The sequence below is a fragment of the Amphritea sp. GJ51-11 genome (genome assembly GCF_055808735.1).
In genome coordinates, this window is record NZ_CM147881.1 from 2735913 (window position 1) to 2851255 (window position 115343).

Below are 115343 nucleotides of genomic sequence, written 5' to 3' on the forward strand. Positions count from 1 at the left end.
CCCATGATGAGCTTCCGCTACCGCAGGAAACACCGCCAACATCACTTGGCTGATCGACCAAAACAACGAGACACCAACAATCGACAACCAAATAGTGCGATTATGATAGATACCTGAGACATTCTGGCGCAAGGTCTTACCAGTACGGTAAGCCTGCCAATCATAATTTAACTGATCATCGGTCTCCCGGGTTTTAGGCAAACGATACGCTAAGAGCAACTCACCGATAGCGCCCAGCACCAACAACCATCCTAACGGGGCGATCTTACGTAAACTCTCTTCAGGCGATAGCTGAAAAGCCCCCTCAACCCGCATCTCAAACAGCAACGAAAATACGGCAATACCGGAAAGGATAGCCACCATGGTGACCGCCTGAACCCAACCATTCCCTTCGGTAATATTTTCTTCGCCTACCAGTTCGCGGATAAAACCATATTTAGCCGGGGAGTAAAAAGCGCTTTGCAGCGCCAACACAAAGGTCAACGCAAAGGCGGCTAAAAACCAACCTTGAAAATAACAGAGCGTTATTAGCAGCGTGGCACCGACCGCCGCCCAAGCGGAAAATCTCATCACCCGATTTTTAGGGTATTTATCGGCCAGAAACCCCGCCGGGGTGAACAGCATAATAAAGGGGAGCAAAATCAAACCATTAACCACGGCGGTCAAGACAATCTGTAGATCACCGTCATACGCTTTAAACAACGTATTTTGAATAATGATTTTATGCCCAAGATCGACAAACGCATTGATAAAGGCAATGGCAATAAATGCCAGAAAACCATTGATACGAAGAAGTGCTGACATCCTACTCTCCTTGACAGAACGAAGCAGTGACGGACCATACCGATGCGATGACAACCGGCGCTGAAGTTAAACTGAGCATAACACTACCTCCCGTTAAAATGATTCCGGAAGTATCTTTTTATCACGCGAATAACGCTATCTATGCAGAAGGAGTATTGAAATATAATACCCTTGGGTGAGTTCAGAGCACCCAAGGAGTATTTAAGCAGGATCAAACCATTATTTCCGGGTCAGATAAACACCGCACTCGAGGTGGTGGGTATAGGGAAACTGATCGAAGATCGCAAAACGTTGCAACTCATGGGTCTGGGTCAATTGTTGCAAATTATTATGCAGCGTTTCCGGATTACAGGAAACATAAACAATATTGTCATACTCGGCCACCTGTTTAACGGTCTCATCATCCAGCCCGCTGCGCGGTGGATCGACTAACACCGTACTAAAATTATAGGTACTCAGGTCAACCTTACTCTGTTTCAGGCGACGGAATTCACGTACCCCTTGCAGGGCTTGGGAAAACTCCTCGCTGGACATCCGCAGAATCTTAACGTTATCCACCTGATTGGCGGCGATATTATATTGCGCCGCTTCAACCGACACTTTGGCTATCTCGGTGGCGATCACCTGATCGAAGTTTTGCGCCAGCGCCATGGTGAAATTGCCATTACCACAATACAACTCAACCAGATCACCACCCGCGTTTCGCGTGACATCCTGCGCCCACTCCAACATCTGAATACAGACACCACCATTCGGTTGAGTGAAGCTGTTTTCAACCTGTTTGTAAATCAGCTCACGACCACCCACGGGCATCTTTTCAATGGCGTAATCTTGATCCAATATAATTTTGGTTTTACGGCTACGACCAATAAAGTGGATGCCAAAATGCTGTTTAAGCTTTTTCGCTTCCTCGGTCCAGGCTTCATCCAACGGTTTGTGATAGAGCAAGCTGATAATCACTTCACCGGACAGGGTGCTGAGGAAATCCACCTGAAACAGACGACGGCGTAACAGTTCATTCGGTCGCAGATAGTCCAACAGCTTAAACATAACCTGCTGGATCGGTTCAGACACCATCGGACAACTTTCTAAGCGGCTGTGCTGATGCTTATCGCCGGGTTGGAACATCACGTAGTAAAGATCATCACCCTCATGCCAAACACGAAATTCGGCGCGCAAACGATAAGCGGTTTTCTCGGATTCAAACAGTTCGATATCAGGCGGACAAAAATCGCTAAACTGCTGTTCGATTTCAGCTTTCTTTTCGCTCAGCTGAGCATCATAGCGGGACGGATCAACAACAGGCAGCGCCATCTAAACCTCGATAGAATGTAAGGGGAAATAGGCCGCGCATTCTACCAGTACGCCCCCATCACTCCAAGCGTTCAATAGGGTTTAAAAACCCTGGCCTACGCCGGAATACAACTGTGAGGCAAACTCTTCAGACATCTGCTGCCAACGCGATAGATTATTCTGTAACCCCAAACGAGTAAGATACTTCTGACTGATGCGACTACAGATACGACATTCATTGATATTTACCACATCGGGTAAAATAGAGTCCGCCAGATGCACCGCCGTTAATGGCGTGAATTTTTCACTGGTGGTGGCATTCGGGTTAGAGTGATACAACACCGCCTCAACCACCTCTGGGGATAAATTCCACAGCCCCAACATATAAGCCCCCACTTCCATATGGTTCACACCAAGGCGAAGTTTTTCAATTGCATAGAGAGGCTGATTCAGCGCCGCCGCTTCTTGCAGTACGGCACTATAGTGCTCAGCTTCACGGGTAGCGATCACTAGCATACCGATATCTTGTAACAGTGCGCCCAAAAATGCTTTATCGGCGATATCCGGGCTAACCCGCTGTTCACGGCAAATGGCTTGAGCAAAACGCCCTACCACCATTGAGCGGTCGAAGAGGTTTTCAAAAGAAAATCCAGACCAACTTTTACTCTGGGGAAAATGTTCAAACAAACGCGACACGAGGAACAGATCTCGCACCTGGCGCACCCCAAGAATCACCACCGCATCTTTAATTTTGAATACTTTATTGCTGAGCGCAAAAAATGCAGAATTAACCAGCTGTAAAATCTTCGCACACATAGCCGGATCTCTTTCGATGATCGCAGCAATATCTTCAGCCCGGGTTACATCCGATGCCAGCGCATCATTCAAGGCAATATAGACCCCGGGTAATGATGGTAAACGTTCAATCGCACCAACATATTCGCGGATCGCCGGTTTCTTCGATGCCTGCAATAGATGAAAGCTTTCTCCAATCTCTTTGAAGAGTTCACCAACGGCGGAGGTAAACAGGAGCGAACGGTGACAAAGCTCCGACGCTTTAGCCACTTGCGGTGGATGTAGACCATCATTCAACATAACCCGGACCACCCCAGGATGATGTTCGACCACCTTACGCAACCAGTGGTAACGAAAATCAAAATTTTCCACCGATAACTGCACCACAATCACTCGATAATCACCACTATCAAGCATCTGTTCAGCTTGTTCAGGCTGTTGTGCTAAATCGATAGTGACCTTACCTTCTAATGTGGCCGGAATCGCATTCAGATCAACTAACGGCTTACCGAGCCAGAGCACGGCAACCTGATCTTCTTTTAGAATGTACTCGAACATAGTCCTCTCCATCGGCTCATAGAACCCTCTCTTTATTCAGCTCCATGCCCAACGATCATACTTATCGACGCATAACACAGCCGCAAAACGGTATTGAGGTTGCCACTCATGATCCAGATGTATTATTCAGACGCTCATTAAGTTGTAGTCTTATTTACCCAACTTGCCAATGATGACTGCCCACTATAGTGAGAATATTCGCTGCACCTGGATTCCTCTGGCGAACAAAAAAGATCCCCTTTATGGCTGTATTCTCAATCATTTAAGAGTAAAATTGCGCGCTTATCTCTGAACCTAGACCTGCTCTGAATCATGACTGACAAACAACGTAAGATTCTTGTTACCAGCGCTCTGCCTTATGCCAACGGCCCTATCCATCTGGGACACTTGGTAGAGTATATCCAGACTGACATCTGGACACGCTTCCAAAACCAGCGCGGCAATCATTGCACCTATGTGTGCGCCGATGATGCCCATGGCACCCCCATTATGCTTAAAGCTGATCAAATGGGTACCACGCCAGAAGCGCTGATTAATCAGGTAAGCCAAGAACATCAGCGTGATTTCGCAGGGTTTATGGTGGGTTTTGATAACTACTACTCCACCCATTCCGAAGAGAACAAGCACTTCTCATCATTGATTTATAGTCGCCTACGTGATGCCGGTCATATCGATCGTAAAACCATTACGCAAGCCTACGACCCCGAAAAAGAGATGTTCCTGCCAGACCGTTTCGTCAAGGGTGACTGCCCGAAATGCGGCGCGCAGGATCAATACGGCGATTCCTGTGAAGTCTGTGGCGCAACTTACAGCCCGGTCGACATGAAGAACGCTTATTCCGCGGTCTCGGGTGCTAAACCGATTGAAAAAGAATCTGAACACTACTTTTTCAAACTGGGTGATTTCGAAAAGTTCCTGCGCAACTGGGTCGATACTTGCGTCCAAGAGCAGATGATTCACAAGCTCAACGAGTGGTTTGAATCCGGTTTACAAAACTGGGATATCTCCCGCGATGCGCCTTATTGGGGCTTTGAAATCCCCGATGCGCCGGGTAAATACTTCTATGTTTGGCTGGATGCCCCCATCGGCTATATCGCCAGCTTTAAAAACTGGTGCGATAAAAACGATGTCGACTTTGACGAGTATTGGAATAAAGATTCCGACACCGAGCTGTATCACTTCATCGGTAAAGATATCGCTTACTTCCATACCCTGTTCTGGCCAGCCATGCTTGAAGGTGCGGGTTTCCGTATTCCCACCAAAGTGTTCTGCCATGGTTTCCTGACGGTTAACGGTCAGAAGATGTCCAAGTCTCGCGGCACCTTTATTATGGCGGAGACCTATCTTAAACATCTGCGCCCAGAATACCTGCGTTATTACTTCGCCGCCAAGTTAGGCTCCGGTATCGATGATATCGATTTGAGTCTGGACGATTTCCGTATGCGGGTGAATGCCGACCTGGTTAACAAAGTCGTCAATATCGCCTCTCGTTGCGCTGGCTTTATCTACAAGAAATTTGATGGTCAACTCGGCAGCACCTTAGCCGAACCGGCACTGTATGATGAAGCGATCGCCTCTGGCGAATTGATTGCCAATGCCTATGAAGCGCGCGAATACGGTAAAGCGATGCGTGAGATCATGCATCTCGCCGATAAAGCCAACCAGTATATTGATGCGGCTGAACCTTGGGTGCTGGCGAAACAGGACGATAAACAGCAGCAGGTTCAAGACTGCTGCACCATGGGCATTAACCTGTTCCGGGTGATTATCTCCTATCTGGCCCCCGTACTGCCTCAGGTCGCAGACGATACCGCCGCCTTCCTGAACATCGATGGTTTTGCGTGGGATGCGATTAAAACACCGCTGCTGGATCATCAGATCAACAAGTTTAAGCCGCTGATGCAACGGGTTGAAGAAAGCAGCATTGAAGCGATGATCGAAGATAGCAAAGCAACACTAGCCGCTATCGCAGCGACTACCCCTGCGGCGCCAACGGCAGTTAAAACTGAGTTAGAGAAAGACCCAGTGGCCGATGAAATCACTTTTGATGAGTTTGCTAAGGTCGATCTCCGAGTTGCGCTGATCGTCAAAGCAGAACATGTAAAAGGTGCCGATAAACTACTGCAGCTAACGCTGGATATCGGTGGCGAAAACCGCAACGTCTTTGCCGGTATCAAATCTGCTTACAACCCCGAAGACTTGCAAGGCAAACTGACCGTCATGGTAGCCAACTTGGCACCGCGGAAAATGAAGTTTGGCATGTCTGAAGGTATGGTGTTGGCAGCAGGCCCCGGCGGTAAAGATCTCTGGATACTCGAACCCCACGAAGGCGCACAGCCGGGCATGCGGATTATGTAAACGGTCTTTATCACCGTTATACCATTATGATTAAAGGCACTGTAGAGTGCCTTTTTTATTGAGGAGTCGATATGGCACAGGAAATTGAACGCAAGTTCCTCGTGGATATAGATAAAGTCGATCTACCAAAGCAGGGTCTAACCATCTGTCAGGGTTATATTCAAACGGCCGATAAAACCACCGTGCGCATCCGCATCATGGGCGATAAAGCGTTTCTAACCCTCAAAGGGGAAACCCACGGTTTCTCTCGCAGTGAGTTTGAATATGAAATCCCGGTCAGCGATGCCCGCCAAATGCTCGATGAGCTCTGCAAAGGCCCCGTGGTCGATAAAACCCGCTACCTGATTCAGCATCAACAACATCTTTGGGAGCTGGATATCTTTGCCGGCGACAACCAAGGGCTGATCGTCGCCGAAGTAGAACTGAGCAGCGAAACAGAACAACCGGAACTGCCCGACTGGATAACCCAAGAAGTGACCGGCGACAAGCGCTACTACAATTCGAACCTGCTGACCCACCCTTTCAAAAACTGGTAATCCGATGAGCACAGTACACCCGTTCGAACATCTCACCCCGAGCTTTATTCAGGATGCCATTGAAAGCCTCGGCTATCTTTGTGATGGGCGGGTATTTGGCTTAAATAGTTATGAAAATCGCGTCTATCAAATTGGCATTGAAGAAAGCGAGCCGTTGATTGCAAAGTTTTATCGCCCCGCCCGCTGGAGCAAAGAACAGATTCTCGAGGAGCATCAGTTTTGCTTTGAGCTATTGGCGCAAGAGCTGCCCGTGGTTGCACCGTTAATCCGTGATGGGGAAAGCCTATTTTGTTATGGCGACTTTATGTTTGCCCTGTTCCCTCGCAAGGGCGGTCATGCCCCCGAACTGGACAATATGGATAACCTCTTCACCTTAGGACGAATGCTCGGTCGCATACACACCATCGGCGCCAGTCGCCCCTTTACCCACCGGCCAGCCATTGATATCGCTAGCTATGGCCATGAAAGTGCTAAACTGATCAGCGAACAGTTTATTCCCGCTGAACTGAAAACCTCCTATGACACTCTCACCGCCGACCTACTCAAGCTGATGGAGCAACACTGGCAAGTTTGCGAGCCTATCAACCACATCCGAGTCCACGGCGACTGCCATATCGGCAATATGCTCTGGCGGGATAATGCACCACATTTCGTTGATTTTGATGATGCCAGAATGGCACCAGCGATTCAGGATATCTGGATGCTACTCTCCGGTGAGCGGGACAGTCAGCAAGCCCAACTATTGGAGATTATTGAAGGTTATCGTGAATTCTGCGACTTTAACCCAGCGCAACTACGATTAACCGAAACCCTACGTACTCTGCGTATTATGAATTATGCCGCCTGGGTCGCTAGACGCTGGGAAGATCCCGCGTTCCCACACAACTTCCCATGGTTTAATACCGTGCGCTACTGGAGCGAACATATTCTCGAATTGAGAGAGCAACTGTTTGCCCTGCAAGAGCCGCCATTACAGCTGTATAATTAACGCCCGCCCAAAACAGCCTTTATTAGATATTAAACCCCGAACAAGCCCTGCATTTAAGGGCGTTCGGCCTACTAAGGATTAAAGCGGTTAACTTTTACCCAACACAAACCACTGACCACAGCTTTCCACTCCAAACTCCCCATCCCGTTCTTCTGCTAAGTCAGCCAGTTGATAGAAAACAGCTCGATTCAAGCGTCCCTCCATGCCATAGCGCACCATCAGATAGGGTGAAGGTTCATCACTATCCGGGGCCGTTTCGACACGTAACGGATGCTCCGCCGATGCCACCACCACATCATCGGTGGATGAGGTAAACACGAGCTCCTGCCCCTGCGACCCTTGACGCACATCTAGGCCAACAAAGAAGAACGGTACATCTTCAACCTGTATGCCTACTTTTTCGACCGGCGTGACCAAAAAGTAACGCTCCCCTTCACGCCATAAAATAGTCGAGAACAACGTCACCATCGCGGGGCGCTTGATCTGCCCACCCTCATGAATCCAACGTCCATCGCGCGTAATCTGTATATCTAGATCACCACTGAAATCAGGTTTCCAAAGATGCACCGGCGGCAATGCACGGCGCTTTTTATGATCACCTTCCAACTGTTGCTGTATAGAACTCAGGTCCGATTTGCTCTCGTTCACGACGTATCCTTGGCTATCTAAAACGGGTTTATGGGTATTGTATTTCAGTTGTCATTAAATCGGCTCATATTGACTGCAAAAAATTTCACCTTATAACTTAAACACATGAAAGACATTCATTGTTAGAATAGATCGTACTTAAAAAGTAAAACACAGCCGTCAAAGCATCGACGCACAGTAGCGAATACGATTTAGCCAGCACAAGCGATCGATTCGCGAGAAACATATTTGATTTAGCACCTGATTAAGCATATACGGATACCCTAATGAGCGACTCACAATTGAAACAGAAATTCGCCGACCCAAAACGCGGCGTCTATTTTATTGGCACCACCCCGCCGAAGTCTTCTGTTTCTATGGCACAGGTATCCGAGATAGGCACCAAGCTGCTGGAACGTCTCGAGCAGATCGATTACGATGGCGTGATCGTCTATGACATTCAGGACGAAAGCAGCCGAACCGATAAGCCTCGTCCGTTTCCTTTCATGAACACCCACGACCCACGAGATTACTCTGCCATTCTGCGAGAAAAATCTGGCCGTCCGGTGATCACCTATAAGAGCGTTTCTCAGCGTAGCCGAGATGACTTTGATCAGTGGCTAGACCGTGCTTGGTGTCCCCATGGTGTTCGTGACCTGGTGTTAGTCGGTAGCCCCTCCTCTGACGGGGATATCAAGCTGACCCTGCCACAGGCGTATGCCTCAATGCAGGAACACAGTCTCAACTTCAACCTCGGTGGCGTCACCATTGCAGAGCGTCATGCCAGCAAAGGCAACGAGCACCTACGGTTGCTAGAAAAAAGCGCCCAAGGCTGTGAATTTTTTATCTCGCAAGCGGTGTATAACCCTCAAGCCACTATTGACCTGCTGAGTTCCTATGCCCGTGAATGTAAAGAGCGTGGTTTAGCACCCAAGCGGATTATTCTCACCTTCACACCTTGCGGTAGCGCAAAGACACTCGAATTTATGGAATGGCTCGGCATCTCAGTCCCTCAAGCGACCTGCCACCGAATCCTTGATGCGCACAACCCGCTGGGCGAATCGATCCGTATCTGTCGCAATAATCTTGATCAGATTCTTGAGGCCTGTGGCGGCCTAGGTATTCCGTTGGGACTGAACATCGAAAGCTTAACCAACCGAAAAGAAGAGATAGACGCGGCGATTCGCCTGTATAAACTTCTCAAAGCCACACTGGATTTGAAACTCGCCGAACTAGAACTATAAGTCACCTCTGATAACAGAACGACAGCTTAGACGAACACAGCAGTCAGCTGTCATTTAGGGGATAGTCTTAAGCGTGCTGGCAAAAATAGAACAAAAAAGAAAAGACACAGAGAAATGGATAAACTTGTTTTCTCAGTGTCCTTAACCGTCATGAACTTAGGGTTACGCTGTTCGACTACAGTGCGTCTCCAGCCTTAGACTTATCAGCCTCATTATCCTCCGAAGCGTTGTCGACATTAATAGCCTTTAGCTGCACAAGCGCATCCGAGAACTGCTGGTATTTCTCCGGCGACCAGATAATCTTACGTTGCTGAAAGTCGATTTTATATTGACCACCACCGAGGATATCCATGCCTAAAAGCCCATCAAAGGCTTGCTGGCCGGTTGTTTCAATTACCGCGGTGGATTTATTTTCAATCCGATAGGGCCCGAGTTCAACCCGATCAAACACCACCCGTTCGGTTTTGATAATGCCGCCACCAGCCACCTGTGCATAACTGGAATTACGGCTGGAGATATTCAGTGAGCTAACCCCGTCACGATGAAGTACGGTCATACTCGCGCCGGTATCGAGCAACAGGTGTAGACTGGCTTTACGCCCCCGCCAAACAACATCCACCGGCACCAATACTTGGTTACCAATAATTTTCACGGGGGTTGTCATTTTAGCGATGGTGCTTTCTAACTTACGAATCTGCTGCTTGCGTTGAAACTCATTACTGAGCTGCTGCCGACTCACTTCACTGGCTTGTTTTTCCTCATCAGTTTGACGATCAGTATCGATCGACTGACTTTTTTGACGGTACTGGGGCGGAATTTTATGTTCACTATCAACATAGACTTTGCGTCCATTGCCATCGGTATAATGAAAGATTTGTGCAGTGACGGTAGGCGAAAACGATACGCTCACGCAAAGTAAAAAAGATATCACATAGATAGATCGACACATCGTACCGGCTCCCTGTTATTGCATCACCGGCTCCTTGCCGCTATGTGATGACTCAATTCCAAAACTGATAAACACCATTTAATAGGAAAACCGCAACGATCGCTAGAAACAGCAACATGAAGCGCATCATCAAACAGAACTTACAGACTCTTTTTCTTTTCCTCTTTGGCACCGTCATATTAACCACCCGCCAATTTCACACGATAGCCCTGCTTTTCGAGTAGCTGCTTTAGCTTCTCTCGATGATCACCCTGTATCTCGATAATGCCATCTTTCAATGAGCCCCCGGTACCACACTGTTGCTTAAGCTTTTTAGCTAGCTCTTTAAGTGCTTTATCCGCCAATGGAACTCCGGCAATCGTGGTGACGCCTTTCCCTTTGCGACCCGAGGTTTCACGGCGAATACGGATCACACCGTCGAGGTTTTCCAAACGCTGCTGATCGGCCAGTTGATCGCAGATACATTGATCGACCGCCTCTTGGCAGCCCGGACACACTTGACCTTTTTCAGTAGAGAATACCAGGCCACTTAACTGATCACGCATTGACACTACGTTATACCTTCTTCATTGTCAGAATAGAGTGAATTAAATAAAGCTTAGTTGACAGACATACCACCGATCTGACGCGCCAGATAGGCGGCGTAATTGTCGGTCATTCCGCCAATAAAATCGAGTACCCGCATATAAGAGGGGTACAGTGGCCACTGGGGTTCTGGACTATGAATGCCCATCAAACTAATAATCTTTTGGCTGCGATAACTCAGCTGATCACTGTTTTGAGTATGCAGTTCATAGGCCGCCGCACAAAAAGCATCTAACAAACTACCTAAGGTACTATAAGCGCCCACCTCAAGTTCTGCTTTACGGTTATCGGGAAACACGCGATCACGAGCTAAATTTTTGGCTTTCTCAAGCCCTTCTCGTACCCCAGGGTCACCGTCGGCCAGCAACTCTCCTGTATATTCACCGGCCATGATCCCCTCAAGGTTAGCCATAAAAGCCGAAACCGTTGATTCGACCATATTTTCCATTGCCATACCGCGCAGGGCCGAGATTTTACGCCGCGCCGAGGCCTGTGTGAAAAAGATCTGATCTTGGTAGTTAAGGTCACCGCAAATTTGCAGCATAATCGGCTTAATATCGTCAAAACCAAGAATATTTAACTCGATTGCATCTTCAAGATCTAAAATCGCATAACAGATGTCATCCGCCGCCTCCACCAAGAAAGCTAACGGGTGACGACACCAGTAGTCCTCACCGAGCTTAACCAAGCCCAATTCTCGTCCTAAGGCATTAAGAATTTCGCGCTCGGTGCCAAAGCAACTGAACTTGCCTTTTTTACCAGCTCGATCGACAGTCCAGGGGTATTTCAGCAGCGTCCCGAGGGTCGGGTAAGTCAATCGAAGACCGCCATCAAAGAGGTGATTTTCAATTCGTGTCACCACTCTAAAGCCCTGCGCGTTACCTTCAAAGGTCTGCAAGTCTAATAGCTCAGCAGCCGATAACTCGTCGAGGTAATGTTTCGGTGCCTTATGCTTAAACCAATCGCGAATCGCATATTCACCCGCATGACCAAAAGGAGGATTACCAATATCGTGCGCTAAACAGGCCGACTGTACAATAGTGCCCAGATCATGGGGACTTATCCATTCGGGCAACTGATCAGCCAGCAGCTCGCCCACCCGAATCCCTAAGCTACGCCCAAGGCTTCCCACTTCGATACTGTGGGTCAGACGGGTATGAATATGATCATTAAGCGATAAAGGATGCACCTGAGTTTTACGCCCCAGTCGCCGAAAAGCACTGGAAAATATAATGCGGTCATGGTCCTTGTGAAAATGGCTCCGCCCAACCTCTTTCGGGGTTAGATATTCATGGCCATAACGCTTGGTTGTCAGTAGTTTATCCCACTCCATGATACAGGTCCGTCAACGATTGTTACGTCTAGTGTGCGATATCAAACCACGCAAATCAATCGATACCGAGGTCAGACACACCGTTTTGAGCGGTCTGCTCGCAGCGATTTACGCCACTGGAGCGGAATATGTCTTTACCCCTTTCGGTTATACCCTGTGATCACGATATCCATATCATGTTTGCGCAAATCCGCTACCCAGAAGCACAACAACAATCATTGTCATTTCAAACAGCTCCATTGGCGGTGTATGTAGGCACACAGACGATCAGGATCGCACTGCGACATGAGGCGCAACGGCTTAGCGATCTTGAGGTCGAGCTTCAGGCCTGTCGTGACCGCTCAGTCTCGCGGCAGAAACCGTTAGGCTAACGCTAAGAGACCTCACTTCCAGCCACTGACATCCATCGGTGACAGGCCCTAAGTGATCGGCTTTCGGCCTGAAGACATAGCAAAATAAAACCGCGCTTCATTTCACTATCCTCATTGATAATGCGACAATTTGCCACATTCAGATCCACGCCCGAATCGGTGACAATTCAGCTAAAGGAAATACCTATCAATGGCGCAACCTAAAGCCAATAAAAGCAGTGCTAACTATCTTTACCTCATCCTACTCGGAGGCTTTATTTTGGCCGTCTGGTTAGGATCTTCGATATTCAGTTTGCCAACCAACGAAGCGGTAGGAGTTGAGAGTCGCTGCGATATTAATCACCAGGCCTGTACGGTCAACATCGGCGAAGCCCGTTTGACACTGGATATCCAGCCTCGGCCCATTCGTTCGATGACACCTTTCGACTATCAGGTAACCATCGAAGGGGCTGATGTCATCGAGGTAATGGTGAATCTACAGGGTAGTGAGATGTTCATGGGTATCAACCAAACAGCATTGACCGCTGTTGAGGGCAAGCCTGGCGTTTTCCATGGTGTTGGACAGCTCGCTGTCTGCACCACCGGAGAGATGTTATGGCACTTAACCGTCTCAGCAGACACGGCTGCGGGACCACTATCAACATGGTTTGAATTTAGAGCAAAATAATGGCAAACAACCTAACGACACTGCGTAATCTGTTACTGCTAACACTGGCTCTGCTGGCAGGTATTGTCACCGCCTATCTACTAGCGCCACAGCCAAACAACGCCAATAGCGGCTCGATGTTAAAAAAGCTCGGGGGCGACTTTACCCTCCAGGGAGTCGATGGTGATGTTTCACTGCATGACTTTCAGGGAAAAGTCGTGATGCTCTATATCGGCTATACCCATTGCCCTGACGTGTGTCCCACCTCACTCGCTGTTATCTCACAAGCCTTAAAAAATCTTAGCAGTGAGCAACAAAAGCAGGTTCAACCGATCTTTATCAGCGTAGACCCTGAACGCGATACTCCGGCACGTTTAGCCGAATATAGCCACTTTTTCCACCCCTCTATCATCGGCGTTACCGGTAGTCGTGAGAGCATTGACAATATTGTCGCTCAGTATGGCGCCTTCTACCGTATCGTTGAGATGAAAGATTCAGCGATGGGCTATGCCGTCGATCACTCATCGCGCATCTATATGATTAACAAACAGGGAGAGCTGGCAAAAGCACTCCTACACGGTACAACACCTGATCAAGTCGTCAGCGAAATAAAAAACCTGCTATGACCCCTCACAAAGGCGTTGATGATAATTTTATTTACCTTAAACCTTGACCGATAAATACGGTTCCACATAAACCGTGATGACAATAGGACTGTTATGAAAAAGCTAATTACGCTGGTTGCCGCACTGACACTGTCTGCTTCGGCTTTCGCTGAAGTGGTTGTAGATCACCCCTATGCTCGTGCTGTGCCACCAGGACAGCCCAATAGCGCCGCTTTCATGAGCTTAAAAAACAACAGTAATGAAGAGGTATCACTGGTGTCCGCATCAACCTCTATCGCCCAAGTCGCCGAACTGCATACCCACACCCATGCTGACGGGGTCATGAAGATGCGTCAGATTCCTCAAATCACTCTGCAAGCCAATAGCGAAGTAGAGCTAAAACCCGGCGGCTTACATATCATGTTGATCGGGCTTAAGCGTAATCTGGCTAAGGATGAAATGATCGACCTGACCCTCAATTTCAGTGATGGCAGCACTGAAAAGCTCGATATTCAAGTCATGGATGTGATGGCAGGAATGGGCAATATGAAGATGCATCATGATATGAAAAAGAGCATGTCAGCTGAATAATATTGCCTACTCAGCACCGCTGGCACCCCAAAATCGCTAAGAAAAACCCCTGTTATTCGAAAGTTCGAAGACACAGGGGTTTTGGGGGGACCTTAAAGGTTAATCCGGTTACTCAACTCTTCATTCCTACAAGCACTGTCTAGCTCACTACCGATATAGCAGAACCTAACCCGACTAAAATTTAATGTAACTTAGCCTTCAACAGCGGATTGAGTATGTAGTTTAATATTGTCCGCTTGCCTCCAAGGATATCAACCTGGGCAATCATTCCAGGACGAATAGGCAACATAACATTCTCTTTTTCCAAATAATTTTTAGTGGTGTGTACTAATATCTGGTAATAAAACTCTTTTCCTTGCGTAGTATCTTCTTCAATCGTGTCAGGACTTATTTGTACAACCTCACCTTTTAAATCGCCATAGATGGTGTAATCGTAAGCCGTCACTTTAACTCTTGCGGGCATGCCTGGGGCGAGAAAAGCGATATCCTTGGGTTTGATTTTAGCTTCAATAACCAGCTGCTCATCAATAGGAAGCACCTTCATGATAGGCTCACCCGGCTGAACGATCCCACCCTTAGTGGTAACCAGAATATCGTTCACCATGCCTTTTACCGGTGATGTTATGACGGTTCGTCGCAGCTGATCCTTTTTTTGCACCAACATTTCAGTGAGTGCGTTCAGTTCCGCTTTTTTCTGCGTCAATTCAGTATAAGCATCCTGCATATAACCATTATTGGTTTGCACAATTTGACCATTCAGGTCTTCGATCTCTTTTTCTAGACGCAGTTGTTCCATTTGGCTAACAGCACCCTCAGCAACGAGTGGCCGTATAATTTTAAGTTCGTCTTTGACGATAGACATTTTACTTTTGAGTGAAGCAATCCTTTGCCGTTTCTTTTCTCTACGTGCTTTAAAAAAAGAGGTTTCAACAGCAATATCCTTACTATCGATCGCATCATCCTCTGGAAAACTAATTTTTCGATTGCTTTTAACTTCTGCCTCTAATCGTGCAATCGAGGCCCGCAATGATGAAGCCTGACTTTTACCTTCCATATAAGCTGAAAAGAAACGTGTCTTATCCAATTCGATCAGCGCTTGCCCGGCTTCGACCATTTCACCTTCTTGCACCAGAAGCTTATCAATAATGCCGCCTTCTAAGCTCTGAATAAGCTGTAATCGGCTAGAGGGAATAATCCGTCCTTCACCACGAGTGACTTCATCAATTTCAGCAAAACTGGCCCAAACAATAAAGATAATAACCACGAAGCAGCATAACCAGAGTGCCGGTCGTACCTTAGAAGTACCCTTTGCACCCTTTAGTCTATCGAGTTCTAACATATCAAGACGCCTTATTAACAGCCTGCTGTTTCATTAAATCTTCAAATGCACCATCCATGTGGATTTTGCCGTTAGTTAACACAATGCCTCTATCACCTAATGCCAGCATTTTTCGTTTATGAGTGGCCATAATTAATGTTCTGCCTTTTAACCAGGTCTGTAAAAAACGGATAACGCTCTCTTCCGTCGACTGATCAAAAGCGGCAGTGGGCTCATCGAGTAAAACAATTTTCGGGTCTTGTAAGATAAGGCGCGCCAATCCAACGGCTTGCCGTTGCCCTCCGGATAAGCTGCGGTTACTTAAAATAGGTAAGTCTAAACCCTGAGGATGAGCCCGCACAGCCGTGCCAAGACCAATCGCATCAAGCACTTCATAAAGAACGTCATCGTCATAGATATTACCGCTCAGCAATAAGTTATCACGGAGCGAACCATGAAATAGGGCAACATCTTGCGGTAGATAACCAATATTTTTCTGCCGATCGGCGGGGTCCAACTGAGACATCGCAATATGGTCAAGCAGAAAGGTACCTTCTTGAATATCTTCTAGCCCAGACAACACTCGCAAAAGAGTCGATTTACCCGCGCCATTACTACCCAATAAAATGACTCGGCTACCCGCCGAAATGTTTAACTTAGCAATATTGAGTGCCGGCGGTGCATCAGGGTTGTAATGCAGTTTAACGCCCTCTAACTGGTATTCACCCAGAAGAGTTTCTTTGCGAGCAAACTGACGGCCCAAAGGCCTTTCAATGGGCGCTTTCATCAGGTCATTCAGGCCTTCCAGTGCAACCTTGACATGTTGCCAACGAACTAACACGCCTGTCATTTGGTTCACTGGCGCAATGGTCCGTGAAGCGAGCATCGTACAGGCGATAAGCCCACCAATGGTTAACTCTCCACTACTGATTAAATAAACACCGACCACCACGACAGCAACATAACAGAGTTGCTGAATCATCGATGCTCCTTGATTCAAAAAGGAGGATAATCGTCTCAGTTTAATATTATCGCTGGCCAGCTTGTTGGATAAGTTGTCCCATAACCGTAGGTTTCTTCCTTCGGCTTTAATTGCCTTCACGCTCTCTAAGTTCTCAATAACCTCGAGCATTAGTCCATATTTAACCGCCCCTTCACGAATATTTTCACGTGACAATGCCGCTAATTTGCCCTGCATTAATAGACTCGGTAATAACATCAAAACGATAGCCACTAAAGGCACCCAAACAATGGGGCCTCCTAAATAGCCAATCAGTAATAGGAATAAAAATATAAAGGGGAAATCACTGATGGTACTGGCCGTCGACGCGGTAAAAAATTCACGCACGCTTTCAAACTCTCGCAGTTGGCTGGAAAAAGCTCCTGTTGATCGAGGTTTAGCGGACAAACGAATCTGCAATACCCTATTAAACAGTGCAGAGGACAACTCAAGGTCTAACTTTTTACCGGTCATGTCTAACAGATGTGTTCGCAATAAGCGTAAAACAAAATCCAACACGATCGCCAGCACGACCCCTGATGCCAAAACAAATAACGTATCAAATGCATCATTCGGCACCACGCGGTCATAAACTTGTAATGCGAATAAAGAGGTTGCCACCGTCAAGCAATTGGCCACCAACGAAGCGGCACCCACCTCTAAATAGATTGGCCAACAGGCTTTTAAGCTATCTTTTAACCAGTGCTTTTCCTTCGCTTGAGCAAAATTTTCAGCCCGATTATCAGCGACATACTCAGGCTTCCCTATGATTAAAACGCCGCTATACTGTGCTTGCAATTGATCAAGGCTGAGTTCGACTTTTCCGCCGCTCTCATTCTCTAACACCGTTGCCATCGCTTGTTTCAGCTCAAGCAGAATCAGACCAGCATGATCATTAGTGATTAAGATAACAGGGAAATGTATTTCGCTGAGGTCATTCAGATCCATTGCCGTGACTTTAGCACTCAAACCGACCCGCTTAAGCGCACGGCTAATATGCTCGATGGGCAATCGCCCCTCTTCAAGCGGAAAGCCATCGGCTAATTCAGATTCGGTCGTGCTACGACCAAACAAAGCACTATAGCGAACTAAAGCTTGTCTTAACTTATCCTGTTTTACTTTTTTAAATCTAAAACGACGTGAAGCATCCGGCAAATCCCGCTGCTCGTTTACCTTTGTTCTATCCATTAGTTCAGAGCCGTTTTAGCTTGCTCGATAAGAAGTTGAGGAAGAATACCTAACGCTGATGCACTCCGATAAGGCAAGCGGTAAGTTTCGACAATATTATTAACGAGTTGATTGATTAACTCGTAATTTTCTCTTTCTGCATTCAGCAGTTCTTCAATGGTACGAATACCCGCATTAAACTGAGATTGATAAGTGTTAATCAAAATTTTTGTCTGCTGTAACTGATCCTCAATCGCTTTTTGCTGATGATGCAATGCCGTTACACTTTCCTTATTTGAATACAGATCACGCTCCATCTCTAAGGCAACAGAATCGAGACTCCATTGAGCCGCTTCAACTTGGATACGCTGCATATCCGTGCGTTTGAAGTTAGAAAATCCCTGCCCTAAATCCATTTGAAATCGAACCGCGACAGAGGAGTCATCCGTTAACTCCCCATCGATCTCCCTTCTTTGTGCTTGAGCCTGCAACACCAAGTTTGGTTTTTCAACCGCTTGTGCTTTTTGCACATTCGCCTCGGCAATAAACAGATCCTCTTTCGCCTTCATATATTTTGGCGAATTGTTGATAAGTTGCTTAACAGCGACTTCATCAATAAGTTTTCGCGTTAAAAGGTCGTCCATTTGCGTTAGTAACGGTAGGTTTTCCGGCTGGCGGTGGAGCAAATTAATATAGCGCCACTCTGCGCCTTTCAACTCACCAAGCAAAAATGCTTGCTGTTGCTCAGCATAACTAATCGCCTGTCTAACCCGGCTTAACTCCGCATGATCGCTAAAATTACCCCGCATTCGCTTATCCGCGAGATTCAAAATCTTTTTTAGCCGATCGTTATAATCATCAACCAGTGTTAATTTCTTTTTTGCCAAGGATATATCGAGAGACGCTTCGATAATTTCCAAAGACACTTCAGAACGCACCATCAGTAATGAATACATTTTCTGCTTCATTTGAGCAGAAGCCACATCAACGTTGCTTTGAGTCTCTCCCCAGTCATATAACATCTGAGTAAGTGCTAGATCATAGCCGAGCTCACCACTGACACCTTGTACTGGCCCAGCAGAAACACTGACAGAGGGCCAATAGCCGCCCTCTTCAACCTCAATATTCATTTCCGCGCTATCTAATTCAGCAATAGCCGCATGAACTCGAGGGTTTAAGCTGAGACCAAGGTTAACCAGATCCGTTAGTGACGCTTCCCCCTGATTTTGTTCAGCAAAAACAGGGGCCGCGAAATAAACACTAAACAGTATTAGCGCAACATTAGATAAACGTTTATACGCTAACATTGACATCATCATCTATATAAAGCGTCGTTGTACCCAGTGAATATTCTGCATACGCAACATTATCAATAGTAGTACTACCTTCTAAAGACCCACCTAATATTTGAACAGTATCACTGCTATTACCCGCAATAATCAGCTCATCATCTACTTCGGTTAAATCTTTAACTGCTTGCTCTGTTAATGTCAGAGTATTGGCCGTGTCATCCTCGGCAAAAGCAATTTTCTCAATATTGGTAATGGATCGATTAGTACTCAAATCAAGATTAACACTACCCTCTAACGTTAGAGTATCAATACCGGCACCACCATCAATAGAGTCAAAACCGCTACCGATTAGATAGATATCATCATCGCCGTCACCAGCATTGATTACATCGAGCCCTGAACCATCAATAATAACATCATCACCCGCACCGGCATTGATAGTATCGTCACCGGCACCACCACGTATGAGGTCGCTACCTGCCCCGCCATTAATGACATCATTATCGCCATAGCCGTAGATATGGACATCGTCGGTCTCAGTCGCATAATCAAGCAAGTCTTGATTATCGGTGCCTTCCACCACTGCAGCGTCATTATCTAACAGCAACCCCTCAGCCACATTAGTATCAACCAAGTTACCCAGCGATTCAGAACTACTTTCACCCAAGCTATCGGTGGCGGTAAGAGTGATATTATTAAGCACCTCGGCTCGCAAATCTAAAGACAGAGCACCCGCGAGTAGACTCTGATCGTCGTACATGTTTAATGTAGATAACAGTTCATTAATCGCTTGATTATCAATATCACCACCATCGATTGCGGTTATCGTTAATGTCGATGAAGTGCCTAGAAGTCCTAATACACCCGTGTCATTGACAACCTCAACCTTAAGCCCCAGCTCTGATGCTAACCGGTCTGAAACCGCTAAGTTCAGTGGCGCTAAATTGATATTAATCGGGGCTTGATAGTCAACTTCAACACTTTGTAAGTTCCCCTCCAAATCAAATACCGTGACATCCTGACCGCTAAAGTCCAGTGCACCCAGAGCACTCACACCTGCGATACCACCCACAGCACTAGAATCTGCTTGAATGGTAGGCGCAGTATTGTTAGCCACCGTATCGGGCTCAGGCGTTGCACTGGAACTTTCAAAATCGACGCGAGCGGTATCGGTATCCCCATCGCCATCGACTAACTCAACATCAACCGTGGTGGTTCCGCCAAGCAGGTCACTATCAACATCAACATCATCAACTAAGAGCGTCCCTTGCGCTAGCAGTGACTCAACAACCTCTTGATCGGTCGTCGCGCTGCCAACCAGGTCAACACCCTGAATCACAATACTTTGTTGTGCATCAAGCTCATTAAAACCATCCCGGAAGCCACCTGTTGTGTGCAGGTAAACAATGGTATTCGAACCGTCATAAACAAAGTGTAAGTAATTGGCTAAGTTACCCGCGTTAAAGGTGCCAATCTTACCTTCACCATCAAGCACACCGGTGAAATCCAACAGATCACCACCGGAGCTTACGGGGCTATTATCAAAATCGGTTATCACATCAGCAAACGCATCAGCTGCACTGCCGGTATCACCCTTTTCCCAGCGGAAAACATCAGCACCAGAGCCACCGGTTAGCGTATCGCTTCCCTGACCACCGATAAGAATATCATTACCAGTGCCACCGTCTAAAATGTCATCTCCGGTGCCGCCTCTCAGGATATCGGCCCCTTGATCGCCATTAAGCGTATCATCACCATCATAACCGTATAGGCGATCTGACTCGGTGGTACCATCAATCGTATTATTGGTATTATCACCTTCAAGCAGGGTTGTTGATGCTGACGCAGCGTTAAGCGCATTCAAGCCGACTAAGTCATTTGACGACTCTGTCACCGTGTTATTTAAAGAGTCAGTGACCTCAATACTAAATGAAGAAACAGCCCCCAGAGTGACTGCTGGCTCATTGAGGTAAACTGTTCCTAAAAATTCATTAATGACCTGATTATCAATAGGCCCTCCATCCAGAGATTCAATCGTAATCGAAGCCGCGCCACCAACACTGAGTACAGCTATATCCTGTGTCGTGACAGCTAAGCCAAAATCAGCGGCAAGTGCTTGTGAATATTCAAAACTGATTGTACCTAAGGCGAGGGTTAACACCGCAGAGGTTTGAATAACCACTTGCGTAATATCATTATTACTATCATTAACCGAGAAAGCCTGTGAATCACTTAGATTGATGAGGTTCAACGCATCAGCCCCAACGAGTCCGAGTAGTGCACTATTATCGCCAAGACTCGCCGTCGGTGCCTCTTGAACCTCAGGGTCAACAACAGCCACACCCGTTGTGGTATAGCTATAATCCCCCGTTGCAAGATCAACCGTTATGCTTTCACCTTTAATGGTATTAATAACCAATGTATTCGTAGCCGCATCAAAATCATTCGCACTGAAGTTCAGTACCAAGTCTGATTCACCATAAGTACTCACGCTATTTGTATCTGCGTCGTACTCAAATGTATAGCCGTCAATGGTAATACTCGATACGGTCGTGCCATCGACACTAATTTCCTGCACTACACTGCCAGAAACCGGTGTATCAACATCTGTAACCGTTAGCTGTGTATAGGCTTTAGCAACGGGTACATCATCCAGTACTTCAATAATGATACGACCATCAGAACTACTATTACCGGCTTGATCGACAGCCTGAATAGCAAACTCTAATGCTGACGAGTCACTGCCTAACCGAGCATGATCTAAAGGCTGCTGCAGATTAAACTGATAGCTGCCATCAGGATTTACTTCGAGGGTTGCGACAACATCCGTTGCTGTCGAACCGGTATAGATATTCTGACCTGTGGCTTGATCAACGCTCAATACCCAAATAACCGGGTCGCCGCCTGATGTGACAGCATCGCCAGTCAGGCTGACGGAAACGGAATCTAAAGGTTCATTGATAACCAGTTGGCCATTAACAGCGCTGTTAAGTGCAGACTCATCAACCAATTTTATCTGATCAACGATGACCGGGGCAGTGGCATCTAAGGTACTGGTACTCGTCAGATTTCCGCTATTCCCCACCGCATCGGTAACGACCATCTTCGCGACAATTTCGCCGTCTGTCAGGCTACTGATATCTTGACCACTGATGGTCAACACACCATTGGCATCGACACTCACATCGGCACTATCAACTAACAGTGTACTGGTCCCATCACTTAAGGTGACGTTACCTACCACACCGCCGCTTTCAACCTGACCACTCAGGGTGACGCTCAATGCTTCAGCCGCATTAATCAAGTCATCATCAAAGGTAATGCTGTTAACACCATCGCCATTGGTTGGCGCAGTTGCATCGATAACTTCAGTACCCGGAGCCCCGGTATTACCCGCCGCATCAGTCGCGGTGGCACTCACTTCAACACCATCTGCAATCGGTGTCGACGGCGTTGCACTCCAGTCACCATTGGCATCCGCATTGGCGGTCAGATCGGTTTGGCCATCTTCATCAATATCAATATTGACCGTGCTATTCGCTTCTGCAGTCCCCGTCAGTTCTTCACCATTGCTCGGATCGATAATCGGCGCTGCTGGCGCTGTTGCATCGAGGGTACTGGTAGCAGTTAAGTTACCCGTATTTCCGGCTAAGTCAGTAACCTCCATATCGACGCTGATAACACCATCGGTCAGGCTACTGATATCTTGACCACTGATGGTCAACACACCATTGGCATCGACGCTCACATCGGCACTACCAACTAACAGTGTGCTGGTCCCATCACTTAAGGTGACGTTACCTACCACACCGCCGCTTTCAACCTGACCACTCAGGGTGACGCTCAATGCTTCAGCCGCATTAATCAAGTCATCATCAAAGGTAATGCTGTTAACACCATCGCCATTGGTTGGCGCAGTTGCATCGATAACTTCAGTACCGGGAACCCCGGTATTACCCGCCGCATCAGTCGCGGTGGCACTCACTTCAACACCATCTGCAATCGGTGTCGCCGGCGTTGCACTCCAGTCACCATTGGCATCCGCATTGGCGGTCAGATCGGTTTGGCCATCTTCATCAATATCGATATTGACCGTGCTATTCGCTTCTGCAGTCCCTGTCAGTTCTTCACCGTTGCTCGGATCGATAATCGGCGCTGCTGGCGCTGTTGCATCGAGGGTACTGGTAGCGGTTAAGCTACCCGTATTGCCGGCTAAGTCAGTAACCTCCATATCGACGCTGATAACACCATCGGTCAGGCTACTGATATCTTGACCACTGATGGTCAACACACCATTGGCATCCACACTCACATCGGCGCTATCAACTAACAGTGTGCTGGTCCCATCACTTAAGGTGACGTTACCTACCACACCGCCGCTTTCAACCTGACCACTCAGGGTGACGCTCAATGCTTCAGCCGCATTAATCAAGTCATCATCAAAGGCAATACTATTAAGGCCATCGCCATTGGTTGGCGCAGTTGCATCGATAACTTCAGTACCGGGAGCCCCGGTATTACCCGCCGCATCAGTCGCGGTGGCACTCACTTCAATACCATCGGCAATCGGTGTCGCCGGCGTTGCACTCCAGTCACCATTGGCATCCGCATTGGCGGTCAGATCGGTTTGGCCATCTTCATCAATATCGATATTGACCGTGCTATTCGCTTCTGCAGTCCCCGTCAGTTCTTCACCATTGCTCGGATCGATAATCGGCGCTGCCGGCGCTGTTGCATCGAGGGTACTGGTAGCGGTTAAGTTACCCGTATTGCCGGCTAAGTCAGTAACCTCCATATCGACGCTGATAACACCATCGGTCAGGCTACTGATATCTTGACCACTGATGGTCAACACACCATTGGCATCCACACTCACATCGGCACTATCAACTAACAGTGTGCTGGTCCCATCACTTAAGGTGACGTTACCTACCACACCGCCGCTTTCAACCTGACCACTCAGGGTGACGCTCAATGCTTCAGCCGCATTAATCAAGTCATCATCAAAGGCAATACTATTAAGGCCATCGCCATTGGTTGGCGCAGTTGCATCGATAACTTCAGTACCCGGAGCCCCGGTATTACCCGCCGCATCAGTCGCGGTGGCACTCACTTCAACACCATCGGCAATCGGTGTAGACGGCGTTGCACTCCAGTCACCATTGGCATCCGCATTGGCGGTCAGATCGGTTTGGCCATCTTCATCAATATCGATATTGACCGTGCTATTAGCTTCTGCAGTCCCCGTCAGTTCTTCACCATTGCTCGGATCGATAATCGGCGCTGCTGGCGCTGTTGCATCGAGGGTACTGGTAGCGCTTAAGTTACCCGTATTGCCGGCTAAGTCAGTAACCTCCATATCGACGCTGATAACACCATCTGTCAGGCTACTGATATCTTGACCACTGATGGTCAACACACCATTGGCATCTACACTCACATCGGCACTATCAACTAACAGTGTACTGGTCCCATCACTTAAGGTGACGTTACCTACTACACCGCCGCTTTCAACCTGACCACTCAGGGTGACGCTCAATGCTTCAGCCGCATTAATCAAGTCATCATCAAAGGCAATACTATTAAGGCCATCGCCATTGGTTGGCGCAGTTGCATCGATAACTTCAGTACCCGGAGCCCCGGTATTACCCGCCGCATCAGTCGCGGTGGCACTCACTTCAACACCATCGGCAATCGGTGTAGACGGCGTTGCACTCCAGTCACCATTGGCATCCGCATTGGCGGTCAGATCGGTTTGGCCATCTTCATCAATATCGATATTGACCGTGCTATTCGCTTCTGCAGTCCCTGTCAGTTCTTCACCATTGCTCGGATCGATAATCGGCGCTGCTGGCGCTGTTGCATCGAGGGTACTGGTAGCGGTTAAGTTACCCGTATTTCCGTCAGAATCGGTCACAACCATCGACACCGTAATTTTACCATCGGTCAAACTACTAATATTTTGACCGCTGATCGTAACCACACCATTGGCATCAATGCTCACATCGGCGCTATCAACTTGTAGGTCAGTGGTACCATCGGTCAAGGTAATAGTGCCGATAACACCACCCGTTTCAACCTTACCCGTCAAGGTAACGCCTAATGCTTCAGCCGCATTAATCAAGTCATCATCAAAGGCAATACTATTAAGGCCATCGCCATTACCTGGTGCGGTCGCATCAATAATCTCTGTGCCTGGCGCACTAGTATTACCTGCTTCATCAGTCGCTGTAGCACTCACTTCAACACCATCGGTAATCGGTGTAGACGGAGTAACACTCCAATCACCATCAGTATCGGCCTGGGTGGCCAAATCAGTTTGCCCGTCGCCATCAATGTCGATATTAACCGTACTACCCGCTTCTGCAGTACCGCTAAGTTCAAAGCCCGCACTTGGGTCAATAATTGGCGCCGCTGGTGCCGTCGCATCAAGCACACTGGTGTTAGTTAGGTTCCCGCTATTACCAACAGCATCGGTGACCTCCATGGTGACGATAATTTCGCCATCACTAAGACCACTAATATCTTGACCGCTGATCGTCAGCACACCATTAGCATCAACGCTCACATCCGCACTATCAACTAACAGTGTGCTTGTCCCATCACTTAAAGTGACGTTACCAACCACACCACCGTTTTCAATTTGACCACTCAGTGTTACAGCCAGTGCTTCAACGGCATTAATCAGAGCATCATCAAAAGCAATACTGTTAACACCATCACCATTACTCGGAGGAGCCGCATCGATAATCACAGCACTTGGGCCACTAGTATTACCCGCCTCATCGGTCGCGGTGGCACTCACCTCAACACCATCCGCAATCGGTGTTATCGGCGTCACACTCCAATCACCATTCTCATCGGCTGTAGTTGTTAAATCGGTTTGACCATCTTCATCAATGTCGAGATTGACCGTACTACCCGCTTCGGCAGTACCCGTCAGTTCTTCACCGTTGCTCGGGTCAATAATTGGCGCTTCAGGAGGAATTGTATCGATGGTAATTAAGCCATCGGTTTGGCTCTCATTACCTGCGGGGTCTGTTGCAACGACGATAACGGGCGTTTCGCCTTCAGGTAGTTCAGCAAGTTCATCATCAGCTAATTGCCAAGTACCATCACCATTATTAACAGCATTATATTCAGCACCATCAACAATAACCGTGATCTCTGCATCATGGTCATCAACAGTGCCGGTTAAAGCCGGTGTATTATCATTACTAAGGATGGAATCAACGGTAACATTTGGCCCAGTATTATCCACTGGCGCAGCATCCGAACCATCCGAGCCGCCAGCGAGTGCTGCACCTAATACAAGCCCTCCCAAAACAACCGGCAACCACGGAAACAAAAAATTGACCGAATCATAGCCGAGGCTTTGATAGCTCTCTTCGCCGTCTTTAAGCTCCCATAAAAGGTCACTTTCCAAACCAGTTTGAGGTACAAAATTATAATAAGAACCGTCTTCAGCCAAACCAACTAATGCAGGTGGATTTTCAAGATCATAATAATCAGAAATAACTAAATCAGGGGCTGCATCTGCTGCAGAATCACTTAGTCTAACTTCTAAATCAGCATTATTTCTTTTAAAAAGAACCTGCTGTGGAGCGACATTAAAATCTAGCTGACGAAGTTCAATAACCGTATCGGCTTGGGCATTTATATTAACAAGACTCTCATTTAAACCCGCAACCTTAGAGTCTAAAACCCCTTCAGAATTCTGAACAATGACTTGAAAAGTGGTTGTCATAATGAACCTACAAAATAATTTATTTGATTAAGGCTTCTTAAACTTAATTTGATTACTCAGACAAAGACTCGTAGTGCCCTCTCAGCTGAACACTGACTCGACGGTCTGGTTGCAAGCATTGAATAAGCGCTGGACGGGTAAGTGAATCAGGGCAATCTGTTGTGACAGGTTCAGCACTGCCAAACCCAACAGCTTGAATATCACCCTGTATGCCATGACTAGTTAAATAAGAGGCGATCGTTTGCGCACGCGCTTCCGATAAAGCTTGATTGTAAGCATCCCCCCAACCGGTCGGCATGGCCAACAATAACCACGCGATTTGACTTGAGATCAAAAGAGCTAACTTCTTTAACCAAATCATCCAATCGATCTTTAGCGATCAAATCAACCAGCATTGCACCATCAAACTCAAAAAGAGCATCTGCATTTAAATCTATCTCTTTAAGGACGATTTCTTTTTCTGGAGAACAGCGAGGATAATTTCGGTTAGTTAAAAAAGATCGATGCTCTAGATCAGATAATTCATCTTTCGCAACATCTTCGCTAACTCGTTCAAACTGTATCGCACCTTTAGAAGCTGAAACTATTTTTATAAATTCATTTTGACCAGGGACTGACTGAAAAATTAGACTCTGTTTAATATCTTTAACAGTTTTTAGTGTGACTTCGTTTTCACCAAAACAAATATTACTAACCAAGTATTGACCCGGCATAAGCCCACCAACAACACGATCGTCATGGGTTATTAAGACCGAACTATCAATAAAATTATCAGCATCCTTATCCGTCCGATAAACGATCAATTCTGCTTTGTTTAAACTAGGTGAAATGAGGCTTTCTTGAATACTACCTTCAGGTCCGACCAAATAGTTTGGCGTATTCGAAGAACACCCTGAAGACAAAATAACTGAAGCGGAAAGACAGGCAATAAAAAGAGGTTTTGCTAACATATGAGTTTCCCTTTCAAACAACAACAATCCTTGAAATGAATACTAAATAAATAAATATTAAATATCAACTAGCAATAACAGCCAAAAAAGTAGGGTTAAAATCACAACCAATGCCACTGAAGGCACAGGTTAACAGCTTCAAAAAAAACAGCGAAAACGACTCAAACCCTGATAATTCACGGGCTACAGCAAATAAAAACTGATGACGGAAAGATAAAAAATCCATTAAAAACTTCCAAAATTCTGCAGCCTCCAGCACTATAAATTCACAAAAAAAATATTAATTTTTTTTTACAAAAACGTCATTTCAGTACAATTTTTGACCAACTTTTATCGAGATTTACACAAAATGGTTACATAATATTTGCAAAAACAGATCTATCAGAGTAATCGCCGCACCTTTACTGTGTGTATCATGGTCAAACACACTGACACTTCGCTGATGTTCGACAGCAAGGGACGAGAAAACCCTCCCCTAGCTGTATAGAAGCACATACACACTACTTTACAAAGAGCAGCACACAACACAGCCAGATCGTTGCAAGCAGGTTACAGCGAGGATATTAAAAGAGGATTACGAATTGGAAAATTGAGCAAAACGATTTGGAGTACTGCGCCCGATCTCAACTTTATCTAGATAGCGCATAGCGGTATGCTGTCGCAATGATAGTGACAACATACCCCCATTAATATATCCGACAAGTCGCTTTACTTACTTTGCAGCGAGAATCTCTCTGCGCATAGAGGTTCAGTGCCGTAATACTGCTGCAAAGCAGCAAGCAACTTCGCTGCACGCGAGGGAAGCCCGCTAACAAGATAATTTATAACCTGCTGCTGAACGGCGCTTTTAAAGGTGTCGCTTGCGCCCATATTGGCCCCAAGGTTATCCGCGCTGAAGTGAAATTTATGCCCTGCGGCTTCTGACAACAGCCATTCCAATGCTTGCGGCTTAACCTCGACTTTTTCAAATTCAGCCTGCTCTGCAGCCGTTCGGCCATCCGGTTTATACCAATAGCCAAAATCAACCAATAAGCGGCGCTGCTCTCCAGCGACACACCAATGGCTAATCTCGTGTAATGCACTGGCAAAAAAACCATGGGCAAAAATGATGCGATGATGAGGGTTTTGATCATCGGCAGGCAGATAGATAGGTTCATCATCGCCCCGCTCTAACACGGTATTCAAGCTGTCACTAAAAAGCCCGTTGAATAGATGAATCAAACTGTCAGGTGTGCGTGGGTTCATATAAGGTCGGTCGCGTTTATGGCTGATACTTAACCCAGGTAGTTTGATTCAGCCACCAACTTTCACCAGTATTGTGATCGATACGGGCTGCTACATAGCCTTTTACATCACCGTTAGCACGTAACAACTGAACATCGTAGGACGAAATCGCAGGAGCGTCTGCCTCTTCCAAAGGCTGCCAGCTATTCGCTGCGGAAATCCAACTCTCACCAGAAAAACGATTATAACGGATCATCACCCACTGACCTTTAGCGGTATAGCAACTAGCCAATTTAAAGGGATCACCTCCGCCAAGTTCCGGTGCTAGTTGTTGCAGCTCAATCAGTTGCTGGTCTAAGCGCGCCATCATCTCTTGCATTTCATTATTAGGAGGCGCGGCAGCGGGAGTTGCACCGGAGGATCGCTTCACCTCTTGCGCTAGTACTTGAAATTGAGTCAACAACAATTGCACCCGCTCAGCAACCGCACTATTTTGCACTTTAAGTTCGAGAAACTGTTCCTGCAACAGGGTAATACGGCTATTAAGTTGATCAAACTGCGCCCCCTGGTCCACCGCAACAGCTGCTGGGGCAACCGGTGACTCAGCCATTGACGCATTGTCTGGCTGCACATTAGCAGCGTTACAACCCGCCAGTGTAAACAGGCTAAGAAAGGTTAATGCAGCGACTCGATTCACAATGTTCTCCTATGTTTGGCTGCGCTTATTCTAACGGATGGCAAGACTGAGTAGTACCGCTTATAACGCAGGTCGCAAAATAGATCCAATTATTTAATAACAGCCGTTTGGCTACCCGTTTTACCGGTATTTTCAACCCAGTTAATGATCAACTCATCATCGCTCACTGCCCCGATAAAGCTAAACCCAATAAAAGGGTTTGCGGCGATATTGATTCCGAGATTGGCCTCGAAAACTGTTTTTTCACCATGCAGTACTGTTATCTCCTGAAGGAACGCTGCTGAAGTCAACTCACCAGTCGCCTCATCTGAACTCAAGCCATCCTGCATTGGGTGATTTATCGCCAATTTAACCTGAGTCGCTTCCCCTTTCATCTTAGCCCTAACGGCCATAATATCCGTCATATTAGCTTCTGTAGGCAAAGGGGCCAGCTTAGCTATCGATTTAACCTCAACCTCCTGAGATGCACTAAGCAGTTGACCATCCGCTTTAACCACGGCGGTAACCACCGTAGTTTTTGCCATACGAATACGAGTGAGCACCTCTGCCTGAGTCCCCTCCGGGAGCATAAACTCAGCAACCAAAGGGTTGGGGCTGCCCTCAAGAAATAAACTAATAGACTCAACATTTGCCAACGACACGGTAACGGATACCGGTACCACTGAGCCGTCAACAGCAACACGGGGCACTTGCAGATGGATATCATCACTAACCACAGGCTCTGCCGCAAACATCATCTGTATCGCATCCTCCTGAGTCGCTGCCGAAAATGCGGCTGCATTCCATCCAGCCATAACCTGTCGAGGCAGTAACCCGCCAACACTAACCAATGCCCCACAACTGATCATCGCTTTCATCACTGCTCGACGATTCATCATTTTATATCCTTAATTCTCTAGCATCGCGGCCTTAACCATCGAATACGACTCGCCTTTGCAATAGACGAATATTACCCTACTCGCAGGCCCTGTCTATCGCTTCATCAGCGGAGCAGCAAAAAGCCGCAGCCAAGGCTGCGGCTTTAAGGGCTTGATGCTATTTTAACGATGCTGCCAAAGCGGTTTTCGCTTCTGAATAAAGGCATCAATACCTTCGCCTGCATCATGGGTGAGCATATTTTCAGTCATCACCCGACTGCACTCCGCATAAGCCTCATTAAGCGGTTTATCAATCTGACGGACATAGGCTTGTTTACCAATCGAAATCGCTTTACGCGAGCTAGCAGCAATTTTGCCCGCTACCTCTAAGGCTTTTTGTGCGACCAAATCATCGTCTACGACCCAGTTGACCAAACCAATCTCTGCCGCTTTCTCGGCACTGATCATATCGCCAAGCAACAACATCTCCATCGCATGTTTTTTACTCACAGACCTACTCAGGGCAACCATTGGCGTGGAACAAAAAAGACCAATATTCACGCCGGGGGTAGCAAAACGTGACGATGCGGCAACAACCGCCAGATCACAGCTCGCCACTAACTGACACCCTGCTGCCGTTGCAACACCATGTACCTGCGCAATCACGGGGATCGGTAAGTTAACAACTCGCTGCATAAGCTCTGAACAGGTATCAAAAGTGCATTGATAGTAATCCTCTGCACCTTCACCCAGCATCTGCTTTAGATCATGGCCAGAACAAAAACCTCGACCACTGCCGCTTAACACAACCACCCGAACACTGTGATCATCAGCAATGGCATCAAACGCAGCGATCAGCGCTTGCATCAGCTCCATTGATAGGGAGTTGTAAGCATCGGGACGGCTTAATGTTAGCTTACAAATGCCATCATTATCCTCACGCATCAATAGTGCATCGCTCATAGAAACCTCAATTGTTATTTTTAATTATTGAAAAACTAAAGCAAAACAATCCAAAAATAAAGGTTTACCCTTATTTAGTAGACTAAATTGATGGCATTAAGCAGAAAGGTGTTTGACTAAAAAACGATCTAATTGATTGGCAAACTGTTGTCGATCCTGCTGATTCAGCTTGGCAGGACCACCAGTATCAATACCAGAACCCCGCAACTGATCCATAAAATCGCGCATATTCAGTCGTTGCCGAATATTTTCAGGGGTATAAAACTCTCCTCTGGGATTGAGCGCATGAGCCCCCTTTTCAAGCACCTCAGATGCCAGCGGAATATCCGCAGTAATCACTAAATCCCCAACAGCGCTCTTCTGCACGATATAGTTATCCGCCACATCAAAGCCAGCAGGCACCTGCACCGCACTAATAAAAGCGGATGGCGGTGTCTGCAAAAACTGATTAGCAACCAGTACCGTATTTACTTTGGTGCGCTGCGCAGCCCGAAAAAGAATCTCTTTAACCACGTTAGGACAGGCATCAGCATCAACCCAGATATTCATAACGTAGACTCCAGCTAATCAGAGTGAAAGGATATCTATCATTTCAGGGAGTGGCCCCGAATTCGAACGAGCCGACCCGCTAGGCTCGACAACACCTTGGGAATAACCCCGTTGCAATCCTTTAAAGTCAAATAGCTCAGTATCGGCCAAATGAGAGGGTACGACGTTGCGTAACGAGCGGAACATAATTTCAATACGGCCAGGATGATGCTTATCCCAATCCTGCAGCATCTCTTTAACAACCTGACGCTGTAATCCATCCTGCGATCCACACAGGTTACAAGGGATTATCGGAAACGCCCGCAACTCCGCATAGGCAGCAATATCTTTTTCCCGTGCATAGGCTAGCGGTCGGATCACCATGTTTTTGCCATCGTCACTCACGAGCTTAGGAGGCATCGATTTAAGCTTGCCACCATAAAACATATTCAAGAAAAAGGTTTCAAGGATATCATCACGGTGATGCCCTAGTGCAATCTTATTGGCACCGATCTCTTCAGCAAAACCATACAAGGTACCACGTCGTAAACGAGAGCAGAGCGAACAGGTCGTTTTGCCCTCCGGCACCAACTCTTTCACAACCGAATAAGTGTCTCTTTCAATAATGTGAAACGGTACATCAATTTTAGCTAAGTACTCAGGCAAGACATGCTCAGGAAAGCCTGGCTGCTTTTGGTCTAAATTGACGGCAATGATATCAAAACGGATTGGCGCACTCTTCTGTAAATTCATCAGAATATCCAACATAGCAAATGAATCTTTGCCACCGGATAAGCACACCATTATTTTGTCGCCATCTTCGATCATATTAAAGTCTTCGATCGCGCGGCCAGTTTCTCGACGCAGACGTTTCTGCAATTTATTCAGTCGAGTTTTCTGTTGTTTTGCCAGTTCTTCGCTCATATACACATTCAGGCTGTTAAAAAAGGCGGGGATTATAGCGGATTGTAATAGAAGAATCAGCCTGCAAATCAGTGGCACCCCGGGCAGGCTACCACTAAGTCACAGAGATTAAAGATGTTTAGTCACGCTGGGCGGAAACTTCAGCCTGATCAGCTACGGTCAGTACCGACTCCCGATCAAGATTAAGAACTGTTAACAGCTCACCCATCGCATTAAGTACCCGGAATTGAGTCAAGACACGATCTTTATCTGCTTTAAGCAGTTCACGACGCGCTTCAAAGAGCTCATTTTCGGCATCAAGCAAATCGACCAATGTACGACGACCCAAACTAAACTGCTGCTGATAAGCGTCTAACGTTTTCTCAGATTCGATCACATGCGCTTCAAGAAACTCCATCTGACGTTCCAGCAACTGATAGGCATTCCATGACAGACTCATACCCTCAGCGACTTCACGTTGTGCACGATCACGAATAGCACTCGCTTCCATCAATTGATAGTAAGCCGCTTTCTTACGATAAGCGTCGCCATTACCATTGAATAGGTTATAACGCATCCGAATCATGGCCGTAAGGTCATTATTATAACCCTCGGTACCATCTAGATTATTATTCCATGTTCCGCCAAGCTCTAAACGCACATCAGGATGGAAATCAGAATCACGGGTTTTCAACTGCGCAACTGCGGCATCCACATCTAACTGAGCCGACAATAACGTTGGGTGAATCCGACCAGCTCGCTCTAAAGCCTGCTCATAAGCAACCGGCATATGCTCATCCACCGCTTCAGGCTTAACCAAACCAACGGCTTCCTGACCAACAATTTTGTAATAGCGGGCTTTCGCATCAAGCACATTATTATCAGTTGCCAGATAATTAGTATGGGCACGACTCAGTCGACCTTTAACCTGAGAAAGATCTGACGCTGACCCCAGACCATGCTCTGAACGCTTACGAATACCATTCAGAATTTCGATATGAGCTTCGAGGTTAGCCGCCGCCAATACGGACTCTTCTTGCGCATGAATCACCGACATGTATGCATCGGCCACTTCAAGGGTGGTATTTTCTGCCACATTCCAAAGTTGGTAGCGATGCGCTTCAGCTTCAGCAGTCGTCCGATCATTATCATTTCGAGTGCGTCGGCCATCGTACAATAACTGACTCACGGTCAGCGATGCTTCACCACGTTCGAGATCAACATAGTTAGAACTGCCAGTCGCTGCACGCGTTGTTGGGCTATTGGTCCACTCTCCACCCCAACCAAATGCCACATCCACTTTTGGCTTATAACCCGCTTTGGATGCGCCAACCTGCTCGACACGACTCAGATACTGATTTTTGACAATTGCCACATCAGGTGAGTTTCCAATGGCAAAAGACGTTGCTTCCACCAATGTTTGTGACGAGACGGTACCCGACCACATCATTAGTGCCAGTGCGCCAGCACTCAATTTATTTTTATGACCCATTGAACCGTTCCCCCCGGATAAAGTCCATTTAAACGTTATCGTTCTCTTAATGCTTGCTGCTGTGCCTTAAATATAGGCTTAAGCAGATAATCAAGTACACTTTTCTTACCTGTCATGATATCAACTGTCGCTGTCATGCCAGGTATAATGGGTAGAGATGTAACCCCCCGCCCAAGATCTGTATTCTCTGTACGTACACGAATCAAGTAATAAAGATTACCCTTTTCATCTTCAATCGTATCCGCACTAATATGCTCTAGTGTACCCTTCAATCCACCATAGATGGAGAAATCATACGCTGTAAGCCGAACTACCGCATTTAACCCAGGTCGCAGAAAAGCAATATCCTTAGGTGAAATCTTCGCTTCGATGAGCAAATGATCTTCTGTCGGTACAATCTCAATCAAATCCATACCCGGCTGTATAACACCGCCGATCGTATTAACAGAGATGGTTTTAATCGTCCCATGTACTGGTGATACAACGGTGGTTCGATCAACCCGATCACGTAAGTTAACCTGCGCTTCAGTTTTTTGTTTCAACTGAGCCAGACTTTCGTTCAACTTTTGCTGACTTTCACTTCGGGCATTTAACGCGATTTCCCGACGTTTCGCAACCGATTCCTCGATACTTAGCCGGACTTTCGGCAACAGCAGCTTCGCCCCTTCAAGATCCTGCTTATAGCGATTGAGCTCCCGTTGTAACTTAATTAGCTCAATTTCTGGAATCACGCCATCATCTGCTAACGGTTTAGTCATATCCAGTTCACGCAGGCCAAGTTTATAAGAACGGTAAAGATGGCTAATTTTAGACTCCAGCTCTTTTGCTTCCTGATCACCCTGCTCAATCTGACGGCCAATAATATCTAGCTGATTATTTAGGTTTCTCAGATATTCACTCAACTGGGATTGCTCTCGGTCGAGTAAATCGGGGTTCTTTGCCTGCCAGTCAGCATCGAGTGCAATAGGCTGCGGGTCAATCTTTACCTGCTCCTTCCAGCCACTCTTAGGCTCTACATCATTGATAATAATGCTTTCGAGTTCAGCCCGATGCCGAGCAATCGAAACCTCAAGATAGGCTTTCTCCTGTGCCTGGCCTCTAAAGTCCGATAAAAACCGTGTTTCATCTAACCGGAGTAAAGGCTCTCCAGCTTCAACCTTATCGCCCTCTTTAACATATAACTCTTTGAGTATGCCGCCTTCCAGATATTGCACAACCTGTATCTGTTGCGATGGAATTACACTGCCTTCGCCTCGGGTAATTTCATCTAACTCAGCAAAATAAGCCCAAGTAATCGCCACAAAGACAAAACAAACAACACCCCATAGCAAAATCTGGGAACTTCGTGGCGTATCAAGCAATACACTGGCTGCCGCATTATCAATAAAATCATGCAAGCCATCATCGACCGCATGTTTATCCTGTTTCGATTGAGTCATCAGCCCAAGAGCGCGTTTTACCTTTGACGGTTCTTTTTCGACAGCTGCCGGTGCGTTATCGGTTTTGAAATCACCCATCAGGATTTCGCCCCTTGTTTGGCCTTTTGTTGATTGACCCCTTCACGCAACCAATTGACCACTTCAGCTTTAGGTCCGTCTGCAATCAAACGACCATTTTCAAGCACGATAATACGATCGACAACATCTAACAAACTTGATTTATGGGTACTCAGAATCACCGTTTTACTTCGATCCAATGCTTTAAGTTGATTCATCAGCCTAACTTCTGATTTACGATCAAGATGACTGCTCGGTTCATCCAGAAGCATAATAGGCGGATCCATAACAATTGCCCTTGCCGCAGCGACGGATTGACGTTGGCCACCTGACAACTGCCGACCACCTTCCCCCACTTGGCGCTCCAAACCCTCTGGGTCTTGATCAGTGAAAGCCGTTACGCCGCCCCACTGCGCAGCGCGTAACAGGTTCTCATCACTGGTAAAAGGGGCTCCCATCACAATATTGTCCCTAATACTGCCAAAGAACAGATGGTTTTCCTGCATAATCGCACCAATATTACGCCGCAGATCTGCCGGGTGTAACTGGCCAATATTGACACCATCAATACGTACATCACCCTTAGTGCATTGATATAATCCGAGAATCAACTTCTCTAATGAACTTTTACCAGCACCAATGCCGCCAATTAAAGCGACACGCTCTCCCGGTTGAATCGTAAAACTAACTTCATGCAGGGCGTAATTTTGCTGCCCTGGGTAGGAAAAACAAACTTTATCAAACTCTATTTTTCCTTTTAGCGTAGGGCGACTCACATAACTTTTACCCTCTTCCTCTTCGACAGGCATCTCCATCACCTGATTAATCAGGCTCATGGAAGCCTTGGCTTGATTATAGCGCGTCGCCAATAAAGACAGTTGTGCCAACGGCTGAACAGCACGTCCTCCGAGCATCACAGCAGCAATAATCCCCCCCATACTCAAATCACCCGCAGCAACTAAGTAGACCCCCATAACAACCGTTCCCACGGTCATCATCTGTTGCAGAAAGCCGGATAAAGTAGATGCACCATTAGCCAATTTACGAGTTTGAATATCGTGCTGTCCCATTTTACTAACAGCCTGTTCCCAAACAACTTGATACTGACTTTGGGCACCATTGATTTTAACAGCCTCTATGCCGGTTAAACCTTCAACCAGCGTGGCCTGTTTCTGCGATGCAATTTTTGACGTTAACTCTATCTGCTTCGCTAATGGTTTTTGAATATATAGGCTATAGCCGATTAAGATGATCATCACCACCAGTGGCACAAGCACCAAAGGTCCACCGACGGCCCATATCACCAAGAGGAACAACAGCGCAAACGGTAGATCAATTAGTGCCCCTAGAGTTGCCGAGGTAATGAATTCACGAATCATTTCAAACGATTGCAAATTGTTTGCAAAGGCACCGACGGATAAAGGTCGTGCTTCCAAACGGATGCCCATCACTCTGGCAAATATTTTGGCTGACAACTGTAGATCGAGTTTTTTACCTGCGACATCAATAAAATAGGATCGCAGATGTTTCAAAATGAGATCAAAAACAAACACGATAGCCACACCAATAGCTAAAACCCAGAGTGAGTCAAACGCAAGGTTCGGTACAATCCTGTCGTACACATTCATGACAAATAAAGGTGAAGCAATGGCAAATAAGTTAATCAACAACGAAGCGATCATGACATCACGATAGATCGGTGCAGCACTGCGAAATGTCGCCCAAAACCAGTGTCCTTCCTGTGTATCTAATACATCTGGACTACGCTGATCAAAACGATATTTTTTACGTATATAAAAAAGGTGGCCGGAATAGATTTCTTGCAGCGCTTCAAGCGACAGTTCAACCTCACCATCACCGCTCTCTGATTGTAAAATCCGCGCCGTGCCCGCATCTTGATCGATAGACATTAAGATGCAGCTGTTATGATTCTGTAATAACAATACACAGGGCAGCAGTAACTCATGTATCTCTGACAACGATTGGTCTGCTAACCGAGCTGACAACCCCGCACGTTCCGCTGCACGGGGAAATAACTCCAAAGTTAATCGGTTATCAACGAGCGGTAGCCCACTACTCAGAGAGTCTTCTGATGCAGGCGTCCCGTAGTATTTACTCAAGAGAACCAATGCATCCAGCAAAGGATCAACAAACTGCTCTCGGCTAGTGCCAAATACCCAATCTGACTGTGATTCTTCCACTATTTTTTATTGCCTCTTTGGAAAACTAACTACCTCACATGCCCATTGGTTTGCAATTAGCAGATGAAGACATTCCCACCAAACAAAATACCAAACAGTTGTTCGATATTGATTGATAAACAAAAAAATGGGCAGCTCCCAAGAGCCACCCATTAACGGTCAAACGATCAGTTTAGATTGATCAATCAATTGCGTCAGAAGATCATTATTAGTCGCCGATGAATCCAAACTCAAATCACTTCTCAGGCTATCAAGACTCACATTATCGAGAACAATTTCCTGCACAACATCGCCAGCGGCGCTGTCTTTGACATTCAACACAGTGTCACCACTGTTTTCTGTCAAGCTCAGGTAGGATTCAATCACACCACCCGAAGTTGCTAGGCCCAAAGAGTCAAGCAGATCAGACAGGTCAAGCTTATCCTCAGCAACGCTAAAGTCTTGAATATGATCACTTGCAGGAGTTGTTGCACTGCCCTGATCACCACTGTTCCACTTGAATGTATCAGCACCAACACCGCCCATCAGCAGATCATCGCCCTCACCACCGATCAGAATATCATTGCCACCTAGGCCATCAATAATGTCATTGCCATCAGTGCCAAGTAAACGATCATCACCTGAAGTTGCCGTGGTTTGATACTTTTCTATCAACAGCGTAAGCGGCTGATCTAACGACTTATCACCATCATTATCCATAACACTAATAATGAAGTTTTCCGTCACATCAGCGTCATTATGGACAGTAGAGACATAGGTAAAGTTTCCGGTGGTAAAGTCCAGATCCATCTCACCTTCGGTCAAACTTATCGTTTTGATTGGGTTAGCAGCATCATAGCTATAAGTCACACCATCATAGGTGAGCTCTAAAATATGACCACCATCAGCACCAAACACCACACCAGAACTACCATCACTCGCAAACAGGGTTCCTTGAACAGGATCAACGGTGGCCAGCAGTACATCACTTAGGCTAATAACATCAGCAACAATCTCTGACGTCTTACCTGCGATAACTTGCACAGTATTGAGGTAAGCGGTACTTAAGCTCGAACCAATGCCCACTACTTCTAAATCGATCCCGTTACCATTGATAAAGGCATCCCAGCTAGTTAAATAGGCATCGTCAAGGTATCCCGTACCCACACCATCCTGGCTATTTGAACCAGTAACATCTGTCGAGTTCGACGTAGCGTCATTGTACTCTTTGGTTGGTGCGCCATCAGAAAGGAAGTATGCAACGGTATGATCAGCTACTGGAGCCCCGGCATATCCGGATTCAGTTACCGCCACCGCAGCTTCATAGTTAGTCCAGCTATCAGACATACCAGAAATAGCAACGCCATTTTCAAGTATATTATCATTGCCATTCATGGTTAGCAGGCTTAGGTATGTCAACGCTTGTGTCGACGTCATCCAGCCCAAATTAACACCCTGAGTACTAAATAACGTCAAGTTAACATTGGTTACTCCCTGCACCTCGTAGGCATTAATGGTATCAATTAGAGCCTGCTTCGCAATATCGAAACGAGTTGAACCATTGCCTGCATCTCGATTCATAGAGCCAGAAACATCAAGAGTCAGAACCATATTAGTAGAGACTGATTCAGGGACATTAACAGAGATGCCAATCGTATTATTACTCACTGCTGGTACATCATCATGGATAGTGATATCCAATGTTGAGGTATAGGTTGCTCCACCTAAGTCAGTCATTTCATAGATAAAGCTATCAACCGCTGTATCTGTCAATGTTGCCGACATCTCAGGTCCAGTGATCGTAAAGTTATCGATATAGGCGTCTTCATCACCCCGACTACTACTTGCCAACAGTTCAAAGTCAGCCTGGCCCTGATCATCCAGCGTGATATCAAAAGAGTAAGACTGAGAGCCTCCTGAATGGGAGTCATTCACGACTTCAGTACCATTAACTGTCACAACAAAATTATCATTGCCACCATCCCAATCACTCGTCGCTTCAAAATCGAAAGAAACTGTGACTGTTTGATTGGCATAGGCATTACCAAAATCAAACAGCTTAGTGGCTGTATCATTATTACCATCAATGAGTAGTCTATCGCCGCTTTCAACCGCGTTACTACCACCCCAACCATCGACAGAATTAGTGAATGTATCACTAGCCAAAGTAACAGTGGCGCCGGTTGCTGTGTATTGAACATGATCAATCGCATTATTGAGGGTATAAGTGTAATCCCCGGTAGCGCTATCAACCACGAGCGTATTACCTTCAGCCGTGGTAACGGTCACCAAATTGCCATTAACCACTGTGGTACCGCCAGCAATTGTCACATTACTGAGAGAGATGCCTGTCGGAATGGTATCGTCTGAGAGAATATTCCCGGTAGCAGTTTCACCCGTGCCGATACTGTTCGTACCACTCGCCATATCGGCTTCGAACACGTCATCGGCATTGGCATTCAGCGTAGGCACAGGCCGAGCTTCTCGGCTGACATCGAGGGTTACCGTACCAGAGCTAACATCGCCGTCAGCATCTTGAATGGTAAAACCAATCACTTCGTCATAATCAGTCACAAAACCTGCGTCGGTGACATATTCATATACGCCCGTGGACATATTGAGAGTCAGAACACCTTCTTGCGCCGTGTTAATCGTAATGGCGTTACCATTTACCACAGTACCATTAGCGGTATTAGTAATCCTGTTTGTATCAGCATCGTAACTATAGGTGACCGAGTCAATACTTACCGTACGTATATGCCCGTTACCATCAGCACCAAACCCACCGCTAGACAGTGAGCCAAATAGATTACCCTGCGTTGAAACAGGCACTGTCGCTAATAACTCATCAACCAATGAGGTACCCGCAAGAGTTGAGTCGATGGCATCACGTTCGACACCACTAGCACCATTGAAAGCAATCGGCTCAAGGGCTGTGATCGATGGCGCACCAAAACCAACCGCAAAGGAATCGATCTGATTAGCCGTGACAAAAGTTTCCCATTCAGTTTCTTCCGTCGCATCGATACCGGTCGTACCATCACCCGTCGTTGGCTGACCATCAGATAAGAAATATGAAATATTTTTGCCACCGCTAATATAACCATTGGTTTCTACGAATGCCGTTTGGGCTGCAGCTAATGCGGCATCATAGTTTGTACTACCGTTCATATCAGCATCGGTTAAGGCATTAACATAAGCTTTCGCATCCGCCACGCTAATCCAACCGCCGTCACCTGGCACGCTAGCACTGCTGCTGAAATTAACGATCTGAACCGCGGTATAACCGGTATTATCATAAGAATCCAGCATACTGATAACAGCAGCTTTCATTTCGATAAGATTATTGCCATCCATACTGCCGGAGAAATCCAATATCAGCATGACATTAGATAAAGCCAACGGTACTTCAAGGGAATTACTCAAATCTCCATTAACCGGGCTATCATCCTCAACGCTGACAGTTAGGATACTATCGTCACTGTTAACGCCATCTGAAATAGAGACGCCAAACTGAAGATCCATAATATCTTCAGTACTGTTGACGGGGTGATCAAGTGGTGCCAGTAAGTTCACGCTGTAATCAACACTATGTCCTGTTGTATCAGTCGTCACACTGCTCAGCGAAATAGTCATAACATCTACACCGGTCGATGTGCTACCCGTCAAGGTGCTACTAGCCGCATCCCAATCCCAGTTATCGACATCGGCACCACCACTCTTAAGCGCGGTTAATGGTCCTGTCAGTGAGATATCAAACACCGTACTATCAGTGTCACTAAAGCGTAACGTACCACTGTCAAATGTCGCATCTGTTGTATCTACTGGGTCGCCAGTATTATCGGCTAAGCCACCCGATAACCCTTCCTCCGATACAGAAACCGCAGCGGGTAGCGTTATTACAGGGGTTTCATCATTATCTTCAATGGTGGCCACCGCGCTGGCGCTGTAATCCTGCGCGTTACTGGTCAACGTGCCGTTCAGGCTGAAGGTCTCATCCACTTCGTCGAACAGGTCATCAATGGTATCGGTCCGTACCTGCAGGCTGCTATCGCCTTCGCTCAGGCTGATGGCGCCGTTCACATCGGTCCAGGTGGTGCCGCCGTCGGTGCTGTACTGGAAGTTACCCGCCGCTGGATCGCTGAAGTAATCCGCATCCATCGCCGTGCCGTCCGCCAGACTCAGGGTCAGGGTCGATCCGGCCGCCGCGCCGGTTACGTCAACGCCGAACACCGCATCATCACCTTCGGGGATGCTAATGCCGCTCTGCGTCATATCCGCAGGGTCGCCAAAGGTCAGCGTTGGGCTGTCATTATCTTCAATGGTGGCCACCGCGCTGGCGCTGTAATCCTGCGCGTTACTGGTCAACGTGCCGTTCAAGCTGAAGGTCTCATCCACTTCGTCGAACAGGTCATCAATGGTATCGGTCCGTACCTGCAGGCTGCTATCGCCTTCGCTCAGGCTGATCGCGCCGTTCACATCGGTCCAGGTGGTGCCGCCGTCGGTGCTGTACTGGAAGTTACCCGCCGCTGGATCGCTGAAGTAATCCGCATCCATGGCCGTGCCGTCCGCCAGACTCAGGGTCAGGGTCGATCCGGCCGCCGCGCCGGTTACGTCAACGCCGAACACCGCATCATCACCTTCGGGGATGCTAATGCCGCTCTGCGTCATATCCGCAGGGTCGCCAAAGGTCAGCGTTGGGCTGTCATTATCTTCAATGGTGGCCACCGCGCTGGCGCTGTAATCCTGCGCGTTACTGGTCAACGTGCCGTTCAGGCTGAAGGTCTCATCCACTTCGTCGAACAGGTCATCAATGGTATCGGTCCGTACCTGCAGGCTGCTATCGCCTTCGCTCAGGCTGATCGCGCCGTTCACATCGGTCCAGGTGGTGCCGCCGTCGGTGCTGTACTGGAAGTTACCCGCCGCTGGATCGCTGAAGTAATCCGCATCCATCGCCGTGCCGTCCGCCAGACTCAGGGTCAGGGTCGATCCGGCCGCCGCGCCGGTTACGTCAACGCCGAACACCGCATCATCACCTTCGGGGATGCTAATGCCGCTCTGCGTCATATCCGCAGGGTCGCCAAAGGTCAGCGTTGGGCTGTCATTATCTTCAATGGTGGCCACCGCGCTGGCGCTGTAATCCTGCGCGTTACTGGTCAACGTGCCGTTCAGGCTGAAGGTCTCATCCACTTCGTCGAACAGGTCATCAATGGTATCGGTCCGTACCTGCAGGCTGCTATCGCCTTCGCTCAGGCTGATGGGGCCGTTCACATCGGTCCAGGTGGTGCCGCCGTCGGTGCTGTACTGGAAGTTACCCGCCGCTGGATCGCTGAAGTAATCCGCATCCATCGCCGTGCCGTCCGCCAGACTCAGGGTCAGGGTCGATCCGGCCGCCGCGCCGGTTACGTCAACGCCGAACACCGCATCATCACCTTCGGGGATGCTAATGCCGCTCTGCGTCATATCCGCAGGGTCGCCAAAGGTCAGCGTTGGGCTGTCATTATCTTCAATGGTGGCCACCGCGCTGGCGCTGTAATCCTGCGCGTTACTGGTCAACGTGCCGTTCAGGCTGAAGGTCTCATCCACTTCGTCGAACAGGTCATCAATGGTATCGGTCCGTACCTGCAGGCTGCTATCGCCTTCGCTCAGGCTGATCGCGCCGTTCACATCGGTCCAGGTGGTGCCGCCGTCGGTGCTGTACTGGAAGTTACCCGCCGCTGGATCGCTGAAGTAATCCGCATCCATGGCCGTGCCGTCCGCCAGACTCAGGGTCAGGGTCGATCCGGCCGCCGCGCCGGTTACGTCAACGCCGAACACCGCATCATCACCTTCGGGGATGCTAATGCCGCTCTGCGTCATATCCGCAGGGTCGCCAAAGGTCAGCGTTGGGCTGTCATTATCTTCAATGGTGGCCACCGCGCTGGCGCTGTAATCCTGCGCGTTACTGGTCAACGTGCCGTTCAGGCTGAAGGTCTCATCCACTTCGTCGAACAGGTCATCAATGGTATCGGTCCGTACCTGCAGGCTGCTATCGCCTTCGCTCAGGCTGATGGCGCCGTTCACATCGGTCCAGGTGGTGCCGCCGTCGGTGCTGTACTGGAAGTTACCCGCCGCTGGATCGCTGAAGTAATCCGCATCCATGGCCGTGCCGTCCGCCAGACTCAGGGTCAGGGTCGATCCGGCTGCCGCGCCGGTTACGTCAACGCCGAACACCGCATCATCACCTTCGGGGATGCTAATGCCGCTCTGCGTCATATCCGCAGGGTCGCCAAAGGTCAGCGTTGGGCTGTCATTATCTTCAATGGTGGCCACCGCGCTGGCGCTGTAATCCTGCGCGTTACTGGTCAACGTGCCGTTCAAGCTGAAGGTCTCATCCACTTCGTCGAACAGGTCATCAATGGTATCGGTCCGTACCTGCAGGCTGCTATCGCCTTCGCTCAGGCTGATCGCGCCGTTCACATCGGTCCAGGTGGTGCCGCCGTCGGTGCTGTACTGGAAGTTACCCGCCGCTGGATCGCTGAAGTAATCCGCATCCATGGCCGTGCCGTCCGCCAGACTCAGGGTCAGGGTCGATCCGGCCGCCGCGCCGGTTACGTCAACGCCGAACACCGCATCATCACCTTCGGGGATGCTAATGCCGCTCTGCGTCATATCCGCAGGGTCGCCAAAGGTCAGCGTTGGGCTGTCATTATCTTCAATGGTGGCCACCGCGCTGGCGCTGTAATCCTGCGCGTTACTGGTCAACGTGCCGTTCAGGCTGAAGGTCTCATCCACTTCGTCGAACAGGTCATCAATGGTATCGGTCCGTACCTGCAGGCTGCTATCGCCTTCGCTCAGGCTGATGGCGCCGTTCACATCGGTCCAGGTGGTGCCGCCGTCGGTGCTGTACTGGAAGTTACCCGCCGCTGGATCGCTGAAGTAATCCGCATCCATCGCCGTGCCGTCCGCCAGACTCAGGGTCAGGGTCGATCCGGCCGCCGCGCCGGTTACGTCAACGCCGAACACCGCATCATCACCTTCGGGGATGCTAATGCCGCTCTGCGTCATATCCGCAGGGTCGCCAAAGGTCAGCGTTGGGCTGTCATTATCTTCAATGGTGGCCACCGCGCTGGCGCTGTAATCCTGCGCGTTACTGGTCAACGTGCCGTTCAGGCTGAAGGTCTCATCCACTTCGTCGAACAGGTCATCAATGGTATCGGTCCGTACCTGCAGGCTGCTATCGCCTTCGCTCAGGCTGATGGCGCCGTTCACATCGGTCCAGGTGGTGCCGCCGTCGGTGCTGTACTGGAAGTTACCCGCCGCTGGATCGCTGAAGTAATCCGCATCCATCGCCGTGCCGTCCGCCAGACTCAGGGTCAGGGTCGATCCGGCCGCCGCGCCGGTTACGTCAACGCCGAACACCGCATCATCACCTTCGGGGATGCTAATGCCGCTCTGCGTCATATCCGCAGGGTCGCCAAAGGTCAGCGTTGGGCTGTCATTATCTTCAATGGTGGCCACCGCGCTGGCGCTGTAATCCTGCGCGTTACTGGTCAACGTGCCGTTCAGGCTGAAGGTCTCATCCACTTCGTCGAACAGGTCATCAATGGTATCGGTCCGTACCTGCAGGCTGCTATCGCCTTCGCTCAGGCTGATCGCGCCGTTCACATCGGTCCAGGTGGTGCCGCCGTCGGTGCTGTACTGGAAGTTACCCGCCGCTGGATCGCTGAAGTAATCCGCATCCATGGCCGTGCCGTCCGCCAGACTCAGGGTCAGGGTCGATCCGGCCGCCGCGCCGGTTACGTCAACGCCGAACACCGCATCATCACCTTCGGGGATGCTAATGCCGCTCTGCGTCATATCCGCAGGGTCGCCAAAGGTCAGCGTTGGGCTGTCATTATCTTCAATGGTGGCCACCGCGCTGGCGCTGTAATCCTGCGCGTTACTGGTCAACGTGCCGTTCAGGCTGAAGGTCTCATCCACTTCGTCGAACAGGTCATCAATGGTATCGGTCCGTACCTGCAGGCTGCTATCGCCTTCGCTCAGGCTGATGGCGCCGTTCACATCGGTCCAGGTGGTGCCGCCGTCGGTGCTGTACTGGAAGTTACCCGCCGCTGGATCGCTGAAGTAATCCGCATCCATCGCCGTGCCGTCCGCCAGACTCAGGGTCAGGGTCGATCCGGCCGCCGCGCCGGTTACGTCAACGCCGAACACCGCATCATCACCTTCGGGGATGCTAATGCCGCTCTGCGTCATATCCGCAGGGTCGCCAAAGGTCAGCGTTGGGCTGTCATTATCTTCAATGGTGGCCACCGCGCTGGCGCTGTAATCCTGCGCGTTACTGGTCAACGTGCCGTTCAGGCTGAAGGTCTCATCCACTTCGTCGAACAGGTCATCAATGGTATCGGTCCGTACCTGCAGGCTGCTATCGCCTTCGCTCAGGCTGATCGCGCCGTTCACATCGGTCCAGGTGGTGCCGCCGTCGGTGCTGTACTGGAAGTTACCCGCCGCTGGATCGCTGAAGTAATCCGCATCCATCGCCGTGCCGTCCGCCAGACTCAGGGTCAGGGTCGATCCGGCCGCCGCGCCGGTTACGTCAACGCCGAACACCGCATCATCACCTTCGGGGATGCTAATGCCGCTCTGCGTCATATCCGCAGGGTCGCCAAAGGTCAGCGTTGGGCTGTCATTATCTTCAATGGTGGCCACCGCGCTGGCGCTGTAATCCTGCGCGTTACTGGTCAACGTGCCGTTCAGGCTGAAGGTCTCATCCACTTCGTCGAACAGGTCATCAATGGTATCGGTCCGTACCTGCAGGCTGCTATCGCCTTCGCTCAGGCTGATCGCGCCGTTCACATCGGTCCAGGTGGTGCCGCCGTCGGTGCTGTACTGGAAGTTACCCGCCGCTGGATCGCTGAAGTAATCCGCATCCATGGCCGTGCCGTCCGCCAGACTCAGGGTCAGGGTCGATCCGGCCGCCGCGCCGGTTACGTCAACGCCGAACACCGCATCATCACCTTCGGGGATGCTAATGCCGCTCTGCGTCATATCCGCAGGGTCGCCAAAGGTCAGCGTTGGGCTGTCATTATCTTCAATGGTGGCCACCGCGCTGGCGCTGTAATCCTGCGCGTTACTGGTCAACGTGCCGTTCAGGCTGAAGGTCTCATCCACTTCGTCGAACAGGTCATCAATGGTATCGGTCCGTACCTGCAGGCTGCTATCGCCTTCGCTCAGGCTGATCGCGCCGTTCACATCGGTCCAGGTGGTGCCGCCGTCGGTGCTGTACTGGAAGTTACCCGCCGCTGGATCGCTGAAGTAATCCGCATCCATCGCCGTGCCGTCCGCCAGACTCAGGGTCAGGGTCGATCCGGCCGCCGCGCCGGTTACGTCAACGCCGAACACCGCATCATCACCTTCGGGGATGCTAATGCCGCTCTGCGTCATATCCGCAGGGTCGCCAAAGGTCAGCGTTGGGCTGTCATTATCTTCAATGGTGGCCACCGCGCTGGCGCTGTAATCCTGCGCGTTACTGGTCAACGTGCCGTTCAGGCTGAAGGTCTCATCCACTTCGTCGAACAGGTCATCAATGGTATCGGTCCGTACCTGCAGGCTGCTATCGCCTTCGCTCAGGCTGATCGCGCCGTTCACATCGGTCCAGGTGGTGCCGCCGTCGGTGCTGTACTGGAAGTTACCCGCCGCTGGATCGCTGAAGTAATCCGCATCCATCGCCGTGCCGTCCGCCAGACTCAGGGTCAGGGTCGATCCGGCCGCCGCGCCGGTTACGTCAACGCCGAACACCGCATCATCACCTTCGGGGATGCTAATGCCGCTCTGCGTCATATCCGCAGGGTCGCCAAAGGTCAGCGTTGGGCTGTCATTATCTTCAATGGTGGCCACCGCGCTGGCGCTGTAATCCTGCGCGTTACTGGTCAACGTGCCGTTCAAGCTGAAGGTCTCATCCACTTCGTCGAACAGGTCATCAATGGTATCGGTCCGTACCTGCAGGCTGCTATCGCCTTCGCTCAGGCTGATCGCGCCGTTCACATCGGTCCAGGTGGTGCCGCCGTCGGTGCTGTACTGGAAGTTACCCGCCGCTGGATCGCTGAAGTAATCCGCATCCATGGCCGTGCCGTCCGCCAGACTCAGGGTCAGGGTCGATCCGGCCGCCGCGCCGGTTACGTCAACGCCGAACACCGCATCATCACCTTCGGGGATGCTAATGCCGCTCTGCGTCATATCCGCAGGGTCGCCAAAGGTCAGCGTTGGGCTGTCATTATCTTCAATGGTGGCCACCGCGCTGGCGCTGTAATCCTGCGCGTTACTGGTCAACGTGCCGTTCAGGCTGAAGGTCTCATCCACTTCGTCGAACAGGTCATCAATGGTATCGGTCCGTACCTGCAGGCTGCTATCGCCTTCGCTCAGGCTGATGGCGCCGTTCACATCGGTCCAGGTGGTGCCGCCGTCGGTGCTGTACTGGAAGTTACCCGCCGCTGGATCGCTGAAGTAATCCGCATCCATCGCCGTGCCGTCCGCCAGACTCAGGGTCAGGGTCGATCCGGCCGCCGCGCCGGTTACGTCAACGCCGAACACCGCATCATCACCTTCGGGGATGCTAATGCCGCTCTGCGTCATATCCGCAGGGTCGCCAAAGGTCAGCGTTGGGCTGTCATTATCTTCAATGGTGGCCACCGCGCTGGCGCTGTAATCCTGCGCGTTACTGGTCAACGTGCCGTTCAGGCTGAAGGTCTCATCCACTTCGTCGAACAGGTCATCAATGGTATCGGTCCGTACCTGCAGGCTGCTATCGCCTTCGCTCAGGCTGATCGCGCCGTTCACATCGGTCCAGGTGGTGCCGCCGTCGGTGCTGTACTGGAAGTTACCCGCCGCTGGATCGCTGAAGTAATCCGCATCCATCGCCGTGCCGTCCGCCAGACTCAGGGTCAGGGTCGATCCGGCCGCCGCGCCGGTTACGTCAACGCCGAACACCGCATCATCACCTTCGGGGATGCTAATGCCGCTCTGCGTCATATCCGCAGGGTCGCCAAAGGTCAGCGTTGGGCTGTCATTATCTTCAATGGTGGCCACCGCGCTGGCGCTGTAATCCTGCGCGTTACTGGTCAACGTGCCGTTCAGGCTGAAGGTCTCATCCACTTCGTCGAACAGGTCATCAATGGTATCGGTCCGTACCTGCAGGCTGCTATCGCCTTCGCTCAGGCTGATCGCGCCGTTCACATCGGTCCAGGTGGTGCCGCCGTCGGTGCTGTACTGGAAGTTACCCGCCGCTGGATCGCTGAAGTAATCCGCATCCATCGCCGTGCCGTCCGCCAGACTCAGGGTCAGGGTCGATCCGGCCGCCGCGCCGGTTACGTCAACGCCGAACACCGCATCATCACCTTCGGGGATGCTAATGCCGCTCTGCGTCATATCCGCAGGGTCGCCAAAGGTCAGCGTTGGGCTGTCATTATCTTCAATGGTGGCCACCGCGCTGGCGCTGTAATCCTGCGCGTTACTGGTCAACGTGCCGTTCAGGCTGAAGGTCTCATCCACTTCGTCGAACAGGTCATCAATGGTATCGGTCCGTACCTGCAGGCTGCTATCGCCTTCGCTCAGGCTGATCGCGCCGTTCACATCGGTCCAGGTGGTGCCGCCGTCGGTGCTGTACTGGAAGTTACCCGCCGCTGGATCGCTGAAGTAATCCGCATCCATCGCCGTGCCGTCCGCCAGACTCAGGGTCAGGGTCGATCCGGCCGCCGCGCCGGTTACGTCAACGCCGAACACCGCATCATCACCTTCGGGGATGCTAATGCCGCTCTGCGTCATATCCGCAGGGTCGCCAAAGGTCAGCGTTGGGCTGTCATTATCTTCAATGGTGGCCACCGCGCTGGCGCTGTAATCCTGCGCGTTACTGGTCAACGTGCCGTTCAAGCTGAAGGTCTCATCCACTTCGTCGAACAGGTCATCAATGGTATCGGTCCGTACCTGCAGGCTGCTATCGCCTTCGCTCAGGCTGATCGCGCCGTTCACATCGGTCCAGGTGGTGCCGCCGTCGGTGCTGTACTGGAAGTTACCCGCCGCTGGATCGCTGAAGTAATCCGCATCCATGGCCGTGCCGTCCGCCAGACTCAGGGTCAGGGTCGATCCGGCCGCCGCGCCGGTTACGTCAACGCCGAACACCGCATCATCACCTTCGGGGATGCTAATGCCGCTCTGCGTCATATCCGCAGGGTCGCCAAAGGTCAGCGTTGGGCTGTCATTATCTTCAATGGTGGCCACCGCGCTGGCGCTGTAATCCTGCGCGTTACTGGTCAACGTGCCGTTCAGGCTGAAGGTCTCATCCACTTCGTCGAACAGGTCATCAATGGTATCGGTCCGTACCTGCAGGCTGCTATCGCCTTCGCTCAGGCTGATGGCGCCGTTCACATCGGTCCAGGTGGTGCCGCCGTCGGTGCTGTACTGGAAGTTACCCGCCGCTGGATCGCTGAAGTAATCCGCATCCATCGCCGTGCCGTCCGCCAGACTCAGGGTCAGGGTCGATCCGGCCGCCGCGCCGGTTACGTCAACGCCGAACACCGCATCATCACCTTCGGGGATGCTAATGCCGCTCTGCGTCATATCCGCAGGGTCGCCAAAGGTCAGCGTTGGGCTGTCATTATCTTCAATGGTGGCCACCGCGCTGGCGCTGTAATCCTGCGCGTTACTGGTCAACGTGCCGTTCAGGCTGAAGGTCTCATCCACTTCGTCGAACAGGTCATCAATGGTATCGGTCCGTACCTGCAGGCTGCTATCGCCTTCGCTCAGGCTGATCGCGCCGTTCACATCGGTCCAGGTGGTGCCGCCGTCGGTGCTGTACTGGAAGTTACCCGCCGCTGGATCGCTGAAGTAATCCGCATCCATCGCCGTGCCGTCCGCCAGACTCAGGGTCAGGGTCGATCCGGCCGCCGCGCCGGTTACGTCAACGCCGAACACCGCATCATCACCTTCGGGGATGCTAATGCCGCTCTGCGTCATATCCGCAGGGTCGCCAAAGGTCAGCGTTGGGCTGTCATTATCTTCAATGGTGGCCACCGCGCTGGCGCTGTAATCCTGCGCGTTACTGGTCAACGTGCCGTTCAGGCTGAAGGTCTCATCCACTTCGTCGAACAGGTCATCAATGGTATCGGTCCGTACCTGCAGGCTGCTATCGCCTTCGCTCAGGCTGATGGGGCCGTTCACATCGGTCCAGGTGGTGCCGCCGTCGGTGCTGTACTGGAAGTTACCCGCCGCTGGATCGCTGAAGTAATCCGCATCCATGGCCGTGCCGTCCGCCAGACTCAGGGTCAGGGTCGATCCGGCTGCCGCGCCGGTTACGTCAACGCCGAACACCGCATCATCACCTTCGGGGATGCTAATGCCGCTCTGCGTCATATCCGCAGGGTCGCCAAAGGTCAGCGTTGGGCTGTCATTATCTTCAATGGTGGCCACCGCGCTGGCGCTGTAATCCTGCGCGTTACTGGTCAACGTGCCGTTCAGGCTGAAGGTCTCATCCACTTCGTCGAACAGGTCATCAATGGTATCGGTCCGTACCTGCAGGCTGCTATCGCCTTCGCTCAGGCTGATGGCGCCGTTCACATCGGTCCAGGTGGTGCCGCCGTCGGTGCTGTACTGGAAGTTACCCGCCGCTGGATCGCTGAAGTAATCCGCATCCATGGCCGTGCCGTCCGCCAGACTCAGGGTCAGGGTCGATCCGGCTGCCGCGCCGGTTACGTCAACGCCGAACACCGCATCATCACCTTCGGGGATGCTAATGCCGCTCTGCGTCATATCCGCAGGGTCGCCAAAGGTCAGCGTTGGGCTGTCATTATCTTCAATCGTGGCCACCGCGCTGGCGCTGTAATCCTGCGCGTTACTGGTCAACGTGCCGTTCAGGCTGAAGGTTTCATCCACTTCGTCGAACAGGTCATCAATGGTATCGGTCCGCACCTGCAGGCTGCTATCGCCTTCGCTCAGGCTGATCGCGCCGTTCACATCGGTCCAGGTGGTGCCGCCGTCGGTGCTGTACTGGAAGTTACCCGCCGCTGGATCGCTGAAGTAATCCGCATCCATGGCCGTGCCGTCCGCCAGACTCAGGGTCAGGGTCGATCCGGCTGCTGCGCCGGTTACGTCAACGCCGAACACCGCATCATCACCTTCGGGGATGCTAATGCCGCTCTGCGTCATATCCGCAGGGTCGCCAAAGGTCAGCGTTGGGCTGTCATTATCTTCAATGGTGGCCACCGCGCTGGCGCTGTAATCCTGCGCGTTACTGGTCAACGTGCCGTTCAGGCTGAAGGTCTCATCCACTTCGTCGAACAGGTCATCAATGGTATCGGTCCGCACCTGCAGGCTGCTATCGCCTTCGCTCAGGCTGATCGCGCCGTTCACATCGGTCCAGGTGGTGCCGCCGTCGGTGCTGTACTGGAAGTTACCCGCCGCTGGATCGCTGAAGTAATCCGCATCCATGGCCGTGCCGTCCGCCAGACTCAGGGTCAGGGTCGATCCGGCCGCCGCGCCGGTTACGTCAACGCCGAACACCGCATCATCACCTTCGGGGATGCTAATGCCGCTCTGCGTCATATCCGCAGGGTCGCCAAAGGTCAGCGTTGGGCTGTCATTATCTTCAATGGTGGCCACCGCGCTGGCGCTGTAATCCTGCGCGTTACTGGTCAACGTGCCGTTCAGGCTGAAGGTCTCATCCACTTCGTCGAACAGGTCATCAATGGTATCGGTCCGTACCTGCAGGCTGCTATCGCCTTCGCTCAGGCTGATGGGGCCGTTCACATCGGTCCAGGTGGTGCCGCCGTCGGTGCTGTACTGGAAGTTACCCGCCGCTGGATCGCTGAAGTAATCCGCATCCATGGCCGTGCCGTCCGCCAGACTCAGGGTCAGGGTCGATCCGGCTGCCGCGCCGGTTACGTCAACGCCGAACACCGCATCATCACCTTCGGGGATGCTAATGCCGCTCTGCGTCATATCCGCAGGGTCGCCAAAGGTCAGCGTTGGGCTGTCATTATCTTCAATGGTGGCCACCGCGCTGGCGCTGTAATCCTGCGCGTTACTGGTCAACGTGCCGTTCAGGCTGAAGGTCTCATCCACTTCGTCGAACAGGTCATCAATGGTATCGGTCCGTACCTGCAGGCTGCTATCGCCTTCGCTCAGGCTGATGGCGCCGTTCACATCGGTCCAGGTGGTGCCGCCGTCGGTGCTGTACTGGAAGTTACCCGCCGCTGGATCGCTGAAGTAATCCGCATCCATGGCCGTGCCGTCCGCCAGACTCAGGGTCAGGGTCGATCCGGCTGCCGCGCCGGTTACGTCAACGCCGAACACCGCATCATCACCTTCGGGGATGCTAATGCCGCTCTGCGTCATATCCGCAGGGTCGCCAAAGGTCAGCGTTGGGCTGTCATTATCTTCAATCGTGGCCACCGCGCTGGCGCTGTAATCCTGCGCGTTACTGGTCAACGTGCCGTTCAGGCTGAAGGTTTCATCCACTTCGTCGAACAGGTCATCAATGGTATCGGTCCGCACCTGCAGGCTGCTATCGCCTTCGCTCAGGCTGATCGCGCCGTTCACATCGGTCCAGGTGGTGCCGCCGTCGGTGCTGTACTGGAAGTTACCCGCCGCTGGATCGCTGAAGTAATCCGCATCCATGGCCGTGCCGTCCGCCAGACTCAGGGTCAGGGTCGATCCGGCTGCTGCGCCGGTTACGTCAACGCCGAACACCGCATCATCACCTTCGGGGATGCTAATGCCGCTCTGCGTCATATCCGCAGGGTCGCCAAAGGTCAGCGTTGGGCTGTCATTATCTTCAATGGTGGCCACCGCGCTGGCGCTGTAATCCTGCGCGTTACTGGTCAACGTGCCGTTCAGGCTGAAGGTCTCATCCACTTCGTCGAACAGGTCATCAATGGTATCGGTCCGCACCTGCAGGCTGCTATCGCCTTCGCTCAGGCTGATCGCGCCGTTCACATCGGTCCAGGTGGTGCCGCCGTCGGTGCTGTACTGGAAGTTACCCGCCGCTGGATCGCTGAAGTAATCCGCATCCATGGCCGTGCCGTCCGCCAGACTCAGGGTCAGGGTCGATCCGGCTGCTGCGCCGGTTACGTCAACGCCGAAGACGGCATCATCACCTTCTTGTACAGCAATACCATTTTGTGTCATGTCGGCAGGATCACCGAAGGTCACTACTGGCTCATCATTATCAACGATAGTCGCTTCAGAACTGGCATCATAATCCTGACCTTCGCTTGTCAGGGTACCATTCAGACGGAAAGTTTCATCTGCTTCGTCGAGCAGATCATCAATGGTATCGGTCCGTACTTGCAGGCTGCTATCGCCTTCGCTCAGGCTGATCGCGCCGCTCACATCGGTCCAGGTGGTGCCGCCGTCGGTGCTGTACTGGAAGTTACCTGCCGCTGGATCGCTGAAGTAATCCGCATCCATGGCCGTGCCGTCCGCCAGACTCAGGGTCAGGATCGATCCGGCCGCCGCGCCGGTCACGTCAACGCCGAAGACGGCATCATCACCTTCTTGTACAGCAATACCATTTTGTGTCATGTCGGCAGGATCACCGAAGGTCACTACTGGCTCATCATTATCAACGATAGTCGCTTCAGAACTGGCATCATAATCCTGACCTTCGCTTGTCAGGGTACCATTCAGACGGAAAGTTTCATCTGCTTCGTCGAGCAGATCATCAATGGTATCGGTCCGTACTTGCAGGCTGCTATCGCCTTCGCTCAGGCTGATCGCGCCGCTCACATCGGTCCAGGTGGTGCCGCCGTCGGTGCTGTACTGGAAGTTACCTGCCGCTGGATCGCTGAAGTAATCCGCATCCATGGCCGTGCCGTCCGCCAGACTCAGGGTCAGGATCGATCCGGCCGCCGCGCCAGTCACGTCAACGCCGAAGATGGCATCATCACCTTCTTGTACAGCAATACCATTTTGCGTCATGTCGGCAGGATCACCGAAGGTCACCACGGGCTCATCATTATCAACGATAGTCGCTTCAGAACTGGCGCTATAATCCGTTCCTAAACTGGTCAACGTACCGTTCAGGCTGAAGGTCTCATCCGCTTCGTCGAGCAGATCATCAATGGTATCGGTCCGCACCTGCAGGCTGCTATCGCCTTCGCTCAGGCTGATCGCGCCGCTTACATCGGTCCAGGTGGTGCCGCCGTCGGTGCTGTACTGGAAGTTACCCGCCGCTGGGCTGCTGAAGTAATCCGCATCCAAGGCCGTGCCGTCCGCCAGACTCAGGGTCAGGGTCGAACCGGCTCCGGCGTGAGTCACCTCTACACCAAACACCGCGTCATCACCTTCTGAGACATTGATCCCGCCCTGCGTCATGTCGGCAGGATCGCCTAAAGTGACAGTAGGAACATCACCATCGACAATGGTAGCGACGGCTGTATCACTGTAATCAACCCCAACACTCGTTAGCGTGCCGTTCAGGGTAAAGGTTTCATCTAGCTCATCAATGAAATCGATAATGGTATCAGTACGCACTAGCAGGTCAGTATCACCTTCTGGCACATTAATAGCACCGCTAATATCAGTCCAAGTTGCACCATCATCGGTACTGTACTGAAAGTAACCTGTCGCTGGTGCACCAACAGCAAAACTACTAACTGAATTAGACGTCAGCGAATGACTATTAAAGTAATCGGCATCTAACGCTGTACCATCAGCAAGACTCAGAACTAAAGTCGAACCGGCAGCAGCATCGGTCACTTTCACCCCGAATACTGCATCCTGACCTTCTGGTACGATAATACCACTCTGAGACTCATCAGCAGGATTAACAAAGCTAAAAGTCGGCGCGTCGTTATCTTCAATAGTACCGACAGCTGTAGCGTCACCAATAGCGCTACCGGGTGAATTATCACTTAACGTTACAGTGAAGGTTTCATCCGCTTCGTCTATTAAGTCACCCGTGGTTTGCACCGTGAAAGTTTTGCTCATTTCACCTGGGGCAAAGATCAACGTACCACTATTAGCGGTAAAATCATTCGTGTCAGTATTATCGTTAGACTCAATACTGGTAGTAAATTTAACCGTCTGATCTTCAGCCGCATCACCCGTACGAGTAACAGTGAAAGTCATCAAATCACCTTCACTAACGCTCGCATCGGACACACTAAAACTCGTTGTATCATCGTCTGGGTTTGGCCCTGGACCGGTGCCATCATCGACAATAGTACCAACTGCTGTACCATCAACAATCTCGCCATCATTACTGGCATTACTCAGGTTAACGCTGAAGCTTTCTGGCCCTTCAAAAACATCATCCTGAGTAGTCTGTACGGTAAAAGTTTTACTCACTTCGCCGGCAGCAAAAATCAAAGTACCACTCGCGGCCGTAAAATCTTCAGTTTCAGTATTATCAGTAGCTTCAATGCTGGTAGCATAATCAATTGTCGCAGCCCCCGTACCACCAGTACGAGTAACGGTGAAGGTCATCATGCCACCTTCACTAACTTCGACATCAGCAACGCTGTAAAGCGAAGGAGGGATAAAGATGTCAGCTTCGTGATCGACATAAGGGTCACGCTGCCAATTCTCTGGATCCGTATCATATCCTGCGCGCGCTAAAACCTCTTCAGCGGTACGGTCGACTGCCTGAAATTCAGAGAAGCCGGACGATGTTGGGGGTATTACCGGCAGCTGTTTCTTCCAGTATTTGAGTTGGATCCTGGCCCGCAAGAATTGCAGCCTGAATATCAGCAACGTCAAGCGCTTCTGCGCTGACAGAATGGAAAACGAGTGTAATTTCGCCGGTATTCGGGTCTACCTCAAGAATAGCGGTCGTATCTTCAGGTACCGTTTCGGGTTGCGCTTTACCCAGATCAAGTGTTGCTTCACTGTTCGCTCGAACAATCAGCATATCGCCTGGGCTAACCTGTTCACCAGGCTGTAAAGCATGCTCAGCGCCTTTGGTATCAACTACAACCACTTCGCCTGATACATTAACCACTGTTCCTTTGGTCGTTTCTACATTTTCCATAACTTCCCCCAGAAGATATTTTGCTGATTCAGAGTATTCAATAAGACTCTTGCATCAAAATATGATGTTTTCGTTGCATTCAAGTGACATCAAAAGCATGGCTTTCGAGGATATACAGGCGCAAGCATCAATTTGTTTAAATTTAGTCGATAGTAACATAGGAAAATCAGCTGAAATAGCGGTAAGTAAGGGTTTAGTACTCATTCCGGTTAAACCATGAAAGTGTCAAACTTGTTTAAATTCGCCACTTTGAAATAACCACAAAGGCCCCAATCAACCGCCAGCTGTGCTTGTTAAGCATTTTTACATATTGATTATCAACGTTTTTATCGTGCTAGAATAACCACATACAGTCGTTATAGTCTAGCTTTAATATGCTCACCCAGCGAATAACCATTATCTCATTATGGGTATTTCTCTCATTTGCTCAGTTGCCGCGTATCAAATCCGTCAATTTCTATTGCGAAAATTGTTAAAAGGAAGCCCAACCAATTTCATTGGCTGTTTTAGGCCCAACAACAACACTCTCTAAGCTCTGCGGCATCAATAGCCAACCCGGAGAAACCTTTATACGACCCGCCATCACTTCCGCCCGCGTTTGTGGCAAAAGTGGTTCCTGCTGCGGATCGGCATAGCCATCAGGGTAAAGCGGCTCGTTTGTGTCAAGATTATATTTATCCGATGCACCAAAGGTATGCATCAACTCATGCGTTATCACAAAATTATTGGTACCCATATAATCGACACCGGCAAAACCATTCACCAACCCAATCATACCTTTCTGCAACCCTAAGGAATGAGATAACTGTTGGTTTTTCTGTGGTGAAAAATAGCGCAGATAGATTCTGACATCAGGCTCAGGCCCAACCCAATTATCATTTCGCCATGACCACCAGCGCATATGAAGACTCCAGATTATGCGATCCAACATATCAGCCCCAATCTCGATTTGAGGCGGCTGCGTCGTCAGTACGGGGGCTAGGTAAAACTCAGCAAGCGATTGCTGGGCAAGATGATAACGCAACGCCTCTCGCTGTAAGAAAGTACTGATCTCGGCAAAATGATCCGCGCGCAGCGCATCGATATAGGCTTGAGTATCAGCCCGGCCATCAGCATTAATCGGATACAAGACAACCCAGACTGGCCGCTCCCAAGCCTGTATCCGCATGTCTGTTAACCAGCCATTCATTGCAACAACAAACAGCACAATCAGTAGCAGGATAATCCGTAATAAACGAAAGCGAGACGATTTCAGCATAGTGCCTCCACTCTTAATGCTGACATTTACCCCTATACACACGCTTAGCACACTCGGGGCACTGGCCAATCATATTAGTGAATAGCTAAAACGATTAATAGGTAGCGTAGCGTTTTACCCATGATAATCAGCAGCACCGATAGCCACAGACGACAACGAAGCCAACCGGCTACGAGACAGAGAGGATCACCAATGAGAGGTAACCATGAAAATAATAAGGTGATGACACCAAACCGCTTGATGACAACCCATGCTCGCTGCTGGTTTCTTTTGTGCGGCTCAGGCACCGACCAGCGCCGACTGATCCACCGCCCCATCAAGTAAGTCAGGATGCCACCTAAGCTATTTCCTAAGCTGGCCACCAGCAGCAACAGAATAGGCTGTGCATCTGGCTGAGTCAAAAGATAACCCAGCAACACTTCTGAGCCGCCGGGCATTAAGGTTGAAGCAATAAAACTACTAAAGAACAAACCCCATAACGCGGGATCGATAAGGCCTATTAACGATTCGATTCAAGACGCTCCATATCGGCCCGAATACAGCGCAGCACACCAAACTCATAAAGTCCGTCTAACGCCTCATGGACAGGCTTCAGAGATACACCATAAGAGGCCATACATTCACACATCACATTTTGCACTTGCTGTAACTGTTCTGCCGTTAGCACTACCACATCCGTCAGCCCCAACTCCCCAGAACCAATCCCCTCTGCCAAGTGGTTATAGATCACATTTTCAGACAGGTGCTGCTGCCTCGAAACTTGCGCAACCGTCATGCCGGAGCGATACAGGGCAACAGATTGCTGCACCTGCAGATCTTTATTTTGCGGCTGCTGCTGTTCGGTCTGGTATTCACGAATGAGTTCTAAAAACTGTTCGCCGTACAGCTCAAGCTTTCGCTCACCAATACCGTTCAACCGCCCCATCTGCTGATGCGTCAATGGGCGATACATCACCATTTCCATGAGGGTTGCATCATGAAAGATTACATAAGGCGGCACATCCTGCTCTTTCGACAACGCCATACGCAGCGTTTTAAGCGCATTCCACAGACCATAATCTTCAACATCGAGCTTTTGTTGGGGGTCATTACGTTTACTGAACGACTCCTGCTTGCGCTTATCTTGACGCATCTCAATCTGCAATTGTCCCTTCAGCAAGGGCCGACAACTATCGGTCAAATAGAGTACGCCATGACTATTCGCCGCCACACTGAGATAGCCCCGCGCCACTAACTGACGAAACACCGAACGCCACTGATTACGATCCAGCTCTTTACCAATACCAAAGGTGCTTAACTCATGATGTTTAAGCTCCGTCACTCGATCGCTGCTTTTACCCAGCAGCACCTCGATCACGTGGTTAACGCCAAAGCGCTGACCACAGCGATATACGGCCGATAACGCTTTACGGGCCGACTCAGTAGCATCCCAAACAGGCACTGGCTCCAAACAGGTATCACAATTACCACAGGGCTCCGGCAGCGGCTCACCAAAGTAAGTCAATAACGTCTGTCGCCGACAACTAGTAATTTCGCACAACCCTAGCATCGCTTCGAGTTTTTGCCGTTCAATGCTTTTATGTAGCTCATCGGCCTGCGAGCTTTCGAGCATCTGCCGCAAGAAAATTACATCTTGTAAACCATAGACCATCCACGCATCAGCTGGCAGGCCATCACGCCCCGCCCGCCCGGTCTCTTGATAATAGGCTTCAACACTTTTTGGTAGATCGAGATGGGCGACGAAGCGCACATTTGGTTTATCAATTCCCATCCCAAAGGCCACCGTCGCCACCATTAAAATATTTTCTTCAGTTAGAAAACGGTGCTGATTATGTCGGCGTAGCTCAGCATGCAAGCCTGCATGATAAGGCAAAGCATTAAACCCTTGTTCCTGCAGCCACTGGGCAGTGTCTTCGACTTTTTTACGCGATAGACAATACACAATACCGGAGTCGGTGGCATGTTCCGCTTTCAGAAACTTCAGCAACTGCTCTTTAGCACGGTGCTTTTGGCCGATACGATAACGAATATTAGGCCGATCGAACCCTTGAATAAATTTTCGTGCATTCTGTAGCCCAAGCCGTTCACAAATCTCATCTCGAGTGCGCTCATCGGCGGTCGCGGTCAAAGCAATGCGAGGCACACCGGGAAAACACTCTTGCAAGTAACTGAGCTGTAAATATTCTGGTCGGAAATCATGCCCCCACTGAGAAACGCAGTGGGCTTCATCGATCGCAAACAGCGCTAACTTGCACTCTGATAGCATTTTCAAGGTGCGAGGTTGCAGCAAACGCTCTGGCGCAACATAGAGCAGATCCAGCGTGCCGCTGCGCAGCTGGTGCTCCACCTCCTGCGCCATACTGTAATCCATGGATGAGTTCAGATAGCCCGCACTAATGCCCCATTGAGACAGTGCCTGCACCTGATCTTGCATCAACGCAATCAGCGGTGATACGACGATGGCAACCCCAGGGCGAATCAGTGCCGGCAGTTGATAACAGAGCGATTTTCCGCCCCCAGTTGGCATTACCACCAGAGCATCACCATCGCCAAGCAAGGTCTCAATCACGTCTTGCTGCGGATGCCTAAACTGGTCATAACCAAAGATTTGTTTTAAGAGTTGTTGCGCCTTTTCTATCATGCCCGGCATTATCCGGTATGAATTGCAGACTGTCATCCAGATTTATAAGATTCGGGCAGATTAACACTACGATCAAAGCCCTTTCACTGATAGAATCGGCTCACACTTTATTAGCCGGACCCGAACCTATGCAAAATGCGATGCTGAATACACCACTCACCGATGAGGAACTGGATGAGCTTGAAGCGTTTTTGTTCTCAGAAACTGTGTCTGAGGATGCTTTGGATCTGATAGGGACTCATGGCTATTTCTGTGCGCTGAACATCAGCCCAGTTAAAATCACTGAGAAACAATGGCTACAGGAGCTGTTTGACGGCACCCCTGAATACCTTTCAGAGACAGAAAAATCCCGGATTGAAGGCCTGCTCCGTCGACTCTATTTTAGTATCGGCAGCGATCTGTATAACGACCAAGACATGCTGCTACCTTGCGATCTGACCCTGGAGACAGAAGATGACGAAGAACAAAGCGCCCTAACCACTTGGTCCCAAGCCTTTATGGAAGGCGTCTTCCTAAAAGAAGATGAGTGGTTTAACCATCAGGCAGAAGAGGAAGTCGCTGAACTGATGCTACCGATCATGATCGCCTCTGAACTGTTTGATGATGAAGAGTTCGTTAAAATGCGCGCCGACACACCCTTATGCGACGAGATGTGCCGTACTATCCCAGACCTGCTGGTAGATCTGTATTTGCTGTTCCACGCACCTGCTGACAAAAAATAACTTCCGCCATTAATAATTTCGATCAAAAAAAGCCCGCTGTACATAGCGGGCTTTTTTACATCTCAACAATACCGCCAGCTAGTCATATCGACACAAGGATAGCATTAGCAGGCAGCCAAGCCTTGGTTAACGAACAATTCGGGCGGTTGAACCTTGACGTAACACACGCACCCGCTCGCCGGGCTGAAAGAAGCCATCGCCATCGACTTCCTGAACAACTGAAATAGTCCGACCACTTTCAAGTGTTACTGTCACTTCCTGCCCCTGCTTGCGGGTAGAGCTTTCTTCGACCTTCTGGCCAACAATACCACCAGCAATGGCGCCTACAACCGTGGCAATACTGCTACCTTTACCACCACCGACCGTGCTACCGGCAATACCACCTACGATAGCGCCAGCACCAGCACCTAATGGACTATCTGAACGACCCTCGATAACAACCGGTTTAACCGCATCAACCCAAGCGTATTCAACATTCTGCACCTTACGTGCTTCACTCCGAGAATAGGTATCGCCGCTCAATGAGGAAGCACACCCTTGAAGCATCAGCATTACCGCGGTAAATACAATAATGGTTACTCTGTTCATATCATCAATCCTAAACTTACTTTGAAATATAAAAGCGGGTTGCTTATTAGCGTCTCTCACCACTCCCTGCACTATAGCCCGAAAGTAATATGAAAACCCCAAGGCTATATAAAAAGATAGCAGCTATCAGCTTAACGTATCTTTAACAACAACTGACATAACATCGACCAGCACACCTCTTTGAGTTTCTGATACCAAGGACGCTGTGACCACTGCTCATAACAAACCTCACGGCTTCGCTGCATATCACTGAGCAACAGCTGTTCGACCGTGGCGGTTAACGTCGGTTCCACAACTTCTAAATTCGCTTCAAGATTCCAACGCAGGTTCCAATGATCCAAGTTACAAGAACCGACGGACACCCACTGATCACACAACCCTAACTTGGCATGCAAAAACGTCGTTTGATATTCGAAGATTCTCACTCCGGCTTGCAATAAACGCCGATAATAGCGCTTTGACGCATGGTAAACCCAAGGATGATCGGTATCGGGGCCCGCAACAACCAAGCGGACATCTACCCCTCTCAGGGCGGCTTGCCGCAGACTTCGACGCACTGAAAAAGCCGGAATGAAATACGCGGTTTCCAACCAGACCCGTTCGCTTGCCTGATTCATATGATGCACAAAACTACGTTTAATCTGCTGTATTTTCAGCCCTTCCACTTCGGTCACCCGCGCCAAAGCATCGCCTTGGCGCAACATATCTGGAGGGCTAATCGCCGGCATAACACCGCCACTTTTAAGCCATTGACGAGAAAAGAGTTGCACCATATCCGCCACCACCGCGCCCTCAACCTGCAGCATCACTTCGTGCCAAGCAAGTGCCCCATGTAGCGGTGTGGTACGAAGGTATTCATCACTGATACCAGTACCGCCGATAAAGCCGATACGCTGATCAACAATCATCAGTTTCCGATGATCTCGCGCTAGGTTACTGTCTAGCTTGTTGAACAGACTAATGGGGTTATAACGCAGCACCTGCACCCCGTCCCGCTGAAGCTTTTCGCTATCCTGCTGCTTAAAGTGGCGACCACCAAAGTCATCAATCAACCAGCAGACACTCACCCCTCGCCGGGCGGCATTGATCAAAGCGGCAATAAATTGATCAGCCACTTCACCTGAGCTGACCATATAAAATTCCAGTAGCAGCGTCGTTTGGGCCTCGTTGATAACCTGTAACATACGCGGGAAAAACCGCTCACCTTCAACCAGCAGTTCAACCCGATTGCCTCCAGACCAACGATATCGACCTCGCATACGGATCTCCCTTCACACAGATAAGAGCACAAACATAAGTTCAAACATGAGGATCGACAATCGTTCAGCGGTCAGTGTTGATGCTGACCATATAACCGAGCATATAATCCATTCTGCTGTAACAACGCATCATGATCACCCTGCTCTGCCACCTGACCATCTTCAAAAACATACACATGTTCAGCCTGCTTCACAGCGCTTAATCGATGAGCAACAATAATGGTAGTTCGCCCCTGTAAAAAGTGCGCTAAATCACGGTGTAAGTTATATTCGGTTTCAGCATCTAAAGCTGAGGTCGCTTCATCCAAAATCACCACCTTAGGATCGGTCAACACCATCCTTGCTATCGCTAGACGCTGGCGCTGACCACCGGATAATCTCACGCCTTGGCGACCCACCATGGTATCTAGCCCCTCATCTAACTGACGGACATAAGGCTCCAGTTGCGCCACCTCGAGTGCTTGCCACAGTTGTCGATCACTGAAATCTCGCCCGAGTGTAAGATTACCCCGGATCGAATCATTAAATAGTGCGGGATGCTGCAAAACGGTCGCGACATTTTCCCGCACCCGGTCAAGGCCGATCTGCTCCACCGGCACATCATTAAATAGCACCTGCCCGCGCTCCGCCTGATAAAGCCCCAGCAACACCTGCACCAATGTCGACTTCCCCCCACCGCTCGCCCCCACTAAAGCAATCTTTTGCCCAGCCGGAATTTTAAGCGATAGACCTTTGAGTATTTCCTGCCCATCAATATAGCTAAAATAGATATCTTTCAACTCGATAGACACCGATGCCGAGCCAGAGAAAGGGTTTTTCTGGTGCGGATAATCGGGTTCTTCATCCAACTCCGTCAACCGATTGATACGCTGCAAAGCCGCTTTCGCGCCATAAAAAGCATACTGGATCCCTAGCACCTCCTGTACCGGCCCCATCATAAACCAAAGATAACCAAATACGGCCATCATCTGGCCGATACTGAGATCGGAAAACACCACCATTCCCATCGATAAAGCTCGAAAGAGATCAAACCCCACCAGAAACACCATAAAACTAAAGCGGTTGGCCGCCTCACTGCGCCATTCAAAGCGGGTTGAGTGATCACGCAATGAACGAGCATCACCGATTAACCGTTGCAGATAATGGTTTTCTCGGTTGGCGGCTCGAATTTGGTAGATCGCCTCCAACACTTCGGTTAAGCCACCCTGAAATTGCTCGTAGGCACGATTTTCATGCTTTTTAAGCTCTTTCACCTGCTTGCCGATCAGCATCGTTAGCCAAACGACCAACGGATTTAACAGCAAAATAAACAGTGCCAGTTGCCAATTCATCCAGATTAAGACGATGGCCGTGCCAATAATGGTTAACAGTGCGATTAACAACCGACTGACCGATGCCCCGACGAAGCGATCAACGGTATCCAGATCGGTAATAAAATGAGAACTAACCGAGCCACTCCCCAAGGACTCATATTCAGCCATAGAGATCCGCTTGAGCCGTTGCAATAAACCAGCCCTGATGCGAAAGATAACCTCCTTGGAAATAATCGAAAATTGCCGCCCCTGCCAGACATTAAAAATCAGCGCCGCACCGCGTAAAATAATCGTCAACAACAGCACTGCGCTGATATATAACACCGGTCCGGCCCAATCATCGGGAAACAGTTGGTGACATAAACGCACCAAGGCTCCGGGCTGATCCAGCAACACCTCATCAACTAACATCGGCATCAACAACGGCAACGGTACACTGGCGCAGGTCGCCAGCAAGGCGATAAGATTGGCCTTAATCAATAACGGGCGGTATTCCAGCGCTACACTGAAAATATACTTCCAATTATAGGTCGGCTGATTCATGCAGAGTCATATCTCTAGGCTGTGTATCGAGGGAGTCTATCGCTGGATGCGGACTTAAGCTTGCCATCAAGCATCGCTTTTTGAGCCACCCATACAGTTAGGTGAAGCCGGAATCGCACCATTTTTTTCCTGCCATTCAGCCACGGTATACAGATGCAGCGCCAATGCATGAATGGGGTTATTCATCAATTCCGACAGCAACCCATAAATCATCTGATGGCGAGCGACAGCCCGCTTTCCCTCAAAATCATCCGCCACGACCGCCAATTTAAAGTGACTTTCCGTGGCAGGACCACTGTGCATATGGCTTTCATTTTCAATCACAAGATGCTGTAACCCTAACCCTTGGGTCAAACGTTGCTCAATCGCGGTTGCAATACTCATATCGATCCTAATCTGGTTTATTTGGTTTTATCCGCCGAATCGGCAGCTAATTTACTAAATTTGGAATGAATTCGTCGGGTAAGCAGCGCCACCGTCACAATGACCAATGGCATCGAGATCCCCAGCGAGAGGCTTTTGTTAATATGCAGCCCCTGATCATATAACACGCCGATAAAAATTTTCACCAGCCCAATGGTGTAATAACTGATCGCCGCAACCGATAACCCTTCGACAGTGTGCTGCATCATTAATTGAATCCGCGAACGCCGGTCCATCGAACTAAGCAACTCTTGATTTTGCCCCTGAATCGACAGTTCGACTTGGGTGCGCAGCATATCACTCACCCGGTCGATACGGCGTGACAGATCTTCTAATCGCTCGGCGGTGGCTTTACAGGTCCGAACGGCTGGAATCATCCGCCGCGTAATAAACTCATGCAGTGTCAGGTGACCCGATACCTCGTCTTCGCGTAGATCAGCCAAACGCTGCATCACTAAATCCTGATAGGCATTGGTGGCATTAAAGCGAAAGGTGGAACGGGCACGGTAGGCCTCGACGCGTGAAGCTAAATGAATCAAGCGGCCTAACAGTTCCCGTTCATCACGGCACTTTTCATCATCATATTCCTCGACCGACAAGATCTGTGTTAACTCAGCCAACTGCTGATCCATCAACTGTAACTGCGGGCCGATGGAACGCGCCATTGGTAAGCCCATCAACGTCATTAAGCGATAGGATTCGATCTCTAGTAAACGCTGAATCAAGCGCCCTAACTGACTGTCACTCATCTCCCGATTGTAGATCAAAAACCGCCCATAACCATCACTGTGCATACGGTAGCTGGTCCACACCTGAGCCGCCCCTTGGGACGGCTGGCTACCGACCAGACGCATCGACTCGAAGTGCTTTTTAACTTCAGGAAGCGCCGGTTCACCCCGACTGCGGACATCTTCAATGGACATATGGAACGCGGCCACCACCTCGCCACAAATTCCTTCTAGCCACCCCTCGGGTAGATGGCTAATACCGGTTTCAGCAAAGGGGTCACTCGACTGTCCGCCCAACCAGATAAAGGTATAGGAGACAAACTCCATATGCTTTTCCCAGCGAACCTGAAGATCACCAAACTGCTGTTGAAAGCAGGGCAGATCCTCGTTGGGTACAGCACCGCCAAGCACCTTACACAACTGCTGCAAATGACTGAACTGCTCAGCCTTTTGCTGTTCACTAGAGACAACCGAAAGATGGGTAATGCGTGCCGGACTGGGGATAACCTGGAACGGCCGTGAATGCATCTCTTCATAGAGTGATTCACGCAACGGATGCATATTAAGCTGAAGAGAACTTGCCGACATCGAACTACCTGTTAACCATTAACAAACTACTATTCTCAGCGATTACCGCTTATTAAAGCAACCATCCTGAAGACCTACACCGAAAAGGTGATGTTAATCCGCCAAAGGAGCCAACAATAGGGGTTCCTGTAACAGATCAACCGCCATAACTTGAGGGATAACCTCAAACCATTTGTGAAACAGCGCAAGCGTACGCTGCTCGGGCCAATGATCACCGAACTCATCCCATGCGGCCAACTCATTCTCAAAGATGCTGCCATAATGCTGGGCCAGTTGCTCAGTGATATCCTCCTCACTCTGAAACTCTTCCGCTAAATACACACTCCCCTCAGCGCGATGATCGGCAAGACTCATGGTCTGATTCAACTCATCCTGCTGCTGGTTGGCCCACTCAACAAACGGCTGACGTGGCAGCACCGCAAATCCCGAACGATTAATCAGTTTCATAGAGGCTTCTCCCAACTTCAGCTAAACTAGAGGCCAGCATTATAACCCCAGCCTTTGAGATGTGAATGAATATCCGCTGCTTGCCCCATCTGAATACCAAACAAGCCTGGCTTAACTTCTGCAAAAGAGAAGTCTCCTGCTGCTTTACCGAACAACCCGAGGCGATGGTCGACTTTCAAACCACCTATCTGATGATCACCGTACTGGAACGAAACACCCGGCACGGCAAACAGGCGATGAAATATAGCCTCGGCTCTCGCTCCTCGATGGCACCGGCGTGGAAGTTTATTAAGGCCTGTGATTTTAATCTCGAAATAATGATCGACGGGCTGGCGCAGATTAACTTTGATGGTAATGTGCGCGACAACTCACTATTGAAAGCTCATACCGACCTGACGGTGCGCAAGTTTTTTTCTCGCGATCGATCAATCATCTCACCGGGCAACCTTGGACGGTTGATCCCTCTCACCGCCCCGCCAGCGCACTGGGAGCTGCGCCATCTAGCCTGCCTACTGGCGAACCAACAATACCAAGATATGCGTACCGAACAGCTAGCACTGCCCGGCAACGATCAATTTATGGTTGAGTTTAGAGGCATACCGACACCCGAGATACAGAGCATGTTGGTAGAGATAATCAACCAACCACAGCTGTGGCAGGTGCGACCACACCCAAATGACTCGAGCCGCCTGACTATTCTGCGCCAAAACACACCACTGTGTAGCTTCGAGCCGAATTTTCACACCCCAAAACCAAAAATTGCCCAACGAGGAACCCGCTGGACAAGTGCAGTGAATAGCTAAGACGAGCTAAACCATGAGTAAGCGCTAAGCGCCTGAACCATTACCGCTGATCCAGGCACTTGTTAAGCGAACACTTAGGCGGGCACTAATCCTTCAACATCATCAATATCGGTCGATTTCTCAATCAGTCGATAAGGGTTATCGGAGTTAAGTAGCTCCTTGCCATTGATGGTTGGGAACTCCACATCAATATCCACAATCCGGCCATCCCGACACACATTGATAATGGTATCCATGGTGGTCGCCATCAGCGAATACTTATCATCCGGTGCCGCAATCAGCGTCTGCAAGCCTAAGTCACTCATAAAGCCCAATGAGGTCACGGTGTTTTCCGCATCCAGTTTATTGAAGGCTTCATCGAAGACCGACAAGCTAATACCACCCAACGTGACACCATCAGCGCTATCCCGAAGACGATAGGTCGCCCCCATTGCAGCAGCAATTGCCACATAAAATGGCACCTGATGCTCACCACCGGAACCGGTTTTAATCCGCTGAGACAGGGTGGTTTTGCGGTTACCATCAAGATCTTTAACCACCAATTCAAAGTTATAGAAGTTACGGTAGTCCTGCAGCAGGCTGCTTTCACCCTCATCTTTCAACACTTCATGAATCTTAGCCAGTGCGTCTTGGTGCGGACGTTTTTCATCATATTTGAAGTCAAACAGTGAACCGACATTCGCCTGATCCATGCGGGTATAGGCTTCGACCAACTCAAGAATATCTTTCAATTCGGGGTTTGGCATCATCTCAAAACTATACATTTCACGATGGAATGGACGATTTTTAAGGTGTGCATTCAGTTCACGAATCAGCTCTTTAATCTTATCGATCTGATCTTTAAGGTGCGCCACAAAGTCTGAACGGAATGAGGTTTCAGCCTCGAGTCTCGCGCGCTCAGCCTTTTCGGTGTATTCCGCCAGCTCGCTATCACGCAACGACTGAATCGTGTCATCAACAAACTGTGCTAACTGCTCATGGGATGAATCTTCACTCACTTTATCCAAGTCCTGATGACTCAGGCCTGAGCCATGGTAACGAGCCTTATACTGAGCCACACCATCACGGACAATATTCTTTTTACGCTCGACTAAGGCCAGCTCGGATTGCGCTTTCTTGGCCGACTCAAAGATAATCCGATCCAAGTCACCAGAACAAGACTCATCCATATAATCGCGCTTCTCTTGGGCCGACTGGGCGTCAAAATTCGCATCTGCTTCGCATCGTGTCCGGGCATTCGCATGATCACCCAGCTCATTATCCAACACTTCTAGGGAGGCATTGTCTTTAATCAAGCTAGTCCGGGTAGACTGCAACTGATCCATCAGTTTTTTCTGGGCGAGCTGGGTGGCTTTTTGCGCCTCGACCAACTCACTTATCCGTTTTTGGATACCGCTGTCATCTTGGTTACGCAGATCGGTAATACCTTGACGATAACCTTCGATCTCGGTTTGCAGCATCTCCCGCTGATTCACTAGATCAAAGGTGCGCTCAGTCACTCCAGTCAGCGCCGCCGTCATGCGGATTAGATTTTCCCGCAGACTATCCAAGGCTTCATGATCCTTGTTCAGCGCACTGAACTCAGCCATCATCTGATCAACTTGACGATCCTGCTGCTGCAGTTGATGCTGACGTCGACCACCACCGCTGCCCATCATCGGCGCCTCTTCACGGATCGAAGTGGTGGTGCCTTCGGTTTGCAGCATGCAATCGTAGGTTAAGGCACGCTCTTGCTTCAGCAGCTGGCTTTCGGTTTCAACCGCCATCACCCCGCCCAACGCACGGTTCATATAGGCCAGAGCATCGTCGCTCTGACAATCAACAAACTGCGCTAACGAGCCAGGTTTAGAACGGTTAAGCCACTCATGGGATTTAGTGGTATTAACAACTCGACAACCTTTCAGATGGCGACCCTTACGGCGATAGAGAGTGATCGCTTCTTTCACCCGATCGGGATCGACAATTAACGCTTCACGGCGCGCACCGAGAAAACTTTCGATCGCAATGCGCCATTTCTCATCATTGATATCGACCAACTCACAGATAGGCGTGGAATCGATGCCATAATCTTTTAACAGCTGCATCAGCTCACGAGTATTCCGGCGCAAGGGGGCGCGGCCCTCTTTTAGCTGTTCAACGGCACTTTTCTGATTCTGAATCTCACTGCGCAGCTCATTCATACGAATTACCGAGGATTCAAAACGGCGCGCAATCTCTCGCCGCACGGAGTCCACCGAGGCTTTCAGCTGGTTCAGATTGTTATCCACATCCACCGGCGCCTGAGGCCAGGTTTCGGCCATCATATCTTCACCGGAACGCCATAGCTCAACCGAATCTTTAACCACCGGAATAAAACTATCCGGCAGGTATTGCTGATAGTTAGCAAAACTCACGGCCGAACGCAGCAGTGAATACACATGCTGGACTTTCTCTTTCACTACATTCAGCTCATGCTGACGCGCATCGATGGAGTTTTCCAGCGCTTTGACTTTATGTGCACTGTCCGTGTTATTCAGCTCGGCACGGGTATTCGCCAGCGACTGCATAATCTCATTGAGCTCTTCACTCTTCGTTTCAAGATTGGTTTGCAGCGTGGTCTCTTTGACCTGATTAACCTCAAGCCGCTCTTGCGCTTCCTCTTTTTTCAGATCGGCGTGTTCAAAGCGGGTTTCATGCACCACCCATTCATACTCGACCGAGTTCTTAACGTTACGATCGATCCCTTTACACTGCTCCTGAACCTTTTCCAGTTCATCAATGCGGTTTGAAACTTCGCGGGTTTTCTGCTCCATCGCTCGGTATTCATCCAGCGATTTGCGAAAGCCCCCACATGGACAATATTCTCATCGAGGACAAATTCGCGAATAAACCGTGTAGGACTGTTGATCGGTATAAACTTCAACGCATTACGAAAGTTTTTCACAAACTTTTCATCATCGTTGGGCATCTGCTGATCGTAACTGAGTTCTGTCACCAGCTCGCGAATAAAACGGTTGGCCCGTTTCTCTAACTTCATCTCGGGACACTGCTTCAGCAGGCTTTCTTTAACCACCGGCCACTCTTTAGGTAAGCGACCGCCATCCTGCTTCACCGTAAAATCTTCGAGGCTGACGGAAAAATCAGGCAGAATAAAGCGCCCTAAAATATCTTCCTCAGGGGAGGAGAGCGAAGCACTGATCGCCAAGCCTACGCAAGTCTCTTTACCGGTTTCGGTATCGAAGAAACTGAGCGCCAGATAACTGACGGAATCCTGTCGAGCATTCTCTTTTTTGCCTAGATCATCCATAAAGCCAAGGCAGTAGGTGCGCAGGCTACGCTCACTCTTCTCACCAGCACTGGCGTTAAAGCTGAGAAACTTTTTGTTGCCGCCCATCAACACCGTCTGAATCGCATCCAGCAACGAGGATTTACCCGAACCGTTCGGGCCAATCACTGCCACATTACCCTTAATCGGAATTTCGACGGCACCCAGCACATACCAGTTCACCAGCACCATTCTATTGAGCTGTTTCATGAGCGGTTCTCCTCGGCGGCCGTGCCGGTATTATTGTCTTCAGTTTCTTCAGAGGCACGATCTGCACTTTCATTAGTTTCAGCGGCATCAGTTTCAACGGTAGACACGGCCTCAGGCGTTGACGCGTCTGCCTCACCAGTCGCGTTATCAGCCGCAGTATCGGCTTGCACCTCTGGCTGTGCTTGACCATCCTCTGCCGCCACTTTTGGGGGTAACTCATCATCCCGCTCTTCGCACAGTGCTTCGAGCTGCCCGATAAAGTCCTCTACCACTACCTGACGAATAGATGGATTAATGGTTAATGGAATATTCTTCGGATCGGTTTCATGCGGCTTGCCCCGCTCAATAACCCCGTGTCGGCTGAATAACGACAACAGCTCTTTTAACCGCGTCTCATTAGGGATTTCACGCCCGGTGAGGTTTTCATACAGGGTTAGCAGATCGTTGGTGGTGATATAAGCGCGACCGGCCTCTACATCAAAGGCTTCCAGCTTTTGCTCATACTGCTGACGCAAGCACAACAGAAACAGAGACTCATCCAACTTCAGCCGCATAAAGCGCTCTTCACCTTTAGGCAGAATCCCTAAATAGGCTTCATCCGGTTGATAAATCAATGACCAGCCAATAGCCGCAAACAGATTGGTAAAGTAATCGATATGGGACGCCACAAGGAAATAGCTATCACGATGCCCAGAGCGTTCAGAATAAAGAAACTGATTTACCAGCAGCATATTGGCCGCATGAACGAAATCCTCTTCCTGGTACTGATCGCTACGACCGATGATTTTCTGCAGATCACCCAGCATTATACTTTCCTCTGAATACTGAAATCGCGACACTCAACCATATCCGCGACATTGACATAATTATCTTCAAACTTAATTTCATACTTATTGGCCGTGCCCCGCCCTTTTTTACCCAGTGAGCGCATATGCCGCAGATAACTGAAGCAGATGTAATCCTCGATACACTCAATGGTGAAATCGGTGGCGGAGATCACTTTTCTATCCAAAAGATGGCGTTCGACATAGAGTTCGATATTTTCCGGCTTCACTTCGCGACGCGCTTTATACTCTTTAAACAGCTGGCGCATCTCCAGCACCCGCGGATCGATCTCTACGGGGCGAATTACTCGAGGTTTAGTTTCAACCCGACGTTTAATCGGCGAACGCACACTACCCGGCGCCAAGAACGCCACACCGTCAAGGGTATCAATATGCGGTATGACACGATCATCGAGCTTAGATACATCGGAGATTAGGCGCGACAGCCGTGAACTCATGCCCGGCGTCGTCTTATCCATATAGCGAACCGTATCCGCCACCCGTTTCTCGAGACGGTAACGGAAATCATCGATCGTGGCTAAACGTTGGTCGACCGACTCAAAAATACGGATGATCCGATTGATATGGCTATGCACCATCGCTTCGGCATCAACAAAGTTCAGTTCAAACTGTTCCTGATAATGCTTAGTGAGCTTCTCGACCTTGAGCGGGTCAAATTGAAGATCCCGCAGCATAGAGAGGATCTGCCGCCGAAAACGGAACGGGTTGTTCTTGGTCTTCAGGGTTTTATAGTCGGATACCAATATGTGGGCCACAAAGCGATCGAAGAAACTACGCACAATTTCTTGAGGATTCGACGTCGCCGCGAGACTGATTTTAAGCTCCCGCAACCCCAACATCATATCGGTCAGGTGAGCGCTGAAATCTGCCGCAGTTTGCGCCGCTTCCTGCAAGGTAATACCACGCCCCGCTGGATCACTAATCGCGGATTCCAGAGAGCTCAAGACGTTGAGAACCGCACCACCATAACTGCGCTTTTCCAACTCATTAATGCCCACGAGCGTCCGCAGCAGATAACTAATGGCCGGCGACAACAGCACAAAAGTACGGTAGATCCGCTGCTCTTCTTCAAGCCAGCCGGTATCCACCAAACGACGATAAATACGATTGGTATATTCCGCCGTTGAACGAGGAAGCTCTTGCCGTTCAGCCTCAGATTCACCCTCTTCTGGCTCCCAACGACGCACGCCAAGGCGCACCACGGTATCCTCGATACAGGAACGAATCAGATCTTTAGGCACGAACGGATCAACCAGGTCTTCATCGAAGAACTGATCAGCAAGATCCAGTAGAACTGCCTCGTAGATATGTTTATTTTGCCCCGATAAAGGGACAAATATTGTTTCGGGAAGCTTTTTAAAAAGCATCTCAGCTAAAATCTCCGGGCACGCTGTCGGGGAAGGTAGAAATAGGTCCAAATAAGTTCTTGGCGGACCACTTCCTTAATAAGGTTACCGATGATAGCGGAAATAGCCACACTGACCAAGTGGCAAACAAGACGGCTCAATCAAAGCCCTTCAATTTTTCGAAAAGCCGGCCAAAAAACATTAAAAATCAAACAGATAAAATATTGATTAATGTTTGATCAAGAACTTTTTTAACATCGAGTAAGTGAGTATAAACCGACACCATTGCCAAGTGCGTCTGAAAAGACTCCAGCGCTAGCGTTGATGAGACTAAACCAACAAAAACACCATGGCCATCGACCATCTCCAATACCTGATTGACCCGCTCAACACCATAAATCTGATTCAGCAGATCATGGTATTGCTCTAATGACCGCTCAGCATCAAGACGGAACATCAAACACTGATGCAAACAGCGATATAAACGCTCAAGACCTTGATCTTGTGGCCTACATTGCTGTATCCACTCGCTCCAAATCAGTGCTTCATCGAGTTCACCTAAGCGTAGGTTTAACAAGCATTTAAGCTCACCTACCCGCAGACTCCCCCAAGCACTATCGTCGTCAGGCAAAATACCGATGACCTCAACGACCCGCTGACCATCATCAAAACCGCCTTCTTCCAGCGCGACTAACAACGCCTCGATGGCCGCATCGCTTAGCGTCGACAAATTCAGCAATGGCTGACGCAATACCACACCGGCATTGCAGTTATCTCGCACCAACACATCAACAGGACACACCTCCGACATGCCCGGCACGATAATGTGACAACAGGGCACACCTAAGTGATCGTAATCGGCGATATAGATATCCATATCAACTTTATGAATCAAATAACACAAACGCTCAAATTCAGCCTGCGCATCACCTTCGATATTCCACTCGGTATAGTCATAATCGGTTTCGGTAGCGAACAGATCCCACGCTACTGAGCCACTCGAATTTATCAAATGTGCATTTAAATTATGCTGATCCGCCACCTCAGCAAGATCGAATGATGGCAGTAAGAACCCAGATAGATCATCCAGACTGCGCCCTTGCAGCAACTCAGCCACCGCTCGTTCAAACGCCACGGCAAATTTAGGGTGCGCACCAAACGCGGCACAACAGCCGCCATCCAAAGGGCTAATTAAGGTTACATTCACCAATGGAAATTGGCCGCCCAATGAGGCATCTTTCACCAACACTAGGTAACCATCACGCCGCAAACTTTCAATTGACGCCATGATGGTGGGATAACGGCCCAGCACCTCAGCAGGAATAGTCGGCAAACTAATCCCGGATGAAATAATCGTATTTTTGATATGCCGTTGGAAAATTTCCGCCAGCGCCTGCACCCTAGCCTCAGTAGCAGTATTCCCCGCCGCCATGCCATTACTTGCGTAAAGGTTGTTAATAATATTTACCGGGATCCACACCTGATCACCACTACGCTGATGTTCAAATGGAATGGCACAGATAGCTGAAGCGCGATGGTTCGCATGAATGTCCATCAACATCGACGCTTTCAGTTCACCATTCATGTTGTAATGCAACCGTGTGGGTTGATCTAACAAACCATCGGGTAAATCGTTACCACTCACCGGAAACCAGCGCTCATTAGGTGCGTAAACCACATCACCCGCAGCTACCGCCTGTCCGAAATAATAGCCGCTAAAGAAATAGCCACTGCTCAAACGCTCAAAAAAAGACCATAACGCACTCGCCAATGCCGCCTCTTTGGAAGTGCCCTTGCCGCGGGTACAACAGATAGAGCAACGACGATCCTGTAATTGCACGGACCAGACATTCACTACCGGGTTCTGACATTGCTCCACTTCAACATCAAAGCCTAATGCCTGTAAACGGGCACTCATAAGCGCTATCATATCTTTCAGCGATACATCTTTACCGGGAATCATATTCATAAAGATAAGGGACCTTTGCTGCCCGTTGTGAGTGAAAACCTATTTTAGAACGGCAAAAAAGCATCGTTTAAGCCCATCTAGCTCGGTTATAAGGTTTGTTTGAGCGACAAACAAACAACAACTAAAAAATCACTACGGCATTATCCCCCTATGAACCCAAAAAAGAAAAGCGCTACTAGTTAGATCGTTATTTAACCACTTAATAAAACAGTAAAATATTTACCTAACCCACTTGACGCATACCCACCTCATCATTAATATACGCCGCCACGGTTGAGACGTTCCTTGATAGCTCAGTTGGTAGAGCAGTAGACTGTTAATCTATTGGTCGCTGGTTCGAGTCCAGCTCGAGGAGCCAACCTTTTAACCGTAATGAATGACATTCCTCGATAGCTCAGTTGGTAGAGCAGTAGACTGTTAATCTATTGGTCGCTGGTTCGAGTCCAGCTCGAGGAGCCATTCACTCAGAACGGGGCATAGCGCAGCCTGGTAGCGCATCTGGTTTGGGACCAGAGGGTCGTAGGTTCGAATCCTGCTGCCCCGACCACTTTAAAGTTTCCCTAAAACTTTGAGTGGTTAGTTTCTGAAACACGTTTGATCGTTCGTGTATAAACATCGTTCTTCGTCGGGGCATAGCGCAGCCTGGTAGCGCATCTGGTTTGGGACCAGAGGGTCGTAGGTTCGAATCCTGCTGCCCCGACCATTTAAAGTTTAACGTAAGTATCGTATCTACCCGGATACAACCCTTAGTCGGGGCATAGCGCAGCCTGGTAGCGCATCTGGTTTGGGACCAGAGGGTCGTAGGTTCGAATCCTGCTGCCCCGACCATAATTTGTAATACTTATTTTATTACTGGTATTGAGCAACACTGTATCTACCCAGATACAACCCTTAGTCGGGGCATAGCGCAGCCTGGTAGCGCATCTGGTTTGGGACCAGAGGGTCGTAGGTTCGAATCCTGCTGCCCCGACCACTTATATATTACTGCTCTAACTACTAGATGATTTACACTCCCTTTTTTCGTTTATATGATTTTTCATACAAACAATACTGTTTTTCAGCACCTCCCCTTCGCTGAACCTTAACAGAAGTTATTTCGTTATTCACCGGGGTATACATCACCGTCTGTTTTATCTTGTATACAGCTACTCCGGATTTTTTTCTCATACACTCTCTGTTATTCAACATGACTTCTCGGCGCTCTCTGTTATCAAATTCGTTAGACTTAGCCACGCCTGATCATTGCAGATGCTCAAGCCAAACAGCCATGACTGATGCCTTACTTATCATTAATAGATAATTAGTAGCCTTGATAACGATTTAGACTGACAATAGCGTTTCATTTATGTCTAATATAATCATTGCGAAACACTCAGGTCGACCGCCTAACCTAGGCCGTCAAAGACTGCATATCAAGGATAAGATATGACAACAGAGCAAGCTTATTTCTTTACCGTAGCGCTCATCAATCTAGTGTTAGCTTTTTCAGGCACGCGAATCAAAAACCCGGAAGGCAAACAGCGCTCTACATTCTTCTTCACGGTGGCAATTACCGCAAATTGCCTAAGCTGGTTTCTATATATATTCGATATCGGCGTACCGCTGAAAATTGTCTCCGCCATCCTATCAACCACCTTTATTTGGGGTATGGTGGTATTTAGTTATCGACGATGCGAATCCCCTATACCTAGCGTACTGATAGCTTTCCTCTTCATACTCAACTGCTTGGCATTAGGGTACTTCACCTATACAACGCAGCCCTACAATGCACTCCACGTTAGCGCTATTTTTGTCCCCTTAGCACTATTTATCATGGCCTACCTGTTTCTTAACATAAAAATGTATGGTTCCCCTCATGATTGCAACATAGATTTGTGATCGTGAGGTGGTTTTGCGCTAATGTATTCGGAGTCTTAAGTTGGGAAGCTTTTATTCCCGCTCCACGATGAGCATCCGCGCCAGATAGCCCTTAAAAAGCCGACAGCCTATAACAGCTGTTTTTTATGACAGGTTTACTACCCAGACGGTCAACCGTTTTCATCATCACGCTCTATTATTGCAAACCTGATTAAACTTGTTGCACCTGATAAGGCTCATTCTTACTTAAAATGGCATAGGCTATTCTCGATAGCTTATTCGCTAAGGCAATGCACACTGTATTAAATGATTTTTTTGCGCGTAGTTTTCTTAGCCAGTCGTACATTACGCCTCGATAACTGTCTAATCGCGATAAGATCGCTCTCGCACCCTGTACCAGTAAACACCTGAGGCGCTTATTACCTCGTTTACTAATACCTAATAATGTCGGTTTTCCTCCTGTTGAATATTGCCGTGGCACCAACCCTAACCAGGCAGCCATTTCCCGACCGTTTTTAAACTGATGCGCATTGCCTACTTCTGCCGCTAACTGGCTTGCTGTCATGTCACCAATGCCTGGAACCGTTTTTAATAGCTGACAACGACTACTTTCCTTAACCTGTTTAACGATTTTTGCGTCCTGAGCGGCGATTTTTTCATTTAAGTAACAGTAGTGATCATGCATCACCTGAAGCTCACCAATGATGGCTGGGCATAGTGTTACTTTTTGCATACTTAACCATGAAAACAGTCTTTTCATGGCCGAGTGCCCACGCGGGAAAGATAATCCAAACTCTAATAATAACGCACCTATACGCGACATACAGGCGGTACGATCGGCGACAAAGCCTTCACGCACTCGGTGTACGATGAGCTGACTTTGTGACTCAATCGACTTAACGGCGACAAAACGCATGTCAGGACGACGGGCCGCTTCAGTAATCGCCAATGCATCGATAAAGTCATTTTTGTTGCCTTTAACGAAAGGTTTAACGTATTGAGGTGGGATTAATCGAACGTCATGGCCATGATCCAAGCAGAGGCGACCTAACCAATGAGCACCGCCGCAGGCCTCAAATGCAATGAGACATGGTGGGAGTTGAGCGATAAACGTAATGAGTTTTTGACGAGAGAGTTTCTTTTTGCAAACTTGCTGATCTTGGGCGTCACGACCCATTAAATGAAAAGAAGACTTGCCTAAATCGATTCCAAGGACTTTGATATACATGAGATGGTTCTCCTTGTTGGTTTCGTCACCTTTCCAGCATAGCTGGTTAAAAGCGAGGGGAACCATCTCATTAAGCCTCGAAACTCCTCCGACGTCATTATGGCTTACGCCTGCGGCTTGATGGGGATCATTGTTGCTGCCCGCTCACTACTGCTGATCATCGCACCGAACATTTTTACCACCACCATCATTGCCTCACAAATCATATGGCCGGCATTTAGCGTTATCAGTGGTGTTTTTACTCTGTTAAGCTTTACCGAAGACATTCAACTCAAACTCCAAAAAGAATCTAGTACCGATCAACTCACGGGGCTGGCTAATCGACGCAGTATGGATCAAGCCCTCAAACAGGAATGGTCAAGAGCAGATCGCCATCAACGATGCTTGTCCGTAGTGATGCTAGATATCGACTTTTTTAAACACTATAACGACCATTACGGCCATCAAGCCGGCGATGACTGCTTAAAACAGGTTGCTCAAGTTCTGCTCAAATCAGGACAGCGTGCGACAGATATCGCCGCACGCTATGGCGGTGAAGAGTTTTTACTCATCCTTCCCGATACCGATAGTGTTACCGCCCAACATATCGCCATAAAGATATGCACATCCATTGAAGCGCTCAACATAAGCCATCAGCATTCCCCCTTCGAGCGGGTTACCGTGAGTGCGGGCATTGCTACGCTATCTAAGCAAAATTATAAAAATATTCGCAAACTACTATTGGCCGTCGATGCCGCACTCTATCAAGCCAAAAACAATGGCCGCAACCAAGCGCTGTTAGCGTCCCCATGCTGAATCAATACAACTTACTAACAGTGCTACCTATACCTACACTCTGACCACAGACCAAACTTCAATTTAATAAACCAAGATAGCGGTATCTGCTCACCCATGATGCAATCAATACATTTTCTATTTAAGAAAAAACCATAAAATATTTGTTATCATTGTCATTCTTACCTAGCAGCATCCCTCTCAGGGCACAATATCTATAAAAAAACAGTCACCACGAGTAATGAAAAAATATGATTTTCTCAGCAAAAAAAAATATCAATAGCGACAATCAACGCAGGCAATTTATTGTCGTCGGCGTCCAGAGAGGCGGAACGTCTGCAATAGCATTGGCCCTTCAGGCACTAGGTATATCTCTGGGAAATAATTTTCATGAACCTATTTATGAAGACCTAGATATGGCGGCCGCATTTCGCGCCAAAAACTGGAAAAAGCTAAAAAAACTAATAGTTGCACATGAGCTAAAACACACAAAATTTGCTTGGAAACTTCCTGACAGCAACACTCAACTTCGAAGGATTTCGAAGCTCTTCTCAAATCCCAGTTTTATCTATATCTATCGAGACATCTTTGCCATTGCTAGTCGCAAACAAACCGCTGCGGATGTTGAACTCATCGAAGCCATGCAAACAGGCCTTTCTGCCTATAGTCGTATCATAAAATTTAGTGACAAATATGACTATCCTGCACTGCATATATCCTATGAAAAGTTATTATTAGAGAAAAAGGCTCACTTGATAAAATTAGCTGATTTTTGCGATATTCAGGCATCAGAGGACTTAATTAATCAAGTTAGCGAAGCCATTGAACCTTCACCACAGCGCTATAACCAATGGGTAGACATATCACGACAAATTACAACTTTAAGCGAGGCGGGCTATGATGGCTTTATCGACAACATATCGACCAACCGAATTTCAGGCTGGATTATTAACAAAAACTCAGATAGTCCTATTTCTGTAGACCTCTTCGTTAACAATCAATTTATCACTGATCTCGTTTGCGATGAGTTTCGAGGAGATCTGGTTGTAGCAGGTAAAAGCAACACCGGAAATGCAGGTTTTAATATTGAGCTGCCAAATGTGACGTTAAACAGTGGCGACCATGTCAAACTTCAGCCTAAAGGGGCAGATATCAGCCTATGGGGGCATTTCTAATAATGCGCGATATCAAACCGGCCGCTATCATCTTTCATGGTCAACAAACCAAAGTGCCCATTGACAAAGTCTCATAACTCTATATAGTGATGAATAGCTTAGAAAAAGTCTATTTTTTAACCATTTGTTGTCGTTGTATTACTCTCGTTATTTTACTTAAGTATTCTCGTCCCACTGTTTTTAAATTCCAGTCTTATTTTTTCGCTAGCTATCAGGCCAAACCTGCCCTGCATTTGAGCATCAATCCTGCGTCTATCAAAACGCTGAATCAATATCGAATACAGCCGCTTAAATTCTCAGGATCTCAGGAATTGTCCCGATCAATGCCCACGTTGTGACAAAGCGACTAAAACCGTGAGTATTGACTGTTTCTAATGTTACAACATTGGATCAAAATAAAGGTCGCTTGCTGAATAACAGTGCTGCGGGTACTGCGCAGCAATACATAGTTTTGTCATCTGTCGGAGATACGATATAACCCATCTCTGCATGATATTTTTGGTTTTCAGGCGGAGGCCGCAACCGTGAGTTGCAGCTTCGCGCTGAATATTCGGCTAAACAGAGCCGTTCTGAACACCAGCCCAATTTAATTCACTCTGCGAAATGAGTGATACCAGCGCCACTTTCCCGGTTATAGATAAGCTGCATCAGCAGTGAGTTCGAGCCATTCGGATAGCCAAGCGCTGGTTTATTTGAGAAAAGAATGAGTAATCATATTAAAACTGCCATCAATGCCGAAGATTTTGAAAAATATAGCAACCCAATTCCTGGCCGGGAATACATCATGGGATTGTTCGATGAACCAGGAAAGTTCCTCAACCGAGAGCAGCTCGGTAAAACCCTTAAATTATTTGAAGATGAAGAAAAAGAAGCCCTACGCCGCCGTTTGCGTGCGATGGAGCGTGATGGCCAACTCAATTTTGATCCACGTAAAGGCTACAGCCTACTCACCCAAGACGATCTGATTGAAGGTACGGTTATTGGTCACCCCGATGGCTTTGGCTTCTTATCGATAGACGGCCCTGGCGATGATCTATATCTGCACGAAAGTCAGATGCTGAAAGCCTTCCCTGGTGATCGCGTACAAGCTCGTATTAGCGGCATCGACCGTCGTGGACGCCAAGAAGCCCAGATCATAAAAGTGCTTGAACAAAATATGACTCAGGTCGTTGGTCGCTTACGGGTTGATGATGGCGAATACTTTTTACAGCCTGAAAATAGCCGTATGCGCAATGAGATCGATATTCCCGATGATCAACTCAATGGCGCTGAAGCGGGACAGTATGTCACCGTAGAGATTACCGAATACCCTTGTAATCGTTTTAATGCCGAAGGCAAGGTTGTTGAACTATTGGGCGACTCTATGGCGCCGGGTATGGAAATTGATGTTGCCATTCGTAACCATGACATCCCACACAAGTGGCCTCAGGATGCACTGGATGCAGCCGACGCCTTAGGCGATGAAGTCAGCACTTCTGATAAACAGCACCGCGCCGATCTACGGGCACTGCCTTTCGTCACCATTGATGGTGAAGATGCACGAGATTTCGATGATGCCGTCTATTGTGAAAAGCGTAAATCTGGCGGCTGGCGTCTATTTGTGGCGATTGCCGATGTGTCACACTATGTTGTGCCCGGTAGTCCGTTAGATGTCGAAGCCGCTGAACGAGGCACCTCAGTTTACTTCCCTGGCCATGTAGTACCCATGCTACCTGAAGCACTGTCCAATGGCCTATGCTCACTGAACCCCAATGTCGACCGTCTAGTCATGGTCTGCGAAATGTCGATCAATAATGCCGGCAAGATGACCAGCTATACGTTTTCAGAAGGGATCATTCACTCCCATGCCCGCCTAACCTATACCCAGGTTGGTGCACTCGTATCTGCGCCAGAAACCGGGCTTGGCAAAGACGTCGCACACAAACATGCTGACGTGGTGCCGCATCTACACGCCCTTCATCACCTCTATGCGGTATTAAGAAAAGCCCGCACTAAACGTGGCTCTATCGATTTTGAAAAGCAGGAAGTGCAGTTCAAATTTACCGAAGACCGTAAGATCGATCAGATCGTACCGGTGGTGCGTAACGATGCGCATAAAATGATTGAAGAGTTTATGCTCTGCGCCAACGTAGCCACGGCACAATTCCTCGAAAAAGTGAACCTGCCTGCGCTGTACCGGGTTCATGAAGGTCCGGTCGAGAAAAAACTGACTAACCTCCGAGCTTTTCTAAGCGAAAGAGGCCTCAACCTCGCCGGTGGTGAAAAACCAACACCGGCCCATTACGACCGGTTGCTGAAAAGCCTTGGCGACCGTCCGGATGCTCAGATTATCCGTACAATGATGCTGCGCTCGTTGAGTCAAGCCGAGTATAGTTCTGACAACCAAGGCCACTTCGGCTTGGCTTACCCAGCCTATGCTCACTTTACCTCACCGATCCGCCGCTACCCCGATCTACTGGTTCACCGTGCTATTCGTTCGGTTATTCGTCGCAGTGAAACAGGTAGTATTTTAAGTCGCACGCTGAAAAAACTGACCGGCACCGCTGACTCGGTTCACCGCGTAAAAAGCGCCGCGCCTCTTGAGCAAACTAAAAGCTACCCTTATGACCTCACAGCCATGAAGAGTATGGCTGAACATTGTTCACTGGTATCTCGCCGCGCCGATAAAGCCGGCTGGGATGTTGAAGCTTGGTTGAAGTGCGAATACATGCAAGACCATGTCGGTGATGTCTTTAGTGGTGTCATTAGTACGGTCACCAACTTCGGTCTGTTTATCGAACTGGATGACACTCAGGTGGAAGGCTTAGTGCATGTCACCGCGCTGAACAACGATTACTACCAGTTCGATGCCGCCCAGCAACGCTTAGTTGGTGAACGCACGCGAGTTAACTTCGGTATTGGCGACAAGATCGAAATTCGCGTGGTACGGGTCGATATGGATCAGCGTAAGATCGAATTTGAACTAGCTTACAAAGACGATGCCGCTGCATCCACTAAACCGAAGGCTCGTAAAGGCCGCGGCAAAGGTAATCGTAAATACAGCAAGAAGTAATCGGCTAATCGCTAGGGAGCCTGCCATAGGCTCCCGGTGTTAATCTAGTAATGCGATAACAGGTCTCGCTTGCTCCGGTTCATATCCTAACGTTCTTAAAAACCTACCCGTTGGCCAACCAAACACTCTGATAGGGGGCTAACTCAAGATCACCCAGAAGGTCGGTATAATGCTGTCCACTGAGTAAATCTAACCAGTCCTGGGTACTAATCAAATTCAGATCCGATAGTGATAAAGTGGCCGGTTCGGCACTGATATTATTCAAACAAAAGATATTCTGCGTTCGATCAACACTCTGGCGCCAAAAACCAAACACCTGCTCACCTAAGTGCAGCGTAAACTGCGTCCCATTAGGGTGAAATGCTTTCTGTCGCGCACGAATAGCAATTAACGACTTTAGGGCATTAAACACCCGGTAATGATGGGTTGTATTATCAGCCAACAACACCTCTAACGCACTATAGTCCCACTGATGGCGATTAATCGAGCGGGAGTGGCCAGTCATGGCAACCCGGTCATGATCGTTCAGCGTGCCGAGCAGACTGTGAAGGTAGATACCCGGAATACCTTCCAGCGCCAACATAATACGATGGGCGCAGATAAAACGTGCTTCGCCCCAGCTATCTTTTCCCTCCGTCGTTCCTTGTAATGCCTCAAATAGGGCGATATTAATTTCGTAAGGTTTTTTACCGCCATCATCCAACGCCCGCCAAGAGACATGCCCACCAAAGTTTTGCATCGTTTCGATTATCAGCTCAACCTCGCTATCAGGCAGAATACCCTCCACCGGGCGAAGCCCAATACCATCATGGGAGGCAATAAAGTTAAAGAAACAGGTACCATCCTGCGCCGGTGGCATACTCATCATCCACTGCTTTAGATAGAAATTCTGGCCCGTGATTAAAGCATGCAACAATAACGGCGGCAGTGAGAAGTTGTAGACACAGTGAGCCTCGTTGGCATTACCGAAATAGGATAAATTCTCCCGACTGGGAATATTGGTCTCGGTGATAATCATTGCCGTCGGGCAAGCATACTCAATCAATGTTCTAAACAACCGCACTACTTCATGGGTTTGTTCCAAATTAAGACAACGACTACCCGCCTCTTTCCACAGAAACGCTATCGCATCCAAGCGAAAGATATTCACCCCCTGATCGAGATAGAAGCGAATAATGCGCACAAACTCTTTTAACACCGCCGTATTACGAAAATCAAAATCCACTTGATCGTGGCTAAAGGTACACCACACATGCTTCACTCCTTCCTCGGTTTCAACTGCGCGCAACAGTGGACTGGTACGCGGCCTTACAACCTGTGAAAGGTCATCCGTAGGGCTAGCGGTGAAAAAGTAATCATGACCAACACCCTCCCCCTTAATAAAGTTGGCAAACCACTCACTTTCACCTGAACCATGATTGATAACCAGATCTGACATCAATCGGTATTCTCCTGAGAGCCGCTGAATATCCTGCCACTCTCCCACCGATGCCCGTACCTGATAATAATCACTCACGGCAAAGCCATCATCCGAGCTATATGGGAAAAACGGTAGCACATGTACACCACTAATAACCCCGTCGCACTGCTCATTGAGAAAATGATGCAGAGTACTCATCGCCCGCTCATCAGGTCGATGGAGACTATCACCGTAGGTGATCATAATAATATCTTGCTGACTCCAATGGTTTTTAAACGGCATAGGAAGTTGCTCGACACTGCCGAGACGCATGATAGAGATTAGGTCCGATACCAGGTGAGTGATCTCCTGCGCTTCAAATGAGCAATAGATATTATGCAGATGATTTTCAATCTGACTGACTAGCTGATCACTGGCATTATTGAATACGCTATCCATATTACTCCGCCATAAACTCTTGATGATCCAACTCAACCGCTTCGATTAAACGATCAAACACATCGGGCATGGCACTGGAAACCCGACTCCAACTAGGAATAAAAGGGGTTTCCATCGGGTTACTCAAGAACTGCTCACCGGCGGAAATGATATTGCGAGAGAACATCTCTACCGCCATTTCTTCAGCATGAATATCCAGTTGCAGGCCATTCATCACCGCATCATTGTGATAGGTTTCAACGAAATCTAAGGCGATACGGTAATAGGTCGCTTTGACTGAACGGAAGGTTTCGCTATTAAAAGTATGCCCTTGAGTGGCTAGCTTACGGAACAATGATTTGGTGATATCGATCGACATCTTCGACAGGCCCGCCTGCATATCATCAAGGGAGAGATCTTGATGCTTATGATCGTATTGGTCGGCAATATCCACCTGACAGAGTCGGTTGTTAGCATAGTTACGGTGCATCTCTGACAGCACACCGATCTCCAAACCCCAGTCGCTTGGTATACGGATATCACTCAGTACATCACGCCGAAAAGAGAACTCCCCCGCTAACGGATAACGAAAGCTATCGAGAAACTGCAGATATTCGATTTCACCGAAGACCCTCTTCAACGCTCGCAGCAGTGGCGTCACCAATAGACGACTCACTCGCCCATTGATCTTGCCATCAGATACTCGGGCGTAAAACCCTTTGCAGAACTCATAGTTAAATTGCGGATTGGCTACCGGATAGATCAACCGGGCCAACATCTCACGACTGTAAGTGGTGACATCGCAATCGTGCAATGCCACTGACTCGGCCCGCCCTGAGGCCAAAATATACCCCATGCAATACCACACATTACGCCCTTTGCCCGCCTCCTTTGGGGCTAGCTTTAGGGCTTGCAACTCGGCATCCAATGCCCGTAAACGCGGTCCATCATTCCAAAGAATACGATGATGCTGAGGGAGCTTGCTAAAAAACTGCCGGGCATAACGAAACTGCGCTTCATTGGCCCGGTCCAGTCCAATCACAATTTCAGACAGGTATGGCACCTGGCTTATTTCATCAATAATATGCGCCAGCGCAGGCCCTTCCAACTCAGAGAATAACGACGGTAGAATCAGGGCCAATGGTCTTTTACGACCGAAACGTGTTAACTCCTCTTCAACCTCCTCAATCGGTCTGTTTGCTAGATGATGTAACGTTGTAATAATGCCATTCTGATAGAAATCACCCATACACATTACTCCTTAGCTTCTTTTGCAGGTATTCAATTGAATTCATCTCTTGCGGTCGCTCTGAGGCACCTAAAAACCAACTCACCCCTTCAACCCAACCATCCGGCCCGGTTTGTTTTGTTCGATAAACATTGAGATGCTCAAACACAGGAGGCTCATGCACCGGTGAACGGATCAACACGGGACAGTCAGCCACCTGTAACATATCGACATCGTTATCACTGTCACCAGCCGCTATGGTTAAAAATTCGCTTTTACCCACTTCATGTGAAATTGAGTCGCGGTATTGTTGATAAAGCCATTGCAACGCCTTCCCTTTATTGCAACCCCCTGTTACATGTAGAAAACGCCCACCTTGTAGCACCGTCGCCCCTGCTCGCCTTAATGTTGTTACGAATAACGATTTACGGCTCTCAGAGCCAAGCCATTTGACCGGCTCACTAAATTCGCGATTATTGGCCCGCGAGGCAGCCTCTGTCGAAAGTCCAGTACATGCTTTTATTCCTTCAACCCCTAAGGAGGTGAAAGTCTCAAACTCGCCCGCAAACTCAGTCGCTTGTGCTGCTAACAGCGTTAACCAATGTTCACGAGGTTTAGAAAATGAGTAACAATAAAAACCATCTACGATAGAGCAGCCACTCGGCGGCAGCGAAAAGTAATCAACGGGGATGAAAATAGCGGCTCCATTCTCAACGACAAAAGGGTCTTCGCTAGCTAACTGCTGACGTAAAACAGACAGTTCAGCACGGGTCTTACTGGTCACAGGAATAACCGGAATTTTAACCGTTTTTAATAACGCCAATAGCGGCTTTGCTGTATCAAAACGATAGCTAAAGTGGTCCAGCAATGAACCATCGAGATCGGTAAAAATTAAAACCTTAGTCGTCATCTCTCACTCCCCTTAGCAACGGCAGTGCACAGCGGTCTAAGCAACAACAAAAACGCACCAATATTGACCATATAGCAACCTTTTAAGCAGAAAACTTTATCCATACATCGGACACTGCAGGAAACATACCGATTTATAAAAACCAATAGAGACAGTGCAATTACCCAGACTCTAGCTATGCTTTATCCATGTCGAAGGACAGTTTGATCGCCGATACAGCGCCGTTTAAGCAATAAACAAGGCTGAAATACCAACTTAATGACCTCAGGAACAGCGAAAATACAGTCAAAAAATAACGAGTTACGTCGAGATTGATGAAACAACCCGATTACTGTGTGCGTAGAACCAGCAATATATCCAAGTAGGCGGGCGAAACAAGGCAGATAGAGGCGGGACAAAGAATGGCCTTAGATTAAACCAGAATGGGGCACCCATTTTACTTAGACAAACAACACAGATATGAAATGAGCGATAGACGTAATGGCCCGCACTAAATTAAAGCAGGTTGAATTTGGCTACTTTAAGATAGTTGGCGTAAAACAAAATTAGTGAAATGTCGTAAACAGTCAATATTCGTGGACAAATTGACGATTTTTAAACATCAAAACAGAGTAAAAATACTTAATCCTCAGTTTTGAAAGGTAATGTTTGCACTCTCACTTCAAATTATCGTAGGGTATAAACAGACGCGAAACAGTAATCAACAAGAACCAACGACAGATTTTAAGCTTGCGGATCACAACCCATAAATTGTAGAGAGGCATAATAACAAATGGAAAATTCAGCTTCCAATGAGGCTTTTGTACGGTTTGACGGAGTTCAGAAAAGCTACGATGGCAAGATTCTCGTAGTAAAAGATTTGAATATTGATGTCCCACGCGGTGAATTTTTAACCATGCTTGGGCCATCCGGCTCAGGGAAAACCACATCGCTGATGATGTTGGCCGGTTTTGAAACAGCGACCCATGGTGATATCTATCTGGATGGCCGTTCAATCAACAATGTAGCGCCCCATAAACGCGGCATCGGCATGGTTTTCCAAAACTATGCGTTATTTCCCCATATGACCGTGGCAGAAAACCTCGCCTTTCCTCTTAAAGTTCGTAACATGGGTAAATCGGAGATCGAAGAGCGCGTTAATAAAGCCTTGGATATGGTTGAACTCGGTAGCTTTGGCGATCGTCGTCCCGCACAGTTATCCGGAGGTCAACAACAGCGAGTCGCGGTTGCCCGTGCCCTAGTATTTGAACCCGATTTGATTCTAATGGACGAACCACTCGGTGCGCTGGATAAGAATCTGCGGGAACAGATGCAATACGAAATCAAGCATATTCATGAACGATTGGGCGTAACCGTCGTCTATGTGACCCATGACCAATCTGAAGCACTCACGATGTCGAATCGAATCGCCGTTTTCAACGACGGTATCATTCAACAACTCGCCCCACCCACCGAGCTCTACGAAAAACCGACTAACTCCTTTGTTGCCCAGTTTATTGGTGAAAACAATAAGTTATCCGGTATTTTACAATCTACACAAGACGGCATTTGCACCGTTCGTCTACCTAGTGGCGAGTTAGTTACCGCCCTGGATATCAACACCGACGATATTGGTAAAGAAAGCACCCTATCACTCCGACCTGAGCGCGTTTTTCTTGATCCGGTTGAAGGTCAGTGTGACAACGTATTCACGGGTAAAGTCGAGGAAGTTATCTACCTAGGAGATCATAAGCGGGTTCGTATGAATGTCTGCGGCCACGATGAATTTATCGTCAAAGTACCGAATTCTACAGACCATAAAGGATTGCAAGTTGGCGGCACCGCCCCTATCGGTTGGTCGTCTAAAGACTGTAGGGCGTTGGATACGATCTGACCAGGATCAAATGTCATTGCTACTGAAAAACAATAAAGGCTACATCATAGTTATGATGAGCGAATAAACAGCGTCTTCATGAAGAAGATGTCATGTCATTAAAGCCCGAGAGGAAATGCCAAATGAAGAAATTTTCCAAACTATCATCTGTCCTAGCACTAGGTGCTGCTGTATGCGTGGGCTCTGCAACTGCAGCCGAACCACTAACGGTCGTATCATGGGGTGGAGCGTACACAAAATCCCAACGGATGGCCTACAGTGATCCGTTCACTGCAAAAACAGGCATTAAGATTGTCGATGAAGATAAATCAGGTAATGGTCTAGCGGGTCTTCGTGCACAAACAGAAGCCGGCAATGTAACCTGGGATGTACTGGATATTCTGGAAGGTGACGCAATTCTGGCGTGTGATGAAGGTATTGCACAAGAATTGGATTATGAAAAAGATCTAAACCCTGGTGCTGACGGCACGCCAGTAATGGAAGACTTTGTTGAAGGTTCTCTTTCTGGTTGCTACGTTCCAACTATCGTTTACGCCACACTGTTCTCTTTCAACGATAAAGCATTCCCAGGTGAAAAGCCGAAAACGATTGCTGATGTATTCAACGTCAAAAAATTCCCAGGTAAGCGCGCCTTTGAGAAAAAACCTGATGCTAACCTAGAGTGGGCTCTCGCCGCTGATGGCGTACCTTATGATCAAGTTTACGATGTACTCGGCACGCCTGAAGGTGTAGAACGTGCTTTCGCTAAACTGGATACCATCAAAGATTCTATCATCTGGTGGGATGCTGGTGCTCAACCACCACAGCTGCTAGCCGATGGTGAAGTTGCAATCGCGTCTGCTTATAACGGTCGTATCTTTAACGCTCAAGTTGTAGAAAACCAGCCGTTCACTATTATTTGGGACGGTCAGGTTTATGAGCTAGATGGCTATATTATTCCAAAAGGTGCGCCACATAAGAAAGCGGCAATGGACTACTTGCGTTTCGCTACTGACACGCAACGTCTAGCCGACCAGACTAAATACATCTCTTACGGTCCAGCGCGTAAATCCTCTGCACCACTGGTTTCTACTCATGCGGAAACCGGTGTAGAAATGGCTCCCCACATGCCAACTACGCCAGTTAACTTCAAGACTCCTATTAAGAAAAATGCTGAATTCTGGGCTGATAACGGTGACGAACTACGTCAACGCTTTAACGCTTGGTTAGTACAATAAGAACGTAAATGTTGGGGGGCTGCCAAGCCCCTTTATGAGTTAAAGGCTGATTTTCGAGTCATGATTTGATCGATCATCTAACCACACGATCAGATGATGATTCATTATTATCAACGGTAAGACGCACAATCAACCGCCATTTTAATTCATCTTCAAAAAAGGGTTTGTATTCCTCATGATGGCAAATACTGTCGAGGCCGAAGGCCAATTAACCCCGGACGAACAGAAACGCTTAACCTCGGATATGCATCGCTCACTGCGCCGCAAAAAAATCCGCGCCCTGTTTCTGGTAGCACCGCTGCTTATCTTTATCATGGTCACCTTTGTTTCACCTATCGCAACCATGCTATTCCGGTCGATAGATAACCCTCAGGTCTCCGAGTATATGCCGAACACCACCGCAGCATTAGCTGACTGGGATGGTGATAGCAACGAACTACCAGATGAAGCAACCTATGCCGCACTGGTTGAAGACTTGGTAGTGGGTCGTAAAAACCATACCATTGGTAAAGCGGCTACCCGACTTAATTATGAAAAAAGCCAGATGCGTAGCCTGTTAACAGGCACCGCGCGTAAAGCTGCTAGACTCAAACCGCCATACAAAGCCCAACTGATCAAAATCAACAAAGGTTGGGGCGATATTGACAACTGGCGAGTCATTAAACGCGAATCTAAACCCTATACCGCGTCGTATTACATTGCAGCATTCGATATGGAAACCACCCCCGAGGGTGAAATCAGAATGCTACCGGAGAATCAGCGTGTCTATCTGCAGATGCTCTGGCGAACCGTCTGGATGTCCGTGGTCATCACCTTATTGACCTTGCTGCTCGGCTATCCGGTTTCCTATCTGCTGGCATCACTTCCCATGCGCGTAGCCAACACCCTGATGATCTTGGTACTACTCCCCTTCTGGACCTCTCTGTTGGTACGAACCTCATCCTGGATCGCGTTACTTCAGGGCCAAGGGGTAATTAATGACATTCTCGTCTGGTTCGGCCTAGTCAATGATGAGAGCCGGCTGAGTATGATCTACAACGCCACCGGTACCGTCATCGCTATGACTCATATACTGCTGCCGTTTATGATTCTGCCTCTTTATTCAGTGATGAAGACGATTCCACCAAGCTATATGCGGGCCGCCCGTTCCCTTGGTGCAACCCCCTTTACCGCATTCGTTAAGGTTTACCTACCTCAATCAGTGCCCGGTATTTCTGCGGGTGCCATCTTGGTGTTTATTCTCGCGATTGGTTACTACATCACCCCTGCATTGGTGGGTGGTCAAACCGGACAGTTTATCGGCAATATGATTGCATACCATATGCAAAGTTCGCTTAACTGGGGTCTTGCTGCCGCACTCGGTGTGGTACTGCTAGCACTCGTCTTAGGTATCTATGCCCTTTACAGCCGTCTCTTTGGCGGAAACAATCAGATGACGTTGAGGTAAGATTATGGCTCTTCCATCATATGCCGGCCCCTTAGAAACATTCTGGTACTATGCGTTTCGTGTTTTTTGCGGCATGGTGTTTATTTTTCTGATCACGCCATTGCTGATCATCATCCCATTGTCATTCAATATCGAGCCCTACTTCAGTTTTACTGAAGGGATGTTGGCGTTCGACCCTGATGCCTATTCGTTTCGTTGGTATGAGGAGTTTTTTGGCAGTGAGCGTTGGATGGCAGCGATCAAGAACACCTTTATTGTGGCGATCTGCTCGACCTTCCTCTCAATGGTGCTGGGTACCCTGGCAGCATTAGGCTTGAGTCGTTCAGAACTACCCTTTAAAGGTCTGATCATGGGATTACTGATCTCCCCGATGATCGTACCGCTGATTATATCAGCCGCGGGCATGTTCTTTTTCTACTCATCAATGGGTGTATCACAGAGCTATCTGGGCTTAATCCTTGCTCATACAGCACTAGGTACTCCTTTTGTGGTGATTACGGTGACAGCGACACTCAGCGGCTTTGACTATAACTTAGTCAGAGCAGCTAACAGCCTTGGTGCTTCTCCAACCTATGCATTCTTTAAAATCACTGTACCGCTAATTATGACCGGTGTTATTTCAGGCGGCTTGTTCGCCCTAATGACTTCAGTGGATGAAGTGGTTGTCGCGATCTTTATTGCGGGCGCTGAACAGCGAACTGTACCGATGCAGATGTGGGCAGGTATTCGTGAGCAAATTAGCCCAACGATCTTGGCTGTTGCAACCTTGCTGGTTTGTATGTCTATCTTGCTGCTAAGCACTGTGGAATACCTACGTCGTCGCTCCGAAGCGATTCGCGGTATCAGCGCGCATTAATCACTGATTTCAGCTTAAAGCAAAAAAGTCACTGGCAGCTCTCGCTCCCAGTGACTTTTTTATATCACCACGTTATTAAATAGCTATTTTCTCAAGCGGGCTAACACTGCCTTCGCTACCAGCGTTGAAGAGGCTGGGTTCTGGCCGGTAATCAATAAACCATCTTCAATCAGATAGGGCCCCCAGTCTGGTCCCTGAGAATAAACACCGCCGCGCTGTTTCAGCTCGTCTTCTAACAGGAATGGCACTACCTCTGTTAAGCCTACCGCTGCTTCTTCAGTATTCGTAAAGCCTGTAACCTTCTTGTTCTTAACCAGCGGTTCGCCCGCTTCATCTTTGGTGTTTAACAAAACACTCGGTGCATGACAGACTGCTGACACAGGCTTGCCTTGACGAGCAAAGGTTTCAATCAAGGCAATAGAAGCTTTATTCTGAGTCAGATCCCACATTGGCCCATGGCCACCGGGATAAAAGATTGCATCGTAATCATCGGCAGAAACGCTGCTTAATGGTAACGTGTTGGCCAGCTTTTGTTGCAGCTCAGCATCCTGATCAAAACGACGAGTATCCTCGGTCTGGAAATCTTCCAGTGCACTTTTAGGATCGATCGGTGGTTGACCACCGGCAGGCGACGCCAAGGTAATATTAACGCCAGCGTCCGCTAGAACGTAATAAGGTGCAGCAAATTCCTCAACCCAGAAACCCGTTTTCTCACCGGTATTACCCAATTCATCATGTGACGTCAGTACAAATAAAATATTCATCGTAATCTTTCCTTTCTGTCGGGCGATCAAATTTCAGACCAGCCCGCACTTTAATTAATCATCGAATGCTCAACTGAACCACAGACTGCCTAAGCCAGTTTCACCAACATCTTGCCGGTATTCTCACCCTTAAATAGGCCAATAAAGGCATCGGGCGCTTGTTCAATACCGTTATAAACCGTTTCTTTCCAAGTGATTTTTCCCGCTTCGATCCACTGAGTCATCTGCTCAACAAACGCGGGATACCCATCCCAATGCTCAAACACGATAAAGCCCTGAACTTTGAGTTTCTTAATAATCAATTGGGATAAATTCGCTGGCCCAGCCTGTGGCGTGGTGGCGTTGTACTGATCGATCATGCCGCAAACAGCGATACGCCCATGATCATTCATCAGGTTTAATACTGCTTCTAGGTGAGCACCGCCGACATTCTCAAAATAGACATCAATGCCTTCAGGGCAAGCCTTGGCAATGCTGTCCTGCAGATCGTCAGTGGTTTTATAGTTAACCACCGCATCGACATTCAGTTCATCTAGCAGATAACGGGCTTTAGCCTCAGAACCTACACTGCCAGCCACGTAGCAACCCTTCAGTTTAGCGATCTGACACACCATCGCACCAACAGCACCAGACGCCGCTGAAACAAAGACTCGGTCTCCTGCCTTGAGTTCGGCAATCTTAGTCAATCCAGTAAATGCCGTCATACCCGTCATCCCCAGCACACTTAGAAAAGCTTGATCGGCAATCTCAGTTTGCGGTAACAACTGAATATCATCACCAGCGGAGGTAAAATATTCCCGCCAGCCATTCATACTGGACACCTTACGGCCCACGGTAAAATCAGCGTTACGAGATTCAACAATTTCACCTACCGCACCACCACCAAGTGCGGCATTCAGAGCGAAAGGTTCGATATAACTTGCACGCTCCATCATCCGACCCCGCATATAAGGATCCACCGACAGCCATAGATTCTTAACCAACACTTCGCCCTCTTTTAACTCAGGTACCGGGTGGCTAACGAGCTGAAAATCATCCTTAGTCGGCATACCGACAGGACGACGAACAAGTTGGATTTCACGATTAGATTCAATATACATGCGGCACCTTACGTAGAACATTGTCTGATAATGTTGATTAGTCTATGCTTCCTCTCTACATGCATCCAATGCATTGGGTAAATATCTAACATAAATAGAAATCATGAATGAACATAAACAACCTAACGACTACCGACCTCAACCTTCTGCCTGTTTTTCAAGTGCTCCTTGAAGAACGCAGTGTCACTCGAGCGGCAGGCCGATTAAACCTGACCCAACCCGCTATCAGCCGCAACCTAGCGCGGCTGCGAACACTCTTTAACGACCCGTTATTTACCCGCACTCCAAAAGGCTTAATCCCAACACCTCGCGCAGAGATGCTCGCATTGCAGTTACGCCAATCGTTACAAGACTTAAGTCACCTAATCAGCCCTGCCGTTTTCACACCTGAAAGCGCAACCAAAAACTTCAGATTAGCCACCACCGATTACGGCGCACAGGTACTTTTACCACCGGTCATAAAACGGTTGCGCACTGAAGCACCGGGGGTCAATTTAGAAATTGTGCCCTGGCAAGAGAGCCTCTTACAGGAACTGGATCAACATGATATTGATCTGGCCACCTGCACGGTGGAAGATGCCCCAGCCGCGATTCATGGCCGTGGTGTGGGAAGTGATCGGTTTGTCTGTGTGGTGCGAGACAACCATCCCGCCGCTGAACAACCACTGGATTTAGAACACTACGCTAACTATCCCCATGCTTTAATCACCATGGGCGGAGCACGCAAAGGCGCTATCGATTATCTATTGGAGGAACGTGGGCTAAAACGACGTATCGCCCTGCGCGTGCCGCACTTTGTTGCGGCGCTGGCCATCATTTCACAAAGTGACATGATTCTCACCGTGCCCTACGGCTTAGCGAGCAGCTTCGCCAAACAATATCAGTTAAAAATTCTGCCCTTTCCGATGCCACAAAAAGGCTTTACCTATTCGATTATCTGGCATGAGCGCTACATCAAAGATCCAGCGCATATGTGGTTAAGAAATCTAGTTTTTGAAGAGTTAACCCACACTTTAGAAGCGCTCAATGTCGGCTTTAGAGTCTCGTAAAACGATAACGCAGTAAAACAGGCACAGTCAGCCAAAATAAAAAATAGTTTAGAATTTAATTCCAAACGTAGCAAAACCCTTAGTCGTTAGCCTTGGCATCAATATAAATAGGGCTTAAATTCAAATCTTCTCCGGTCTCAGCAAAAACAACACGCACAAGTTGACCTTCAACTTTGCTTAAGTCTAATGGGATTTTAAAACCTAGCTGCGCACTTTTAACACCCAAATGTCGAGCAACATCTGGACGGGCAACCTCTGCCGTCGCCGTTGTGATCACGTCACTCCCCAATAAAACCTTAACTTTTATAGGTTTAGAGCTTTTTTGGTTACATGCCCAACCACTCAAACACTGACCATCCCATTGATCAACATGCCCAACAAACGCATCCCTAGCTATTTTTTTGAAAAAGTCCGGAACAGAATAAATATGTTGAACGATACTCAGGTGGCTATATGTCTTAAAATATGTAGATAATTTTAGTAAAAATACTTTAACTTTCCCACTAAGCCCCGTTTGCATCGCGAGCCAAAGCATAAGCATTTCTTTAGAACTAACACTATCGTTGTTTCTTAGAGATCGTAATAATACCTTCGCCTCTTTAACAAAGCCTCCATAATACAAAGACTTCACTTTTAACAATAAATTATTTCCTCTCACCGCATCTGAATCCTCTGTAAACTGAGCCATTACATTACCCATAATGTAATCAACAAAGCTAGAGTCTACATGGCGAAAATCATCACTACGCCAAACGGATGAAGGGTTACTCAGAGTAACAAATTCATAACTTGGAAAATAATTAATATTATTATGTTCACTAACGAGCTCTTCAACAGCAACACGTAATACCGCTTTTGAATAACTATTCGATATAAAAACATCCTGCTCTCGAAAAGTATAAGTCAATGGTATAGGTGAAACAGTCACTAACAACCTAAAACCTGAGTTCAAATTAGCTTTAAGCAGGTCATAAATTGCCGTCAAAAAAAACGATGTCGTTTCGTAATCAAACACATGGAGCTCGAAACGTCCTGGATAACTTTTTATTAGACTGTGGGGGACAGCAACATTCAAATACAGTCCGGTTTCATTATCGTACCAGACTTCACTGACACCCAACGTTAATATAACAACATCAGCATCCTTAACTTTTGCAAAAGCTGAATTAAAAGAATTACGAAAAGTTTTGGCAAACTCTTCACTATAGCTACGCTGCTTTCCTGTTAACTGATAATCCTGAATATTATCCTTACCTGCATGAATTAATGCCTGATCATGGCTGTAAGGCTTCGATGAATCTAACGCCCAGGCTAGCTCATTGTAGATAGAAGCAACATTATATTTATGGAATACTGAATCAGTATTAAGCTGACGGTCAGATGGTGTTGGCAGATCATGAAATATCGACAATACATCATAATTAAGTCGATGCAATGCTTGGCTTATTTCGTTAGCAAAACATGAGCCGATACAAAACACTTTTTCATCCAGATTAATATTAAAGCTAGTCTTTGCGACGGGTGTCGCTATAGGATAAATACGGTCTGGATCTCGCCTAGTAGGCCAACGTTGAGTTTTGTTACGCTGGTTATTCCTTAACCATGCCGTTTCACCAGAGATGATTTCAATCGCCATTTTTTACCTAGATCTATAAACGTAATAAATTTCAAAAACCTGATGGATATTAACAGGCATTAGACTCAATGTCCTAAAAACCGAATCGACTCACCAACGTTCAAATGGCATGACCAACCCTGCTTATCATTAAAGATGCATGCATCTTACAGTAAAAAACTCCCCGCTAGGCGCGGGGAGTTTATCCACTAATCACAGTGCCGCTAACACACCAAAGGTCGCCATGCCGATACCCGCTAGCCGGGTCAACATTCCCATACGGTAGTGATCAGCCAGTTGCCCTAAACGAGTGCCCACAAATAACAATGCGGAGGTGCTGATAAGGAAGCCGGCAATATAAGCGAATGGGCTGGCAGCCAACGGCAATTCCGCACCATGTGCCAATCCATGAAACAGCGCAAAGCCTGCCGCGACGGAAATGCCGGTGGTTAATGAAAGACGCACAGCAAGGCTTAACAGAATACCACCTGCTATCACAGAGACTAAAATTCCCTGCTCGACTAACGGCACCGCAACGCCGGCCAGTCCCAGCAAGGTTCCACCCACCATTGTTAACAGAAATGCGCCGGCTATCGCCATACCGGCACGGTTGTGGCTCAGACGAGTGCGACCCGCCGCCAATAATCCAACCGCTAACATCACCAACAGATGATCAGCGCCAGACAAGGGGTGCAGCATCCCCTGTACAAAACCAGACACTTCATGGCCGGTATGCGCCATTGCTGACAGCGGTACTAGACCCGCAGCTAAGGTTAACAGACATAACTGATTGCGTTTATTCATGATGTGATCCTTAAACTTTTTAGTAACAATCAAACTGGTTTATAACAACCAAGTTTTCTAACAATAATTAAACATTTCTAATGCAATCAAACAACGGCCTTAACCGGTGGTAAAGGCTTCAAATCCAGCATCCCTTCAGAGACGATAAACTCTATGATTTGTTGCAACCCTTCAGCTTTTTTAAGATTGGAGAACACAAAGGGACGCTCACCGCGCATCCGTTTCGCATCCACATCCATTACCTCTAGTGACGCACCTACCAGCGGTGCTAGATCTGTTTTGTTGATAATCAGCAGATCTGAACGAGTAATACCCGGGCCACCTTTACGGGGAATCTTATCACCGGCAGACACATCAATAACGTAGATCGTTAAATCCGACAGTTCTGGGCTAAAGGTTGCGCTGAGATTATCCCCACCGCTCTCAACAAACACCACATCGAGTTCACCATGGCGTGCGATCAGCTGGTCAATCGCCGCAAGGTTCATTGAGGCATCTTCTCTAATCGCCGTATGTGGACAACCACCGGTTTCAACACCGATAATCCGGTCCGCATCGAGCGCTTCATGTTCGGTCAAAAACTTAGCATCTTCCTGAGTATAAATATCGTTGGTCACCACGGCGATATCATAATGCTCACGCATCGCCGAACAGAGTGAACGTAACAATGCGGTTTTGCCCGAACCGACTGGGCCGCCAACCCCCACCCGCAAAGTTTGTTTTGGTGTCGCTATCTGTGTGCTCACTGTCACTCTCCTGAATATCACCACTCGCCCTGTGTTTCGATCAGGAACGAAATAATCTTGAATACTGTGTCTCATGGCCTGCACTGGCAATCGCCAATGCCTGTAGCCCATTACCTATACCATCATCGGCGATCAACGCCGCCTGACTCACCGCTTGAGGTAACAGCGGTTGTAACTCAACTAATAACTGCTGCGCCTGTGTCTGACCGAGTGGCACTAGCTTAGTGGCCGCCGCCACCTGATTTTCCAACCATGACCAAAGAAATCCTAAGGCGGTGGTTGGATAATCAATCTGCCAATTTTGCGCCGCCACACCAAACAGCACGACAAAGCTGACATCTTCTGCGGTGGGGAGTGGCTGGGGCTGACCGAGACTAACGAGTAAGCGGTTCATCGCCTCACCCATCGCGCTATCGGTCAACCGCAGTTCACGGGTTTCACGACATGCCAAAGCTAGATCATTACACCATTGCAAGCGTTGATAATCTTGCTGTTCAGTCGCCAGCATCGCCCGTTGTAACAGCGGCAGATCGGTTTGTGCCACCGAATAAAGCAACTGCTGTTCTAACCATTCAGACACCTGCACAGCATTGCGAATCCAACCACGTTCAATGGCGAATTCCAGCCCTTGTGAAAAAGCATAGCCACCCACCGGCAGGCTGACACTGCTTAGCTGCATCAGCCGTAACAACGAGGTATCAGTGGTGGTGATGGCCGCCATGACTATAGGCTCCCGATTCGGGTACAAATACCGCTTGTTGATGGGTCAATTTAAGTCCCAACAACACCAGCATCTCTTCCAATACATGATCGGGCTGCATCTTTAACCAGCGATCGCCCACCTGCAGTTTCACATGGCGGTTACCTAAGTGATAACAGGCCCGAGCGAAGGTATGCCAATCGTCACACTCCGCATAGGTGACCGCTTCGACTGCGCCTTCCACCTGAATATATTTACCGCAGCGGGTTTTTAAATATTCGCCCACCTGTAACGGCTTGCCCCGTTCCAAAAACAACCGAATCTCTTCGCCATTCTCACCGGTCAACTTCAGCCGACCACGATCACGTTGTTCTTGATTCAATATCACAGTGGTATACACCACACCATGACAGTGATCGCCTAAACGCTCATATACTTCAAGCATCCGATCTCCTTACTGCTAATTCGCTTAAAAACGGTCTTCATGATTAAAACAGGTTATATAGCTGGGCCAACGGCAGCACGTCGGCGGGTTCACAGGTGAGTAACTCACCATCCGCCCGCACCTCATAGGTCTGCGGATCAACGGTAATGGTCGGCATCCAGCTGTTGTGAATCATATCTTTCTTACCGATATTGCGGGTGTTACAACAGGCCACCAGCCGACGATTCAAGCCCAGCTGCGTACCAATATCCCGTTCCAATGCAGCACCCGATACAAAAGTGACTGAGATTTTAGCCGGTGCCTGCCCATAGGATCCAAACATCGGCCGGTAATGTACCGGCTGAGGGGTTGGAATCGATGCATTAGGGTCGCCCATCGGCGCCGCGGCAATCATCCCCCCTTTAATAATCAACGAGGGTTTCACGCCAAAGAAAGCGGGCTTCCATAGCACCAGATCTGCCAGTTTACCCGGTTCAATAGAGCCGACTTCATGGGAAATACCGTGGGCAATCGCCGGATTAATGGTGTATTTAGCAATATAGCGGCGTGCCCGAAAGTTATCACAGCCCCGCTCCTCATCTTCAGGCAACAGACCAAACTGGGTTTTCATCTTATGAGCTGTTTGCCAAGTACGGGTCACGACCTCACCCACGCGTCCCATCGCCTGCGAGTCTGAGGAGATCATGCTAAACGCACCGCGATCATGGAAGAGATCTTCAGCGGCGATGGTTTCTTTCCGAATACGGGAATCGGCAAAGGCCACATCTTCGGGGATATTACTGTCCAAATGGTGACACACCATCAGCATATCGAGATGTTCATCGACGGTATTCCGGGTAAAGGGCCGAGTTGGGTTGGTCGATGACGGTAGCACATTGGGATACGCGCAGGCACGGATAATATCCGGTGCATGACCACCGCCCGCCCCTTCAGTGTGATAGGTGTGGATAACTCGGTCTTTAAAGGCCGCCAAGGTATCATCAACAAAGCCTGACTCGTTCAGGGTATCGGTATGAATCGCTACCTGAACATCATATTTATCGGCCACCGATAGGCAGTTATCGATCGAGGCCGGCGTAGTACCCCAATCTTCATGGAGCTTCAAACCACAGGCACCCGCTTCCAACTGATCTTCAAGTGGTTTTGGCAAACTACCATTACCCTTGCCAAGAAAACCAAAGTTCATCGGCATCGAATCGGTTGCCTGTAACATCTTGCCGATATTCCACGGCCCCGGCGTACAGGTAGTCGCATTCGTGCCGGTCGCTGGGCCAGTACCGCCACCGAGCATAGTGGTAACACCGGACATCAATGCCTCATCGATCTGTTGAGGACAGATAAAATGGATATGGGCATCGATACCACCGGCGGTGAGAATACTACCTTCTCCGGCGATCACTTCTGTGCCTGGGCCAATCACAATATCGACGTCGTCCTGAGTGTCTGGATTACCCGCTTTACCGACTTTAAAAATACGGCCTTCACGGATACCGACATCGCCTTTCACAATCCCCCAGTGATCCAGTACCAGTGCATTGGTGATCACGAGATCGACGCAGATATCATTGCAAAACTGGCTCTGCCCCTGCCCATCACGAATCACCTTACCGCCGCCAAACTTAACCTCATCACCATAGGTCGTGAAATCTTTCTCGACCTCTATCCACAGTTCGGTATCCCCGAGTCGCACTCGGTCACCGGTGGTAGGGCCAAACATCTGTGCATAAGCCGCCCGATCAATCTTGGTCATACGTCTGTCTCCTCGGCATCCAGCTTACCCATCACTTCACCACGAAAGCCATAGATCGTGCGGCTACCCGCATATTCGACGAGCTCGACATTGCGTCCCTGCCCCGGTTCAAAGCGTACCGCGGTGCCGGAGGCAATATTAAGACGAAAGCCTCGAGCCTTAGAGCGGTCAAACTCCAACGCGGGGTTAACCTCAAAAAAATGATAGTGAGAGCCGATCTGCACCGGACGGTCACCGCGGTTTTCGACCCGCAGAGACACCGTTTTACGCCCCTCATTAAGCTGGATATCGCCTTTAACAGACTGAATTTCACCGGGAATCATCATATTCTCCTATCAGCAGATCGGGTTGTGTACGGTCACCAGTTTGGTGCCATCGGGAAAGGTCGCTTCCACTTGAACTTCATGAATCAGCTCCACCACGCCGGGCATCACCTGGTCAGCGGTCAGTAGCGTTTTGCCATACCCCATCAACTCGGCAACGGTTTTACCATCCCGTGCGCCTTCTATGATTTCCATGGTTAGATAAGCCATCGCTTCGGGGTAGTTTAATTTCAAGCCCCGGTTCAGACGCCGTTCGGCCAGTAATGCCGCGGTAAAGACCAGCAGTTTGTCTTTCTCTCTTGGAAGCAGTTCCATAATCTATCCTTTTTAACCTATCTCATTGATGGCGCAACTAACATCTCTTGCATTCAGGTTGCCCAGATACGGGGTTCACACGCCTCACGCCCGAGTAATAACGGCCTGATCACCTGCCAGCAATGAATAAACAGTTGCATCGCCTGATCGGTTTGCTGTCCCAAATAACGAACCGTTATAAACTCACCAGTCAAACTCACAGACGCTAACGCACCACAACCACTCACAACCTGACGTAACTTATCCACCAATGCACTTATTTGGGTATTTTCCGCCTGCATACCTGCCATTTCAAAAGGCCCAGCAACCATCAAACCATTCACAGGGTGCCCGCGCAGCCCTGCTGGGCCCTCTAATAGGGCACGATTATGATCGTCGATCTGAAGTCGCTCACGCAACAGAATTCGTTCACCTCGATTAATCTGCAACGTTTGCGCCAAGTTACCGGTGCTAAACAGCTGATCACGGTTGGGCATACCTAAACTGGTGACCTCCCAGCCAATATAGTGGGCGTTGTCAGCCAGATTGACATAGGTATCCAGTCGCGTGCAGGCATCAGGATAAAGAATCGTTTCCATCGGCAGCCACTCGATCGAGCCGCCGGCACTCACATTGAGGGTATTAGTTTGGTGTTGCAGGCTGCGGTCAGGCCTAGCCCGATAAACCCGCCCCGCCCCCGGCGTGGTTAACAGTGCGTGACTGTCCGCGGTACACTCAACCCTGACCTGTAAACGATCACCGGAGACCATACCGCCCGGTGGATGGAGTAGATAAACCTGAGCCAGATCTGGCCCTTCGGGATAAAACGCTTTCTGCACATAGAGCGGCCCCTGATGTTCAGCCCGCTGTAGCACCGTGCCTCGGGCTGTGCGTGCAAACTGCAGAAATAGTTCGGCGTTCCAAGCAGAGGCGGAGCCTGGTGCTTCAATCTCGGTTATTGGTTGTGCCAAGGTCATCATCTACACCGCCAAATATTGACGGATTAACGCCTCGCTGAGGTTGTCCATCCGATCACTGGCGACCACCCGTCCCCGCTCCATGAGTCGAAACTCTTCACCTACGCGGCGGGCAAAGCCCAATTTTTGCTCAATAAGTATCACGGTCAAGCCCTCTTCTTTATTGAGTTTTAGAATAACATCGCCGATCTGTTTAACAATATTTGGTTGTATCCCTTCATTGGGTTCATCCAAAATAAGTACCTTGGGATCAATCACGAGTGCCCGACCAATAGCCAACTGTTGCTGCTGACCACCGGAAAGATCACCGCCGCGACGCTGCAACATCTCTTGCAACACTGGAAACAACTCAAAGATCTTATCCGGAATCTCTTTTGCACCATCTTTGCGCACTGGCAAACCGACCTTTAGGTTTTCCTCCACGGTCAGCAGCGGAAAGATATCCCGTCCTTGCGGTACATAACCGATCCCCGCCGGTGCTCGGTATTCCGCTTTTTTGCTTTGCAACGGTTCACCTTGCAATAAAATTTCACCGCTACTGACTGGCAACAACCCCATCAGACATTTCAACAGGGTCGTTTTACCCACGCCGTTACGACCCATAATGCAGGTGCACGAGCCCGCTTTAATCTCTAGGTTAAGATCCCAGAGTATCTGCGTGCCACCGTAAAACTGATTAACGTTCTTAATACTGATCATGGCGCTTCTCCCAGATACACTTCAATAACATCGGGATTATTCTGAATCTCATCCATACTACCCTCCGCCAGTACCGAGCCTTGATGTAACACCGTCACGGTGCGGGCGATACTGCGAACAAACTCCATATCATGTTCTACTACCACCACGGTGCGCTCACCGGCCAAGGAGGTTAACAGCTCGGCGGTGCGCTCACCTTCCTGCACCGTCATACCCGCCACCGGCTCATCCACCAGCAATAAGCGCGGATTAGCCATCAGCAGCATACCGATCTCCAGCCACTGTTTCTGACCGTGAGATAGTGAGCCGGCCAACATCATCCGTTCACCTTTCAAGCCAATCGTTTCGAGTACCTGATCCATCTGGTCATACTCTTCACCGGTCAGGGTCGCCAGCAGAGTCGGGATCACCGATTTATTACTTTTCAGGGATAACTCAAGATTGTCCATCACCGTATGGGCTTCAAACACCGTCGGTTTCTGAAACTTACGGCCAATCCCGAGCTGTGCGATCTCCGCCTCATCTTTTTCCAGCAAGTTAAGTGATTGACCAAAATACACCGTGCCGCTATCGCACTGGGTTTTGCCGGTAATCACATCCATTAGGGTGGTTTTACCGGCACCGTTAGCGCCGATCAAACAGCGCAGTTCACCATCATTGATATACAGGTTCAGGTCATTCAGGGCTTTAAAGCCATCAAAGCTCAGATTTAAGCCTTCGACATAGAGCAACACCTGATGGGAGATATCCACCGTGGTGGTATCGTCCTGTAAAAATGGCCAAACCTGATCTCGGCGCATCACTTCACGGGTGGTATCGAGTAAGCTCATGCGCGGCCCTCCTCTGGATTATGACTTGTCGGTGTTTCATTCGGCGGATTAGCGGGTGTCGGCGCTGCAGGTTGCTCACCTTTAAACTGCGACCACAGCCCCATCAACCCTTTGGGTAGATAGAGCGTAACCAATACAAACATCGCCCCCAATGCAAACAACCAACCATCAGGCATGATGGCGGTAAATTTCGTCTTGGCATAGTTCACCAAAATCGCACCGATGACCGCGCCAACCAAGGTGCCACGCCCACCAACCGCGACCCAAATCACGATCTCGATTGAGTTAATTGGGGAGAACTCACCGGGGTTGATAATACCCACCTGAGGAACATAGAGCGCCCCGGCGATACCAGCAATCATGGCGGAATAGACAAACAACCAGACTTTATAATTTTCCGTACGATAGCCAATAAACCGAGCCCGGCTTTCACCATCACGGATCGCCACAACCACTTTACCGAAACGGGTCTGCATGATTTTTTTGCTCAGCACCAGCAAGCCCGATAACATCAGCGCGGTGATAATAAACAGCGTCACTCGGGTGTTATCCGATTGCAGATCAAAGCCGAGAATATCTTTAAAGTCGGTTAAGCCATTGTTGCCACCAAAACCCATCTCATTACGGAAGAAAGACAGCAACAGCGCATAGGTTAGCGCTTGGGTCATGATCGACAGATACACCCCGGTGACCCGAGAGCGAAACGCCAACCAACCAAACACATAGGCTAATAATCCAGGCACCAGCAATACCATCAGCATCGCTAACCAGAATTGATCCATCCCCTGCCAAAACCACGGCAGCTCATTCCAGCTAAGAAACACCATGAAGTCGGGCAGTTCCGGGTTGCCATAAACACCCCGATCTCCGATCTGACGCATCAAATACATCCCCATGGCATAGCCGCCTAAGGCGAAGAAAGCGCCGTGCCCCAAACTGAGGATGCCGCAGAAGCCCCAAATCACATCCACCGCCAGTGCCAACATGGCATAACAGAGATATTTACCTAACAGGGTGATGGTATAGGTGGAAACATAAAAGATAGAATCCTGCGGCAGCAACAGGTTACAGGCCGATGCCAGCACCGTGACTACCAGCAACAACACCACAAAGGGCGCCACCTTACTTTCGCCGTTAAGCCGGGCAAAGCCCTTGGCGTTGCCGAATACATGTTGCAACAAGGTGCTCATTCTGCAGCCCTCCCTTTTTGTGGAAACAACCCTTTAGGCCGTTTCTGGATAAACAGAATGATAAACACCAACACCAGAATGCTGGCCAGTACGGCACCGGTAACCGGTTCCAAAAACTTGTTTGCGATCCCAAGGGTAAAGGCTGCCACCAGCGTGCCCCATAAATTACCTACTCCACCAAAGACCACCACCATAAAGGAGTCGATGATGTATGCCTGTCCAAGGTTTGGCCCCACATTAGTGAGCTGACTTAACGCCACACCAGCGATACCCGCAATACCCGAGCCGAGCCCGAAGGTCAGCGCATCGACTCGGTCGGTGCGAATCCCCATTGCTTTTGCCATATTTCGGTTTTGCGACACCGCCCGAACATTCAGCCCTAGCGAGGTTTTCTTTAACACCAGCAGCAACAACATAAACACCAGTAGCGCAAAGGCAATGATATATAAACGGTTGAGCGTAAGGCTGAGCAATGGATTAATCTCGATAGAACCACTCATCCACTCGGGCGTTGCCACCTGACGATTCAGCGGCGAGAACACGGTGCGCACTAACTGCTGTAAGATTAGGCTAATACCAAAGGTAGCTAGCAGGGTTTCTAAAGGACGACCGTGCAGATGACGAATCACTAAGCGTTCAAGCAGCACACCGGCAAGCCCGGACACTAAAAAGGCCAGCGGCACTGAGATCCACAGAGAATATTCAATCATCTCCGGCAACAACAGCTGCACCACATAGGTGGTATAGGCGCCCAGCATAATCATCTCGCCGTGGGCCATATTGATCACGCCCATGACGCCAAAGGTGATCGCCAAGCCGATCGCCGCCAGCAACAACACCGAACCGAGACTCAGGCCAAAAAATAGCTGATTAATAAAGCCATACATTTCAGCTTGTTGAGCAATTTTATCCAAGCCTTTTTGCGCCGCTTTACGGACACTACGGGCCGGATCATTCACCACCAACAGTGTTAACTGATTGCGCACTTCAGGCTCTAAACTACCTTGCAGCGCATTCACACCTTTTAAACGTTCGGTGGCGTCTTCGGCATGTTTAACCCGATACAGTGCCAGCGCCACATCCATCACCGCCTGCACCGAACGGCTCTGCTCATCTAGCCTAGCAGTACGAATTAACTCAATGGTCGGCTTATCAAGATCAGAAAACAGTGAACGCACCGCCTCGACACGCACTTCGGGGTCGGTGTGATGCAGTTGCATCCGCGCAATCGATTCACGCAGATACCCCCGTAGTTTGTTATTCACCTTGATCTTCTTGACCTGTTTTTTACTCAGATCATGTCGCGGTTCCGCCGAGAATAGATCGCTATAACGCGTTTCACCCGCCTCTTTAGAGGCCACGATCAAGCTGCGATCCTCTTTCACATAGTAAAGTTTACCGGCCAACATCGTTTTGAACAGAACCATCATATCGGCTCCGGTTGATGTTTCTAGCTGCTGCAAAACAGGTAACGCTTTGCTCAGTTTAACCTCGGTCAGTTGCATCAATAGAGGCTGCTGAACCGTGGATGGCGGCTCGGCCAGCGCACTGGTACTCACCAGCAAGCTGAACAAGAAGCCACCGATAGCCATTAAATATCTCACAGGCGTTCTCCGTTCACATTAAGGCGGATAAGCACTCACAGCGCTTGAGTCCGTTCTGACTTTTGCTCTTTAAAAGCGCTTATAAAAAAGGCTGTTAGCCCATATCAAAGGCAGCGCCATTCATCTAGGTCAGCTTTTTTTATAAGCTCTGTTGATTCACGCTTGAAAAAGAGCAGGCTTCTATCACGAAGCCTGCGGATGAAGATGTTAAGCGCTAAAGATTAATAGGTCTGACCTGAACAGGTCTTAGTGACAACATTGTAGTTACCGCAAGAGATCGGTGCGGTCCAATCAGCCATCAGATCTTTAGAACCCGGCAGAAAGTCAGACCAAGCATCACCGGCCACTAAGCCTTCGGTTTCCCAAACCACTTCAAGCTGACCATCTTCCTGAATCTCACCAATCAATACCGGCTTGCTCAGGTGATGGTTCTTATTCATATAAGCCATGCCACCGGTGAGGTTTTCCGTTTCCTGACCAATCATCGCTTGCTCAACTGAATCAACATCAGTTGTGCCGGCTTTCTCGACCGCTTGAGTCCACATTTTGAAACCGATATAAGTGGCTTCCATAGGATCGTTAGTCACACGTTTAGGATTACCCGTGAACGCTTTCCACTTAGCGATAAAGTCAGTATTGGCATCGCTTTCAACACTCTGGAAGTAATTCCATGCCGCTAGATGACCGACCAAAGGCTTGGTGTCTAGGCCGGATAGTTCTTCTTCACCCACCGAGAATGCAACCACGGGAATGTCTTCTGCCGAGATACCCTGGTTACCCAGCTCTTTGTAAAAGGGAATGTTTGCATCACCGTTGATAGTTGAAACCACCGCTGTTTTCTTACCTTCGCTACCGAATTTTTTAATATCCGAAACGATCGACTGCCAATCAGAATGACCAAAGGGTGTGTAGTTGATCATGATATCTTCTTCAGCCACACCATTGGCTTTCAGATAGGCTTCTAAGATTTTGTTGGTGGTACGTGGATAAACATAATCGGTACCTGCTAACACCCAACGCTCAACCCCAAGATCATCTTTTAGATAGTTAACCGCAGGAATGGCCTGTTGGTTTGGCGCCGCACCGGTATAAAATACATTTTTAGAGGATTCTTCACCTTCATACTGCACCGGGTAGAACATTAAACCGTTTAGTTCTTCTAATACCGGTAGAACCGATTTACGGGAAACCGATGTCCAGCTACCAAAAATGACGTCGACTTTCTCTTGGGTTAAAAGCTCACGGCCTTTCTCAGCAAACAGAGGCCAGTTAGAGGCAGGGTCAACCACCACCGCTTCCAATTTCTTACCCAGCAGACCGCCTTTCTTGTTCTGCTCTTCAACCATCATCAGAACCGTGTCTTTCAATGTCGTTTCACTGATCGCCATGGTGCCGGACAGCGAGTGCAACACACCCACTTTGATTGTATCCCCTGCCATCGCGCTGACACTCAATACCGTAGCACCCATCGATAAAGCAATACCCGTAACCAGATGTTTGATCTTCATATCCACTTCCCTTATTGAGGTTAAACTTCAATTCTTTTCCGGGTGGAACTAAAAGCCCCGGTCATTGATGAACGTCACACAATCATTATTAGGAAATACGCTGCACGGCGGTATGGGGTGATTAACGCACCCCTATACGTCAAATGACGTATAGGGGTGAATTCATCGTTTGTGGATAGTTGCTCTTGGCTTCGCTTGTTAGAAAAAACAAAGCCAAGAGCTATAGGTAGGAAGTTGAAAATTAATGCGCTGAGGGCTTACACCACTAATCGAAATATCTTATTACGCGCATCCAAGTCTAAAGGTTTAATATTGTCTAAATTGACGTTTTGTTTCGCTTACCAAAGTTCAAAGTTGCCTTGCATACTGAGCCAACTTTCTGGAGTCCTCCCTGTTCCTTAGATAACCGTAGCGCCATTTCCGACGTAACAGCACTCTTACCTTTAACGACAGGGTTTAACGTCGATGCAGCAACACCAAGGTGAGTGGCAAACGTCCTTCTCGCTCGTTGTTACGTTCGAGCAACGGTGTTTTACTCGTGACTGGCAATCAATCGCAACGCTACACCTGCCGCCGCAGTGCGGTTTTCAACCCCGAGTTTAGGGAAGATCTGCTCCAAATGCTTGTTAATCGTGCGCGGGCTGATCTCCAGGATTTCGGCAATCTCTCTGTTGGTTTTACCGTTAGCCAGCCAATACAGTACCTCGGCTTCCCGCTCGGTGAGTTCCAGCTCTAATTTTAGTAGTTCGGCTCCGGTGGGTTTATTGCCATCGATCAATTGCATCAACACCTCACCGTTGCTCTGATAGCCAATTAATTTAAGCATCAGAGGATAATCGATATCCTTCACTGGTAGGCGTTCTTGCTCTAACGGATTATGAGACAGCCAGCGACGAATTTGCGGTAGTAAACAGCTTTCTTGCAGCTGCTCGGTCACCCCTGCTCGACCAAGTAGAGCATAAGCTCTAGGGGTCGCCCAACGTAGCAAGCTCTCCTGGGTTACGGTTAACAGGTGTTGCCCGGTACTGTCTAAGGCACTGTGAACACTGCTGGTCTGGCGCGCATTACCGAGATGCACCCGAATACGAGCCAACAACTCATTGGGGCTGATCGGTTTGGTGAGATAATCGACCCCGCCGCTATCGAGGCCACGGACAATATCATCGGTGTCGGTCAAGCCGGTCATAAACACCACCGGGATGGTGGCCAGATTGGGATCGGCTTTCAGCGCCCGACAAGTTTCAAAACCATCCATCACCGGCATCACGGCATCCATAAGAATAATATCGGGGCGGATACGCTGACAGATGGTCAATGCCTGACGGCCTTCCAAGGCCACTAGAATATCCAGTCCAGCCCCTTCCAGTGCATCGTTGATTAGGCTCAAAGCATTGGGGGAATCATCCACCACCAGCACCACATCATTTCGGGTTGATACAGATTCACTCATATTCATTGACGCTGCGTCTCCAGATACATCACCAGCTTACCAAACAGAAAGTTTTCACTCAGTTGTCGCAAATGAGTTAATGCCCCCGGCGACAAAATGTCGAGGGGTTCGATCTCTTTCAAACACTGCATAACCCCTTTGTGATAACCCAATTCGGCACAGTTTTTTAGTTCTTGCAGCAACGGGTGATCCGGCTGCAACAAGCTCTTCGGGGGATTGTCACCGGCGTCAGTCACAGGGCTCTGCCCCGTGTGACTCATACCGGATGTAGGAGCATCGCAGCTGTTTACGTCCTCGTTCGCAACGCATTCCGTCGCGCTTGATTCGGATTCACCCCGGTAGATCCATTTCAGTTCAAGGTGACGGCCCAAGCTTTCTAGCAAGCGATGATTCGCCACCGGCTTAACCAGATAATCATCATAACTATCGTGCCCCTCAGCACCGACCGAGAGTTCCCGCGCATCCGCCGATAACATCACAATACGCCCCGCAACATTGCGTTGGCGCAGTAGCGCGGCCAGCTCTAAGCCCGACATTCCCGGCATCGAGATATCCAGCAGAAAGAGGTCCGGCTCACTGTGCTGCAACAGATCTAAACAGGCTTCAGCATCCTGCGCTTCGAGAATGGCAAACCCTAAGGGCACCAGAATATCCGCCAACAAGCCACGCAATACAGGGTCATCATCCACCAAGCACAGCGTGCGCTGATAACCTTCAAAACCGATAATCCGCTGTTCCTGTAATATCGGTGTTAGTGCCTCACTGCTAACCCAAGGCAACATTATTGAGATACGAAAACAACTGCCCTGCCCGGGGTGACTATCCACCTGCAGATCGCCGCCCATAATCTCGGTAAGCAGTTTAACGATGGTGAGGCCCAACCCAGTACCCGGCAGATGTGCGGTATCACGGTTACGAATGCGTTCAAAGGGCGAGAAGATTCGCTGCATCTGATATTCATCGATCCCCGGCCCGGTATCCCGAATCGAAAACTCGGCCACCTGATTACGGTAACGAATATCAAAATCCACCTGCCCGTTCGGTGTATATTTCACCGCATTGGAGAGCAGGTTAATCAGAATTTGCCGTAAGCGTTTTTCATCCGTGACGATCCGTTGCGGTAGCGGATTGGCAATATGACAGTTAAACGCGATGCCTTTTTGTAACGCTTGCAAACGGAACATCTCGGCCAACTGTTCAATCAGCTCCGGCAGATTAACCTGATTACGATAAAGATCTAACCGCCCCGCCTCGATCTTCGATATATCCAGCAACCCCTCGATCAGATCGGTTAGATAGCGGCCGCTGCGGTGAATAATATCCAACCCCCGTTGCTGATCTTCCTGCAAATCTGAACGTTCCCGCAGCAGCTGGGCATAGCCCAAAATCGACTGTAACGGTGTGCGCAGTTCATGGCTGATGCCGGATAAATAGCGGCTCTTAGCCGCATTAGCCCGTTCGGCCAGCTCTTTCGCCTCCTGCAATTCCAGATCGGTTTGCTCATGCGCTTCGATCTCACGGGTGAGTTTCATCGTTTGCCGGTTGGATTCTTGCTGCGCCACCAAACGGCTCTCATGGGTGAGCAAAAACAACCAAGTAACCACCCCAGAGGCGATAAAGAGAGTGAAGAACAGCGTCCAAATAGTCTGCAATACCAGCGCCGTTTCTTCTGGATTTTCCGGTGCTAACTGACGATAGATAACCGCTAACAAAGCCCCCAATACCAAATTCACCACCAGCAATAGGCCGATAAACTTGCCCAACCGGGAACTCACCAGCTTAACGCCACGGCGCGGCAAAAATAGATGTAACATCTCCATCACCTGACGGGACATCCGCGCCTTCGGCTTACAGCTATCGAGGCAGCGTACATCTAACGAGCAACAGAGGGAGCAGATCGGCAGATCATAAGCCGGACAGTAACTCATATCCTCCCGTTCAAAATCGTTCTCACAGATACCGCAGTTCACCACCGAAACATTACGCGCCTGACCCGACACCGGCACCAAGCGGATATACTGGTTTAACTCTTCATTGGTACGGGCAATATAGTAGCGCCCACCCGTTAACCAAGCGATCAATGGCACACAGATAAAGCAACTGGCCAAACTAACAAAATGGCAGAGATTACGCGCCACCTCACCAAACAGACCGAGATAACTGAGCATCCCCAAAGCGGTGGAGATCACCATCGACCCCATCCCCACCGGATTGATATCGTATAGATGACCCCGTTTAAATTCGATTTCCGGTGGGCTTAACCCCAACGGTTTATTGATTAACAGATCCGCCGATAGGGATGCCAGCCAGCTTATGGCGATAATGGCAAAGATTCCTAAAATCGCTTCCAATGCCTGATAGATACCCAGCTCCATCAGAATCAGGGCGATGGTGACATTAAACACCAACCACACAACCCGACCGGGGTGACTGTGAGTTAAGCGGGAGAAGAAGTTCGACCATGCGATCGAGCCGGCATAGGCATTGGTAACATTGATTTTCATCTGGCACACCACCACCATCAATGCCGCCAATAGCAAAGCAATCTCTGGCGAACCGGTGAGCCGCTGAAACACCCGCTGATACATATAGGTAGGGTCAGACGCTTCCTGTAGGCTCATTCCTTGAGTAATCGCCAGATAGGCCAAAAACGAACCCAATAGCATCTTAATCAGGCCAGTAAACACCCAGCCGGGGCCGGCCAGAATCAACCAAAACCACCATTGGCGCTTATTCTCTTCGGTTTTTTCCGGCATAAAGCGCAGATAATCCACCTGCTCGCCAATCTGCGCAAACAGAGCAAAAAACACTGACACCGCCGCGCCAAACATAATGATGTCGAACTCGCCGCTGGCGGTTGCTCCCATGCCCGGACTAAACTCGGTCCAGCCTTCGAGGCTATCAAACTCATACCACAGCACGGCAATCACCGCTGACAGCTGTAACCCGACCCAAAGATTATGAGTGCGCACCTGAAACCGACTGATCGCCGTGATGCCGTGGGTCACGATAGGAATCACCGCGACGGCACAAAAGAGATAGCCTAAGGCCAATGGAATACCAAATAACGCTTTCAGAGCCGAGGCCAAAATAGCCGCTTCGATGGCAAAGAAGATAAAGGTAAAGGATGCGTAGATCAGCGAGGTTAAGGTGGAGCCGAGATAGCCAAAGCCTGCCCCTCGGGTGAGCAGGTCTATATCCAAGCCATGTTTGGCCGAGTAATAGACAATCGGAAAGCCGGTGATAAATAACACCACACAGACGGCCACCATCGCCATTACGGTATTAGTGAAGCCATAACTTAAGGTGACCGCCGCCGCCAGACTTTCCAAGGCTAAAAAAGAAGCCGCCCCGAGTGCGGTTTTACCCACCCGGGAGATACTCATATGCCGCCCTTTGCGTGCGGTAAAACGCAACGCATAATCTTCCAGCGTCTGATCGGCCACCCATTTATTGTAGTGACGCCTTACTTTTAGGATTTTCTGAAACCCTGACATAGCCCACCAATGCGCACAAACTTAGTGCAATAAAAGACATCGAGTGCACGAATTGCACTACTTAAAGGCGAAATAACGCTAATTTGTACGATAACCCCTAACAATTATTAGCAGCACACTTTGTGCCAGCGGCTAAAACGAACCGCCTGTTTAGTGTTCACCCCGATCACTGCGTTCATTCACACAGGACGAAACTCGCCCTCTATTACACCCGGGTTCTGAGCCAATCATAAACACAGCCTTTTTTCACTCAAAGCAAGAGAAGCTCTATTGTTCACAGACACTCGGCTCTGTATTAATTCGCCTAATAAACCGCACCGTCACCCCACCGCAACGGTAGCGCTTCAATCCTTTTGCGCTGTTCCGCAGCCCAATATTCATAGCCTCCACGGCACGCCATTTAAGCAACATTAAAGGCGGCTGGCATACTAATTGCTATTCCTGAGAGGAAATATTATTT

Annotated in this window: 80 protein-coding genes and 6 tRNA genes (1 of these 86 only partly in view); 25 read left to right on the forward strand and 61 right to left on the reverse strand. The window is 49.1% G+C overall.

Going from position 1 to position 115343, the window contains the following annotated elements:
- The 3 genes from AC0L4K_RS12355 to AC0L4K_RS12365 form a co-directional block, all read right to left on the reverse strand.
- A protein-coding gene (locus tag AC0L4K_RS12355; RefSeq protein WP_473266391.1) for an acyl-[ACP]--phospholipid O-acyltransferase crosses the window boundary here: on the reverse strand, positions 1-804 show its 5' end (the start). The gene continues 2649 nt to the left of window position 1, outside the view; only the first 804 of its 3453 coding nucleotides appear in the window; the start codon lies at positions 802-804; its stop codon lies beyond the left edge, outside the window.
- 219 nt (positions 805-1023) lie between these two features.
- On the reverse strand, positions 1024-2118 hold the full coding sequence (gene trmA, locus AC0L4K_RS12360; RefSeq protein ID WP_417221876.1) for a tRNA (uridine(54)-C5)-methyltransferase TrmA: 1095 nt from the start codon (positions 2116-2118) through the stop codon (positions 1024-1026).
- A gap of 81 nt (positions 2119-2199) precedes the next feature.
- Positions 2200-3450, reverse strand: coding sequence for an HDOD domain-containing protein (locus tag AC0L4K_RS12365; protein WP_473266393.1), 1251 nt, complete (start codon positions 3448-3450; stop codon positions 2200-2202).
- 312 nt (positions 3451-3762) lie between these two features.
- On the opposite strand from AC0L4K_RS12365, the gene metG reads away from it, so the two are divergent.
- The 3 genes from metG (at position 3763) to AC0L4K_RS12380 (ending at position 7332) form a co-directional block, all read left to right on the forward strand.
- The gene (gene metG / locus AC0L4K_RS12370) at positions 3763-5808 is read left to right on the forward strand and encodes a methionine--tRNA ligase (protein ID WP_473266395.1); all 2046 of its coding nucleotides are present in this window, start codon (positions 3763-3765) and stop codon (positions 5806-5808) included.
- A 71-nt stretch (positions 5809-5879) separates the two neighbouring features.
- Complete coding sequence (locus AC0L4K_RS12375) at positions 5880-6344, forward strand: CYTH domain-containing protein (protein WP_215950753.1); 465 nt, start codon at positions 5880-5882, stop codon at positions 6342-6344.
- A 4-nt stretch (positions 6345-6348) separates the two neighbouring features.
- Positions 6349-7332, forward strand: coding sequence for a serine/threonine protein kinase (locus AC0L4K_RS12380; RefSeq protein WP_473266398.1), 984 nt, complete (start codon positions 6349-6351; stop codon positions 7330-7332).
- 87 nt (positions 7333-7419) lie between these two features.
- Here AC0L4K_RS12380 and AC0L4K_RS12385 read toward each other — a convergent pair whose 3' ends face one another.
- The gene (locus tag AC0L4K_RS12385) at positions 7420-7980 is read right to left on the reverse strand and encodes a DUF1285 domain-containing protein (RefSeq protein ID WP_473266400.1); all 561 of its coding nucleotides are present in this window, start codon (positions 7978-7980) and stop codon (positions 7420-7422) included.
- Positions 7981-8246: 266 nt separating this feature from the next.
- On the opposite strand from AC0L4K_RS12385, the gene AC0L4K_RS12390 reads away from it, so the two are divergent.
- Positions 8247-9203 carry a hypothetical protein gene (locus tag AC0L4K_RS12390; protein WP_417221867.1) on the forward strand — a complete coding sequence of 319 codons (957 nt, stop codon included), beginning with the start codon at positions 8247-8249 and terminating at the stop codon, positions 9201-9203.
- A gap of 175 nt (positions 9204-9378) precedes the next feature.
- Here the strand turns inward: AC0L4K_RS12390 and AC0L4K_RS12395 are convergent, their stop codons facing one another.
- The 3 genes from AC0L4K_RS12395 to AC0L4K_RS12405 all read right to left on the reverse strand — a co-directional run bounded on the left by AC0L4K_RS12395 (position 9379) and on the right by AC0L4K_RS12405 (position 12070).
- Positions 9379-10152 (reverse strand): retropepsin-like aspartic protease, encoded by a 774-nt coding sequence (locus AC0L4K_RS12395; protein WP_473266402.1) that lies wholly within the window; start codon positions 10150-10152, stop codon positions 9379-9381.
- 179 nt (positions 10153-10331) lie between these two features.
- Positions 10332-10697 carry a translation initiation factor Sui1 gene (locus tag AC0L4K_RS12400; RefSeq protein ID WP_417223369.1) on the reverse strand — a complete coding sequence of 122 codons (366 nt, stop codon included), beginning with the start codon at positions 10695-10697 and terminating at the stop codon, positions 10332-10334.
- Positions 10698-10750: 53 nt separating this feature from the next.
- Complete coding sequence (locus tag AC0L4K_RS12405) at positions 10751-12070, reverse strand: deoxyguanosinetriphosphate triphosphohydrolase (protein WP_417221846.1); 1320 nt, start codon at positions 12068-12070, stop codon at positions 10751-10753.
- A 128-nt stretch (positions 12071-12198) separates the two neighbouring features.
- Here AC0L4K_RS12405 and AC0L4K_RS12410 point away from each other — a divergent pair, with 128 nt between their 5' ends.
- The 4 genes from AC0L4K_RS12410 to AC0L4K_RS12425 all read left to right on the forward strand — a co-directional run bounded on the left by AC0L4K_RS12410 (position 12199) and on the right by AC0L4K_RS12425 (position 14283).
- A complete protein-coding gene (locus AC0L4K_RS12410) occupies positions 12199-12441 on the forward strand; it encodes a hypothetical protein (RefSeq protein ID WP_473266404.1) in 243 nt (80 codons plus the stop codon).
- Positions 12442-12631: 190 nt separating this feature from the next.
- Complete coding sequence (locus tag AC0L4K_RS12415) at positions 12632-13108, forward strand: hypothetical protein (RefSeq protein WP_473266407.1); 477 nt, start codon at positions 12632-12634, stop codon at positions 13106-13108.
- Positions 13108-13713 carry an SCO family protein gene (locus AC0L4K_RS12420; RefSeq protein ID WP_417221841.1) on the forward strand — a complete coding sequence of 202 codons (606 nt, stop codon included), beginning with the start codon at positions 13108-13110 and terminating at the stop codon, positions 13711-13713. The genes AC0L4K_RS12415 and AC0L4K_RS12420 overlap by 1 nt, the downstream gene beginning before the upstream one ends.
- 93 nt (positions 13714-13806) lie before the next feature.
- Positions 13807-14283, forward strand: a complete 477-nt coding sequence (locus tag AC0L4K_RS12425) for a copper chaperone PCu(A)C (protein ID WP_473266408.1) — start codon at positions 13807-13809, stop codon at positions 14281-14283.
- A gap of 181 nt (positions 14284-14464) precedes the next feature.
- Here AC0L4K_RS12425 and AC0L4K_RS12430 read toward each other — a convergent pair whose 3' ends face one another.
- From AC0L4K_RS12430 to recQ, 21 genes are all read right to left on the reverse strand, one after another.
- Positions 14465-15622, reverse strand: coding sequence for a beta-barrel domain-containing protein (locus tag AC0L4K_RS12430; RefSeq protein ID WP_473266410.1), 1158 nt, complete (start codon positions 15620-15622; stop codon positions 14465-14467).
- A gap of 1 nt (position 15623) precedes the next feature.
- Positions 15624-17789 carry a type I secretion system permease/ATPase gene (locus tag AC0L4K_RS12435; RefSeq protein WP_473266412.1) on the reverse strand — a complete coding sequence of 722 codons (2166 nt, stop codon included), beginning with the start codon at positions 17787-17789 and terminating at the stop codon, positions 15624-15626.
- Positions 17789-19075, reverse strand: a complete 1287-nt coding sequence (locus AC0L4K_RS12440; protein WP_473266414.1) for a TolC family protein — start codon at positions 19073-19075, stop codon at positions 17789-17791. Before AC0L4K_RS12440 ends, AC0L4K_RS12435 begins: the two co-directional genes overlap by 1 nt.
- Positions 19062-26807: an Ig-like domain-containing protein gene (locus tag AC0L4K_RS12445; RefSeq protein ID WP_473266415.1), complete on the reverse strand. Its 7746-nt coding sequence runs from the start codon at positions 26805-26807 to the stop codon at positions 19062-19064. The genes AC0L4K_RS12440 and AC0L4K_RS12445 overlap by 14 nt, the downstream gene beginning before the upstream one ends.
- Positions 26808-26859: 52 nt before the next feature.
- A complete protein-coding gene (locus AC0L4K_RS12450) occupies positions 26860-27105 on the reverse strand; it encodes an OmpA family protein (protein ID WP_473266417.1) in 246 nt (81 codons plus the stop codon).
- Positions 27026-27757 carry a hypothetical protein gene (locus AC0L4K_RS12455; protein WP_473266418.1) on the reverse strand — a complete coding sequence of 244 codons (732 nt, stop codon included), beginning with the start codon at positions 27755-27757 and terminating at the stop codon, positions 27026-27028. The genes AC0L4K_RS12450 and AC0L4K_RS12455 overlap by 80 nt, the downstream gene beginning before the upstream one ends.
- Before the next feature lie 64 nt (positions 27758-27821).
- On the reverse strand, positions 27822-27983 hold the full coding sequence (locus AC0L4K_RS12460) for a hypothetical protein (protein ID WP_473266420.1): 162 nt from the start codon (positions 27981-27983) through the stop codon (positions 27822-27824).
- A gap of 482 nt (positions 27984-28465) precedes the next feature.
- The gene (locus AC0L4K_RS12465) at positions 28466-29002 is read right to left on the reverse strand and encodes an elongation factor P hydroxylase (protein WP_473266421.1); all 537 of its coding nucleotides are present in this window, start codon (positions 29000-29002) and stop codon (positions 28466-28468) included.
- A gap of 16 nt (positions 29003-29018) precedes the next feature.
- The gene (locus AC0L4K_RS12470; RefSeq protein ID WP_417221836.1) at positions 29019-29678 is read right to left on the reverse strand and encodes a hypothetical protein; all 660 of its coding nucleotides are present in this window, start codon (positions 29676-29678) and stop codon (positions 29019-29021) included.
- 89 nt (positions 29679-29767) lie between these two features.
- Positions 29768-30556 (reverse strand): thiosulfate oxidation carrier complex protein SoxZ, encoded by a 789-nt coding sequence (soxZ, locus tag AC0L4K_RS12475; RefSeq protein ID WP_473266423.1) that lies wholly within the window; start codon positions 30554-30556, stop codon positions 29768-29770.
- Positions 30557-30718: 162 nt separating this feature from the next.
- The gene (locus AC0L4K_RS12480) at positions 30719-31498 is read right to left on the reverse strand and encodes an enoyl-CoA hydratase (RefSeq protein WP_473266425.1); all 780 of its coding nucleotides are present in this window, start codon (positions 31496-31498) and stop codon (positions 30719-30721) included.
- A 96-nt stretch (positions 31499-31594) separates the two neighbouring features.
- A complete protein-coding gene (locus tag AC0L4K_RS12485; protein WP_473266427.1) occupies positions 31595-32047 on the reverse strand; it encodes a YaiI/YqxD family protein in 453 nt (150 codons plus the stop codon).
- Between the two features lie 18 nt (positions 32048-32065).
- On the reverse strand, positions 32066-32950 hold the full coding sequence (gene ttcA, locus AC0L4K_RS12490; protein WP_473266428.1) for a tRNA 2-thiocytidine(32) synthetase TtcA: 885 nt from the start codon (positions 32948-32950) through the stop codon (positions 32066-32068).
- A gap of 118 nt (positions 32951-33068) precedes the next feature.
- On the reverse strand, positions 33069-34421 hold the full coding sequence (locus AC0L4K_RS12495; protein ID WP_417221828.1) for a TolC family outer membrane protein: 1353 nt from the start codon (positions 34419-34421) through the stop codon (positions 33069-33071).
- Between the two features lie 35 nt (positions 34422-34456).
- A complete protein-coding gene (locus AC0L4K_RS12500) occupies positions 34457-35938 on the reverse strand; it encodes an HlyD family type I secretion periplasmic adaptor subunit (RefSeq protein ID WP_473266430.1) in 1482 nt (493 codons plus the stop codon).
- Positions 35938-38118, reverse strand: coding sequence for a type I secretion system permease/ATPase (locus tag AC0L4K_RS12505; RefSeq protein WP_417221824.1), 2181 nt, complete (start codon positions 38116-38118; stop codon positions 35938-35940). The genes AC0L4K_RS12500 and AC0L4K_RS12505 overlap by 1 nt, the downstream gene beginning before the upstream one ends.
- A 159-nt stretch (positions 38119-38277) precedes the next feature.
- Positions 38278-56796 (reverse strand): Calx-beta domain-containing protein, encoded by an 18519-nt coding sequence (locus AC0L4K_RS12510; RefSeq protein ID WP_473266433.1) that lies wholly within the window; start codon positions 56794-56796, stop codon positions 38278-38280.
- The gene (locus AC0L4K_RS12515; RefSeq protein ID WP_473266434.1) at positions 56720-57097 is read right to left on the reverse strand and encodes a retention module-containing protein; all 378 of its coding nucleotides are present in this window, start codon (positions 57095-57097) and stop codon (positions 56720-56722) included. Before AC0L4K_RS12515 ends, AC0L4K_RS12510 begins: the two co-directional genes overlap by 77 nt.
- Positions 57098-57569: 472 nt before the next feature.
- Positions 57570-58355, reverse strand: coding sequence for a hypothetical protein (locus AC0L4K_RS12520; protein WP_473266436.1), 786 nt, complete (start codon positions 58353-58355; stop codon positions 57570-57572).
- Positions 58356-58429: 74 nt separating this feature from the next.
- The gene (locus tag AC0L4K_RS12525) at positions 58430-58792 is read right to left on the reverse strand and encodes a YqaA family protein (protein ID WP_473266438.1); all 363 of its coding nucleotides are present in this window, start codon (positions 58790-58792) and stop codon (positions 58430-58432) included.
- A 62-nt stretch (positions 58793-58854) separates the two neighbouring features.
- Positions 58855-60996 carry a DNA helicase RecQ gene (gene recQ, locus AC0L4K_RS12530; RefSeq protein WP_473266439.1) on the reverse strand — a complete coding sequence of 714 codons (2142 nt, stop codon included), beginning with the start codon at positions 60994-60996 and terminating at the stop codon, positions 58855-58857.
- A 128-nt stretch (positions 60997-61124) separates the two neighbouring features.
- Between recQ and AC0L4K_RS12535 the strand changes: the two genes are divergently transcribed.
- Positions 61125-61718: a YecA/YgfB family protein gene (locus AC0L4K_RS12535; RefSeq protein ID WP_473266441.1), complete on the forward strand. Its 594-nt coding sequence runs from the start codon at positions 61125-61127 to the stop codon at positions 61716-61718.
- Positions 61719-61844: 126 nt separating this feature from the next.
- On the opposite strand, the gene AC0L4K_RS12540 is transcribed toward AC0L4K_RS12535, so the two are convergent.
- From AC0L4K_RS12540 to AC0L4K_RS12565, 6 genes are all read right to left on the reverse strand, one after another.
- Positions 61845-62306, reverse strand: a complete 462-nt coding sequence (locus AC0L4K_RS12540; RefSeq protein ID WP_417224032.1) for an outer membrane lipoprotein — start codon at positions 62304-62306, stop codon at positions 61845-61847.
- A 131-nt stretch (positions 62307-62437) separates the two neighbouring features.
- Positions 62438-63565 (reverse strand): phospholipase D-like domain-containing protein, encoded by a 1128-nt coding sequence (locus AC0L4K_RS12545; RefSeq protein ID WP_473266443.1) that lies wholly within the window; start codon positions 63563-63565, stop codon positions 62438-62440.
- 71 nt (positions 63566-63636) lie between these two features.
- Complete coding sequence (locus tag AC0L4K_RS12550) at positions 63637-65421, reverse strand: ABC transporter ATP-binding protein (protein WP_473266445.1); 1785 nt, start codon at positions 65419-65421, stop codon at positions 63637-63639.
- A 66-nt stretch (positions 65422-65487) separates the two neighbouring features.
- A complete protein-coding gene (locus AC0L4K_RS12555; protein WP_417224037.1) occupies positions 65488-65805 on the reverse strand; it encodes a BolA family protein in 318 nt (105 codons plus the stop codon).
- A gap of 17 nt (positions 65806-65822) precedes the next feature.
- Complete coding sequence (locus AC0L4K_RS12560; protein WP_417224039.1) at positions 65823-67160, reverse strand: DUF3422 family protein; 1338 nt, start codon at positions 67158-67160, stop codon at positions 65823-65825.
- Positions 67161-67253: 93 nt separating this feature from the next.
- Positions 67254-67607, reverse strand: coding sequence for a hypothetical protein (locus AC0L4K_RS12565; protein ID WP_417224041.1), 354 nt, complete (start codon positions 67605-67607; stop codon positions 67254-67256).
- A 65-nt stretch (positions 67608-67672) separates the two neighbouring features.
- Between AC0L4K_RS12565 and AC0L4K_RS12570 the strand changes: the two genes are divergently transcribed.
- On the forward strand, positions 67673-68410 hold the full coding sequence (locus AC0L4K_RS12570; protein ID WP_473266447.1) for a hypothetical protein: 738 nt from the start codon (positions 67673-67675) through the stop codon (positions 68408-68410).
- 74 nt (positions 68411-68484) lie between these two features.
- On the opposite strand, the gene AC0L4K_RS12575 is transcribed toward AC0L4K_RS12570, so the two are convergent.
- The 5 genes from AC0L4K_RS12575 to ycaO form a co-directional block, all read right to left on the reverse strand.
- Positions 68485-70956, reverse strand: coding sequence for an SbcC/MukB-like Walker B domain-containing protein (locus tag AC0L4K_RS12575; protein WP_473269223.1), 2472 nt, complete (start codon positions 70954-70956; stop codon positions 68485-68487).
- A 98-nt stretch (positions 70957-71054) separates the two neighbouring features.
- Entirely contained in the window at positions 71055-71924 is an 870-nt protein-coding gene (locus AC0L4K_RS12580; RefSeq protein ID WP_473266449.1) for an ATP-binding protein, read from the reverse strand.
- Positions 71921-72730, reverse strand: coding sequence for a DUF4194 domain-containing protein (locus AC0L4K_RS12585; protein ID WP_473266451.1), 810 nt, complete (start codon positions 72728-72730; stop codon positions 71921-71923). Before AC0L4K_RS12585 ends, AC0L4K_RS12580 begins: the two co-directional genes overlap by 4 nt.
- Positions 72730-74136, reverse strand: a complete 1407-nt coding sequence (locus tag AC0L4K_RS12590; RefSeq protein ID WP_417224047.1) for a Wadjet anti-phage system protein JetA family protein — start codon at positions 74134-74136, stop codon at positions 72730-72732. Before AC0L4K_RS12590 ends, AC0L4K_RS12585 begins: the two co-directional genes overlap by 1 nt.
- A 187-nt stretch (positions 74137-74323) precedes the next feature.
- Positions 74324-76084 carry a 30S ribosomal protein S12 methylthiotransferase accessory factor YcaO gene (gene ycaO, locus AC0L4K_RS12595; protein ID WP_473266453.1) on the reverse strand — a complete coding sequence of 587 codons (1761 nt, stop codon included), beginning with the start codon at positions 76082-76084 and terminating at the stop codon, positions 74324-74326.
- 282 nt (positions 76085-76366) lie between these two features.
- Here ycaO and AC0L4K_RS12600 point away from each other — a divergent pair.
- The 7 genes from AC0L4K_RS12600 to AC0L4K_RS12630 all read left to right on the forward strand — a co-directional run bounded on the left by AC0L4K_RS12600 (position 76367) and on the right by AC0L4K_RS12630 (position 77962).
- Positions 76367-76442: transfer RNA gene (locus AC0L4K_RS12600), tRNA-Asn, on the forward strand.
- A gap of 25 nt (positions 76443-76467) precedes the next feature.
- Positions 76468-76543, forward strand: a tRNA-Asn gene (locus AC0L4K_RS12605).
- Positions 76544-76554: 11 nt separating this feature from the next.
- A tRNA-Pro gene (locus AC0L4K_RS12610) sits at positions 76555-76631 on the forward strand.
- Positions 76632-76710: 79 nt separating this feature from the next.
- Positions 76711-76787: transfer RNA gene (locus AC0L4K_RS12615), tRNA-Pro, on the forward strand.
- Between the two features lie 48 nt (positions 76788-76835).
- Positions 76836-76912 (forward strand) — tRNA-Pro (locus AC0L4K_RS12620).
- Positions 76913-76980: 68 nt separating this feature from the next.
- Positions 76981-77057, forward strand: a tRNA-Pro gene (locus AC0L4K_RS12625).
- A 452-nt stretch (positions 77058-77509) separates the two neighbouring features.
- Positions 77510-77962 (forward strand): hypothetical protein, encoded by a 453-nt coding sequence (locus tag AC0L4K_RS12630; protein ID WP_473266455.1) that lies wholly within the window; start codon positions 77510-77512, stop codon positions 77960-77962.
- 190 nt (positions 77963-78152) lie between these two features.
- On the opposite strand, the gene AC0L4K_RS12635 is transcribed toward AC0L4K_RS12630, so the two are convergent.
- On the reverse strand, positions 78153-79169 hold the full coding sequence (locus AC0L4K_RS12635; RefSeq protein ID WP_473266457.1) for an IS110 family RNA-guided transposase: 1017 nt from the start codon (positions 79167-79169) through the stop codon (positions 78153-78155).
- A 99-nt stretch (positions 79170-79268) separates the two neighbouring features.
- Here AC0L4K_RS12635 and AC0L4K_RS12640 point away from each other — a divergent pair, with 99 nt between their 5' ends.
- The 3 genes from AC0L4K_RS12640 (at position 79269) to rnr (ending at position 84170) form a co-directional block, all read left to right on the forward strand.
- Positions 79269-79964 carry a diguanylate cyclase gene (locus tag AC0L4K_RS12640; RefSeq protein ID WP_473266459.1) on the forward strand — a complete coding sequence of 232 codons (696 nt, stop codon included), beginning with the start codon at positions 79269-79271 and terminating at the stop codon, positions 79962-79964.
- 230 nt (positions 79965-80194) lie between these two features.
- Entirely contained in the window at positions 80195-81118 is a 924-nt protein-coding gene (locus tag AC0L4K_RS12645) for a sulfotransferase (RefSeq protein WP_417224052.1), read from the forward strand.
- A gap of 703 nt (positions 81119-81821) precedes the next feature.
- On the forward strand, positions 81822-84170 hold the full coding sequence (rnr, locus tag AC0L4K_RS12650; RefSeq protein ID WP_417224054.1) for a ribonuclease R: 2349 nt from the start codon (positions 81822-81824) through the stop codon (positions 84168-84170).
- Positions 84171-84273: 103 nt separating this feature from the next.
- Here rnr and AC0L4K_RS12655 read toward each other — a convergent pair whose 3' ends face one another.
- The 3 genes from AC0L4K_RS12655 to AC0L4K_RS12665 are packed head-to-tail and all read right to left on the reverse strand — an operon-like array spanning position 84274 to position 88145.
- Positions 84274-86028 carry a sugar phosphorylase gene (locus tag AC0L4K_RS12655; RefSeq protein WP_417224055.1) on the reverse strand — a complete coding sequence of 585 codons (1755 nt, stop codon included), beginning with the start codon at positions 86026-86028 and terminating at the stop codon, positions 84274-84276.
- A 1-nt stretch (position 86029) separates the two neighbouring features.
- Positions 86030-87256, reverse strand: a complete 1227-nt coding sequence (locus AC0L4K_RS12660; RefSeq protein WP_473266462.1) for a glycosyltransferase family protein — start codon at positions 87254-87256, stop codon at positions 86030-86032.
- On the reverse strand, positions 87249-88145 hold the full coding sequence (locus AC0L4K_RS12665; RefSeq protein WP_473266464.1) for an HAD-IIB family hydrolase: 897 nt from the start codon (positions 88143-88145) through the stop codon (positions 87249-87251). Before AC0L4K_RS12665 ends, AC0L4K_RS12660 begins: the two co-directional genes overlap by 8 nt.
- 772 nt (positions 88146-88917) lie before the next feature.
- On the opposite strand from AC0L4K_RS12665, the gene AC0L4K_RS12670 reads away from it, so the two are divergent.
- The 4 genes from AC0L4K_RS12670 to AC0L4K_RS12685 all read left to right on the forward strand — a co-directional run bounded on the left by AC0L4K_RS12670 (position 88918) and on the right by AC0L4K_RS12685 (position 93538).
- A complete protein-coding gene (locus AC0L4K_RS12670) occupies positions 88918-90018 on the forward strand; it encodes an ABC transporter ATP-binding protein (RefSeq protein WP_417224060.1) in 1101 nt (366 codons plus the stop codon).
- A gap of 122 nt (positions 90019-90140) precedes the next feature.
- Positions 90141-91235, forward strand: coding sequence for an ABC transporter substrate-binding protein (locus AC0L4K_RS12675; RefSeq protein ID WP_473266466.1), 1095 nt, complete (start codon positions 90141-90143; stop codon positions 91233-91235).
- A 175-nt stretch (positions 91236-91410) separates the two neighbouring features.
- A complete protein-coding gene (locus AC0L4K_RS12680) occupies positions 91411-92682 on the forward strand; it encodes an ABC transporter permease (protein ID WP_417224064.1) in 1272 nt (423 codons plus the stop codon).
- A gap of 4 nt (positions 92683-92686) precedes the next feature.
- Positions 92687-93538, forward strand: a complete 852-nt coding sequence (locus tag AC0L4K_RS12685; RefSeq protein ID WP_417224066.1) for an ABC transporter permease — start codon at positions 92687-92689, stop codon at positions 93536-93538.
- An 83-nt stretch (positions 93539-93621) separates the two neighbouring features.
- On the opposite strand, the gene AC0L4K_RS12690 is transcribed toward AC0L4K_RS12685, so the two are convergent.
- Together AC0L4K_RS12690 and AC0L4K_RS12695 are read right to left on the reverse strand one after the other, a co-directional pair.
- A complete protein-coding gene (locus AC0L4K_RS12690; RefSeq protein ID WP_417224067.1) occupies positions 93622-94302 on the reverse strand; it encodes a type 1 glutamine amidotransferase domain-containing protein in 681 nt (226 codons plus the stop codon).
- A gap of 89 nt (positions 94303-94391) precedes the next feature.
- Complete coding sequence (locus AC0L4K_RS12695; RefSeq protein WP_473266469.1) at positions 94392-95402, reverse strand: NADP-dependent oxidoreductase; 1011 nt, start codon at positions 95400-95402, stop codon at positions 94392-94394.
- 107 nt (positions 95403-95509) lie between these two features.
- Between AC0L4K_RS12695 and AC0L4K_RS12700 the strand changes: the two genes are divergently transcribed.
- Entirely contained in the window at positions 95510-96451 is a 942-nt protein-coding gene (locus tag AC0L4K_RS12700; RefSeq protein WP_473266471.1) for a LysR family transcriptional regulator, read from the forward strand.
- Positions 96452-96530: 79 nt separating this feature from the next.
- On the opposite strand, the gene AC0L4K_RS12705 is transcribed toward AC0L4K_RS12700, so the two are convergent.
- The 16 genes from AC0L4K_RS12705 to AC0L4K_RS12780 all read right to left on the reverse strand — a co-directional run bounded on the left by AC0L4K_RS12705 (position 96531) and on the right by AC0L4K_RS12780 (position 114883).
- On the reverse strand, positions 96531-98087 hold the full coding sequence (locus AC0L4K_RS12705; protein ID WP_417224072.1) for a GSCFA domain-containing protein: 1557 nt from the start codon (positions 98085-98087) through the stop codon (positions 96531-96533).
- Between the two features lie 192 nt (positions 98088-98279).
- Entirely contained in the window at positions 98280-98870 is a 591-nt protein-coding gene (locus AC0L4K_RS12710; RefSeq protein ID WP_473266473.1) for a HupE/UreJ family protein, read from the reverse strand.
- An 86-nt stretch (positions 98871-98956) separates the two neighbouring features.
- Positions 98957-99604 carry an urease accessory protein UreG gene (gene ureG / locus AC0L4K_RS12715; protein WP_417224500.1) on the reverse strand — a complete coding sequence of 216 codons (648 nt, stop codon included), beginning with the start codon at positions 99602-99604 and terminating at the stop codon, positions 98957-98959.
- A gap of 52 nt (positions 99605-99656) precedes the next feature.
- The gene (locus tag AC0L4K_RS12720; protein ID WP_417224076.1) at positions 99657-100337 is read right to left on the reverse strand and encodes an urease accessory protein UreF; all 681 of its coding nucleotides are present in this window, start codon (positions 100335-100337) and stop codon (positions 99657-99659) included.
- Complete coding sequence (ureE, locus tag AC0L4K_RS12725) at positions 100315-100761, reverse strand: urease accessory protein UreE (RefSeq protein ID WP_417224078.1); 447 nt, start codon at positions 100759-100761, stop codon at positions 100315-100317. The genes AC0L4K_RS12720 and ureE overlap by 23 nt, the downstream gene beginning before the upstream one ends.
- 43 nt (positions 100762-100804) lie before the next feature.
- A complete protein-coding gene (gene ureC / locus AC0L4K_RS12730; protein WP_473266475.1) occupies positions 100805-102511 on the reverse strand; it encodes an urease subunit alpha in 1707 nt (568 codons plus the stop codon).
- Complete coding sequence (locus AC0L4K_RS12735) at positions 102508-102834, reverse strand: urease subunit beta (RefSeq protein WP_320137152.1); 327 nt, start codon at positions 102832-102834, stop codon at positions 102508-102510. The genes ureC and AC0L4K_RS12735 overlap by 4 nt, the downstream gene beginning before the upstream one ends.
- A gap of 12 nt (positions 102835-102846) precedes the next feature.
- Positions 102847-103149 carry an urease subunit gamma gene (locus tag AC0L4K_RS12740; protein WP_215953378.1) on the reverse strand — a complete coding sequence of 101 codons (303 nt, stop codon included), beginning with the start codon at positions 103147-103149 and terminating at the stop codon, positions 102847-102849.
- 53 nt (positions 103150-103202) lie between these two features.
- Complete coding sequence (locus tag AC0L4K_RS12745) at positions 103203-104108, reverse strand: urease accessory protein UreD (RefSeq protein WP_473266477.1); 906 nt, start codon at positions 104106-104108, stop codon at positions 103203-103205.
- The gene (gene urtE, locus AC0L4K_RS12750; RefSeq protein ID WP_215953379.1) at positions 104109-104804 is read right to left on the reverse strand and encodes an urea ABC transporter ATP-binding subunit UrtE; all 696 of its coding nucleotides are present in this window, start codon (positions 104802-104804) and stop codon (positions 104109-104111) included.
- Positions 104801-105634 carry an urea ABC transporter ATP-binding protein UrtD gene (gene urtD / locus AC0L4K_RS12755; protein ID WP_320134651.1) on the reverse strand — a complete coding sequence of 278 codons (834 nt, stop codon included), beginning with the start codon at positions 105632-105634 and terminating at the stop codon, positions 104801-104803. Before urtD ends, urtE begins: the two co-directional genes overlap by 4 nt.
- Positions 105631-106824 (reverse strand): urea ABC transporter permease subunit UrtC, encoded by a 1194-nt coding sequence (urtC, locus tag AC0L4K_RS12760; RefSeq protein ID WP_473266480.1) that lies wholly within the window; start codon positions 106822-106824, stop codon positions 105631-105633. Before urtC ends, urtD begins: the two co-directional genes overlap by 4 nt.
- On the reverse strand, positions 106821-108416 hold the full coding sequence (gene urtB / locus AC0L4K_RS12765) for an urea ABC transporter permease subunit UrtB (protein WP_473269224.1): 1596 nt from the start codon (positions 108414-108416) through the stop codon (positions 106821-106823). The genes urtC and urtB overlap by 4 nt, the downstream gene beginning before the upstream one ends.
- 233 nt (positions 108417-108649) lie before the next feature.
- The gene (gene urtA, locus AC0L4K_RS12770) at positions 108650-109936 is read right to left on the reverse strand and encodes an urea ABC transporter substrate-binding protein (protein ID WP_417224089.1); all 1287 of its coding nucleotides are present in this window, start codon (positions 109934-109936) and stop codon (positions 108650-108652) included.
- A gap of 532 nt (positions 109937-110468) precedes the next feature.
- Entirely contained in the window at positions 110469-111392 is a 924-nt protein-coding gene (locus AC0L4K_RS12775; protein WP_473266482.1) for a response regulator, read from the reverse strand.
- Entirely contained in the window at positions 111389-114883 is a 3495-nt protein-coding gene (locus tag AC0L4K_RS12780) for an ATP-binding protein (protein ID WP_473266483.1), read from the reverse strand. Before AC0L4K_RS12780 ends, AC0L4K_RS12775 begins: the two co-directional genes overlap by 4 nt.
- Positions 114884-115343: the final 460 nt, after the last annotated feature.

What these genes read in the sequence shown, in the direction of transcription:
- AC0L4K_RS12500 (WP_473266430.1), bottom strand. Translation starts at nt 35,938, where the DNA reads ATGGGTGATTTCAAAACCGATAACGCACCGGCAGCTGTCGAAAAAGAA.
- AC0L4K_RS12685 (WP_417224066.1), top strand. Translation starts at nt 92,687, where the DNA reads ATGGCTCTTCCATCATATGCCGGCCCCTTAGAAACATTCTGGTACTAT.
- AC0L4K_RS12640 (WP_473266459.1), top strand. Translation starts at nt 79,269, where the DNA reads ATGGCTTACGCCTGCGGCTTGATGGGGATCATTGTTGCTGCCCGCTCA.
- AC0L4K_RS12575 (WP_473269223.1), bottom strand. Translation starts at nt 70,956, where the DNA reads ATGCAGTCGCTGGCGAATACCCGTGCCGAGCTGAATAACACGGACAGT.
- AC0L4K_RS12550 (WP_473266445.1), bottom strand. Translation starts at nt 65,421, where the DNA reads ATGAATCAGCCGACCTATAATTGGAAGTATATTTTCAGTGTAGCGCTG.
- AC0L4K_RS12465 (WP_473266421.1), bottom strand. Translation starts at nt 29,002, where the DNA reads ATGAACCCACGCACACCTGACAGTTTGATTCATCTATTCAACGGGCTT.
- AC0L4K_RS12445 (WP_473266415.1), bottom strand. Translation starts at nt 26,807, where the DNA reads ATGACAACCACTTTTCAAGTCATTGTTCAGAATTCTGAAGGGGTTTTA.
- AC0L4K_RS12660 (WP_473266462.1), bottom strand. Translation starts at nt 87,256, where the DNA reads ATGGGTGATTTCTATCAGAATGGCATTATTACAACGTTACATCATCTA.
- soxZ (WP_473266423.1), bottom strand. Translation starts at nt 30,556, where the DNA reads ATGATGAATCGTCGAGCAGTGATGAAAGCGATGATCAGTTGTGGGGCA.
- recQ (WP_473266439.1), bottom strand. Translation starts at nt 60,996, where the DNA reads ATGATAGAAAAGGCGCAACAACTCTTAAAACAAATCTTTGGTTATGAC.
- urtE (WP_215953379.1), bottom strand. Translation starts at nt 104,804, where the DNA reads ATGATCAGTATTAAGAACGTTAATCAGTTTTACGGTGGCACGCAGATA.
- AC0L4K_RS12590 (WP_417224047.1), bottom strand. Translation starts at nt 74,136, where the DNA reads ATGCTTTTTAAAAAGCTTCCCGAAACAATATTTGTCCCTTTATCGGGG.
- AC0L4K_RS12375 (WP_215950753.1), top strand. Translation starts at nt 5,880, where the DNA reads ATGGCACAGGAAATTGAACGCAAGTTCCTCGTGGATATAGATAAAGTC.
- AC0L4K_RS12495 (WP_417221828.1), bottom strand. Translation starts at nt 34,421, where the DNA reads ATGGGTCATAAAAATAAATTGAGTGCTGGCGCACTGGCACTAATGATG.
- urtC (WP_473266480.1), bottom strand. Translation starts at nt 106,824, where the DNA reads ATGAGCACCTTGTTGCAACATGTATTCGGCAACGCCAAGGGCTTTGCC.
- AC0L4K_RS12705 (WP_417224072.1), bottom strand. Translation starts at nt 98,087, where the DNA reads ATGGCGATTGAAATCATCTCTGGTGAAACGGCATGGTTAAGGAATAAC.
- AC0L4K_RS12645 (WP_417224052.1), top strand. Translation starts at nt 80,195, where the DNA reads ATGATTTTCTCAGCAAAAAAAAATATCAATAGCGACAATCAACGCAGG.
- ureE (WP_417224078.1), bottom strand. Translation starts at nt 100,761, where the DNA reads ATGCTTGAAGTATATGAGCGTTTAGGCGATCACTGTCATGGTGTGGTG.
- AC0L4K_RS12585 (WP_473266451.1), bottom strand. Translation starts at nt 72,730, where the DNA reads ATGCTGGGTGATCTGCAGAAAATCATCGGTCGTAGCGATCAGTACCAG.
- AC0L4K_RS12430 (WP_473266410.1), bottom strand. Translation starts at nt 15,622, where the DNA reads ATGTTAGAACTCGATAGACTAAAGGGTGCAAAGGGTACTTCTAAGGTA.
- AC0L4K_RS12455 (WP_473266418.1), bottom strand. Translation starts at nt 27,757, where the DNA reads ATGTTAGCAAAACCTCTTTTTATTGCCTGTCTTTCCGCTTCAGTTATT.
- AC0L4K_RS12555 (WP_417224037.1), bottom strand. Translation starts at nt 65,805, where the DNA reads ATGAGTATTGCAACCGCGATTGAGCAACGTTTGACCCAAGGGTTAGGG.
- AC0L4K_RS12395 (WP_473266402.1), bottom strand. Translation starts at nt 10,152, where the DNA reads ATGTGTCGATCTATCTATGTGATATCTTTTTTACTTTGCGTGAGCGTA.
- AC0L4K_RS12710 (WP_473266473.1), bottom strand. Translation starts at nt 98,870, where the DNA reads ATGAATAAACGCAATCAGTTATGTCTGTTAACCTTAGCTGCGGGTCTA.
- AC0L4K_RS12570 (WP_473266447.1), top strand. Translation starts at nt 67,673, where the DNA reads ATGAATATCCGCTGCTTGCCCCATCTGAATACCAAACAAGCCTGGCTT.
- AC0L4K_RS12580 (WP_473266449.1), bottom strand. Translation starts at nt 71,924, where the DNA reads ATGAAACAGCTCAATAGAATGGTGCTGGTGAACTGGTATGTGCTGGGT.
- AC0L4K_RS12745 (WP_473266477.1), bottom strand. Translation starts at nt 104,108, where the DNA reads ATGATGACCTTGGCACAACCAATAACCGAGATTGAAGCACCAGGCTCC.
- rnr (WP_417224054.1), top strand. Translation starts at nt 81,822, where the DNA reads ATGAGTAATCATATTAAAACTGCCATCAATGCCGAAGATTTTGAAAAA.
- AC0L4K_RS12525 (WP_473266438.1), bottom strand. Translation starts at nt 58,792, where the DNA reads ATGCCCGGCGGCTCAGAAGTGTTGCTGGGTTATCTTTTGACTCAGCCA.
- AC0L4K_RS12450 (WP_473266417.1), bottom strand. Translation starts at nt 27,105, where the DNA reads ATGCCGACCGGTTGGGGGGATGCTTACAATCAAGCTTTATCGGAAGCG.
- AC0L4K_RS12535 (WP_473266441.1), top strand. Translation starts at nt 61,125, where the DNA reads ATGCAAAATGCGATGCTGAATACACCACTCACCGATGAGGAACTGGAT.
- AC0L4K_RS12690 (WP_417224067.1), bottom strand. Translation starts at nt 94,302, where the DNA reads ATGAATATTTTATTTGTACTGACGTCACATGATGAATTGGGTAATACC.
- AC0L4K_RS12630 (WP_473266455.1), top strand. Translation starts at nt 77,510, where the DNA reads ATGACAACAGAGCAAGCTTATTTCTTTACCGTAGCGCTCATCAATCTA.
- AC0L4K_RS12780 (WP_473266483.1), bottom strand. Translation starts at nt 114,883, where the DNA reads ATGTCAGGGTTTCAGAAAATCCTAAAAGTAAGGCGTCACTACAATAAA.
- AC0L4K_RS12410 (WP_473266404.1), top strand. Translation starts at nt 12,199, where the DNA reads ATGTCTTTACCCCTTTCGGTTATACCCTGTGATCACGATATCCATATC.
- AC0L4K_RS12405 (WP_417221846.1), bottom strand. Translation starts at nt 12,070, where the DNA reads ATGGAGTGGGATAAACTACTGACAACCAAGCGTTATGGCCATGAATAT.
- AC0L4K_RS12520 (WP_473266436.1), bottom strand. Translation starts at nt 58,355, where the DNA reads ATGCTGAAATCGTCTCGCTTTCGTTTATTACGGATTATCCTGCTACTG.
- AC0L4K_RS12480 (WP_473266425.1), bottom strand. Translation starts at nt 31,498, where the DNA reads ATGAGCGATGCACTATTGATGCGTGAGGATAATGATGGCATTTGTAAG.
- AC0L4K_RS12655 (WP_417224055.1), bottom strand. Translation starts at nt 86,028, where the DNA reads ATGGATAGCGTATTCAATAATGCCAGTGATCAGCTAGTCAGTCAGATT.
- AC0L4K_RS12665 (WP_473266464.1), bottom strand. Translation starts at nt 88,145, where the DNA reads ATGACGACTAAGGTTTTAATTTTTACCGATCTCGATGGTTCATTGCTG.
- AC0L4K_RS12420 (WP_417221841.1), top strand. Translation starts at nt 13,108, where the DNA reads ATGGCAAACAACCTAACGACACTGCGTAATCTGTTACTGCTAACACTG.
- urtA (WP_417224089.1), bottom strand. Translation starts at nt 109,936, where the DNA reads ATGAAGATCAAACATCTGGTTACGGGTATTGCTTTATCGATGGGTGCT.
- AC0L4K_RS12485 (WP_473266427.1), bottom strand. Translation starts at nt 32,047, where the DNA reads ATGAATATCTGGGTTGATGCTGATGCCTGTCCTAACGTGGTTAAAGAG.
- AC0L4K_RS12540 (WP_417224032.1), bottom strand. Translation starts at nt 62,306, where the DNA reads ATGAACAGAGTAACCATTATTGTATTTACCGCGGTAATGCTGATGCTT.
- AC0L4K_RS12515 (WP_473266434.1), bottom strand. Translation starts at nt 57,097, where the DNA reads ATGGAAAATGTAGAAACGACCAAAGGAACAGTGGTTAATGTATCAGGC.
- ureC (WP_473266475.1), bottom strand. Translation starts at nt 102,511, where the DNA reads ATGACCAAGATTGATCGGGCGGCTTATGCACAGATGTTTGGCCCTACC.
- AC0L4K_RS12675 (WP_473266466.1), top strand. Translation starts at nt 90,141, where the DNA reads ATGAAGAAATTTTCCAAACTATCATCTGTCCTAGCACTAGGTGCTGCT.
- AC0L4K_RS12545 (WP_473266443.1), bottom strand. Translation starts at nt 63,565, where the DNA reads ATGCGAGGTCGATATCGTTGGTCTGGAGGCAATCGGGTTGAACTGCTG.
- AC0L4K_RS12390 (WP_417221867.1), top strand. Translation starts at nt 8,247, where the DNA reads ATGAGCGACTCACAATTGAAACAGAAATTCGCCGACCCAAAACGCGGC.
- AC0L4K_RS12440 (WP_473266414.1), bottom strand. Translation starts at nt 19,075, where the DNA reads ATGTTAGCGTATAAACGTTTATCTAATGTTGCGCTAATACTGTTTAGT.
- AC0L4K_RS12435 (WP_473266412.1), bottom strand. Translation starts at nt 17,789, where the DNA reads ATGGATAGAACAAAGGTAAACGAGCAGCGGGATTTGCCGGATGCTTCA.
- AC0L4K_RS12670 (WP_417224060.1), top strand. Translation starts at nt 88,918, where the DNA reads ATGGAAAATTCAGCTTCCAATGAGGCTTTTGTACGGTTTGACGGAGTT.
- AC0L4K_RS12560 (WP_417224039.1), bottom strand. Translation starts at nt 67,160, where the DNA reads ATGTCGGCAAGTTCTCTTCAGCTTAATATGCATCCGTTGCGTGAATCA.
- AC0L4K_RS12425 (WP_473266408.1), top strand. Translation starts at nt 13,807, where the DNA reads ATGAAAAAGCTAATTACGCTGGTTGCCGCACTGACACTGTCTGCTTCG.
- AC0L4K_RS12635 (WP_473266457.1), bottom strand. Translation starts at nt 79,169, where the DNA reads ATGTATATCAAAGTCCTTGGAATCGATTTAGGCAAGTCTTCTTTTCAT.
- ycaO (WP_473266453.1), bottom strand. Translation starts at nt 76,084, where the DNA reads ATGAATATGATTCCCGGTAAAGATGTATCGCTGAAAGATATGATAGCG.
- AC0L4K_RS12400 (WP_417223369.1), bottom strand. Translation starts at nt 10,697, where the DNA reads ATGCGTGATCAGTTAAGTGGCCTGGTATTCTCTACTGAAAAAGGTCAA.
- AC0L4K_RS12720 (WP_417224076.1), bottom strand. Translation starts at nt 100,337, where the DNA reads ATGGCGGCCATCACCACCACTGATACCTCGTTGTTACGGCTGATGCAG.
- AC0L4K_RS12775 (WP_473266482.1), bottom strand. Translation starts at nt 111,392, where the DNA reads ATGAATATGAGTGAATCTGTATCAACCCGAAATGATGTGGTGCTGGTG.
- urtB (WP_473269224.1), bottom strand. Translation starts at nt 108,416, where the DNA reads ATGGCTATCGGTGGCTTCTTGTTCAGCTTGCTGGTGAGTACCAGTGCG.
- AC0L4K_RS12695 (WP_473266469.1), bottom strand. Translation starts at nt 95,402, where the DNA reads ATGTATATTGAATCTAATCGTGAAATCCAACTTGTTCGTCGTCCTGTC.
- AC0L4K_RS12680 (WP_417224064.1), top strand. Translation starts at nt 91,411, where the DNA reads ATGATGGCAAATACTGTCGAGGCCGAAGGCCAATTAACCCCGGACGAA.
- AC0L4K_RS12365 (WP_473266393.1), bottom strand. Translation starts at nt 3,450, where the DNA reads ATGTTCGAGTACATTCTAAAAGAAGATCAGGTTGCCGTGCTCTGGCTC.
- trmA (WP_417221876.1), bottom strand. Translation starts at nt 2,118, where the DNA reads ATGGCGCTGCCTGTTGTTGATCCGTCCCGCTATGATGCTCAGCTGAGC.
- AC0L4K_RS12740 (WP_215953378.1), bottom strand. Translation starts at nt 103,149, where the DNA reads ATGGAACTGCTTCCAAGAGAGAAAGACAAACTGCTGGTCTTTACCGCG.
- AC0L4K_RS12380 (WP_473266398.1), top strand. Translation starts at nt 6,349, where the DNA reads ATGAGCACAGTACACCCGTTCGAACATCTCACCCCGAGCTTTATTCAG.
- AC0L4K_RS12565 (WP_417224041.1), bottom strand. Translation starts at nt 67,607, where the DNA reads ATGAAACTGATTAATCGTTCGGGATTTGCGGTGCTGCCACGTCAGCCG.
- urtD (WP_320134651.1), bottom strand. Translation starts at nt 105,634, where the DNA reads ATGAGCTTACTCGATACCACCCGTGAAGTGATGCGCCGAGATCAGGTT.
- AC0L4K_RS12415 (WP_473266407.1), top strand. Translation starts at nt 12,632, where the DNA reads ATGGCGCAACCTAAAGCCAATAAAAGCAGTGCTAACTATCTTTACCTC.
- AC0L4K_RS12700 (WP_473266471.1), top strand. Translation starts at nt 95,510, where the DNA reads ATGAACATAAACAACCTAACGACTACCGACCTCAACCTTCTGCCTGTT.
- metG (WP_473266395.1), top strand. Translation starts at nt 3,763, where the DNA reads ATGACTGACAAACAACGTAAGATTCTTGTTACCAGCGCTCTGCCTTAT.
- AC0L4K_RS12460 (WP_473266420.1), bottom strand. Translation starts at nt 27,983, where the DNA reads ATGGATTTTTTATCTTTCCGTCATCAGTTTTTATTTGCTGTAGCCCGT.
- AC0L4K_RS12735 (WP_320137152.1), bottom strand. Translation starts at nt 102,834, where the DNA reads ATGATTCCCGGTGAAATTCAGTCTGTTAAAGGCGATATCCAGCTTAAT.
- ttcA (WP_473266428.1), bottom strand. Translation starts at nt 32,950, where the DNA reads ATGAGCGAAGAACTGGCAAAACAACAGAAAACTCGACTGAATAAATTG.